This is a genomic window from Desulfomicrobium macestii (assembly GCF_014873765.1).
In the GTDB taxonomy this organism is placed as follows: Bacteria; Desulfobacterota; Desulfovibrionia; order Desulfovibrionales; family Desulfomicrobiaceae; genus Desulfomicrobium; species Desulfomicrobium macestii.
The window spans coordinates 1-113,219 of sequence record NZ_JADBGG010000006.1 but is presented as its reverse complement, the minus strand read 5'-3'; the positions used below and the strand labels follow the sequence as shown (position 1 = coordinate 113,219).

General features: G+C 59.7%; 105 protein-coding genes and 1 other RNA gene (1 of these 106 running past the window's edge). 50 read left to right on the top strand and 56 right to left on the bottom strand.

Translation table 11 applies throughout. The features are described 5' to 3' along the window. From H4684_RS05800 to H4684_RS05770, 7 genes are all read left to right on the top strand, one after another. On the top strand, positions 1-424 hold the 3' end of the coding sequence (locus H4684_RS05800; RefSeq protein ID WP_092192854.1) for an RnfABCDGE type electron transport complex subunit D. The gene continues 533 nt to the left of window position 1, outside the view; the window shows 424 of its 957 coding nt (coding positions 534-957); its start codon lies off the left edge, out of view; the stop codon is at positions 422-424. A gap of 6 nt (positions 425-430) precedes the next feature. Then, entirely contained in the window at positions 431-1,012 is a 582-nt protein-coding gene (rnfG, locus tag H4684_RS05795; protein WP_092192852.1) for an RnfABCDGE type electron transport complex subunit G, read from the top strand. A gap of 31 nt (positions 1,013-1,043) precedes the next feature. Next, positions 1,044-1,763 (top strand): electron transport complex subunit RsxE, encoded by a 720-nt coding sequence (gene rsxE / locus H4684_RS05790; protein ID WP_092192850.1) that lies wholly within the window; start codon positions 1,044-1,046, stop codon positions 1,761-1,763. Positions 1,764-1,781: 18 nt separating this feature from the next. Beyond that, positions 1,782-2,357 carry an electron transport complex protein RnfA gene (locus tag H4684_RS05785; RefSeq protein WP_092192848.1) on the top strand — a complete coding sequence of 192 codons (576 nt, stop codon included), beginning with the start codon at positions 1,782-1,784 and terminating at the stop codon, positions 2,355-2,357. Positions 2,358-2,372: 15 nt separating this feature from the next. Continuing rightward, positions 2,373-3,254 (top strand): RnfABCDGE type electron transport complex subunit B, encoded by an 882-nt coding sequence (gene rnfB, locus H4684_RS05780; RefSeq protein ID WP_192623133.1) that lies wholly within the window; start codon positions 2,373-2,375, stop codon positions 3,252-3,254. 27 nt (positions 3,255-3,281) lie between these two features. After that, positions 3,282-4,295 (top strand): FAD:protein FMN transferase, encoded by a 1,014-nt coding sequence (locus H4684_RS05775; RefSeq protein ID WP_192623168.1) that lies wholly within the window; start codon positions 3,282-3,284, stop codon positions 4,293-4,295. A 220-nt stretch (positions 4,296-4,515) separates the two neighbouring features. Beyond that, positions 4,516-6,564, top strand: a complete 2,049-nt coding sequence (locus tag H4684_RS05770; RefSeq protein ID WP_192623132.1) for an AsmA family protein — start codon at positions 4,516-4,518, stop codon at positions 6,562-6,564. 106 nt (positions 6,565-6,670) lie between these two features. Here H4684_RS05770 and cysS read toward each other — a convergent pair whose 3' ends face one another. The 6 genes from cysS to H4684_RS05740 all read right to left on the bottom strand — a co-directional run bounded on the left by cysS (position 6,671) and on the right by H4684_RS05740 (position 12,912). After that, entirely contained in the window at positions 6,671-8,140 is a 1,470-nt protein-coding gene (cysS, locus tag H4684_RS05765; RefSeq protein ID WP_192623131.1) for a cysteine--tRNA ligase, read from the bottom strand. A 2-nt stretch (positions 8,141-8,142) separates the two neighbouring features. After that, positions 8,143-9,603 carry a glutamate--tRNA ligase gene (gene gltX, locus H4684_RS05760; RefSeq protein ID WP_192623130.1) on the bottom strand — a complete coding sequence of 487 codons (1,461 nt, stop codon included), beginning with the start codon at positions 9,601-9,603 and terminating at the stop codon, positions 8,143-8,145. Then, positions 9,600-10,790 (bottom strand): 2-C-methyl-D-erythritol 4-phosphate cytidylyltransferase, encoded by a 1,191-nt coding sequence (ispD, locus tag H4684_RS05755; protein ID WP_192623129.1) that lies wholly within the window; start codon positions 10,788-10,790, stop codon positions 9,600-9,602. The genes gltX and ispD overlap by 4 nt, the downstream gene beginning before the upstream one ends. Positions 10,791-10,798: 8 nt before the next feature. Then, an RNA gene (gene rnpB / locus H4684_RS05750) (RNase P RNA component class A) lies at positions 10,799-11,155 on the bottom strand. 11 nt (positions 11,156-11,166) lie between these two features. After that, positions 11,167-11,898 carry a zinc ribbon domain-containing protein gene (locus tag H4684_RS05745; RefSeq protein ID WP_092192834.1) on the bottom strand — a complete coding sequence of 244 codons (732 nt, stop codon included), beginning with the start codon at positions 11,896-11,898 and terminating at the stop codon, positions 11,167-11,169. A gap of 54 nt (positions 11,899-11,952) precedes the next feature. Further along, on the bottom strand, positions 11,953-12,912 hold the full coding sequence (locus H4684_RS05740; RefSeq protein ID WP_192623128.1) for a Nif3-like dinuclear metal center hexameric protein: 960 nt from the start codon (positions 12,910-12,912) through the stop codon (positions 11,953-11,955). Positions 12,913-13,400: 488 nt separating this feature from the next. Between H4684_RS05740 and H4684_RS05735 the strand changes: the two genes are divergently transcribed. Beyond that, entirely contained in the window at positions 13,401-13,757 is a 357-nt protein-coding gene (locus H4684_RS05735) for a hypothetical protein (RefSeq protein WP_092192830.1), read from the top strand. 75 nt (positions 13,758-13,832) lie between these two features. Here H4684_RS05735 and H4684_RS05730 read toward each other — a convergent pair whose 3' ends face one another. The 9 genes from H4684_RS05730 to H4684_RS05690 all read right to left on the bottom strand — a co-directional run bounded on the left by H4684_RS05730 (position 13,833) and on the right by H4684_RS05690 (position 26,276). Beyond that, the gene (locus H4684_RS05730) at positions 13,833-14,846 is read right to left on the bottom strand and encodes a TerC family protein (protein WP_192623127.1); all 1,014 of its coding nucleotides are present in this window, start codon (positions 14,844-14,846) and stop codon (positions 13,833-13,835) included. A gap of 448 nt (positions 14,847-15,294) precedes the next feature. Then, on the bottom strand, positions 15,295-17,739 hold the full coding sequence (locus H4684_RS05725; RefSeq protein WP_225940272.1) for an SLC13 family permease: 2,445 nt from the start codon (positions 17,737-17,739) through the stop codon (positions 15,295-15,297). A 106-nt stretch (positions 17,740-17,845) separates the two neighbouring features. Continuing rightward, positions 17,846-18,952, bottom strand: a complete 1,107-nt coding sequence (gene hisC / locus H4684_RS05720; RefSeq protein WP_192623126.1) for a histidinol-phosphate transaminase — start codon at positions 18,950-18,952, stop codon at positions 17,846-17,848. After that, the gene (locus tag H4684_RS05715) at positions 18,939-20,240 is read right to left on the bottom strand and encodes a hypothetical protein (RefSeq protein WP_192623125.1); all 1,302 of its coding nucleotides are present in this window, start codon (positions 20,238-20,240) and stop codon (positions 18,939-18,941) included. Before H4684_RS05715 ends, hisC begins: the two co-directional genes overlap by 14 nt. Before the next feature lie 111 nt (positions 20,241-20,351). Beyond that, positions 20,352-21,182 carry an FAD binding domain-containing protein gene (locus tag H4684_RS05710; protein ID WP_192623124.1) on the bottom strand — a complete coding sequence of 277 codons (831 nt, stop codon included), beginning with the start codon at positions 21,180-21,182 and terminating at the stop codon, positions 20,352-20,354. Further along, on the bottom strand, positions 21,179-21,634 hold the full coding sequence (locus H4684_RS05705; protein WP_092192818.1) for a (2Fe-2S)-binding protein: 456 nt from the start codon (positions 21,632-21,634) through the stop codon (positions 21,179-21,181). Before H4684_RS05705 ends, H4684_RS05710 begins: the two co-directional genes overlap by 4 nt. Continuing rightward, positions 21,631-23,928, bottom strand: coding sequence for a xanthine dehydrogenase family protein molybdopterin-binding subunit (locus H4684_RS05700; RefSeq protein ID WP_192623123.1), 2,298 nt, complete (start codon positions 23,926-23,928; stop codon positions 21,631-21,633). The genes H4684_RS05705 and H4684_RS05700 overlap by 4 nt, the downstream gene beginning before the upstream one ends. A gap of 90 nt (positions 23,929-24,018) precedes the next feature. Beyond that, entirely contained in the window at positions 24,019-25,059 is a 1,041-nt protein-coding gene (locus tag H4684_RS05695) for a GNAT family N-acetyltransferase (protein ID WP_192623122.1), read from the bottom strand. Then, complete coding sequence (locus tag H4684_RS05690; RefSeq protein WP_192623121.1) at positions 25,056-26,276, bottom strand: MFS transporter; 1,221 nt, start codon at positions 26,274-26,276, stop codon at positions 25,056-25,058. The genes H4684_RS05695 and H4684_RS05690 overlap by 4 nt, the downstream gene beginning before the upstream one ends. A 244-nt stretch (positions 26,277-26,520) precedes the next feature. On the opposite strand from H4684_RS05690, the gene H4684_RS05685 reads away from it, so the two are divergent. After that, positions 26,521-28,710, top strand: coding sequence for a SulP family inorganic anion transporter (locus H4684_RS05685; protein ID WP_192623120.1), 2,190 nt, complete (start codon positions 26,521-26,523; stop codon positions 28,708-28,710). Positions 28,711-28,796: 86 nt separating this feature from the next. On the opposite strand, the gene H4684_RS05680 is transcribed toward H4684_RS05685, so the two are convergent. The 7 genes from H4684_RS05680 to H4684_RS05650 all read right to left on the bottom strand — a co-directional run bounded on the left by H4684_RS05680 (position 28,797) and on the right by H4684_RS05650 (position 34,012). Then, complete coding sequence (locus H4684_RS05680; RefSeq protein WP_192623119.1) at positions 28,797-29,510, bottom strand: hypothetical protein; 714 nt, start codon at positions 29,508-29,510, stop codon at positions 28,797-28,799. Between the two features lie 17 nt (positions 29,511-29,527). Next, entirely contained in the window at positions 29,528-30,529 is a 1,002-nt protein-coding gene (locus tag H4684_RS05675; protein ID WP_092192806.1) for a tetratricopeptide repeat protein, read from the bottom strand. Between the two features lie 40 nt (positions 30,530-30,569). Beyond that, complete coding sequence (locus H4684_RS05670) at positions 30,570-31,280, bottom strand: hypothetical protein (RefSeq protein ID WP_143077903.1); 711 nt, start codon at positions 31,278-31,280, stop codon at positions 30,570-30,572. Further along, a complete protein-coding gene (locus H4684_RS05665) occupies positions 31,264-31,845 on the bottom strand; it encodes a glycogen-binding domain-containing protein (protein ID WP_092192802.1) in 582 nt (193 codons plus the stop codon). Before H4684_RS05665 ends, H4684_RS05670 begins: the two co-directional genes overlap by 17 nt. After that, positions 31,842-32,393, bottom strand: a complete 552-nt coding sequence (locus H4684_RS05660; RefSeq protein WP_192623118.1) for an RNA polymerase sigma factor — start codon at positions 32,391-32,393, stop codon at positions 31,842-31,844. Before H4684_RS05660 ends, H4684_RS05665 begins: the two co-directional genes overlap by 4 nt. A 306-nt stretch (positions 32,394-32,699) precedes the next feature. Further along, positions 32,700-33,506 (bottom strand): sterol desaturase family protein, encoded by an 807-nt coding sequence (locus H4684_RS05655; protein WP_092192798.1) that lies wholly within the window; start codon positions 33,504-33,506, stop codon positions 32,700-32,702. Between the two features lie 185 nt (positions 33,507-33,691). Continuing rightward, on the bottom strand, positions 33,692-34,012 hold the full coding sequence (locus H4684_RS05650; protein ID WP_225940271.1) for a DsrE family protein: 321 nt from the start codon (positions 34,010-34,012) through the stop codon (positions 33,692-33,694). A gap of 204 nt (positions 34,013-34,216) precedes the next feature. Here H4684_RS05650 and H4684_RS05645 point away from each other — a divergent pair, with 204 nt between their 5' ends. Then, positions 34,217-34,987 carry a TSUP family transporter gene (locus tag H4684_RS05645; RefSeq protein WP_192623117.1) on the top strand — a complete coding sequence of 257 codons (771 nt, stop codon included), beginning with the start codon at positions 34,217-34,219 and terminating at the stop codon, positions 34,985-34,987. Between the two features lie 174 nt (positions 34,988-35,161). Here H4684_RS05645 and H4684_RS05640 read toward each other — a convergent pair whose 3' ends face one another. Genes H4684_RS05640 through H4684_RS05630 form a run of 3 tightly spaced genes read right to left on the bottom strand, consistent with a single transcriptional unit; the run spans position 35,162 to position 37,956 of the window. Beyond that, positions 35,162-35,983, bottom strand: a complete 822-nt coding sequence (locus tag H4684_RS05640) for a formate dehydrogenase subunit gamma (RefSeq protein ID WP_192623116.1) — start codon at positions 35,981-35,983, stop codon at positions 35,162-35,164. After that, entirely contained in the window at positions 35,980-36,660 is a 681-nt protein-coding gene (locus H4684_RS05635; protein ID WP_192623115.1) for a cytochrome c3 family protein, read from the bottom strand. The genes H4684_RS05640 and H4684_RS05635 overlap by 4 nt, the downstream gene beginning before the upstream one ends. A gap of 18 nt (positions 36,661-36,678) precedes the next feature. Continuing rightward, positions 36,679-37,956 (bottom strand): ammonia-forming cytochrome c nitrite reductase subunit c552, encoded by a 1,278-nt coding sequence (locus H4684_RS05630; protein ID WP_192623114.1) that lies wholly within the window; start codon positions 37,954-37,956, stop codon positions 36,679-36,681. Between the two features lie 460 nt (positions 37,957-38,416). On the opposite strand from H4684_RS05630, the gene H4684_RS05625 reads away from it, so the two are divergent. Further along, positions 38,417-39,643: a glycosyltransferase family 4 protein gene (locus tag H4684_RS05625; RefSeq protein WP_192623113.1), complete on the top strand. Its 1,227-nt coding sequence runs from the start codon at positions 38,417-38,419 to the stop codon at positions 39,641-39,643. 170 nt (positions 39,644-39,813) lie between these two features. Here the strand turns inward: H4684_RS05625 and H4684_RS05620 are convergent, their stop codons facing one another. The 4 genes from H4684_RS05620 to H4684_RS05605 all read right to left on the bottom strand — a co-directional run bounded on the left by H4684_RS05620 (position 39,814) and on the right by H4684_RS05605 (position 44,863). Further along, positions 39,814-40,119: a lipid-A-disaccharide synthase N-terminal domain-containing protein gene (locus H4684_RS05620; protein ID WP_192623112.1), complete on the bottom strand. Its 306-nt coding sequence runs from the start codon at positions 40,117-40,119 to the stop codon at positions 39,814-39,816. A 78-nt stretch (positions 40,120-40,197) separates the two neighbouring features. Continuing rightward, entirely contained in the window at positions 40,198-41,208 is a 1,011-nt protein-coding gene (locus H4684_RS05615) for a metallophosphoesterase family protein (RefSeq protein WP_192623111.1), read from the bottom strand. 36 nt (positions 41,209-41,244) lie between these two features. Then, complete coding sequence (locus tag H4684_RS05610; RefSeq protein ID WP_192623110.1) at positions 41,245-42,906, bottom strand: ArnT family glycosyltransferase; 1,662 nt, start codon at positions 42,904-42,906, stop codon at positions 41,245-41,247. Between the two features lie 10 nt (positions 42,907-42,916). Continuing rightward, the gene (locus tag H4684_RS05605; RefSeq protein WP_192623109.1) at positions 42,917-44,863 is read right to left on the bottom strand and encodes an LTA synthase family protein; all 1,947 of its coding nucleotides are present in this window, start codon (positions 44,861-44,863) and stop codon (positions 42,917-42,919) included. A 105-nt stretch (positions 44,864-44,968) separates the two neighbouring features. On the opposite strand from H4684_RS05605, the gene H4684_RS05600 reads away from it, so the two are divergent. Both H4684_RS05600 and H4684_RS05595 read left to right on the top strand, forming a co-directional pair. Further along, a complete protein-coding gene (locus H4684_RS05600) occupies positions 44,969-45,652 on the top strand; it encodes a response regulator transcription factor (protein WP_192623108.1) in 684 nt (227 codons plus the stop codon). Beyond that, on the top strand, positions 45,642-46,928 hold the full coding sequence (locus tag H4684_RS05595; RefSeq protein WP_192623107.1) for a sensor histidine kinase: 1,287 nt from the start codon (positions 45,642-45,644) through the stop codon (positions 46,926-46,928). Before H4684_RS05600 ends, H4684_RS05595 begins: the two co-directional genes overlap by 11 nt. Positions 46,929-47,085: 157 nt before the next feature. Here H4684_RS05595 and H4684_RS05590 read toward each other — a convergent pair whose 3' ends face one another. The 3 genes from H4684_RS05590 to fdnG all read right to left on the bottom strand — a co-directional run bounded on the left by H4684_RS05590 (position 47,086) and on the right by fdnG (position 51,853). After that, positions 47,086-47,895: a protein phosphatase 2C domain-containing protein gene (locus H4684_RS05590; RefSeq protein ID WP_225940270.1), complete on the bottom strand. Its 810-nt coding sequence runs from the start codon at positions 47,893-47,895 to the stop codon at positions 47,086-47,088. 178 nt (positions 47,896-48,073) lie between these two features. Then, the gene (locus H4684_RS05585; protein ID WP_192623106.1) at positions 48,074-48,808 is read right to left on the bottom strand and encodes a 4Fe-4S dicluster domain-containing protein; all 735 of its coding nucleotides are present in this window, start codon (positions 48,806-48,808) and stop codon (positions 48,074-48,076) included. Positions 48,809-48,817: 9 nt separating this feature from the next. After that, a complete protein-coding gene (gene fdnG / locus H4684_RS05580; protein ID WP_192623105.1) occupies positions 48,818-51,853 on the bottom strand; it encodes a formate dehydrogenase-N subunit alpha in 3,036 nt (1,011 codons plus the stop codon). Positions 51,854-52,702: 849 nt separating this feature from the next. Between fdnG and H4684_RS05575 the strand changes: the two genes are divergently transcribed. Genes H4684_RS05575 through H4684_RS05560 form a run of 4 tightly spaced genes read left to right on the top strand, consistent with a single transcriptional unit; the run spans position 52,703 to position 56,661 of the window. Next, positions 52,703-53,845 carry a double-cubane-cluster-containing anaerobic reductase gene (locus tag H4684_RS05575; RefSeq protein ID WP_318779616.1) on the top strand — a complete coding sequence of 381 codons (1,143 nt, stop codon included), beginning with the start codon at positions 52,703-52,705 and terminating at the stop codon, positions 53,843-53,845. Positions 53,846-53,870: 25 nt separating this feature from the next. After that, the gene (locus H4684_RS05570) at positions 53,871-54,995 is read left to right on the top strand and encodes an ABC transporter substrate-binding protein (RefSeq protein ID WP_225940269.1); all 1,125 of its coding nucleotides are present in this window, start codon (positions 53,871-53,873) and stop codon (positions 54,993-54,995) included. Positions 54,996-55,050: 55 nt separating this feature from the next. Then, on the top strand, positions 55,051-55,884 hold the full coding sequence (locus tag H4684_RS05565; RefSeq protein WP_092192767.1) for an ABC transporter permease: 834 nt from the start codon (positions 55,051-55,053) through the stop codon (positions 55,882-55,884). A gap of 3 nt (positions 55,885-55,887) precedes the next feature. After that, a complete protein-coding gene (locus H4684_RS05560; protein WP_192623103.1) occupies positions 55,888-56,661 on the top strand; it encodes an ABC transporter ATP-binding protein in 774 nt (257 codons plus the stop codon). A gap of 68 nt (positions 56,662-56,729) precedes the next feature. Here H4684_RS05560 and H4684_RS05555 read toward each other — a convergent pair whose 3' ends face one another. Continuing rightward, entirely contained in the window at positions 56,730-57,506 is a 777-nt protein-coding gene (locus H4684_RS05555; RefSeq protein ID WP_192623102.1) for an acyl-CoA dehydratase activase, read from the bottom strand. Next, a complete protein-coding gene (locus H4684_RS05550) occupies positions 57,503-58,780 on the bottom strand; it encodes a double-cubane-cluster-containing anaerobic reductase (RefSeq protein ID WP_192623101.1) in 1,278 nt (425 codons plus the stop codon). Before H4684_RS05550 ends, H4684_RS05555 begins: the two co-directional genes overlap by 4 nt. Positions 58,781-59,173: 393 nt before the next feature. Here H4684_RS05550 and H4684_RS05545 point away from each other — a divergent pair, with 393 nt between their 5' ends. Then, positions 59,174-59,824, top strand: coding sequence for a peroxiredoxin (locus H4684_RS05545; RefSeq protein ID WP_192623100.1), 651 nt, complete (start codon positions 59,174-59,176; stop codon positions 59,822-59,824). Between the two features lie 82 nt (positions 59,825-59,906). On the opposite strand, the gene H4684_RS05540 is transcribed toward H4684_RS05545, so the two are convergent. The 3 genes from H4684_RS05540 to H4684_RS05525 are packed head-to-tail and all read right to left on the bottom strand — an operon-like array spanning position 59,907 to position 63,308. Further along, positions 59,907-60,674, bottom strand: a complete 768-nt coding sequence (locus tag H4684_RS05540; RefSeq protein ID WP_225940268.1) for a phosphate ABC transporter ATP-binding protein — start codon at positions 60,672-60,674, stop codon at positions 59,907-59,909. Beyond that, complete coding sequence (locus tag H4684_RS20570) at positions 60,662-62,473, bottom strand: phosphate ABC transporter permease (protein ID WP_225940267.1); 1,812 nt, start codon at positions 62,471-62,473, stop codon at positions 60,662-60,664. The genes H4684_RS05540 and H4684_RS20570 overlap by 13 nt, the downstream gene beginning before the upstream one ends. A gap of 4 nt (positions 62,474-62,477) precedes the next feature. Continuing rightward, positions 62,478-63,308: a phosphate ABC transporter substrate-binding protein gene (locus H4684_RS05525; protein WP_192623099.1), complete on the bottom strand. Its 831-nt coding sequence runs from the start codon at positions 63,306-63,308 to the stop codon at positions 62,478-62,480. A 144-nt stretch (positions 63,309-63,452) separates the two neighbouring features. On the opposite strand from H4684_RS05525, the gene H4684_RS05520 reads away from it, so the two are divergent. From H4684_RS05520 to hcp, 3 genes are all read left to right on the top strand, one after another. After that, positions 63,453-63,911, top strand: coding sequence for an HPP family protein (locus H4684_RS05520; RefSeq protein ID WP_407644764.1), 459 nt, complete (start codon positions 63,453-63,455; stop codon positions 63,909-63,911). A 78-nt stretch (positions 63,912-63,989) separates the two neighbouring features. Further along, positions 63,990-65,171 (top strand): FprA family A-type flavoprotein, encoded by a 1,182-nt coding sequence (locus H4684_RS05515; protein ID WP_192623098.1) that lies wholly within the window; start codon positions 63,990-63,992, stop codon positions 65,169-65,171. Between the two features lie 75 nt (positions 65,172-65,246). After that, positions 65,247-66,908, top strand: a complete 1,662-nt coding sequence (gene hcp / locus H4684_RS05510; protein WP_092192753.1) for a hydroxylamine reductase — start codon at positions 65,247-65,249, stop codon at positions 66,906-66,908. Between the two features lie 118 nt (positions 66,909-67,026). Here the strand turns inward: hcp and H4684_RS05505 are convergent, their stop codons facing one another. Both H4684_RS05505 and H4684_RS05500 read right to left on the bottom strand, forming a co-directional pair. Continuing rightward, a complete protein-coding gene (locus H4684_RS05505) occupies positions 67,027-67,512 on the bottom strand; it encodes a chemotaxis protein CheW (RefSeq protein ID WP_092192751.1) in 486 nt (161 codons plus the stop codon). Between the two features lie 19 nt (positions 67,513-67,531). Next, positions 67,532-69,565 (bottom strand): methyl-accepting chemotaxis protein, encoded by a 2,034-nt coding sequence (locus tag H4684_RS05500; protein WP_192623097.1) that lies wholly within the window; start codon positions 69,563-69,565, stop codon positions 67,532-67,534. Positions 69,566-70,164: 599 nt separating this feature from the next. Here H4684_RS05500 and H4684_RS05495 point away from each other — a divergent pair. Continuing rightward, on the top strand, positions 70,165-71,082 hold the full coding sequence (locus H4684_RS05495; protein WP_225940266.1) for a L,D-transpeptidase family protein: 918 nt from the start codon (positions 70,165-70,167) through the stop codon (positions 71,080-71,082). A gap of 10 nt (positions 71,083-71,092) precedes the next feature. On the opposite strand, the gene H4684_RS05490 is transcribed toward H4684_RS05495, so the two are convergent. Beyond that, positions 71,093-71,410, bottom strand: coding sequence for a hypothetical protein (locus H4684_RS05490; RefSeq protein ID WP_092192747.1), 318 nt, complete (start codon positions 71,408-71,410; stop codon positions 71,093-71,095). Positions 71,411-71,442: 32 nt separating this feature from the next. On the opposite strand from H4684_RS05490, the gene H4684_RS05485 reads away from it, so the two are divergent. From H4684_RS05485 to H4684_RS20560, 5 genes are all read left to right on the top strand, one after another. Continuing rightward, positions 71,443-72,411 carry a L,D-transpeptidase family protein gene (locus H4684_RS05485; protein ID WP_318779615.1) on the top strand — a complete coding sequence of 323 codons (969 nt, stop codon included), beginning with the start codon at positions 71,443-71,445 and terminating at the stop codon, positions 72,409-72,411. Between the two features lie 359 nt (positions 72,412-72,770). Further along, the gene (locus tag H4684_RS05480) at positions 72,771-73,793 is read left to right on the top strand and encodes an efflux RND transporter periplasmic adaptor subunit (protein ID WP_225940277.1); all 1,023 of its coding nucleotides are present in this window, start codon (positions 72,771-72,773) and stop codon (positions 73,791-73,793) included. 17 nt (positions 73,794-73,810) lie between these two features. After that, positions 73,811-76,984: an efflux RND transporter permease subunit gene (locus tag H4684_RS05475; RefSeq protein WP_318779614.1), complete on the top strand. Its 3,174-nt coding sequence runs from the start codon at positions 73,811-73,813 to the stop codon at positions 76,982-76,984. A gap of 4 nt (positions 76,985-76,988) precedes the next feature. Next, positions 76,989-77,978 carry an efflux transporter outer membrane subunit gene (locus tag H4684_RS20565; protein ID WP_225940265.1) on the top strand — a complete coding sequence of 330 codons (990 nt, stop codon included), beginning with the start codon at positions 76,989-76,991 and terminating at the stop codon, positions 77,976-77,978. Continuing rightward, positions 77,975-78,589, top strand: coding sequence for a TolC family protein (locus tag H4684_RS20560; RefSeq protein WP_225940264.1), 615 nt, complete (start codon positions 77,975-77,977; stop codon positions 78,587-78,589). Before H4684_RS20565 ends, H4684_RS20560 begins: the two co-directional genes overlap by 4 nt. A 111-nt stretch (positions 78,590-78,700) precedes the next feature. Here H4684_RS20560 and H4684_RS05465 read toward each other — a convergent pair whose 3' ends face one another. Together H4684_RS05465 and H4684_RS05460 are read right to left on the bottom strand one after the other, a co-directional pair. After that, a complete protein-coding gene (locus tag H4684_RS05465; RefSeq protein WP_192623095.1) occupies positions 78,701-79,027 on the bottom strand; it encodes a DUF4351 domain-containing protein in 327 nt (108 codons plus the stop codon). An 18-nt stretch (positions 79,028-79,045) separates the two neighbouring features. Next, positions 79,046-80,053: an Rpn family recombination-promoting nuclease/putative transposase gene (locus H4684_RS05460; protein ID WP_192623094.1), complete on the bottom strand. Its 1,008-nt coding sequence runs from the start codon at positions 80,051-80,053 to the stop codon at positions 79,046-79,048. Positions 80,054-80,248: 195 nt separating this feature from the next. On the opposite strand from H4684_RS05460, the gene pgl reads away from it, so the two are divergent. Then, on the top strand, positions 80,249-80,953 hold the full coding sequence (gene pgl / locus H4684_RS05455) for a 6-phosphogluconolactonase (protein WP_092192733.1): 705 nt from the start codon (positions 80,249-80,251) through the stop codon (positions 80,951-80,953). A gap of 415 nt (positions 80,954-81,368) precedes the next feature. Further along, positions 81,369-81,731: a DUF2325 domain-containing protein gene (locus tag H4684_RS20555; protein ID WP_225940263.1), complete on the top strand. Its 363-nt coding sequence runs from the start codon at positions 81,369-81,371 to the stop codon at positions 81,729-81,731. 123 nt (positions 81,732-81,854) lie between these two features. On the opposite strand, the gene arsB is transcribed toward H4684_RS20555, so the two are convergent. The 3 genes from arsB to H4684_RS05435 form a co-directional block, all read right to left on the bottom strand. Beyond that, the gene (gene arsB / locus H4684_RS05445) at positions 81,855-82,910 is read right to left on the bottom strand and encodes an ACR3 family arsenite efflux transporter (protein WP_092192965.1); all 1,056 of its coding nucleotides are present in this window, start codon (positions 82,908-82,910) and stop codon (positions 81,855-81,857) included. A 161-nt stretch (positions 82,911-83,071) separates the two neighbouring features. Next, entirely contained in the window at positions 83,072-83,776 is a 705-nt protein-coding gene (locus H4684_RS05440; protein ID WP_192623092.1) for a cytochrome c biogenesis CcdA family protein, read from the bottom strand. Continuing rightward, complete coding sequence (locus H4684_RS05435) at positions 83,776-84,162, bottom strand: thioredoxin family protein (RefSeq protein ID WP_192623091.1); 387 nt, start codon at positions 84,160-84,162, stop codon at positions 83,776-83,778. Before H4684_RS05435 ends, H4684_RS05440 begins: the two co-directional genes overlap by 1 nt. Positions 84,163-84,253: 91 nt before the next feature. Between H4684_RS05435 and H4684_RS20945 the strand changes: the two genes are divergently transcribed. Beyond that, on the top strand, positions 84,254-84,379 hold the full coding sequence (locus tag H4684_RS20945; protein WP_264080937.1) for a hypothetical protein: 126 nt from the start codon (positions 84,254-84,256) through the stop codon (positions 84,377-84,379). A 96-nt stretch (positions 84,380-84,475) separates the two neighbouring features. On the opposite strand, the gene H4684_RS05430 is transcribed toward H4684_RS20945, so the two are convergent. Next, the gene (locus H4684_RS05430; RefSeq protein WP_092192725.1) at positions 84,476-84,712 is read right to left on the bottom strand and encodes a thioredoxin family protein; all 237 of its coding nucleotides are present in this window, start codon (positions 84,710-84,712) and stop codon (positions 84,476-84,478) included. A gap of 97 nt (positions 84,713-84,809) precedes the next feature. Then, positions 84,810-85,130, bottom strand: a complete 321-nt coding sequence (locus H4684_RS05425) for an ArsR/SmtB family transcription factor (RefSeq protein ID WP_192623090.1) — start codon at positions 85,128-85,130, stop codon at positions 84,810-84,812. Between the two features lie 175 nt (positions 85,131-85,305). On the opposite strand from H4684_RS05425, the gene H4684_RS05420 reads away from it, so the two are divergent. From H4684_RS05420 to H4684_RS05365, 12 genes are all read left to right on the top strand, one after another. Beyond that, positions 85,306-85,650 (top strand): ArsR/SmtB family transcription factor, encoded by a 345-nt coding sequence (locus H4684_RS05420; RefSeq protein WP_192623089.1) that lies wholly within the window; start codon positions 85,306-85,308, stop codon positions 85,648-85,650. 9 nt (positions 85,651-85,659) lie between these two features. After that, positions 85,660-86,961 carry a permease gene (locus H4684_RS05415; RefSeq protein ID WP_092192718.1) on the top strand — a complete coding sequence of 434 codons (1,302 nt, stop codon included), beginning with the start codon at positions 85,660-85,662 and terminating at the stop codon, positions 86,959-86,961. Between the two features lie 62 nt (positions 86,962-87,023). After that, positions 87,024-87,815 (top strand): prolipoprotein diacylglyceryl transferase, encoded by a 792-nt coding sequence (gene lgt / locus H4684_RS05410; RefSeq protein WP_192623088.1) that lies wholly within the window; start codon positions 87,024-87,026, stop codon positions 87,813-87,815. A 46-nt stretch (positions 87,816-87,861) separates the two neighbouring features. Further along, positions 87,862-89,343, top strand: a complete 1,482-nt coding sequence (gene atpD, locus H4684_RS05405; RefSeq protein WP_192623087.1) for a F0F1 ATP synthase subunit beta — start codon at positions 87,862-87,864, stop codon at positions 89,341-89,343. Then, complete coding sequence (locus H4684_RS05400; RefSeq protein WP_225940261.1) at positions 89,327-89,719, top strand: F0F1 ATP synthase subunit epsilon; 393 nt, start codon at positions 89,327-89,329, stop codon at positions 89,717-89,719. The genes atpD and H4684_RS05400 overlap by 17 nt, the downstream gene beginning before the upstream one ends. Next, positions 89,712-90,038, top strand: a complete 327-nt coding sequence (locus tag H4684_RS05395) for an AtpZ/AtpI family protein (RefSeq protein ID WP_092192713.1) — start codon at positions 89,712-89,714, stop codon at positions 90,036-90,038. Before H4684_RS05400 ends, H4684_RS05395 begins: the two co-directional genes overlap by 8 nt. Further along, positions 90,028-90,309, top strand: coding sequence for an ATP synthase subunit I (locus tag H4684_RS05390; protein WP_092192711.1), 282 nt, complete (start codon positions 90,028-90,030; stop codon positions 90,307-90,309). Before H4684_RS05395 ends, H4684_RS05390 begins: the two co-directional genes overlap by 11 nt. Then, positions 90,309-90,995 (top strand): F0F1 ATP synthase subunit A, encoded by a 687-nt coding sequence (locus H4684_RS05385; RefSeq protein ID WP_092192709.1) that lies wholly within the window; start codon positions 90,309-90,311, stop codon positions 90,993-90,995. The genes H4684_RS05390 and H4684_RS05385 overlap by 1 nt, the downstream gene beginning before the upstream one ends. A gap of 16 nt (positions 90,996-91,011) precedes the next feature. Continuing rightward, entirely contained in the window at positions 91,012-91,293 is a 282-nt protein-coding gene (locus H4684_RS05380; protein ID WP_092192707.1) for a F0F1 ATP synthase subunit C, read from the top strand. 2 nt (positions 91,294-91,295) lie between these two features. Beyond that, positions 91,296-92,084: a F0F1 ATP synthase subunit delta gene (locus H4684_RS05375; protein ID WP_092192705.1), complete on the top strand. Its 789-nt coding sequence runs from the start codon at positions 91,296-91,298 to the stop codon at positions 92,082-92,084. Further along, complete coding sequence (locus H4684_RS05370; protein ID WP_192623086.1) at positions 92,081-93,607, top strand: alternate F1F0 ATPase, F1 subunit alpha; 1,527 nt, start codon at positions 92,081-92,083, stop codon at positions 93,605-93,607. Before H4684_RS05375 ends, H4684_RS05370 begins: the two co-directional genes overlap by 4 nt. Continuing rightward, a complete protein-coding gene (locus H4684_RS05365; RefSeq protein WP_192623085.1) occupies positions 93,604-94,497 on the top strand; it encodes a F0F1 ATP synthase subunit gamma in 894 nt (297 codons plus the stop codon). The genes H4684_RS05370 and H4684_RS05365 overlap by 4 nt, the downstream gene beginning before the upstream one ends. Positions 94,498-94,557: 60 nt before the next feature. On the opposite strand, the gene H4684_RS05360 is transcribed toward H4684_RS05365, so the two are convergent. From H4684_RS05360 to H4684_RS05350, 3 genes are all read right to left on the bottom strand, one after another. Then, a complete protein-coding gene (locus tag H4684_RS05360; RefSeq protein WP_192623084.1) occupies positions 94,558-95,811 on the bottom strand; it encodes a hypothetical protein in 1,254 nt (417 codons plus the stop codon). Positions 95,812-95,965: 154 nt separating this feature from the next. Then, positions 95,966-97,036: a response regulator gene (locus H4684_RS05355; protein WP_092192697.1), complete on the bottom strand. Its 1,071-nt coding sequence runs from the start codon at positions 97,034-97,036 to the stop codon at positions 95,966-95,968. A 4-nt stretch (positions 97,037-97,040) separates the two neighbouring features. Then, positions 97,041-100,958: a response regulator gene (locus tag H4684_RS05350; protein ID WP_192623083.1), complete on the bottom strand. Its 3,918-nt coding sequence runs from the start codon at positions 100,956-100,958 to the stop codon at positions 97,041-97,043. Between the two features lie 449 nt (positions 100,959-101,407). Between H4684_RS05350 and H4684_RS05345 the strand changes: the two genes are divergently transcribed. The 6 genes from H4684_RS05345 to H4684_RS05320 all read left to right on the top strand — a co-directional run bounded on the left by H4684_RS05345 (position 101,408) and on the right by H4684_RS05320 (position 104,976). Further along, positions 101,408-101,560, top strand: a complete 153-nt coding sequence (locus H4684_RS05345; protein WP_192623082.1) for a hypothetical protein — start codon at positions 101,408-101,410, stop codon at positions 101,558-101,560. Positions 101,561-101,669: 109 nt separating this feature from the next. After that, positions 101,670-102,311, top strand: coding sequence for a tetratricopeptide repeat protein (locus tag H4684_RS05340; protein WP_192623081.1), 642 nt, complete (start codon positions 101,670-101,672; stop codon positions 102,309-102,311). Positions 102,312-102,327: 16 nt separating this feature from the next. Beyond that, the gene (locus H4684_RS05335; RefSeq protein WP_192623080.1) at positions 102,328-102,675 is read left to right on the top strand and encodes a hypothetical protein; all 348 of its coding nucleotides are present in this window, start codon (positions 102,328-102,330) and stop codon (positions 102,673-102,675) included. A 90-nt stretch (positions 102,676-102,765) separates the two neighbouring features. Next, positions 102,766-103,152: a hypothetical protein gene (locus H4684_RS05330; protein WP_092192690.1), complete on the top strand. Its 387-nt coding sequence runs from the start codon at positions 102,766-102,768 to the stop codon at positions 103,150-103,152. After that, positions 103,149-104,306, top strand: a complete 1,158-nt coding sequence (locus tag H4684_RS05325; RefSeq protein ID WP_192623079.1) for an ABC transporter permease — start codon at positions 103,149-103,151, stop codon at positions 104,304-104,306. The genes H4684_RS05330 and H4684_RS05325 overlap by 4 nt, the downstream gene beginning before the upstream one ends. Continuing rightward, positions 104,299-104,976 carry an ABC transporter ATP-binding protein gene (locus H4684_RS05320; RefSeq protein WP_092192686.1) on the top strand — a complete coding sequence of 226 codons (678 nt, stop codon included), beginning with the start codon at positions 104,299-104,301 and terminating at the stop codon, positions 104,974-104,976. Before H4684_RS05325 ends, H4684_RS05320 begins: the two co-directional genes overlap by 8 nt. A 138-nt stretch (positions 104,977-105,114) precedes the next feature. On the opposite strand, the gene H4684_RS05315 is transcribed toward H4684_RS05320, so the two are convergent. The 5 genes from H4684_RS05315 to H4684_RS05295 all read right to left on the bottom strand — a co-directional run bounded on the left by H4684_RS05315 (position 105,115) and on the right by H4684_RS05295 (position 110,782). Next, complete coding sequence (locus H4684_RS05315) at positions 105,115-105,906, bottom strand: dimethyl sulfoxide reductase anchor subunit family protein (protein ID WP_192623078.1); 792 nt, start codon at positions 105,904-105,906, stop codon at positions 105,115-105,117. A gap of 4 nt (positions 105,907-105,910) precedes the next feature. Beyond that, on the bottom strand, positions 105,911-106,468 hold the full coding sequence (locus tag H4684_RS05310; protein WP_192623077.1) for a 4Fe-4S dicluster domain-containing protein: 558 nt from the start codon (positions 106,466-106,468) through the stop codon (positions 105,911-105,913). 12 nt (positions 106,469-106,480) lie between these two features. Continuing rightward, entirely contained in the window at positions 106,481-108,733 is a 2,253-nt protein-coding gene (locus H4684_RS05305; RefSeq protein ID WP_192623076.1) for a molybdopterin-dependent oxidoreductase, read from the bottom strand. A 29-nt stretch (positions 108,734-108,762) separates the two neighbouring features. Then, positions 108,763-109,332: a molecular chaperone TorD family protein gene (locus tag H4684_RS05300; RefSeq protein ID WP_092192680.1), complete on the bottom strand. Its 570-nt coding sequence runs from the start codon at positions 109,330-109,332 to the stop codon at positions 108,763-108,765. Between the two features lie 121 nt (positions 109,333-109,453). Next, positions 109,454-110,782, bottom strand: coding sequence for a helix-turn-helix transcriptional regulator (locus H4684_RS05295; RefSeq protein ID WP_192623075.1), 1,329 nt, complete (start codon positions 110,780-110,782; stop codon positions 109,454-109,456). A gap of 117 nt (positions 110,783-110,899) precedes the next feature. On the opposite strand from H4684_RS05295, the gene H4684_RS05290 reads away from it, so the two are divergent. Continuing rightward, positions 110,900-111,313, top strand: a complete 414-nt coding sequence (locus tag H4684_RS05290; RefSeq protein ID WP_192623074.1) for a hypothetical protein — start codon at positions 110,900-110,902, stop codon at positions 111,311-111,313. 101 nt (positions 111,314-111,414) lie between these two features. Here the strand turns inward: H4684_RS05290 and H4684_RS05285 are convergent, their stop codons facing one another. Then, positions 111,415-111,963: a GNAT family N-acetyltransferase gene (locus H4684_RS05285; RefSeq protein WP_192623073.1), complete on the bottom strand. Its 549-nt coding sequence runs from the start codon at positions 111,961-111,963 to the stop codon at positions 111,415-111,417. Positions 111,964-112,310: 347 nt separating this feature from the next. Between H4684_RS05285 and H4684_RS05280 the strand changes: the two genes are divergently transcribed. Beyond that, positions 112,311-113,213 (top strand): hypothetical protein, encoded by a 903-nt coding sequence (locus H4684_RS05280; protein ID WP_192623072.1) that lies wholly within the window; start codon positions 112,311-112,313, stop codon positions 113,211-113,213. Positions 113,214-113,219: the final 6 nt, after the last annotated feature.

Below are 113,219 nucleotides of genomic sequence, written 5' to 3'. Positions count from 1 at the left end.
CCTTCTGTTGGGAGAGAATCTCGGGGCCCTGGGCGCGTCCCAGGCTCTGATGATCGTCATCGGAGGAGCCTACCTCATGTCCAGAGGGCTGGTGCGCTGGTTCATTCCGGTATCCTTTCTGGCCGGTGTTCTAGTGGCTGGGTTTGTCTACAATTTCATCGATCCCCAGCTTTACGCATCCCCGGTCTTTCACCTGCTTTCCGGTAGCACCCTGCTGGCGGCATTTTTCCTGATGCCTTATCCGTCTTCCTCCCCAACGTGGCGCTTGCCGATGTTGCTGTTCGGCTTTTTCGGCGGTGTGATGGTGATCATCATCCGCACGTATGGCATCTATCCCGATGGCGTGCCCTTTGCGATTTTGCTGGCAAATCTCTGCACGCCGCTTTTTGATCTTATTCAACCCAAGCCCTTCGGCGGGAGGTAGCACGGTATGATGGAAATTGTACGAATGGTGGTTGTGCTTTCCGCCATCACCGGTCTTGCGGGTTTCGTCCTCTCCGGGCTCAAGGTCTGGACTACTCCCATCATCGAGGAACAGGTCCTGACCAATGTCCAGGGCCCGGCTTTGAAGCAGATTTTTTTGCAGGGCGACAATGATCCCATTGCCGATCGCAAGAAATTGCCCATGCCCGGCAATGAAGACGAGACCATTATCGTCTTCCCCTCCCTGAAGGGTGGCAAATTGCAGGCCGTGGCCATGGAAGCGTCCGGAAAAGGTTATGGCGGCGACGTGAACGTGATCGTCGGGTTTGACGTTGCAGCGGATAATCTCGTCGGAATCAGCGTCACCACCCACAAGGAAACGCCCGGGCTTGGTTCGCGCATTCAGGAACCTGCCTTTACCAAACAGTTCAAGGCCAAGGATCCGGCGAAAGCCGCCCTTAAAAAGGATGGCGGCGACATCGACGCCATTTCAGGCGCGACATTCTCATCCATTGCCGCGGCTGATGCTGTGAAGCAGGCCGCCGGATGGTATGCGGCCCTCAAGGATACGATCAAAACCACGTGGTAGTCGGCTAGCGATCATCCCAAGGAGAATTTTTATGGCCAGTTTAATGAAAGAATTCACCAAAGGACTGTGGAATGAACTTCCTCCGTTCCGCTTGGTGCTGGGTTTGTGTCCTGTCTTGGCCGTCACCAATACCGCCAACAATGGTCTTGGCATGGGTGCCGCGGTCATCTTCGTTCTCGCTCTTTCCAACTTCATCATTTCCCTGGTGCGCAACATCATTCCCAAAAAGGTGCGCATCGTCTGTTTCATCGCGATTTCCGCCTCCCTGGTCGTTACCGTGGAACTTCTCATGCAGGCATTTGCATATCCGCTTTACCAGCAGCTGGGCATCTTTGTTCCCCTTATCGTCGTCAACTGCATCATCCTTGGCCGGGCTGAAGCGTTCGCCGCCAAGAATCCCCCCCATCTGGCCCTGGCCGACGGGTTGGGGATGGGCATCGGTTTCACCTTGTCCCTGACTTTCCTGGGGGGCATTCGCGAGACCTTCGGTGCCGGTTCCCTGTTCGGAGTTAATCTGTTCGGACCGGACTTTCAGCCTTTCACCTTCATGGTCCAGGCGCCCGGAGCGTTTGTCTGCCTCGGGCTCATTCTCGCAGGCATGAATTTTCTGACTGCCTGGCAGGCCAAACGCAAGGGTGTTGTCCTGGATCCCAATTTCGATGCTGGTTGTTCCGGGTGCGCTGCCTGCAAGGGCCTGGAAAAAATCGTCAACCAAAAAAAGCTGGAACGGCTTGAAGCAGCCAAGGGCTAACAACGGGAGTGACGGCTTATGGATACTTTTCTGCTTTTTATCTCGGCCATCTTTGTCAACAACATAGTTTTGGCCCAATACCTCGGCAACTGTCCCTATCTGGGCTGTTCCAAGGAAAAAAGCGTGTCGATCGGGATGGGCGGTGCCGTAATTTTCGTGACCATCATGGCCACGATGTTCACCTTTCTCATCCAGAAATTTGTCCTGATTCCTTTTCACCTTGCCTACCTGCAGACCATCGTCTTCATTCTGGTCATTGCGGCGTTGGTGCAGTTCGTGGAAATGTTTTTGAAGAAAATGGTTCCACCGTTGTACAAGGCTCTGGGTATTTTTCTGCCCCTCATCACCACCAACTGCGCGGTGTTGGGTGTGGCCATTCTGGTACAGCGTAAAGAATACGATTTCGTGACCTCGCTGCTTTATGCCGTCGCGGCTGGAACCGGTTTCATGCTGGCTCTTGTTTTGCTCGCGGGAATTCGCGAGCGTTTCGAGATCACGCGGATTCCTCGGGCCATGCGCGGTGTTCCCATAGGCCTGGTCATGGCTGGACTCATGTCACTGGCATTCATGGCGTTCAAGGGTATGATAGCCTAAGGTGGAGATTTCTTTATGATTACTGTATCCGTTTTGACACTTTTCAGCTTGGGGTTCGCGTCGGCTGGTATTTTGGCCATTGCGTCCAAAGTCTTGTATGTCGAAGAGGACCCGCGCATCGAGGTTGTCACTGAGGCTCTGCCCGGCGCCAACTGCGGCGGCTGTGGATTCGCAGGTTGCGAAGCATACGCTGCCGCAGTCATCAATGACCCCGACATGCCACCCAACAAATGTTGCGCCGGCGGTCCCGATGTCGCCACCAGAGTGGCGGAGCTTACCGGCAAGGCTGCCGGCGACTCCGAACCAGAGGTCGCTTTCCGGCGCTGTATCAAGGTCGAAGGCAATGTCGCCAAAAAGTTCGAGTACTTCGGCATTGAAAGTTGTGCCGCTGCGAAGCTGGTGCAGGATGGCCCTGACGCCTGCAAGTATTCCTGCCTCGGATTCGGGGATTGTGTTCGCGCATGTCCCTTTGACGCCATGTGGATCGAGAATGATCTGGTTCATATCGCTCCGGATAAATGCACCAGCTGCGGCACGTGCGTGCGGACCTGTCCAAACTCGATTCTCGAACTCATTCCCAGACGCTCACGCGTGATGGTTTTCTGTTCGTCCCAGGACAAGGGCAAGGCCGTCAAGGATGTCTGTGAAGTCGGATGCATCAGCTGTGGCGCCTGCATCAAGAAATGCCCGGCCCAGTGCATCTCCCTGGTCGATGAGCGCATCTTCATCGATCACAAGGCGTGTCTGGCCTATGGTCCCTCTTGCGAGGAAGTGTGTGTGGAGAAATGTCCTCGCAATATCCTGCGTTGCCTGAATCCCGAGTTGATGTCGGCAGCGCCCGACATGGATCCCGCGCGTTATCCTGAAGAATCACATGTCGCGGACCTGAACGCCTAACCCACGCCACAGAATCGGAGCATAACAATGAAGCATGGGACCCACACTCAAGACCGCCGTGACTTTCTGAAAAAACTGGCTGTGCTCGCTGGCGGGGCAGCCCTGGCTCCCGCATTGCGCGTGGTTCCGGCCATGGCTGCCGTCGGCCTGGTCACGACCACCGAAAAGCGCATGCTCATGGGCACCATTGTCGGCATGACCGTCATGACGCCGAGCACGAATCAGGGGCAGGAAGCCATCGGCCGCGCCTTTGATGAAATGAACCGTTTGATCGGCATTTTGAGCCGATTTGATTCAAATACCGCCCTGTCCGTCCTGAATGTTCACGGACGTCTTTCCGGATCTCCGCAGGAACTGCTTGATGTCATGGCCCACGGGCGCACGTTGCACCGTCAATCCGGCGGACGTTTCGACATGACTGTCGCACCTGTGGTCAATCTCATGGAGCGTTCCAAGGGGCGGCCGGACGCGCGGGAACTCAAAGAAGCCTTGGCTCTGGTTGATACCGGCCGCTTGCGGCAGACCGGATCCGATCTGAAGTTCGCCGCTTCCGGTATGGGCGCGACTCTTGATGGTATCGCCAAAGGATACATAGCCGACTGCGCGGCGGACACGCTCAAGTCGCTCGGTGTCGCCCATTACATGATCGACGCCGGCGGAGACATCCGTGTCCAGGGTTCACCCAAGGGTGACGGCCGTCCGTGGCGCATCGCCATCGAAGATCCGGACAAGCAGGGTGACTATCCTGCCGTGATCGAAATGCGTTCCGGTGCGGTAGCCACTTCCGGCGGCTATGAAGTCTATTTTGATTCTTCCCGCAAATCGACCCATCTGATCAATCCCGAGACGGGCACTTCCCCGCAGTATATCAAGAGCGTCAGTGTTCAGGCGCCCACGGTCATGCAGGCTGACGGTCTGGCCACGGCGCTGAGTCTCATGTCTCCGCGTGAAGCCTTGCGCCTGACGTCTTCCCTGCCTGGTCATTCCTGTCTGCTGGTGACCTCCACCGGTGCACGTCTTGCATCTCCAGAGTGGAGTTAACAGCCAAAGATTATTGATTTTATCGATCACAAGAGCCGGCGAAAGCCGGCTTTTTTTTAGCAAATCGATGCCCCGATTCCATCCTGTCCGGCGTTTCTACGGGTTTCCTCCCTTTATCCCGACGTGTTTTGTCTTTATGGTGTTTTTGTGCGAGCAGCTATCATCATGACCCGCGATGATGACAGCTTCTCGCTCCAACACTTTACCAGGGGAAGATGTGATGAATATTCGAACTTGGATCGTGCGCGGTCTTTTGGGCCTGATTCTGCTTTGCGGAATTCTTGCAGGGGTGCTGCTCATGACGGTCGACCCCAATGATTTCAAGCCGCAGATCATAAAAGCCGTGCGCGACAACACCGGGCGCGAGCTGACCATTTCCGGGGATCTGGGGCTTAAATTCTTTCCCTATCTGTCCGTTTCCATCGGTGACCTTGAGCTTGGGAACGGCGAAGGTTTCAGCGGACCCTTCATGACCCTGAACGGCGCGCATCTGAAGGCTCGTCTTCTGCCTCTTCTATCGTCACGGCTCGAAGTTGTGGCCATTGATATCGAAGGGCTTTCCCTGTTTCTGTCCCGCGATGCGAATGGGCGCGGAAATTGGATGGATCTTGCCACGCCCGATTCGGTTGAAGACAGTGCTCCAGACACTCCCGTTCTGGCCCGGGACAAGCGTGTTCCTTACCTGGCGGGCCTCATTGTGGACGGACTTGAAATCACGGATGCCCGTATTGTCTGGGATGACAAGCTTGGAGGGGAGAGTTTTGAGGTCGACGGAATTCGTCTTGACGTTTCTGATTTTGCTTTTGGCGAACCGTTTGTGGTGGACACGCATGCAATGGCCAAACGCAACGAAATCACTGGCGAGCTTGATTTTACCGCCAAGGCGATTCTGGATCTCGACCGGCTCAGTCTCGAGAATCTGGTCCTCAAAGCCGTCCTGTCAGGCGAAAGTCTGCCAAACAGTCCTGAAGTAATATCTTTTTCGGGAGATTATTTATCTACGGACGGCCGGATGGAGAACGCACGCATGGAGGGGCTGGGGCTTGATATCGTTTTTTCGGCGCAGCCTTCAAGCGACGCCGGCACCAACGGTTTTCTTGAAGTCGCACGATTCAATCCGAAGGAAGCCTTTGCGCGGCTAGCTATTCCTCTGCCGAATTTCACGGACCCTGCCGCTTTGGAAGAGGCTGCCTTTTCCTGCAAGTGGGCAGCCGGTGGGGGCCGTTTCGAGGCGACGGATCTGAGTCTCGTGCTCGACAGACAGGCGCTGAACGGCCGTGTATCCGTTCAAGGTCGCACGGATCCGCAAATCGAACTGGATATGCATATCGATACCTTGAATCTGGACCGCTACCGCATCCGGTCCGATGACGGCGCAAAGGAGGCTCTGCCTGGGGCTTCGGAAGAGCGCATCGACCTTCCTGTCTCGATGATGCGCAAGCTGAATCTGAATGCTACTTTGGCGGTGGATACCCTGAACGTAATCAATCTGCGTGTTTCCGATTCGCGCATCCGTCTGACGGCCACGGATGGCCTGTTCGACATGCCCCGGATCGAATCAAGCCTGTATGGCGGAAGTTTGAAAGGCTCGGCCTCCCTTGATGTGCGCCGACAGATACCCGCGTATTCCTGGTCGCATTCCATAGGCGCCTTGCAGATTGGGTCATTGCTGCGCGATCTGCATGGCAGGGAGAGTCTTTCGGGCACCATGCAGAGCAGCGCCGCCCTTGATACTTCCGGGCAAAGCACGATGGATCTGCGGCGCAATCTGAAAGGGAAAGTGGATTTCAAGGTGTCCGACGGCGCCCTAAGCGACGTGAACGTCTCGCAGTTGCTGCGCGATGGAATCCGCAAGGTCAAAGGCCTTTCCCCAGGACCGCAGGAACCCCCGCGCACGGTTTTTTCCGTTCTTTCAGCCAGCGGAACCATAACCAGAGGGGTGGAGACGACGCCCGATCTTTTTCTTCTTGCGCCGCGATTTCGCGTCACGGGTAACGGACAGACGGATCTGGTGCGCGAGGTTTTGGATTTCAGGCTGCTCATCGAGCTTGCCGGAAGCGAGGGCAACTTCGACGAAGGTTCTTTGGGCTTGAGCAGTGTGCCGGTGCGGATCAGCGGGCCGGTGCGTCAGCCTACCATCAGTCCCGATATGGAAGCGGTCTTGCGAGGTTTGGGCTTGCGCGGCGGGCAGGCCGTGCAGGAAGTCATAAAAGGTGTGGGTTCGGGACTGAACAAGGGCGTGGAGGGCTTGAAGAACCTCTTCGAATGACAGGATTGTGCGTTGGTGATAAAAATCGAAAGGCCGCATTGCGCGGCCTTTCGTCGTTCATGTCCTTGGGGCAAGGGCGCGCCCTTGTCGGGGCGCGGGCTCTTCCTTATTTCTCGGCACATTCCACGTCCCACTGAACGCCCTGGGCCGTGTCCTGAATGGTCACTCCCAGCGCGAGAAGTTCGTCGCGGATGGCGTCGGAGCGGGCAAAATCCTTGGCCGAGCGGGCTTCCATGCGTTCCTGCAGTTTGGCCTGCACCAGTTCGGTGTCGATTTTCCTGCGCTGCACTCGGCTTTGCTTGAGCTGGGCCAGGAAATCGCTGCTGGGCATGAGGAAAAGGCCGAGCACTTCGCCCCAGCGTTCGAACAGCTTGAGGGCATGGCGGATCATGTCGCGGCCTTCTTCGGACTTTTTGAGGGCCTTGTCTTCCAGGATGCGGTTGACGATCTTCATCAGCACGAAGACGTGGCCAAGGGCCGCGGCCGTGTTCATGTCGTCGGCCATGGACTCGTCCCATTTGGCTTCCAGTGCGGTGGCTTCGACCACGATTTCGGCCGGAAGAGGCGTGGCGGTCCATTTGGTTCCGGCCACGTGCGCCTCGGCGGCGGCCTTGGTCAGGTAGATCCGCTTCAGGGCGCGTTCCGATTCTTCGAGTGCGTCGGCGGTGTAATCCAGGGGGCTGCGGTAATGCTTGGTGATGAGGAAGAAGCGCAGCACCTCGGGCAGGTAGTTGGCCAGGATGTCGCGGATGGTCACAAAATTATTGAGTGATTTCGACATCTTCTCGGAATTGATCTGCACGAACCCGTTGTGCACCCAGTAGCGCACGAACTGCTTGTCCGTGGCTGCCTCGGTCTGGGCGCGCTCGTTTTCGTGGTGCGGGAAGGCCAGATCCTGTCCGCCGCCGTGGATGTCGAAGGGCAGGGGCAGGTAGCGTTCGCTCATGGCCGAACATTCGATGTGCCAGCCCGGACGGCCCGGTCCCCAGGGACTGGGCCAGGACGGTTCGCCAGGCTTTGCGCCCTTCCACAGGGCGAAATCGAGAGGATCCTCTTTTTTCTCGCCCGGTTCGATGCGCGCCCCGGACATCAGCTCCTCGACGTTGCGTCCGGAGAGCTTGCCGTAATCGTCGTAGGAGCGAACACGGAAATAGACGTCGCCGCTGGGCGTCGAGTAGGCGTGGCCTTTGGCGATGAGATTTTCGCAGAGTTCGATCATCTCCTTGATATGCTCGGTGGCCTTGGGTTCGATGTCGGCCCGCAGGATGCCGAGGCGGTCCATGTCGGTGTAGAAGGCGTCGATGTATGTGCGGGCGATGGTCTCGAAATCCGTGCCCTCGCGGTTGGCGCGATTGATGATCTTGTCGTCCACGTCGGTGAAGTTGCGCACAAAGGTGACCTGCATGCCGATGTAGCGCAGATAGCGGACCAGGACGTCGAAGACCACGGCGGAGCGTGCGTGTCCGATGTGGCAGTAGTCGTAGGCCGTGATGCCGCAGACGTACATGGACACATGACCGGGTTTGAGCGGGACGAATTCCTCTTTTTTCCTGGTAAGGCTATTGTAGATCTGCATGCTCATTCCTTGTGGTTGCAATGGGAAAATATGTTCAGCACCGTTTGTACACGCTCCCTGATCAGGCCGGCCGGCAAAAGCGTAAGCAGCGTGGCAAGCTCAGGGCCGTTTTCGCTGCCGGTCAGGGCCAGCCGTATGGGGTGGTAGAGTTTTCGGCCCTTGGCTCCGGCTTCTTCACCCGTTTTGCGCAACACGGCGCCGGCGGCGTCCTTTTCCAGACGCGAGTCCGGACTGTGCGCGGACATGGCCTGGTCAAGGGCGGCAAGCACCGGCAGGCTCTCGGCCAGTTCGGTCAGCGCCCCCGAGGTGAAGCGGGCCTCTTTTTCCGTGAAGAGAGGCAGCAGGGCGCGCAGTTCATGCATGTTCGCCGCATTTTCGCGCAGGCTGGCCAGCAGATGCAGGCGGACTTGCGGATCGAATTCGTGCCAGGCGTTCTCGGCAGGCAAGGTTTCGTCTAGCTGCCGGATTTGATCCGCAGGATCCGCCGCCCGAAAAACGCGCGCGCTCAGGGCCGTCAGCTCGTCGAGGCTCATGACCGCGTTGCCCCGGCCCAGCGCGAAGGGGTTGAAGGCCCGGGCCATCTCGTCAAGAGAGGCGAAAAGATTCTTGGTGGGCAGGGCGCCGGACAAGGACGCCAGATACTGGACCACGGCCAGAGGTTCAAGACCCATTTCCATGCATTCGGGAATGCTCAGGGCGCCGCTGCGCTTCGAAAGCTTCTTGCCGTCCGTGTCCATGAGCAGGCCGTGGTGGGCGAAAGCCGGAGCCGTGAGCCCAAGGGCTTCGTAGAGCAGGATTTGACGGGCCGTGTTGGTCAGGTGGTCCTCGCCGCGCAGCACCAGATTGACGCCCATGTCCGCGTCGTCGACGACCACGGCCAGATTGTAGCTGGGCCAGCCGTTCGAGCGCAGCAGCACGAAGTCGCCGAAAGCGCCTGCCGGAAGGGTAATCTGCCCCTTGACGAGATCCTTGAAGCTGACCTCCGGCTTTTCAGGCAGGCGGAAACGGATGGCATGGGCGTCGCCCCGGTTCAGCCTCTCGGCGCGCTCATCGCGTGACATGCGGGCGCAGCGGCCGCTGTAGCGGGGAGGAAGATTCCTGGCCGCGGCTTCCTTGCGGTCCTGTTCCAGTTCGGCATCGGTGCAGAAGCAGGGGTAGGCGCGGTCTTGGGCCACCAGGCCGTCAACGGCGCGACGGTAGAGATGAAGGCGCAGGCTCTGGTGACGCACCGGTTCGTCGGGCACAAGCCCAAGCCAGGACATGGACCACAGGATGGCGGCTTCGGCGGCGAAGGTGGAGCGTTCCTGATCCGTGTCTTCAAGACGAAGCAGAAATTTTCCGCCGCTTTGTCTGGCCAGAAGATGATTGAGGATGGCCGTGCGCACGTTGCCAAGGTGCAGCCCTCCCGTGGGACTGGGGGCGAAGCGGGTGATGAAGGGGCCGCCGGTCTTGAAATTGCTCATGCCTGCTTCCTTGTGGCGGTGACCACGGCCACGGCCTTGATCCCTTCCTTGCGGCCGGTGAAACCCAGGTGCTCTTCCGTGGTCGCCTTGACGTTGACCTGCTGGTCGCAAAGCTCAAGCAGGCGCGCCACGTTGCCGCGGATGGCTTCCTTGTGCGGAGCCAGGCGGGGGATCTGGGCGATGACGGTCAGATCGACATGGGTGATGCAAAGCCCCAGGGCGCGAGCCTTGTCCATGACCTCCGAGAGCAGGATGCCGGAGGAGATGTTCTCGAAGCGATCGTCGCTGTCCGGGAAATGTTCGCCGATATCCCCAAGGCCGAGGCATCCGAGGATGGCGTCGCAGAGGGCGTGTAGGAGCACGTCGCCATCGGAGTGGGCTTTGACGAAGGGGGCCCCGGCGATGGGCATGCCGCCCAGCACCATGGGCCGGTTGCCGCCATAGGCGTGCACGTCGTAGCCGAATCCGGTGCAGGGCACGGGCAGGGGGGCGGGAGTAGCAAGCACGCGCAGGTCCTCCGGGGTTGTGATCTTCAGATTGGCGGTTTCACCGGGCACGATCCGGACGCCGTATCCGGCGCGTTCGATCATGCTGGCGTCGTCCGTGACGGTCCAGTCTTCGTTCAAGGCCTGTTCATGAACCCGGCGCAGCAGGGCGGCCGGGAAGAGCTGCGGCGTCTGGACCGCGCGCATTGTTTCGCGCGGGAGCGTGGCCAGGACAAGGTCGTTTTCGACCTGCTTGATCGTGTCCGTGACGGGGATGGCGGGGATGACTCCACAGACGTCGTCCGTCAATCCGGCCAGCAGAGCCTGCACCAGGGCGGGCGAGAAAAAGGGGCGCGCGCTGTCGTGCACCAGTACACGGGTGCAATCCCGGGGCAGCGCTGCCAGGCCCAGGCGCACGGAGTCCTGGCGTCTGTCGCCGCCGCCGGTGGTCAGGATGCGGACACCGGGGTCCGAGATGTTTTTGAGGCTTTCCAGTTCGGCGGAGCGCTGCTCCAGTTCCCGGGGCGGAAAAACGAGGACCACGCCCGCAAGTTCAGGGACTGCGGACATGGTCAGAACGCTGCGCCAATAGAGGGGATGTCCCTCATGGTGCAGAAACTGTTTGCGTGTGCCGCCCGTGGAGGCGGCCAGACGCGAACCCTGGCCCGCGGCCAGGATTATGGTCCATAGTGAGTGTGTCATTATCAAAAATACGGAGCCGGACGATAAGCCGGATTCTGTGCCCGTTGCCGGGCGGCTGTCATTCCTCTAGGGCGGCGGTTACCCGCCGTCTCCAGCAACCTACCCGAAGGGTCGCGACCGGGCCGGTCACCTTCCTATTTGGTCTTGCACCGGATGGGGTTTACCTAGCTTGCCGCGTCACCGCGACAACTGGTGGGCTCTTACCCCACCTTTTCACCCTTACCCGGGCATGAAGCCCGGGCGGTTTGTTTCTGTGGCACTGTCCCGGGGTCGCCCCCGCTGGACGTTATCCAGCATCCTGCCCTGTGGTGTCCGGACTTTCCTCTCCCGGCCTTGCGGCCGGCAGCGACAGCCTGTCCGGCTCCGCAAAAATAAATCAATCATTGCCCGAGAAATGACGCTCCCAGAAAATGATACGCAGGCAGTTGGGACAGCTCAGGATCTGCTCGCCCTTCTGCAGGTCGATGAAAGCCTGGGGCGGGATGACGACATGGCAGCCCTGACATACGCCCTCGCTGACCGGAACGATGACGGGATTCGGGATGCGGTCGCGGATGAAATTGTAGCGGGTCAGAATGGGCGCGGGAACAGCCTCGGAGGCCTTCCGCTTTTCCTTCTCCAGGATTTCGATGCGGGCGCGCTTCTCGGCCAGTTCCTGATCCAGGGTGGACTGCTGGGCGGTGATGGTCTCTTCAAGGCTGTCGATGTCACCCTGCAGGGCTTCCTTGCGACCTTCGAGGTCGGAAAGGTCCGCAAGAAGATTGGCCCGCTCTTCCTCGCGGGAACGGTTCATCTTCTCCATGGTGTCCATCTCACGCATCATGGCGTGATATTCCTTGGTGTTCTCGACCATCATGAGCTTGTTCTTGCTCTTCTTGACCTTCTGGGTGTCGTTTTCGATCTCACCCTCAAGGCGGCTCTTCTGCTCCATCAGCACGTCGACCTTTTCCTGGATCACGTCCTGCTGCTGCTTGAGGTAGGCCTGTTTTTCCTGCAGGCTCCGCAGCTGCTTGGGCGCGTCTTCGAGGATGCGCTCCAGGGTGATCATCTCCGAATCCACTTTCTGCAGCACGACCAGCTGCTCGATCTGTTCCATATAAATACTCAAGGTAGCATCCTCCTCAAAAGCGTATCAATTTTCCGGGGTTCTTCCCGGGAAGATTCAGGCAAAGGGATCGCGCCCCTGCAGAAAGATGACCCGGACTCCCTCGGGGGACAGTTCGCGGTCCAGGCTCCGGCTCCAGGTGCGCATCATGGTTTCTTCAAGGCAAAAATGACCGACGTCGATGGTCAGGCCGATATCCTGCACGGCCTGGGCCTGATGGTATTTGACGTCGCCGGTCAGGTAGACGTCCGCGCCTTTAGCGAAGGCGGCCGGTCCAAGGTCGGCTCCAGATCCGGGACAATAGGCCACCCGGGTGACGGTTTCCGGCGCCTGTCCCACCATGCGCGACAGAGGCAGCCCGAGGGCGGTAAGCCGCGCTGAAAATTCATCCCAGCCCAGGGCCTTGGGCAGCGTTCCGATGCATCCGAAACCGTATTCACGGATCGGCGCGGCAAGGGCCAGCTCCTGCAAGGGCGTCCCGGCATCGAGGCTGGCCTTGAACGCGGCGCTTTCTTCCGGCCAGAGGAGGTATTCCTCCATTTGTCCATCTCGGCGGGTGACGGAGTCTGCAAAATCCCGGACTCTTTCCTGCATGGCCGAATCGGCCAGGCGCAGCAGGCTCGGCGTTTCGCGGCGGGTCACCTCGAGGATGCGCATGTCCTGCATCTTGAGGGCCTGCCCCAGCCAATTGACCGGACCATGCGGATTGGCGTCCAGAGAGGTGTGCGCGCTGTAGAGCCACATGGAGTTCTTGAGGCTCAGGCTCAGCACCTCGTGGAAGTCATCGAGGCGGCTCGGCAGCCTGGGCGCGAGGCTCAGCGGGTGGTGACAGAGCAGAAAATCCGCCTCATGCTCCACCGCCCGGCGCACCGTCTCGACACTGGGGTCCAGGGTCACGCACACGGTCCTGATTTCGGAGGCGGCAGAGGCGATCTGCACGCCGCATTTGTCCCATGACGCCGCCAGCTGGAGCGGGGCCGTGGTTTCGATGCGCGAGATCAGGGTCGAGGGATGCATGGAACTCCGTAGGAAATCCGGGTCGTTGTGCCGTCCAGCCGACAGGCCCGATAGGCACGTCCGGTGGACAGGGAAAGTTGAAAACTTAGTAACCAGTCCCCGTGATGTCAATGCGGTGCACAACGAAAAAGGCTCAGGCCTTGCGTGGCCGGAGCCTTGAGTCGTCGGGAATTCTGTTTTCGGGGCGCACCCTTGAAAAACAGCCGGGCCTTGCGCATGTTCCGGCTTTCGTTAACGGCATGCCGCGTGGTCCGCCCAGGCAGGCGCGCCCGGGAGCGGAACCTTGAGCATAGGGCGGCGTGGAAGTCAACGGTTCTTGGGGAGAATGTCGCCGTTGCGGCAGGTGGACATGCATGTCCCGATCGCGCGGGTGTCTCCGGGGCCACCGAACGAGAAGGAGGAAATTGGACAACCGCCCCGTTTAAAGCCAGTATTCGCCTGCGAGATGATCAAGGTATCGCTGTATCAGTAACCACTGGAGGGATAAAATGAAATTCATGTTGACGGGAATCCTGTTTGCCGTGTCGCTTTTTGCCGTGGGCTGCTCCGGCGAGCCGTCCGAGGCCGACATCCGGGCCGCCTTCGAGAAGGACTTGGCCAAGACCGCTCAAAGCCTCGACGAGGCCGGAAAACTGTTCGGCGGAGCGGGCAAGGCGTTTACCGATTCGCTGGGGAAGACGGAGCTTCATGCCGTGAAGAAGATCGGCTGCACGCAGGCCAAGGAGGCGCCCGGTTTTGTCTGCGACGTCGAAGTCGACATGACCGTTCCGATTGCCGGGCGCTCCAAGGAGATGACGACGGTGCGTTTCGTAAAGGGGCCCGATGGCTGGGTGGTGATGCAGTAGGCGCGAGCGTCTTTTTGCGATCATTGGACGCGCATCCTTTTTCCATGCGTCTTTTCAGGATGCGCGTCCGGTTTTTCAGTTCACATCCGTTTTTTGATCCTCGATGGTCTCCTTGCGGGCCGGAGTACCCGGAATCCACCAGCGCATGGATTTCTTCCTTTCGGATTCGGGCAGTTCCCTGGTGCGGTACATGGAGTAGAGCATGGAGCCGCCGATGAGACACGCGGTGGCCAGGAGCGCCATTTCGGTGGTGATGATCTTGGTCCCGTAATAGGTGTTCACGGTCATCTTGGCGCCCACCAGGACAAGCACGAAGGACAGCCCGTACTTGAGGTAGTGGAAGCGGTGAATCACTCCGGCCAGGGCGAAATACAGAGCCCGCAGCCCGAGAATGGCGAACACGTTGGATGAATAGACGATGAACGTGTCCTTGCTGATGGCCAGGATGGCCGGGATGGAGTCGATGGCGAAGATGACGTCCGAGACCTCGACGATGATCAGGACCATGAACAGGGGCGTCATGTACAGAAGACCGTCGCGCCGGACCCAGAACCTGTCGCCCTCGAAGTCTTCGGTGACCCGGAAATGGCTGCGCATGAACCGGGCGATGCGGTTGCGCGAGAGGTCCGGTTCCTGGTTGATGGTGACCAGCATCTTGATGCCCGAGGCGATGAGCAGGATGCCGAAGACATAGAGCAGCCAGTGAAAGGTCGCGATGGCGCTGGCTCCGGCGATGATGAGCGTGGCGCGCATGGCCAGCGCCCCCAGGATGCCCCAGAAGAGAATTCGTCGCTGGTTGGATTTGGTCACCGAGAAATGCAGAAAGATGAGCAGGAAGACAAAGATGTTGTCCACGCTCAGGCTCTTCTCGATGAAATATCCGGTCAGAAATTCAAGTCCGGCCTGAGGGCCTCTGAAGAAATAGACTCCCGCCCCGAAAAGAAGCGCCAGGACGACATAGCCCAGACTCACCCACAGGGCGGTACCGACGCTCATCTCCCTGTTCTTGCGCTGCACCACGCCAAGGTCGAAAAGCAGCAGCGCAATGATGAAAACATGAAATCCGATCCACAAAAGCAATGTGTTCATTTCTTTCTCCAGAATCCGTTATGCGGACAGGGGCAACCAAAGCCCCCACGGGTTTTTACATGTGGAAAATCTGAAACAGGTTCAGGCTTGCGACGCATCGCCTTGTCCCGGGGACAACCCTCGGGTCCGGCGGCAAGGAACGGGTGGATCGGGGCTGGACATTGTCCGGCGGTCCGGATTTTGAGAGGATATATTTTTGTTCATGAAACCTCCGAAGATTGGCCGGAGGTCCAAAAAAAAAGACCTCCAGCACGGTTTGTCGTGCTGAAGGTCTTGCTCATCGGTGGGATCCGACGACAAGGCCAAGCGCTTTCGCGCCAGTGATGTTGACCTTGTCTTGAGGAGCTACTCCCCTTCAAAAAAAGAAAGATATAGACAGCCCCCTGGAATCGTCAAGCCGGAATTTTTGGGCGAAACACTGCGGAAAATCGGGGCAGCGCAAGCTCGTTCACGCCGGCCACAGGATGGGCAGCAGCCAGACCGACACGGCCATGACCACGAGAGTCAAGGGCGCGCCGACCTTGACGTAATCCATGAATTTGTAGCCTCCGGGCCCCATGACCAAGAGATGCGCCGGGTGTGAAAGAGGGCTCGCGAAACTCGCCGAAGCGGCCATGGCTATGGTCATCATCAAGAGTTGCGGCGAAATGCCGAGCGCCGTGGCTGCGCCCAGGGCCACGGGCGCCATGAGCACCACGAGAGCCGCCGTGGGGATGACCTGCGTGCCGAGCACCGTCACTCCGAACAGCGCGGCCACCACCCAGCGCGGACCAAGGTCGCCCACCATGCCGATGAGCGCCTCCGCCCCCATCCGCGCCGCCCCGGTGTTTTCGATGGCCAAGCCAAGAGGGAGCATGCCGGCGATGAGAAAGATCACCTTCCATTCGATGGAGTGATAGGCCTCCTCCATGGTCAGGCATCCGACAACGACCATGGCCGCCATTCCGGCCAGGGCCGCGATGGCGATGGGCACGAAACCCAGGATGGCGCTCAGGAGCACGGTCGCCATGATCAGGGCGGCCAGGGGGGCCTTGTGCAGGCGCGGGGCTTGGGCCGCTTCCTGGTCCAGCACCAGGAAGTCGTGGTCGCGGGCCACGGCCTCCAGGTTCTGTCGCGGTCCGTACACCAGCAGCGCATCGCCGAACTGCAGGGGCATGTCCTGCAGGCCCGAGCGGCAGGCCCGGCCCTTGCGCAGCACGGCCAGAACGCTCAGCCCGTAATGGTCGCGGAAGAGCAGATCGTTCAGGGTTTTTCCGGCCAGGGTAGTGCGGGGCGAGAGCAGCACCTCGGTCATGCCGATCTGCTGGGATTCCAGTTCGGCTGCCAGTCGCGACGATTGCTCCGAAATTTCAAGCTCCTGCAGGCCCTCGAACACGTCGATGTCCCGCGCCAGACCCTGGACCACGAGCAGGTCGCCGGGCTGGACCGTTTCTTCCGGGGCGGGCAGGCAGGTCACATTCCCTTCCCGAACCAGGCCCACCACAGTCAGGCCGAAGGCATTGCCCAGGCGGCTTTCCACCAGGTTGCGTCCGGCCAGCACCGATCCTTCCGGCACCCTCACGGAACAGAGGCTGAGCAGTTCGCAAACCGACGCATCGGCCGGTCCTTCCGTCAGCGGTGCCACGAGTTCGACGAGGCTGGTGTCCGCCAGGGCTTCAAGGGTCTTGTGTTCGCCCTGGAGCACGAGGCCGTCCCCCTCCTCGAAACGATGGCGGCGGACTTCGCGCAGGCATTCGCCTGTGGGGGAACCCAGCGCCAGCACATGCACGCGGTGATCCCGGCGCAGCCCGCTCTCGGCCAGGGTACGGCCGATGAGCGGCGACCCCTTACCGATGCGGACCGAGGCCGTGCCCAGGCGCCGGATGATTTCGTCGGTCTCGGGTCCGGGCTGCTCGACCCGCAGATGTCTGCTGCCGCGAAAATGGCTGACCTGATCCGACTGGCCGTGGACGATGACGATATCATTGGCGCGCAATGTCTCCTGCGCCCGGGGGGAGAGAATCAGTTCACCGGCGCGTTGCAGGCCGACCACGGTCAGGTACAGGGCTGAGCCCAGGCGGCTTTCGGTCAGGCTGCGGCCCACCAGTGGCGATGTCGAGGGAAGTTCGATGGTGAAGATGTGCGATCCGATCTCGTAGGCGGACTCGATGCCTTTTTTTTGATCTCCCGACGCAGCGCCCTTGGGCAGCAGGCGCTTGCCGAGCAGGACCACGAAGGCGATGCCGGCCACGACCAGAGCGCCGGTGATCGGCGTGAAATCGAAAATCTTGAAGGGCGTCAGTCCGGCGGCGCGCAGGGCGTTGGTGGCCAGGATGTTGGGAGGCGTTGAGATGCCCGTGAAGGGTCCGCCGAGCAGGCAACCGAGCGCCATGGGCATGAGCAGGCGCGCCGGTGGCAGGCCGCTGCGGCGGGCCAGGTCCATGGTCGCGGGCAGCAGGATGACGGCCACGGTGGTGGTGTTGATGAGGGCCGAAAGGAGCCCGGCCGCAGTCATGAGCACCACGATCAGCACGGCTTCGCCCTTGCGCGCGAAGTGTTGCAGGGGCTGGCCGATGCGGTAGGCCACGCCCGTGCGGGTCAGACCGGCCGAAAGGACGAACATGGCCAGCACGGTGATGACCGCGGGGCTGCTGAATCCGGCCACGGCCTCTTCCGGGGAGACCAGGCCGGTCAGGGCCAGGGCGGCGAGGACCATGATCCCGACCACATCGGCAGGCAGCCAGCCGCCGATGAAGAGGACCAAGGCGGCGAGGACTATGAACAGGAGAATGAAGAGGGACAGCATGATCTGTGCAAACTCCGTGAGGCTGTAGGGGGCGATGTTCTTGGCGGGGTCGTGCCCCGGGCGCGGGAAGACGGGCGTAGCCGGGCTCCCGCATGGAAGGGAATACATGGCGCGGCACCCCTGACGGGGTCAAGCGGGAAAATGCCCAAAGGGCGTTTGTACCGGATTTCCGATGGTGAGAGAGCGGCACAGGGTTCTGTAGGTCGCCACTCTCTCAGGGGCGAAGCACGCCCAGCATGGCCCTGCAGAACTCCTCCATTACATCCTCCCGCGCCAGGCTGACCCTGATCCAGCCCGGGAAGCGAAAGCCCGTCATGGTGCGGATCATGACGCCCTTGGCCATGAGCTTGCGGTAGAGCAGGGTGTCGGAGGTGGGAACGCGGATCATGACGAAGTTGCCCTCGCCGCACTGGCAGGTCAGGCCCAGTTCCCCGCACAATGTCAGGACTTTCTCCTTGCCGGCGGCCACCATGGCGCGGGTCGCGGCAATGAAGGGCCCGTCGTTTTCCATGGCTGCCGCGGCGGCCTGCTGCGCGAGGGAATTGACCGAATAGACCACGTGGGTGCGGCGGATGATGTCGACCACCGCCGGGGAACTGCACAGGTAGCCGATGCGCAGGGCGGCCAGCGCGTACATCTTCGAGAAGGTGCGAAAGACGACCAGGTTGGGATACTGCTCCAGCAGTTTCATGCCGTCCGGAAAGCCGATCTGGTCCACGAATTCGAAATACGCCTCGTCCAGGACGACGATCTGGCGGCTGTCCACCGTGTCCAGGAAGCGGCGCAGGGTGGCCGTGTCCCACCAGGTGCCCGTGGGGTTGTTGGGGTTGCAGACGAACACGATCTTGGTGCGCTCGTCGCGGGCGGCGAGCATGGCGTCCGGGTCGAAACCGAAATCCTTGAGGGGGGTGAGCCTGGCCTCTATGCCCGAAAACTTGGCCACCCACTCGTACACGGCAAAGGTCCTGTCCGCCGTGACGATGTTGTCGCCCTCGGCGCAAAAGGCCTTGATGACACTGGAGATCACCTCGCACGAGCCATTGCCGACCAGAAACTGGTCCGGCGACTTGGCGAAGCGCCCGGCCAGGATCTGGCGCAGGGCGTAGGCGTCGCCGCTGGGGTAGATGGGTGTCAGGCGGGGCGGGAAACCCTGGACGATCCGGGCCGCTTCGGGCGGGGGGCCCAGGGGATTCTCGTTGTTGTTGAGACGGTGCAGGTGGTCGACCCGGAAGAGGCGCATCAGCTCCTGATCGGGTTTGCTCGGCGTATAGACCTCGAAGCTCCGGACGTGGGCCGGCACCAGTCGTTCAAGATCCAGCATGCTGCAGCACCAAAACGTCCGCCTGTCCCGCATGGGGGAGCAGGACGCGGGGTTGAAAGCCGTTCTTCAGCAGGGCCGGGGCCAGAGCCGCCTGCCAGCCGTGGGCCAGGTCGAGGTGGACCAGGATGTTGCGGTACCCTTCGGACAGGAGCAACTGGACGTGTCCGTGCAGGGTGCCCGAGGCGTCGGCCCCGTCGAGCATGGGGATGAGCAGCGCCTGGCTGGCCTCGGGCTGGAAGGACGTGGCAAAGACGGAGCGCCCGGCCACCTGTTCGCCCTGGTGCGAGACGGCGTGGATGTCGCGCATGAGGAAAAGCTGCTCGTATGCCGTGCGCAGAAATCCCTCCAGCTCCGGGTGTGTCCAGACCGCCAGTCCGTTGTCCTCGCGCATGCCCCGGTACCAGATTGGCATGGGGCAGGGGGTGCCGTCGGCCGCGAGCAGGGGCAGGGTCCCCAGCAGCTCGACATCCTCCCGGGGCAGGTCTTCCGTGGGCAGCTGGCTCAGTATGGCCGAGACGGGAGTCCGGGCCACGGCGCCGACGAGATGCTCGGTCAATCCGCGCGCGACGGCGGTCCTCTTGCTGGTGAAGACATAAGGCCCGCAGAAGGACACGCTGGTGGCGGAACGCGGGCTCCAGGTCATGAAGCCGCACACATTTCCGCCCTGGTCCAGCGCCATGGCTCCGGAAAGCTCGCCTCCCAGAATCTGGTCGACCACCTTGCCGGGGGTTCTGAACGCCTGCGGCACCGCTGCTTCGGGATAGAGCGCCGTGGCCAGGGCGCAGGCCTCCTTGATCCTGCTCGGGTCGAGGGCGGGCTGGAACAGCACTTCCCCTCGGGGCGCGAAGCGTTCGCTCTGCCGCGTTTCAAGGTCTGGATAGGAGCGGTCCAGGCGCAGGCGCAGGATCACGTTCGCGCCGTCGCGGCGCACGTCCAGGCCGTCGCTCATGCGTGCGGCCAGGAGCAGTCCCATGGCCTGGATGTTCTCTTCGGTGCAGTCGGCCCCGCAGGCGGTGATGTTCATGGCCCAGAGGTCGGCATCCCTGGCCGCGAAGGAGAAGGTCGTATCGACATGGCTGGCGCCGGGCGTCAAATTCAGTTCCAGGGGAGCCTGCGGCGTGAGGTCGGCCAGGTAGACCAGAATTTCTTCCACCGCCATGATCAGGCGCAGGGTCTTACCGTGATCCAGGCCGAAAACCGTGCCGCACTGTTCGGCCACGCCCTGGACCATGCGAATCCAGGCCGTGTCCGCGTGCAGGCGCAGGGTTATGGTCCGTTGATTGGTCATGTTTGCTCTTCCTTGGGCAGCGCGAAGCAGGCCCCGAATTCATTCATGTTGTCGCAGTGGCGGTAGGTACCTTTTTGGCCAACGCCAGCAGCAGTGCCGGAAGAAGCGCTTTCATGGCCTGTGCCCCTCCAGACGCAGGATCAGGTTGCCCGCCACCTGACGGCGGTAGTCCGCCGTGGCCCGCACGTCGTCGATGGGGCGTACGGTCGCGCGCACGAGGTCGGCCGCGTGGCCCAGGTTGTCGGAGGTCAGGGCACGGCCTGTCAGCCAGGACTCGGCCTCGGGGCAGCGCAGCACCGTGGGGGCTACGCTGCCGAAGGCCAGGCGGACGTCCCGGACGATGTCACCGTCCAGGTGCAGCAGGGCGGCCATGCTGGCCACGCTGATGGCCAGGGCCTGGCGCCTGCCGACCTTCTCGAAATGCTGTACTGCGTCCGGATCAGGCAACGGGATGATCACGCGCGTCAGGATCTCGCCGGATTCGAGAACGGTCCGGCCGGGGCCGGTGATGAACTCCGTCACGTCCAGGACCCGTTCTGCGTCACGAGACAGGAGCGCCACCCGCGCCCCAAGGGCGTACAGGGTGGGGAGGGTGTCCCCGGCAGGAGAAGCCGTGCAGAGGTTTCCGCCCAGGGTGGCCTGGTTGCGCACCAGGGGAGATCCCAGCTGGCGCACGGCCTGGTGAAGCATGGGCAATCGGGCGGCGACGATTCCGGATTCCAGCAGGTCGGTCAGGGTCGTGGCCGCGCCGATCTCCAGGACACCGCCCTGCGCTTCCAGACCACGCAGCGCGGGGATGCGTTCAAGACAGCAGATCTGTGCGCTGGATTTATCGGCCCTGCGCCGCACGAGGTAGTCCGTGCCTCCCGCCATGACGGCGGTGTCCGGTTCGTCGAGAAGGTTCCAGAGTTCGTTCAAGGTCCCGGGCAGGTAGACGCTCATGGTTTTTCCACCTTGTGCACCGCATCGAGGATGCGGGTGTAGCCCGTGCAGCGGCAGAGGTTTCCGGACAGGGCCTCGCGAATGGTCTCGCGTCCGGGATGCGGGTCGCGGGCCAGGAGGTCGGCGGCGGCTACGACCATGCCCGGCGTGCAGAACCCGCACTGCACGGCGCCGTGCTCGGCAAAGGACCGTTGCAGGGCGTGGGGCGTCTCCAGGCTGCCGAGGCCCTCGATGGTGGTCAGATTCTGGCCGTCGAGCTGGGCCGCCAGCGTCAGGCAGGACAGGCGGGCCCGTCCGTTTATCAGGATGGCGCAAGCGCCGCATTCGCCGGTTCCGCAGCCTTCCTTGGTGCCGGTCAGTCCGAGCCTTTCGCGCAGGAGGTCCACGGCGCGCTCGTCGCCGCGCACGTCCAGTTCCGTGTCCCGGCCGTTGATGCAAAAACGGATGATCATGAATGTGCTCCGCGTGAGGCCAGAAGTTCGAGGATCATGGCCGGCGTGACGGGGGCGCGGACTATGTGCGCGCCCAGGGCGTCGGACAGAGCCGAGGCCACCGCCGGCAGCGGCCCGTTCATGCCCACCTCGCCCACGCCCTTCATGCCGAAGGGACCGCTGTGCTCCAGCGTTTCCACGGCCACGGACTGCGTGTCCGGCAGGTCCAGGCAGGTGGGGATGAGGTAGGTCGAAAGATCCGGGGTGGTGATGCGGGCGTTTTCGGTTCCAAAACCTTCCATCAGGGCGAAGCCGAGGCCCTGGGCCACGGCCCCCTCGATCTGCTGGTGGAAGTTCTGGGGGTTCAGGACGCGGCCGCCGTCAGTGGCCGCTAGATAGTCGCAGACCCGCACCAGCCCGGTGAGTTCGTCGACCTCGACGCGCACCAGATGCGCGGCGAAGGGGAAGATCAGGTGCGGGAAGCCGAGGGGAAAATCCCTGCCCGTGTCCGGCACCTCGCGGGAGACGGGCATGAGGTATTCGGCCACGCAGACGCGGTCGTCGCGGGGCAGCATGGCGCCCATGACCGTCAGGGGCAACTCCTTGCCCGTGGGCAGGTGTCTGACCGCTCCGGGCACCAGGGTGAAGCCGCCGGGCTCGTCGATCATGAGGGCCAGCGCCGCGCGGCGGACGAGCTTGGTCGTCATCAGCTCGCAGGCCTTGATCAGCGCCTGGCCGAAAGTGTAGGTGGTCCGGCCGGCCGAGGCCGAGCCCGAGGGGTGGGAGCGTTCCGTGTCCGGCTGGATGACTTCGAGGCGTCCGGCGTCCTGGCAGAGCATTTCGCCCGCGATCTGGGCGAAGGTGGAGGCGTTGCCCTGGCCCATGTCCGGGACGCCGCTGTAGATGACGAAGCGTCCGTCCGGGGTCAGCTCGATCTTGGCGATGGCGTTGTCGGCCAGCCCCCGGCCGTAGCCCATGCCGTTGAAGACGGCGGCGATGCCGACGCCGCGTCGGGTGAACGCGGGGGCGTCCTTTTTCCAGGCGTGGCGCGTGGTCCAGAGTTCGTGGCCCTGGACGCGGCGCAGGCACTCGTCAAGGCCCACGGAGGAGGTCAGCGTGACGCCCGCGCAGTTGCGGTCTCCGCGACGCAGGGCGTTCTGGCGGCGCAGGTCCAGGCGATCCCGCCCGAGCCGGTCGGCCAGTCGGTCCATCATGCCCTCGAAGGCCAGGCTGGTCTGGGCCACGCCAAAGCCCCGGAAGGCCCCGGCCACGGGGTTGTTGGTGTAGACGCACATGCCTCGGCAATCCATGTGCTCCACCCGGTAGGGCCCGGCGGCGTGCTCCATGCCCAGTTCCATGATTTCGCCGCCCAGATGGGCGTAGGCACCGGTGTCGTACCACAGATGACAGACCACGCTTTTGAGCGTGCCGTCGTTCATGGCTCCCAGCCGGTAGTGCATCCGGGCCGCGTGGCGCTTGTAACCGGCCAGGAAGCTTTCCTCCCTGTCCCACCACATCTTGATGGTCCGCCCCGGGAGGCGCAGGGCGGCAAGTCCCAGGAGGCACTGCACCGTGGCCCCGTCCTTGCCGCCGAATCCGCCGCCAAGAAAAGGGCTGTGGACGCGGATCTTCCAGGGCTCAACGCCCAGGGCGTGGCCGATCTCGAAGCGGTCGCGGAAAGGGGCCTGGGTGGAGACGGTCAGATGCAGGATGCCGTCCTCGTCCAGGCGGGCCAGGCCGTTTTCGGTTTCCAGAAAGGCGTGGGCCTGGGCCGGGGTGAAGTAGGTTTCCTCCAGGACCACATCGCACTGCGCCAGGGCCTCTTCGGCGTCCCCTTTGCGGATTTCGGCGGCCAGGAGGATGTTGGAGCCGTGGGTCTCGTGGATGAGCGGGGCACCCGGCGCCAGGGCCGCGTCCATGTCGGCCAGGGTCTGCAGGGGCTCGATGTCCACGCGGACGAGGGCCAGGGCCTCCCGCAGCACTTCGCGTGATTCCGCCACCACGAGGGCCACGGGGTCTCCGCAATGGCGGACCCTGGTTCCGCACAGCACGGGCATGTCCTTGTGCACGATGCCCTGCCGGTTCGATCCGGGCACGTCTTCGCGGGTCAGGACGGCGTGCACACCGGGCAGGGCCCTGGCTTTGGCTGCATCGACGCCGCGCAGGATGCCGTGGGGCACGCCGCAGCGTCTGGCTCCGGCCCAGAGCAGGCCGGGCGGGTAGCTGTCGGCGCTGAAACGCTCCGTGCCGCACGCCTTGGCCAGGGCGTCCAGGCGGGGGCGTGCGGGACCGATATCGTAAGGTTCATGAGACATGGACACATCCTTGGGCTGAAAAAGTGCCAAACAGTGCGAAAGAAAAGGGCTTTGTGTCAACTCGCGGGGCCGCCGCCCGGTCTTTTCCTTTTACCGACCGGGCAGGGCGGCCCAGTCCGAGCGGATGCGCTCCATGAGTTCCCTGGCCTCGTCGGTCAGCAGCAGCGGAAGCGAGAAGTCGGGGTCCGAGGTGAGCTTTTGCAGCAGCAGCACGTCGGTGCCGGTCCACAGAGGCAGGAGCCCACCGAAGAAGTAGCCGTGCTCGCGGGCCGTTTCCGCAGCCGCAGACAGTCCCGGATGGGCCAGGGGCAGTTGCAGCTGGTAGGCATGCCGTCCGGGATGCCCGCCCTCGAAGGCGTCAATGGTCTCGCCGAGATCCGCGCCGGGTTCGTCGACCAGGAGTTTTGCCAGGGATGCCCCATCCATGGTCGTCACGCCGGAGCGCGTCCGTCCGCTGGCTGGTCCGGCCGCGCCGAAGGATCTCTCCAGACCGTGTTTGGCGTACAGGTCCGCGAGAAAGCCGGCAAACCGTTCGGGCAGGTACACCGTGTGGGGCACATCCCGATAGATGCGCAGTTCGTCCAGCAGGGAAATTTTTCCCCCGATGCCGTCGGTGCTGCCTTCGGGTCTGGGGGGCATGGCTTCCATCTCCAGGGCGTAGGCAGGAGAGGAGAAATGGCGAGCCAGCTTCTGACTGATGAGGTGGTCGCACACGCTTTGGCCAAAGACGGCGTTGAGGCCCAGCTCCTCCGGAAGGGTGGCCAGGGAGGCTTTGGTCATGCGCACTGTCAGGGTTCCTCCCCGATAGGCCGGCAGGATCATGAGTCCGCCGGACTCCATGATGTTCGGATTCGGCGCCACCCGAAAGAGGGCCGTCATCCCGACCACGTCCCCTGCCTGCGTGCGGGCCACGAACTGGTGGAGGTCCGGCCCTGCGTTGGCGCCCGCGATCTGTTCGGGGTCGTAGACGTAGTCCAGGGGGAAGTTCTCTCCGTAGATGGCGAAATAGAGCCTGGCCACGCCTTCGGCGTCTTCGGGCCGGAATGGGCCGACCTCGACGCTCTGGCCGGGTTCGACGGTTCCGGGGTTGGCGCGCAGGCGCTCCAGGTTTTCCTTTCGGGTGCGGGTCATGGGGTTCTCCCGTGGGAAGGGTTGATGGTGGCCGGGGACGGTTGTCCGGTCTGGCGGATCAGCAGTAAGGCGCCAAGGGCCAGCAGCGCCGAGAGCCGGAACAGGGCCGCGTGGGACAGGCCCATGCCGAGCATCATGCCGCCGAGGTACGGGCCCAGGACATATCCGGCATCCATGGTGGACAGCATGAGGTTGGCGGTCAGGCCGCGCTTGGACGGGTCGGCCAGGTGAAAGAGGGTCGATTGCAGAAGCGGCATGGCCACGCCCATGCAGGCGCCGAAAAGACCGGCCGCGAGCAGGAAGGGCAGGGGCGATGCGACCAGGGAGTAGGACGCGTAGCATCCCGCCAGGACGAGGAACGTGAGCATCAGGGTCCGGCGCTTGTCCATCCTGTCGAAGCGGGCGCTGACGAACAGGCGTACGGCAATGGTGGCTCCCGTGGACACGGTGAAGAAAAGACCCGCGTTGGCCATGCCAAGGCTCGCCCCGAAGTCCTTCATGAAGAAGAAGAGCAGAGTGGAGCCGAGAAATGTCAGCAGGCCCGCGCCCAGGACGAGGGGCACCCCGGGGTTTTTCAAGGCTGACCCGATGTCGGCGAGCCCGGTCGAAGCCTGCCCGGATGAGATTTGCCTCTCTTTTTCCCGTGCCTGCCGTGCATGGGGACCGAGGGGCGCAAGGAGCGCCAGGGCAGGCAGGGTCATGAGGGAGACCCAGGCATAGGCGTGCCCGGCGTCGGGGACGATCCGGAGCAGGTATTCCATGAGCGGGGGCATGACGGCAAAGGGCAGCATGGTGGTCAGGGAAAAGAGGCCGAAGCCCTGGCCGCTTCTGGACGGCGGTATGAAATGCACGAGCAGGGCGGTGGTGGCCGAGACCAAGCTCACGAAGGCCGCTCCGTGGAAGACGCGCAGGCAGATGAGCGCGGGAAGGCTTTGGGCCCAGGCGTATCCAAGAAGGGCGAGAGCGATCATGACCAGGCTTGCGCGCATGACAGGCAAAGCGTTGCCCGGTCCGAGCCAGGGGCTGATGAATGGGCGCAGCACGAAGGCCGCCAGGGGTTCGAGGGCGAGAATCCAACCAGCCCAGAAGGGCGAGATGCCCATGGATATGAGGTAGGGATAGAGGCCGTAGAAAACGGCGATGTTGCCGAACCCGAACAGGGCCACCAGACACAGGGACACGAAGGGGTACGAGAAGAGGGCGGCGTTCGGGGACATTGCATCTTCCTGATACGGTTGCGGATGTGCAGTCCTTAACGGGCTTGGCAGTCTTTTGCCAGCGAAGAATTATCCTTGCGGCGAATCGATCCTCCCATTGACGGAAATGATTGACGAAGGGTGGCGGGCAAGATGCCGTGGCACCTTGCCCACGGCGCAGGATGAACATGCGCTTTTTTGGATCGAACGAATATGCATTGCGTTAACACCCTGTCATGACATATGTTTCTTGGAGGAGACGAGCATGAAATCACTACTCAAGGAACTTGCGGACGACCTGTTGTCGCAAAAAGTCGTCCCTGCGCTGGCGCTCGGCTGTGTCATTGGCGTTCTCATTGTCGTCATCGAGGTCTCCCTGAGCGCCATGATTTTCTCAGGCTCGCTTGCACCGCTTGCGACGCGAGCATCGGGGCTGCTGCTTTTCGGCGCGGTTGTCATGGGTATCCTCCTCGCCCTGACCAGTTCCTTCCGATCCGTCATATGCTTGCCGCAGGACGCTCCGGTGGCTGTCCTCGCAGGCATGGGCCCTTCGGTAGTCGCAGCCATGGGAATGGCGTCGCCGGAAGCGACGTTCATGACCATGGTCGCCTCCATCGGTTCGGCTACTCTCGCCACCGGCCTGGCGCTGACGGCAATCGGCCATTTCAGACTGACCAACTTGTTCCGCTTCATGCCCTACCCTGTTGTAGGCGGCTTTCTGGCAGGCGGAGGATGGCTTCTCACCCTGGGCGGCCTTTCGGTCATGAGCGGTATGGACGTCAATTTCGACACGATGAAGAGCCTCTTGGATGCATCACTGCTTCTGAAGTGGGGGCCAGGCGCCCTGTATGCCGTTCTTCTTTGGCTTGTGCTGAAACGCTGGCCGCATTTTCTCATCCTGCCTGCATCGCTGCTGGTCGTGACTGCGGTCTATTATGTTGCATTCCAGGTCGCCGGGATGTCACTGGCCGAAGCTAGGTCAACAGGCTTTCTTCTTTCCGGCGTGCCGGCCACTGGCCTCTGGCCCGCCTTTAGCCCGGCCGAACTCGGCCTGGTGCGCTGGGATGTCGTGCTGGAGCAGTTGCCCGTCATGGGCGCCGTTTTTCTGGTCACCCTCATTGGGCTCCTGCTGAACGTGAGCGGCATCGACCTTGGGGGAGGCGTTGACGTTGATTTCAACAAGGAATTTCGTAACGTCGGTCTGGCAAACATTGCCGGCGCACTGGGCGGCAGTTCCCCCGGAGCCCACGCGCTCTCGCTTTCCCTCCTCTGCCGGATGACGGGTGCCTACACCCGTCTGGCAGGGCTTGTGGCCGCGGCCGTTGTCGCCGCGGTTCTCTTTGTCGGTGGCGCGGCGCTGGAGTTTTTCCCCCTGCCTGTTCTCGGCGGCCTGCTTGTCTTCCTTGGCATCGATATCATGGATAACTGGCTCTACAGCACATACCGCAAGCTTCCCCTTCAGGACTATCTTGTGCTGGGGAGCATTTTTCTGTCCATCTGCCTTCTGGGATTCCTCAAGGGAGTGGGAATCGGCCTGCTGATCACCACGGTACTTTTCATCATTCGTTTCAGCAGGATCGATGTCATCAGGGAAAGGTTCAATGGCGCCATGCGACACAGTCGCAAAAACCGCTCAATTCCCAATCGCACCATCCTGCAGACGAACGGGAACAGACTTCAGGGATACCAGCTGAGCGGCTATCTGTTCTTTGGTTCCGCCGCTCGCCTGAGCGAAGAGCTCAAGGCCGGATTGAGCGCTTCTCCCCGCCCATGGTGCATGCTCTTGGATTTTTCCGGCGTTTCGGGATTTGACGTATCTTCCGTCAATGCTCTCCAGCGCGTCATTCAGGCTGCGCACACGGCAATGATTCCGATCGTGATTGCCAGCCCGACCAATCGTTTCATCGATACGCTGTCACGAGCGCTTGCCCCGGCGGTCTTGGAGGGGATTCGCTTCACGGTTGACCTCGATCAGGGACTTGAGCTTTGCGAAGACACCATCCTGGAAAAATTCGAGCAGATCCTGGAAACTCAGGCGTCGGCAAAAGATAACCTTTTCGAGCAGACTGTGGACGACATGATGGCCCACCTGGACAGGCTGAGCATTTTTGAAGCGCTGGTGGAACAGCTTGCTCCGTGGCTCACGGAACGATCTTACGAAGAAGGCGATGTCATTGTCGCGCAGGGGGCTGCGTACGAAGGCATGCATCTGATCATGTGGGGTTCTGCAACTTCCAGAACCACGGACAAAAATTCCCGTCTTGCGCATTACGATGCCGGGGCCGTTGTCGCTCCCAAGGCGGCTTTCGGTTCCTGCATCGCCAAGGAACATATGGAAGCGGACGGGATATGTCGCATAGCCGTGCTCACGGCGGAAGCCCGTAATCAGCTCGAACAGCAAGCCCCCGCTCTCGCCCTGCAGCTGGACCGTTACATAATGGACTGTCCCGCATAACCTGCGGGGGAAGACTCATTCAAAAAGCAAAGGGACCGGACAAGTTGTCCGATCCCTTGAGTAATCATCAACGAAGATGAAAGGTGCTACTTCTTTCCGCCGCCGTTTCCTCCGCCATTACCGCCGCCGTTTCCTCCACCATTACCGCCTCCGTTGCCTCCGCCATTTCCTCCGCCCTTGCCGCCGGCATTCCCTCCGCCCATGCCTCCGGAATTGCCCTGGCCGTTGCCGCCGGCGTTGTTGCTTTTGCCGGAAGCGGAGAGCGACTCCTTGGAGGACTTGCCCGTGGCCGTGTTGCGGGCGGTCACGCCGTATTCCTTGCCCTGCTGGTTCATGTTGCGATTGCGGTTCTGGTTCGCGACGCTCTGGCCGATGGTGCTGGGGTGGACGCCGAGTTCATGGGCGATTTCTCCCCAACCAAGGCCTTCGGCGCGCATGGCTCCGACTTCAGCGGCGGTCACTCCGGCTGCGTCTGCCAGAGCTTCGTTGTATGCTCCTGTAGCTGCCGTCAGGGCTGCCTCAGCCTGTTCCATGGCGACCGGATCAGCGGCAGCGACCGCTGAATCGTAGGCGGCCTGGGCTTCGCCGAGATCTGCCGTCGCCGTGTCGAGCGCTTCGGCGGCCTTTTCCGTGGCGGCGGCAGCCAAACCTTCCGCCTTGGCCGCCTGGGTCGGGTTGCTCAGGGATGACACGGCGTCGGGATCGTCGGTCGGTTCATCCGCCGCCTGGGCCAGGACCGGAAAGGCCGAAAGGGCCATGAGGATGAGGCCGGACAGAAGAAGACGAAGGATGCTGTTCATGGTAAAACCTCCTGGGATCATTGAACCTTGGTGAAGATGTTGACGGATTGGGTCAGGCTGTGGGTCCTGCCGTCCGTTTTGATGCTTTCGGGCTTGTCGAACCAGCTCGGCGCGAGGCGCTCCGGGGCGATTTTCGGGTATTCGCGGCTGACGAAATTTCTGACGGCCAGGGCGCGCAGCCTGGCCAGGGTCTTGTCGCCTTTGACGTAGGCGACGACGTGGACGCTCAGGTCCGTCTTTTTGGACAGGATTTCGCCGATGCTCTTCAGGGATGCTTCGGCGCTTTCGGTCAGTGTCGCGCTATCGGGCAGGAAATCCACGGCCCGCAGGGAGATGGTGCGCAGGCCGATGACGTGGTTGCGCCACGTGAAGTCGCTGGCCGTGTTCAGCATCCGGACTCCCTGCCGCGCAAGGGGGGCGTCCGGGTAGATCTCCAGGTAGCGGTGCACGGCCAGCTTCATCTCCCTGTCACGTTTCATGCGCTCCAGGGTTACAGCCCTGTTGAACATGGCCTGGGGCTCCTCCGGGTTCAGGGAGAGCGTCTTGTCGTAGAGCCGGAGGGCTTCGGCGTTTTTGCCCCGGTCGAGCATGTTGTGCGCGAGGTAGAGGTTCGCCGAGAGGTGGTCCGGGTCGATGGCCAGGGCCTTTTCATAGGCGGCCCGCTCCCTGTCCGGCTTCATGAGGGCCCAGTAGGTCACGCCTTCCCAGAACCGGTAGTCGGCGTTGGCCGGGGACAGCTTTACGGCTTTCTGGATGAAGGGAAGCGCGGCTTCGGGCTTGTCCGTTCCCAGTTCGAAGCGCGCCATGAAGTAGTTGAGCTCCGGATCTTCGGGAAACTGGGCCACCCTGGGGGCGAAGGCGGCGCGTCCGGCAGCGAAATCGCCTCTGTTCAGGTAATATTGTCCCTGAACCTGGTGGTATTCCCCCTGGATTTTCCGGACGGCCGTATCCATGGTCGCGCAGCCTTGGATGGACGCTGCCAGCAGCACGAGAGCGAGGAGTCGGATGATTTTTTTCATGTCAAACCAATATACGTTTGGGCGACCATGAGGTCACAGATTATTTTGATGCGCCCGGTTCGTGTCGGGTGTCGCGGCCCGTCAGACCCAGTTCCTGCAGCAGTTCCGCGGGACTGCCGCCGTCGGCCAGGACCCGGGCGGCGGCATCGGCCACTGCAACGTCGGGAATTCCGGCTTCGCGGGTGCGCTGCACCACCCGGAAGAGCTGTTCCCAGCCGGGCGTCAGTGATCCGAGGGTAAGCCCCTGGCGCATGATCTCGCCGGACAGGGGGGTGGGGAAGCCAATGGCGTTCAGGGCTGCCCTGGTCCTGGCCGCAGTGGCCAGCATGGGCGGCGGAGGGTTCAAATCGGCCATCGCGGTCAATTCCAGCCGGGTGAGACCGAGCCTCAGGCTGTCCCCGGTCAGGGCGATGTCGTCCGGCGTCGGTTCGGCACCGCTTCGCCTGAGCGTGTCGCGGGCGAAGTCGTAATCACCGCGAATGACGTCCAGCGCGTGGATGATGGCCTGGGCACGAACTCGTTTGGCCAGGCCTTCCTCGACCTTGGCCGCGAAGGGCGCCTGGGGCAGTCCCTGTTCCCGGGTCTGATCGATGCGGGCCTGAATGCCTTCCGCCTCTTCGGGCGTCAGCCTGCCGTCTTCCTGGGCCTGGCGAAGGGAGCTTTCAAGGCGATACGCCTCGGCCACGAACGGTGCCAAGAGCCAGATAGCCAGCAGGAAGGACACGAGAAGGGCGCTAGAGAATCGAGCCATGGCCGCTCTTCACCAGCAGGACAGAGTTGCGGCCGCCGAAGCCGTCGTCGACGTTGAGCGCGGCCGTGACATCGGCCACGGGCGTGGTCCCGTCGATGAGAAAGACATACTCGTGGCTGCCGGGCGGCAGGGCCGACGAAAGGGTCCACAGGCCCCGGGACGGGTCGCGGGTCATGGTCCATCCGGCGGCGTTCCAGCCGTTGAAGCTGCCGATGACGGCCACTTCCCTGGCCGATGGCGCGGCCAGAACGAAGGTCACCGGGGCAAGGCCTTCCGGGGCCCTGCTCCCGACGCCGAAGTCGAGCCTGAGGAGCAGGCCCATGGACAGCAGCAGACAGGCCGCGGCAGCCAGACCGGCCAGGGGTGAGACTCGCAGGGTGCGTGGTCTGACGAACCAGTCGAGGACGCGCTCCGACCGGCGCTTCGGAAGCGGAAGGGGAAGCGCGGAGCCGATGCGCTCCATGACGCGGGATGCGAAGTCCGCTCCCGGATCCATGCCGCCCAGTCCGCGCAGGCCGGACGCGAGCCTGTCCTGCGTCGTGTTGTTTTGTTGCTCGTTGTTCATGATTTTTCTTCCTCCCCGAAATGTTCCCGCATCATACGTAGCCCCCTGTGCACGCGCATCTTGGCGCCGCTTATGGACAGTCCCAGGGTCTCGGCCACCTCTTCCAGGGGCATGTCCTCGATGTACCGCAACGCCAGGGCCTCGGCGTATTTGGGCGGCAGGCCACGCAGGACATCCAGAAGTCTGGCGGCTTCGAGACTGGCCAGCGGGTCGCGTTCCTTATCGGCCAGTGTCGTGTCCAGGTCCTGGCGGCACTGAGGAGCGCGTTTGAGCCGTCGCGCATGGTCCCGAGCCAGGTTCAGGGCCAGAGTGTAGAGCCAGGTGAAGAAGCGTCGGCGCGAATCGTATGCGGCCAGACGTTCATAGACCCTGACAAAGGCGTCCTGGGCCATTTCCGCGGCTTCGCTTTCATCCTGCGAAAAACGCAACATGAGGCGATAGACGGGCCCCTGATACCGCCTGACGAGTACGGCAAAGGCCTCGCGGTCGCCGTTCAGGGTCTGTTCCACGGCCCAGGCGTCGTCTCTGTCGTTGTCCAGTTGATCCATGTATGGGCATATACGCGCGCAAGGGCGGATTTGTCACATTTTCCGGCGGACTGAATGAATCTTTGTTTCGGGGCCGGTGGTGTTTGTTATTCAGGTCCTTCGCTGCCGAAGGTCAAGCCTTCGGTGTCAAAGGCCCGGAAGATGGTCGCATATGGACCGGTTTCTAAGGGAAGAGCGATGAGCCCTGGGCGGATGCTTTTCAAGAAAACAATATGGAATGTCTCGTCATTGGAAAGGCTCCGGTTTCAGGATTTTTCGCCTTGAAATATCGAAAGATGGCATTGCGATGGCGCAAGAGGCTCTTAGTCACCTCTTTTGTTCGGATTTGGGATTTACGAACGGCATTGCCAGCATCTGAAGGAGGGATCGGCACCTGGTATCGCGAAAAATGTTCAGGCCCAGCGGCATGTTTTCGTGACCCTTGGCGGGCTGGTCCTGATAGCTTGAGAAGATCCGGTCCCACCAGGGAAAGCTGAAGCCGAAGTTTCTGTTCATTTCCCTGCCGTCGGTGGAGTGGTGGATGCGGTGCATGTCCGGCGTGACCAACGCGAGGCGCAGGATACGGTCCAGGGGGAGAGGCAGGAAAAAATTGGCGTGGTTGAACATCGCGGCGCTGTTGAGGATGATCTCGAAGGCCAGAACGGCCAGGGGCGGCGGTGCGAGCAGGGTCACCAGGGCGAGTTTGAAGGCCATGGAGATGAGGATTTCCAGGGGATGGAAGCGAACCCCGGTGGAGAAATCGAAAAAGGTGTCCGCGTGGTGCATGCGGTGCAATCTCCACAGGGGCCGCCAGGCATGGAAGAGGCGGTGCTGGCCGTACATGGCTAGGTCCAGGATGAGGATGCCAAGAACGATTTCCGCGGCCAGGGGCAGATCGAGTGCTGGAAAGATTCCCAGGCCCAGGCCCCGGAGCGAGGCGGCCAGAGCCATGGGCACAACGGGGAAAACGAGGCGTGCGAGTGCCGTGGACACGGCCACTACGCCCAAATTCCCCACCCAGCGGCCCATGCGGTCCGGATCGGGCCGTCTGCGCGGCCGGGCGATTTCAAGGGCAGCCATGAGCACGGCCGTCAGCATGAAGGCCCCGAGTCTGAGCATGTTTTCTGTGTCCATGGTGTTTTCAGGTGTTACGCCTGTTTTTCCTGCTTGTCAGGACTTCATGCGCCTAGCAGGCGGCTCAAGTAATCCTGGGGACGGTGCTCGCACAGAGTTTGGGTGGCCCATTGGCGGAAGTAGGTTGTTTGCTCCGGTTTTACAGGATAAGTATTTGAAATTAATGCGTTTATATGGAAGTCTTATTAGAAGTTGAGTATCTTGTCGGCACTTTGCAGCTGTTCGTACAGAAACTTCATGTTCGAAAGCTTGACATGTTCGCTCGCATCCACGCCGTGGATGCCCATGCGCTTGCCTCAGGCGACGAGTACGCCCTCGCTCAGGGCGAAGAGCTTGGCCTGTTCGGCGATGGGGAAGGTGGGGCTGTCTCCGGCGAAGAGATCCACGGCCGGGCCGTTCAGGAACATGGTCACGTCCTCGCCCTCGGTCAGCAGGAAATTGCCGAACCTGACGGCGTTCCACTTGATTTCGGGGTCGTGGCTGGACAGGATCAAAAGGATTTGCATTATCGCTCTATTCTGGTGATTCGCATTGAGTATTTTGATGGATATGCGCGCATCCGAATCGTCGTCAAGCCGCAACAAGACCGTGATACGATGCCGGCTGAAATGGCGTTTGAGAGCGGGGCGCCCGATCACGGACGGCCAGGCGCCGGTCGAGACGGCCGGTGCCGAAAATTCTGTTTTCCGAATCTGAAACAAGGAAGCATCATGGAGTATGTCGTCATCTGTCTGGCCAGTCTGGCCGTGTCCGGGCTGACCCTGTTTTCGGGATTCGGGCTGGGCACGGTGCTCACGCCCGTCATGGCCCTGTTCTTCCCCCTCGAGACTGCCGTGGCCGTCACGGCGGTGGTGCACTTCGCCAACAACCTTTTCAAACTGACACTGTTCGGGCGGCAGGCCGACCTGGGCGTCACCCTGCGCTTCGGGTTGCCGGCCCTGGTGGCGAGCTTCGCCGGGGCCTGGGTCCTGGTTGGGGTTTCCGGCCTGGACCCGCTGTTTTCATACTCCCTGGGCGGGGGGCAGTTCTTCGTCACGCCCGTGAAACTGCTGGTGGGGGTTCTCATCGTCTTCTTCGCCGTCCTTGAACTGCGCGGCGGGAAGAGGCAGGCCATCCCGGCCGCCTGGCTGCCCCTCGGCGGCGTGGTCAGCGGCTTCTTCGGAGGTCTGTCGGGCAACCAGGGCGCCTTCCGCAGCGCCTTCCTGCTCGGCGCGGGCCTTGGCAAGGACGCCTTCATCGCCACGGGCGTGGTCCTGGCCTGCGTGGTCGATGTGACCCGCCTTGGCGTCTATGCGGGCATGCCCGGTTCGCACATGATCACCGACAACGCGGGACTTGTCGTCGCCGCCACCCTGTCAGCCTCCCTGGGGGTGCATTACAGCCGCAAGGTACTGAAGAAAATGACGATTCAGACCGTGCGGCTACTGGTCGGCGCTATGCTTCTGGCGCTGGGCATGGGGCTGGCCTCGGGCCTGATCTAGTCTCCATCGATCCGGCGCATTGCCCCCGGCGGGTCTCCCCGGTCAAACGGTCTCACCCGAAACAAAGGGCCGCCCGAACGGACGACCCTTTGTTCTCGGCGCAAAGGCCGATCTTCTTTATATGATTACGCAAAAGAAGCCCGTTTTTTTCTGGCGTTCTTTTTGCCTGTTCCTTCAGGGCGCAGGCCACCACGTGGCCAGCGGCGCATAGCGTACCGCCTGCACGATCAGCCAGACGCCTACAACCACGGCGCTCAGCCCCAGGGCGTAGGATGCGATCCGCGCCGTGGCGGGGGCGTCCTGCATGGTCAGGGCTGACAGACGCCCCTCGTTCCGCAGCCTTTCCACCCATGCGGGCCTTTCCTCGGTCTGTTCCTCAAGGTTGGCTCCCCCCGCAAACATGGCTCGATCCATGGGGAAGTTGTGCCGTCTGAGATGGGCCACGAAGAAGTGGATGATGAAGACGTGCCCCATGGCCAGCGCCGCCTCGATACGGTGCACCCAGAAGGCCACGTTGAGGGACCAGCCGGGCAGCCAGAGGCTCGTGACCAGCGGCGAGATAAGCATGGCACCTGTTCCGCCGATGATGACCATGCCCCAGAAGACGGCCCAGTAGTCGAACTTCTCCCAGTATCCCCAGCGCTCGAAACGCGGGGCCTTGGCCAGACCGAACATCCAGCCCAAATGCCGGAGGAAGTCGGTGAGGTCCCGTTTTCTCGGCAGCAGCGAATCCGGCCCGGTCATTGCGCGTCTCGAGGTAAGCGCCACTACGGCCAGATAGGCCAGATGCACGGCAAACATGGCCAGCATGGCGATCCCGCCCCAGATGTGCAGAACCAGGGCTCTCTCCTGTCCGCCGAGCAGAGCGGCCAGCGTTTGGCCGAAGGAAGTCTCGTGGTACATCCGGGCCAGTCCGGTGAGTGACTGCCAGAGGAAGGTGACGAGCAACAGCGCGTGAAAGGCCCGCTGCGTGGGCGTGAAGCGTCGTATTCTCATGGCGAACTCTCCTTGTCCGACGCTTTGGCGGCCAGTTCCCGCAGACCCCAGAGGGCGGTGTGCGGCAGGAACAGCGCGAAGGTCATTGCCGCGATGCCGATCATGATCCAGAATGCCCACGCCAGTTCCGGAAAAGTGACCAGTGTCGCCGCGTTCATGGGCGCCGGTTCATGGATGACGTACGTTGCGAATGAAGCCCCTGCACCCTGGTGGCATTTGGCGCATACGTAGGCGTGCCTGCGAACGGGGTTCAGGGGGCTTTTGGCCGAATTGACCGCCGCAATGGGCTCGCCTCCATGGCACTGCCTGCACTGCACATCGCCGCGCAGCACGTGTTTGTTGTTGACGGTGTGATCGGCGTGACAGCGTGCGCAGGGCAGTTTTGGAGTATAGTTGCGGATGCCCGCGTGGGCATCCAGGGCGTAGGCGGCCTGCCAGTTGCGTGCTCCCGCGGCCGGGTTGTAGCGAAGTTCGGGCCTGCCCGGACCGCGTTGCGTGCCCGCAGATCCCGCCCTGCCTCCTATGACCTCGTGATCTCCGTAGCGTCCGTTGCTGGCCTCCAGTTCGCCGTAGCGTCCGGTTGTCAGCCGTGAGAGCTCCTCCTGGGCTCCGGCCGTGCTCCACACGGTCAGTCCGAGGAGAAACCCGAGTCCGAGTTGGACGATGAGTCGCATCATGATCCACCTCCCCCGGAGCTACTGTGCTCCTCGGACATCATTGATAAAGCCGATGGTCTGGCCCATGGGTTTCGGCATCCTCGCGAGGGCGTCATACTGCTTCTGCAGCTCGGCCAGATCCGTGTCCTTGTGCTTGTGGCAGGTCTGGCAGGAGTTCGGGATGGCCGAATTGGCCAGTGTTTCCTTGGGCAGGAGAGGCTTGAAGACGTGGCTGTGCAGGTCTCCGGATTCGGCGCTCTTGACCACCCTTGGCATGTGGCAGCCCACGCAGTTTGCGTGTGAATGGATGGAGTGAGCCAGGTTCTGGTTGAGCTGGGTGTGGCAGGAAAGGCACTGCTTCGATCCGGCTTCCCTGGTCTGCAGCCTCGTGTCGGAGACACCGAGCTGGTGTACGTAATGACAGGAGGTGCAGGAGACACCTTCCATATAGTGCTTTGAGAGCTTCCAGTCGATGTACTGCTGGTGATGGGCCTTGGAGAACTCGTTGCCATACAGGTGCTGCTTGTCTCCGGCGGCGTACGAGGTCGACTTGAAGTATGTCTCGAGGGCCTTGCCGGGCATGTAGCCGACGGGCCACTCGGCCTTGTCGTGCTTGGTGGCCTTGCCTCGGTTGTGGCACGAACCGCAGATCTGGACCGCGACTCCGGGCGTCAGCTTGGCGGGGTTGACCACCGTCTCGCGTTTCTCGAAGAGGGCGCTCTTGGGCAGGGCCACGTGCCAGGAGCCTGGACCGTGGCAGGCCTCGCAACCCACCGCCGGTTCGAAGGTTCCTTTTTCCAGGTCGACACCGGTGGCGTGGCAGCCTCCGCATTTCACAATCCAGGAGTTCTTGTCCCACTTGTCTTCGTTATAGTTAACCCAGCGTCCGGTGTCGGTGTTGAACTGGACGGGAGCCATGACCAGCATGCCATTCTTCTCGACGAGGTAGCGCTGTTTCCACTGGCTTCCGATGGTGTAGAGAACTTCCTCAGGTTTGGGGATGAAAAACTGGTCGGGTGGGAGCTTGAGCGAGTCCTTGATTTTTTCAAGGTCGGCCCTGATGGCAGCGGGGTCGAGTTCCGTGATGATAGCATCCTGGTTTGCCTTGGCATCAACCATCATCCGGCTGTGCAGAGTCATCTTCCAGGAGTCGTAGTGCTCAAGGTGGCACGTTTTGCACTCTTCCGAGCCCACGTACGCCTTGGGTTTCGAGGTGAGCTGGGCGACATTCACCTCGGGTTCGGTTGCCATGCATCCCGTTTGGGCGAGCCAGACCGTCAACACCAGAAGGATCAGATTCCTTTTGTTCCGCGCCATGTCGCACTCCTCGACTGTTGATGTGAGAGGTTGGTCGGGTAAACTGAACACCGCCCGACTTCGAAGGCAGGCGGTACGACTAGCTATATGTAGACATGCAGAACCTGCATTTGATGCCGAGTGGAGGAAGAAAAGGAGGTTGAAATATATGTAAAATCAGATTAAAAACATCATTGTGGTGGATTTTTTTGATCTTATAGCATTTTCTTGTGGTGTTGAGTCAATAAAAAAATAGGGTTCCGTGAAAGAAATTTGATCATGTAGGTCCGAAAATTCATTATTTGTCAGCTTTACGTTGTTTTTAAAGCGGATTGCATGTCTTTTTTGATATATATGGCTTCGTCTTGTTACCAATAAATATCGGATACTAGTGAGAAGGCCGGCGAGGATAGGAAGGCGTGAGGTGGACGGGGGAACGGGTTTCTTTGATTCTCAAAAAAGAAAATGCTAGCCGACCGGCATGCGAATCCTTCACATCATCAGCCAGAAACCGGACTTCACCGGCAGCGGAAAATACGTCCAGGAAATGATCCGGCAGGGCCGAAGCAGGGGGCATGAGCCTTTTCTCGTTGCGGGCGTGTGCGCTGACTTCGCGGTGCCGGAAGAGCTGATGCAGCCGGGCAGGTTCCGGGTCATCCGTTTCGACGGTCATGACCTTGGGTTTCCCGTCATGGGCATGAGCGATGTCATGCCCTACCCAAGCACGGTCTGTTCTTCCCTGACCAAGTTGCAGATCATCGAGTACAGGACGGCCTTCGCCAGGGTCATCGGTTCCGCCATTGCCGATTTCGCGCCCGACGTCATCCACTCCAACCATCTGTGGATGGCAACGGCGGTGGCTCGCGAGGTCGCCCCCCATCTGCCCCTGGTGACCACCTGCCACGGCTCGTGTCTGCGCCAGCATCGCCTGTGTCCGGAACAGGGAGATTCGCTCAAGGGGGCTTTGCGCGGCATCGACCGGATCATCGCCCTCTTCGGGCAGCAGAAGACGGACATCGTCGAATTGCTGGGCATCGATTCCGACAGGGTGGATGTCGTAAGCGGTGGATTCAACGAGTTGTGCTTTTATGCCGAGGAAGATGCGTCGGATTCGGACGCCGTTCAGCTTCTCTACGCGGGCAAGCTCGACTCATCCAAGGGCGTGCCCTGGCTGCTGAGAAGCCTGAAGAAGGTTGAGGCTCCCTGGCACCTCCATCTTGTGGGCGCGGGCAGCGGGCCGGAGAAGGACTTGTGTCTGGAACTGGCCGCCAGCCATGGTCAACGGGTCACGGTTCATGGCGTCCTCTCCCATGAGGACCTGGGCGGCCTGATGCGTCGCTGTGCCGTCTTTGTGCTCCCGTCATTTTTCGAAGGACTTCCTCTGGTTCTGCTGGAGGCCATGGCGTGCGGCTGCCGCATTGTCACCACGGATCTGCCGGGGGCCAGAGAGCTTTTCGCGGAGCCCCACCCGAGCATGGTGCGCATGGTGGAGCTGCCGAATCTTGAAACCGTGGACCGGCCGTACAGGGCCGATGAGCCGCTGCTGGAACAACGACTGGCCGAGGCGTTGCAGGCGAGCATCGCCGATGTGAGGAACAGGGTGGAGCCGGATCAGGACTATGTCCGTAAAATTACGGGGCCATTCACCTGGGAGGGCATCTTCGACAGGATCGAGAGCGTGTACAGGCAGGCTATCGGGGACAGGTGATTGCTGGAAATGTATCGCGATGTCGTCGTGCTTCTTGAAGCGCAGAGAGAGTTTGGTTTCGGAACCCGCCTCTTCCTGAACGGCTACATGAGGTCGCGGGTTGCTTTGGGGCTGGCCTTACGGAAACGTATCTGCCTGTCTCAGCATTGCCTGGAAATGCGAACATGCTTTCAGGATGTATTGTTTTGACAAAGAGAGGGTGTAGACTTTTCATTTTCACGCTTAATGAGAAATATATTCCGAACATAGATAATCAAGCCTGTCGATTGACCAAAAATAAAGACTATATCTTTGCGCATAATTGCGTAAGCGAGCAAGAAAAAACTTCCATATAGGCTGAAATGCCAAAAAATTGCTGGGATAACGCTTCTATGTTCTTTTTCAGAGACAATCCACTGCCAAAAAAAACGCATAAAGAAGAAAGATTGTCCGATAAAACCAATGCTCAGCAATATAAAATGATATGAATTTTCCATAAAAATCCAAAGACAAATAAATGCCTGTATTGTACTATTGAGAATTTGCTTGTAATAATAAAGGTATGTAATAATAAATTAATCAGTATTTTTGATTAATTTTAAACTAAACACTAGCGATATTATTAAAAGTATGTTTAATGTCACTAAAAATTTATAATGAAGAATTAAAAATGGTCCTATGTATACAATGGAGTTCATGTCTATCCATTCTTTAAAATCAAAGCGTGCCGATACCGGCAGTATTCGTTCCGAAACCATATCCACCCCGACAGTCAACGCTATGGCATGATGAAATTGACTCCCTTGTGATTCGTGCAAATGTTCACCGCCACCGCCGGTGATGATATATTCCACCTCGCGCAGTCGTGTTCGGTTATAGCCATGAAAGTCTGCAGCAATTGCATAGTCAATTTTCAGATCTTCAAATATTTGCATAAGATCATTTTCATCTGCAGTATGCCGTTCCTTGATGTCCGGAGAAACCCATGGAGGGATATGCATGAATACAAAGCGATTTTGATATGTATCTAATGTGCTTTTGTCCAAAGAATGTAAATATTTTAATGATTCTTTATTGGAAAAACGACTATCTAGATGGCTTATAAAAATAAAAATATTATTATTATAAACAAATGAAAAATTACTTGGTCCGTATTCTTTCTCAAACAAAGACATGGGATATTTTTCAGGATCAACATCATGGTTTCCAGGTGTTAATAAAACCGGAAAGGAAAAATTGTAATCAGACAATTTCCACTTGAAATACGTATGATGATTCATAGATCCACCATTAACCCAGTCGCCAAGAATGACGATAAAATCAGGATCTGCATCTTTGATATCTTCGGCTAGTCCTTTGAAAGTACCTGTACTGCGTGTGTCCCCCACTATTACGAAGGTGAATTTTTTTTTCGCATCGGAAGCGGGTAAGGCCGCACGTACGCTCTCGAAATTTCCTAAATTTGGGGGGCGTTGGGTCTGCCGGGCGGTATATGTCACAACGCAGGCATATATCTGCATTCCGGCGACAATGACATAGAGTCCAGCAATCGCCCATAAAATATATCGTTTGTAGCTGGTCTTCATATTTTTTTCGATGTCAGGTTGGAGGGCAAGTCTGAATTATTGGGTTAAGCGACGATCAAGAGCGATGAAATATAACTTCTTGCCGGAAAAATCGTGAACATCCATGCGAGCTTGAGGCGCATATTCGCGCAGCGATTCCGGCAAGACTGGATTTTCCCTGCGCGAGACAAAATATATTTTATCAGGAAGTTCTATGTTTGCGTAATCGTTCTGTGCCAATGGCTTGCTGCCGATGATCCAGGAGTCCTGAAATTTGAGGGAACTGTCGCACAGCACAGGGCCTTTGGAGGTGAAGGTGCGGATTTCAGCGAGGGGAATAGACATGTCTCCGACGGAGGGCTGAACGATGGCTGGCAAGAACAAACAGCAAAGTCCGAGAATCGAGAATTTGGCCACGAAAAGCTCCGACAGGTGCTGTGAACGGCAGAGCAGAAACAAAAGCATCACAGCGAACCCCGCCGTTACTGTGACGCCAGTCAGTTCAATACCGTCCAGAGCAGGGAAACGTGCCCACAGCCAGAACAAGGCGATTGAAACAGAAATGCACACAAGCCCGAAAATTGCAGAGTTCGCGAGAATAAGTGCACGCCCAAGGCGGCCGCCTTTTTCCGGATCGCGCAGCAAACCCGTCAGGTACACGCCCATGAGCTGGCACAATGGGATGAGGACTGGCAGCAGGTAGCGATCTTTTTTCTCCGGGACGAGCATGAGCAGCAGCACGCTGCCAAGACACCACAAAACAGGACGCCAATACGGCAACAACGGTTCGACCCGGCAACGTGCGTGCCTTGGCCAGAGTGCCGTGCAGGCAACCAGTGACCAGATTCCCGTCATGAGCGGAAATTGCAGGTAGAACCAGAAGGGCTTGGTGTGCTCCGTGAACCAAGCGCCCTGTTCAGTGGCGAGCATGCGTGAAAAATCGTGGGGCATCGCCATCCACGCAACCATGGACCAGACCGAAGTCAGCGCCACGCCGATTCCCAGCGCCACCGCCAGATCCCGGGCGTGGAGGCGGAAACCCATCCTTCCGCCGGTGGCCAGCAGTGCGATGGCGAAGGGCAGCAGCAGCGCGTAATAGCTGACAGGTCCCTTGCTCAGGCCCGACAAACCGAGAAGCAGCCCTGTCCCCACGGCCAGCTTTCTTCTGGGCGCGGGGGATTCTGCAATCACCGCGACACCCCATATCGCGGCCAGCATGAATGCATGGCAATAAATGTCCCAGCTGTTGCGACGAGCCATGAGCACGAACATGTAACTGGTGGTCAAAAAGGCTGTGGCCCAAGCGGCTGCAGCCGTGTTTTTGGTCCAGAAGCGGGTCAGTCCGAAAAGTGAAACTGCAAGGAGCAAACCGGCCAAGGCCGACGGGATGCGATTTACCGTCAAATCCGTATCCAGTCCGGCGTTGCCGATCAACATGGCCCCGGCCGTGAGCCATGTCGGCAGAGGTGGTTTGGCCAGACGCGGTTCTCCGTGCAGTGTGGGCAGAAGCCAGTGGCCAGTTTGGATCATCTCCTCTGCCGTGATGAGATTGCGGGCCTCCATTATATCCACACCCAGTATATCCCGATGGGCGAATATCCCGGCATAGAGCAGAATCGACAGGCCGAGTAGGCCGCCCAGCAAAGCCGTTGAACGAAGACAAGGTGCAGGCATCGACTCTCCGGATGTGTTCGAGATGAAATTGGAATGCAGTGACACGATTTGAATCTTATTCGCTCATCTTTTTCAAACCCTCGTTTTTCCAGCGCAGAAGGCCCGTCTTGAATGCATGACTGGCCCCTTGGTAATAAGCAATGTTACGCTGCATCAGCGGGTCGGAGGTGTTGTCGCTGGATTCGTCGCTAAGTCCCAGTGCGTCGTCATGGCGGCGCATGCCCTGGCGGGGACTTAAAATCGCAAGGGCACGCCCATCGAACAGGCCAAGATGCTGGTAATTTCCGATCAGCGCCCGTTCTGAAGCAACATCGTCGCGCAACACGTTGCGCCCAAAAAAGGTCGAAGTGTAATCCAGGTTCAAGAGACCAAGCAGAGTAGGCGCCAGATCGATCTGGCTGGCGAGCATCGAAATCTCCCGCGATTTGAGTATGCGGGGCGCGAAGATGAACAAGGGAATTCGATACTTGGCAACCGGCAGATCTTCCTTGCCTGCACTCCCCGCAGTATGGTCGGCGACAAAGATGAAAACCGTCTTGTCGAACCATGGTTTTTGTCGCGCCTGTTTCAGGAATTCCCCAATGGCATAGTCCGTATATTTGACGGCGCCTTCCCGGCCATATCCCGAAGGAATGTCGATGCGGTTTTCGGGATAGGTGTAGGGACGGTGATTAGATGTGGTCATGAGCTGGAAGAAAAACGGCTTGCCAACGGCGTGGTCGATGTCGGCCTGTCGCAAGGCCTGGGTATACAGATCCTCGTCGCACATGCCCCAGGCGTTCTTGAAAGTGATTTCCTTCTCGGGCACGCTGGTTTGATCGATGATGCGGTATCCGTTGCCGCCGAAGAACGCGTTCATGTTGTCGAAATAGCCGCGGCCTCCATACATAAAGGCGCTGTCGTAGCCTCGGGCCTCCAGTTGTCTGCCCAGGCTTGCGTATCCTGTTTCCCGGCCGAGACGTTTGACAATGGATCGGCCGGGAGTCGGAGGCATGGACAGGGTGATGGCCTCCAGGCCTCGGTCTGTACGGGTGCCGGTTGCATAGAAATTGCTGAAAAACAGGCTCTCCGGCTTCAATCGGTCCAGATTCGGGGTCAAGTTGCGCGAATCGCCGAAACATCCGAGGTATTTCGCGCTCAGGCTCTCGACCGTGACCAGAATGACGTTGAGCCGCCTGAACGTTCCCGGGTTGTCGACGTCGCGGCGTATATCAAGAGGATCGGTGCTGGTGAAACGGGAATTGGGTTCGGCCAGTTCCTGCCTGAGAAGCCTCCCAAGATCCTTGTCGGGCAGTGTGGCATAAAGCTGATAGTAGTCGAGTTCGTTATTGCGAAAGGCCGCGAAAAACTGAAACGGACCATTGCCGGCAAGCTCACGGCGTACGGTGTTCCCGCCATCGGCGTTGAAGTCCTGCCCCACGGCGGCGGTCACGAGCAGGCACGTCCCGAGGACCGCCGCGAACAGCAGCCCGCGTCCGCGCAATGACAAGAGAGGCGCCCGGAAAGCCTGGTCGAGGATTTTACCCGACAAGACAGTCCCGGCCACCGAGAGCACGACCAGTATCGCCATGACTGGATAGACGGGATACGACTCAAGTATGTTGTTGATGACCTCGTTGGAATAAACGAGATAATCGACGGCGATAAAATTGAAGCGTACCCCGAATTCATCCCAGAATATCCATTCCGAGACGGCCGTGAAGAGCATGACGAAGAGACTGAACCCGATCAGTCCCCGCAACAGCCCTTGGTGCCATGGGCGTCGCCAGACCGTTGCGGGACAGAGGGCAAGATACAAAGTCATGGGCAGCGCCGCATAGCCAAGAAAACTCAGGTCATGGACAAGTCCGCGTCCGAAGATACCCAGGACGCCGAACAGTCCCGTATTGACATCTCCAAAGTGACTTGCCAGCAAGACGCAACGGGTCAGGAAAAAAATAATCAGCCAGGCACCCAGAACGATCGTCAAACAGCGCACCTGAGCGTATTTAGAAAGGGACATGTGCATTCCTCCATTTTGTCAAAGCCCTCTCTATTCTCCCGGACGTGAGCCGATTGTCGTGTCAACGTGAAAAATTTGTGAAACCACCTACCCAAGGCTCGCCGCATGCGCATACTGATCGTTGAGGACAACTCCGACATACTCGCCAACGTGCTCGATTACCTCCAGCTCAAGGGCTACACTGTCGATTGCGCGCAGGACGGGCTCACAGGTCTGCATCTGGCAGTCACCCAAACCTACGACCTGATCGTGCTGGACATCATGCTGCCCGGTATCGACGGCTATCAGATCTGCAGGCGCCTGCGTGAAGACGCCAGGCTCGACATTCCGGTCATCATGCTCACCGCCCGCGACACGCTGGACGATCGCATCCAGGGGTTCAACACCGGTGCCGACGACTATCTCGTAAAACCGTTCGCCCTGTCCGAACTTCACGCACGCATCCAGGCCGTGCTGCGCCGCACCAAGGGAAGCCGGGTCCACGAACTGCGGGTCGGCGATCTTGCCTTTGACCTGGAAACCCTGCAGGTGCGCCGCGCCGGACGAACGATCAGGCCGCATCCTTTCGGGCTGAGGCTTCTTGAGATTCTGATGCGAAAAAGCCCTGCCGTAGTTCGCCGCGAGGAGTTGGAGCGGGAACTCTGGGGGGATGACTGTCCGGACAGCGACAGCCTGCGCAGCCATATCCACCAGTTGCGCCAGATCGTGGACAAGTCCTTCGAATCGCCGCTGCTGCACACGGTGCACGGCATCGGATACCGTCTGGCGGAGAAGACTGATGACCTCTAGGCTTCCCCTCTCACAGCGCATCGTCACCGCCTTCGTGCTCATGACGGTTGTCGTCAGCGGCTCCTTTTCCCTCGGGATTGTAGGTGTCGTCCATTTTGTCGAAGAGCAGCTCATCACAAAGGAGCTGCACGGCAAGCTGAGCATGGTGCTCCATGAGGACATCAAGGCCGGCAGGGAGCCACGACTCGACGCCCGAACCCGTTTTTTTGCCTCGAACTCAGCCGAGTACCCGATCCCGGAACGCTTTGCGGACTTTCCCGAGGGACTCACGGAGATCGAGGATGAACACGAGGCGGCATATGTCTATCTCACCGAGATAAACGGGGCTCGGTACATGCTCCAGCAGGAGCAGCAGGAATTCGAGGACCGGGAGGAGATCCTTTTTTCAGTGGTTGTGGCGGGTTTTCTGTTGTCCATCGTTTGCGCCTGGGGACTCGGGGTAATCATGGCCAGGCAGGTCATGGAGCCCGTCGCCCGGCTTGCCGGACAGGTCCGACACCGCGACCAGCTTGCCACGCGCACGGCTCCTCTGTCCCCGGGCTATCCGGATGACGAGATCGGGGATCTTGCCGCCGCTTTCGACAATACGCTCGGGCAGCTCCGACGCTCCATCGAGCGTGAGCGTCTCTTCACCAGCGACGTCAGCCATGAACTGCGCACGCCGCTGATGGTCATCTCGACATCGTGCGAGTTGCTGCTCGAGAATCCGCTTCATGACGGCCAGCGCGAGCAGATTGAACGCATCGCACGGGCCGCGCGGGACATGAACGATCTGGTCAGGACATTTCTGTTGCTCGCTCGGTCGGGTCCGGTCGAAGACGCCGAGCCGGACTCGGCCAGCCTGGCCGAAGTCGCGCAGGAGCAGGCGTTGCTGTGGGAGCCGGCGCTCCGCGCCAAGGGGCTCGCTTTCGAGCTGATCGACGAGGGGGCGGACACGGAGGGACACAATCCGACCTTCTTGCGTACGATCATGGCCAATTTGTTGCGGAACGCGCTGCACTACACGGCCCGGGGCTCGGTACGCCTCATCCTCGAACATGGCGGTTTCCGCATTGAGGACACGGGCATGGGAATTCCCGTCCATGAGCAGGAACGTGTTTTTCAGCCTTTCGTGCGCGGGTCGGCCGCGAGGGGGGAGGGCTTGGGGCTCGGGTTGTCGCTGGTGAAGCGCATTTGCGAGCACAATGGCTGGAATATTTCCTCAACGAGCGATGGAGAGACCGGAACATGCTTCAAGGTTTCATTTCAGTCCTCCCGCGCGACGGATCAATCCTGACTGCCTGATCGTGCATGCTTCCGGCATCGCCGATGTGAGGAACAGGGTGGGGCCGGATCAGGAATATGTCCGTAAAATTACGGGGCCATTCACCTGGGAGGGCATCTTTGCCAGGATCGAAAGCGTGTACAGGCAGGCTGCCGGGGGCAGGTGAATGCTAGAAATGTATCGCGATGGCGGCGATGTCGTCGTGTTTCTTGAAGCGCGGATAGCGCTCGATGTCGGGATCGGCCGCCTCCTGCCTTCGCACGTGATCGCGAAGGCCTTCCAGGCCCAATTCGGAGGCCATGCTCACAAGGCATGAAAAATCCTTGTACTTTTTTGGCGCGGGGCACGGAACATCAAGCCCGTCGGTGAACAGCAGCACTGTTTTAATGTTGCAGGTCGGTTCCGTGCCAGTGCGGAAGAATCTTTCCGCCTCCCTCTCCCCGTTGAGCACACCGTAATCACGGTTCATGCCCTGGCGTATCGTCTCGACCAGCCTCTGCACCTCGGGATGGGAGCGGCCCCGCTCCCTGATCATGCTCAAGGTCGGATAATCGTGGTCTTCGCGCCTGGCCGCGACCTTGTATCCGCCATCCCTGTCGACGAAAACCACCTGTGAATCCCCGGTCTGAAACCATTCGATTTCGCCGTCCCCAAGCCTGACCACCGCGGCGCTGGTGCTCCACAATCCGCAGCGCCGGGACAGGTCGATCTGAGAGCGTTCCATCCGGGCCCGGATCGAGTCATTGGCTTCGGCTCCCAATCTGACGAGAGGGTGGTGGTTGCGCAGGAAAACCTGCCCCGCAATGGAGGACGCCATGCAGCCCCCGCTTTTGCCCTCTTCGAAGCAGGCACCGGTAAGGCTGGTAGCGCCGTCGAAGACCCCAAAGATGTTGTTATCCATGATCAGATAATCTTCGTTCTGGGCTCCGGAACCCTGCTCAAGAATGTGCTCGATTTTCATGGCGTTTTTGTTCTGCATTTTTTTGGCTGTGAACGAATTTGAAGATGTCTGTCAAAACGAAAAATGCGATAGACTTGCTTTGATGTGATAGGAGTTTTCTATAATTACGCGGCGTTGTAAGATGACGATTTCGTTCGATCGCAAAAAGGCCGGAAAGTTACCTTTCCGGCCAGACGATGGAGGAGGGCCTTTCGGGTCAGGCCTTGTATCTGGGGGCCGAGCCAAAGAGCTTGGCGAACATGGCCTTGCGGTTCATGAGTCCAGGCGTTGCGGCCGAAGCGACCGCGTAGTCGTGATACTTTTGCGGCGGCATCTGGTAGAGATAGATGACCCGGGTCGATTCGGCGTCGCCCAACACCGCTTCGGGGTATTTCTTCTGCACCTCTGCCAGACGTTTTTCAGCCAAAGTCAGCATTTCGTCCCGTTCCCCAAAATTCATTGTTCCCGTCGGGCATGACTGCACGCAGGCAGGAACAAGTCCATTCTGGACCCGGTCCAGGCACATGGTGCACTTGGTCATGACCTTGGTTTCCGCATTTTGGCGCGGAATGTTGTATGGGCAGGCTTCGCGGATTTCATCGAAATCCGGCAGATCCTTGGTTCGATCGGTGAAGGTGATGGCACCGGTGGCTTCGTCCTGCAGAATGGCCTGATCGTCATAGGCGTCGGCGGTCATTTTACAGGGAGGCTCCGTGCAATGCCTGCATTGTTCAGGAAAGAAGAGCCAGGCAGCCATGAAGCCCTGGTCGTCACTGATTTCCTTCATGTGCACGGTCTTGAACGTGATGGCCGAAACGTCCATGGGATTCTGGTATGACCCATGATTTCTCGTCTGCTCGGCCGGGAGTTTGTTCCATTGTTTGCAGGCCACTTGGCAGCCTCGGCAGGCCGTGCATTTGGTCAGATCAACGAAGAATGATTTTCCCGACATATTGACTCCTTACGCCTTCTTGACGTTGACCATGAAGGCCTTGGTTTCCGGAATGCCCGTGTTCGCATCGCCCACGCTTGGCGTCAGCAGATTGGCCGAATCTCCACCGTCCTTGGGCCAGACCCAGCCGTAATGCCAGGGAATGGACACCAGATGGGTGGGGGTGCCCATGATGTTCATGGGCTTGAGTCGCTTGGTGATCATGGCGATGGCCCAGAGCTCTCCGCGCGGATTTTCCAGGATGACTTTTTCACCGTTTTTGATGCCTTTGAGTTCTGCAAGTTCCTCGCTCATTTCGCAGAACATCTGCGGTTGAGCCTCTATGAGCCAAGGCTGCCAGCGGGTCATGACTCCTGTCTGCCAGTGTTCGGTGACGCGGATGGAGGTGCATACGAAGGGGTAGCGTGGGTCGCACACTGCGCGTTTTTTCTCCTCTCCGGCAAAGATGAGGGCGGCCGGGTTGTTGAGTCGCTTGGAGAAGGGATGTTCGGCAATGGGGCACTCCATGGGCTCGTAATGTTCCGGGAACGGGCCTTCATTCAGGCCAGGGCCGTAGAGTTGCCCCATGCCATGGGTGCGCATGATGAACGGGTGTTTGGTGCCTGGAGCACCTCCACCGTCAGGAATGTCGATGAGCCATTTTTTGCCCGCTTCGTCCCATGCCAGGACAGGTTTATGAGGCTGGTAGGGTTTGCCGCTCAGATCCACGGATGCGCGGTTGTAGAGCACTCGACGGTTCAGCGGCCAGGACCATGTCCAGTTCGGATACAGCCCGATTTTTGCCTGCTCCGATGTCTGGGTCTTGTCCCTGCGCTCGGCCATGTTGCCCTTGTCGGTGTATGATCCGCAATAGAGCCAGTTGCCGCTGCAGGTGGATCCATCGTCTTTGAGGTTGGGGAATCCGTTGACCTGGCTGCCTGCCTTCATGAGAGTCTCGGTGCCGTCGGCGGCTTTGACCACCGTGTCCTTCAAATAGTAGCCGTTGATGAGCCTGGCCACCTTGTGCGGGTCGAATTCGTGTCCGTTGCCCCAATCGGCGGTATTGAGGCCGAGTATGGGACCGGGGAAAGCGCCTTTGTCTTTTTTGTAGAGTTCTTGCAGCTTCAGCGCCAGTTCATAGATCATATCGCCGTCCGGCTTGCATTTGCCCATTGGCTTGGGACCGGCGTAGCGCCACTGCATCCAGCGTCCGGTGTTGGTGATGGAACCCTGTTTTTCGTAGGAAACGGCGCATGGCAGAAAAAAGACTTCGGTCTTGACGTCCTTGGGGTTCATGTCCGGGCCTTTCCAGAAGGCTCCGGTCTCGTTTTCGTAGATGTTGACGTTGACCATCCAGTCAAGCTTGGACAGCGCCTCCCGGGTTTTGTGGCTGTTTGCGCCACTGGCGGCGGGATTCATGCCCCATGCAAAGAAACCCTTGAACTGGCCTTTGAGCATTTGGTCGAAGAGAACCAGCCAGGAAGCGTTCTGGCCGACATCGAGTTTGGGCATCCACGAATAGGCGGTGCTTAGGTCGGCGTCCTTGTACATGGCCTTTAGCAGGCTCGCGAAGTATTTGGGTTTGTGCTGCCACCAGTTGACGCTTTTTGGGTCCTTGCTGACCGGGGTGCTGGTCTTGATATATTCTTCGTAGGTTTGCAGTGCGGCATTCGGGGTCGCCATGTAGCCGGGGATGATGTGGTAAAGGAGTGCGTGGTCTGTGGATCCCTGCACATTGCCTTCCCCTCGCATGGCGTTGACGCCGCCCCCGGCCATGCCAATGTTGCCCAGCAGAAGCTGGATCATGGCCATGGTCCGGATGTTTTGCACGCCCACGGTGTGCTGGGTCCAGCCCATGGCATAGAGAATGGTGCCGGATTTTTCAGGAGCAGCGGTTTCCGTGAAGGTTTTGTAAACTTCAAGCAGCTTGTTTTCGGGAGTACCCGTTACCGAGGATACGGTTTTGGAGTCATAGCGGGCGTAATGCGCTTTGAGCAGCTGGTAGACGCACCGTGGATCTTTGAGCGTCATGTCGCGTTTGGGCACGCCGTTTTCGTCCATGGCGAAAGCCCATTTCTTCTTGTCGTATTTGCGGGCCGCCTCATCGAAGCCGGTGAAGAGGCCATCATTGAAGCCGTAGTCTGGGCCGACGATGAAGGATGCGTTGGTGTAATTGAGTACATACTCCCTGAAGATCAGGTCGTTATCCAGGATAAATTTGATCATGCCGCCCAGGAATGCGATGTCCGTGCCGGACCGCAGCGGTGCGTACAGGTCGGCTTTTGCGGACGTGCGAGTATAGCGCGGGTCGACGTGGATGAGCTTCGCCCCTTTTTCCTGGGCCCTGGTCACCCATTTGAAACAGATGGGGTGGGTCTCGGCGTGGTTGCCGCCCATGATGATGACGCAGTCGCTGTTCTTGATGTCGATTATGTGGTTGGTCATGGCACCACGGCCAAAGCTCTCCGCCAGGGCCGGGACCGTGGAACTGTGGCAGATGCGGGCCTGGTGCTCGATATAGGTCAATCCCAGTGAACGCAGGAAGGCCTGGTAGACCCAGCATTCCTCGCTGTCCAGGGCTGCCGAGCCGACGGAGGCAAGTCCTTCGACGCGGTTGACGGTCTGGCCATTGGCGTTTTTCTCCGCAAAGGTCGTGTCGCGAACTTTCTTGATCCGCTTTGCGATTTCCTCGATCATCCATTCCCAGCTCTTTTCCTCCCATTTGTCGCTGCCCGGAGCCCGGTATTGTGGGGCAGTCACTCGGCGTTCATTTTCGCCCAATTGGAAAAGGCTTGCTCCCTTGGCGCACAGCGCACCTTCATTGATGGGATGATCGGGGTTGCCTTCGATGTTTATGGTACGGCCTGTCTTCTCATCGGTGCTGACGAGGAGGCCGCAACCCACGGCGCAATAGCAGCATACGGACGTAGTTTCCTTGCCTTTGCGCAATTTCAGAAGCTGCGCGTGCGCCTTGGCCGGGCCCAGATCAAAACCCAGACCGCCAAAGGCCGAGACGGCCGTGGCGGCAGCGGTGAGTTTGACAAACTCTCTTCTCCCCAGTTTCATGCCTGATACTCCTTGCTAAGGTTTGACAGCATCGGATTTGCCATCTGTTCAAGATTTGGTCTCATCTTGCGGGTCCATGGATAGATAAAACCTATTTGTCGAATCAAGTATTTATATCGATCTAGGCTCACGCACAAAATTAGGCAAAACTTTTCCAATTACTGATGGTTTTGCATTTTGCCTGGAAAAATAGCTTTCGACTTTGATGAGAGCACGCGCCAGTGGGGCTTTGATTGCTTCATATCTTGCGGATATCGGAGGCCTGAAAAAGAGTTCATGAATACAGACTTTTGGAATGAATGGCAGTTCCAGATTCCTGACAGGAAGTAGCAGGGAGGGGCTTTGTGTATAGAAATAGCCGATTGGACCGAGAATTGATTATTACATCTGCCTTCAGCATTTCCCTCTTTTTTCGAGAAGAATGTATGTTTTTGCCGTTGGACAACCGGCATTTATTCCAGTTCGGAATATTAAATAAAAAAATCTATTATTGTAATTAATTACTTATATTTTTTTATAAATTATTGTGCATGATCATGAATATTGCATGATATGCGCATGCTGACTTCTGCCGCAATCATCCTGAATCATTTATTATGTCATTTAAGACATAAGGTTGTGGGCGTTATCATTTTACGTTTCTCCACCAACCGATGCTCATCATTGCCCGTATATAGGCTCCTTCGATGCGTTCTTTCTCTTTGTATTTTTATAACAAATTGGACGTGTTGCTGATTTGCAGCTAGGGCCAGTATTCAATAATGCTTTCTATCTACTCAAAAAGAATCACAATTTCTGATAAACACCTTGGCGTGAAACACAATGAAACGAAACATGAGGTCTTCTGACGTGACGGTTCATAGCTTGCAGTTCTTCGAAAAATTCAGCGAACACTGTCTGGCAGCCCTTGAAACGGCGCGGGAAGAGGGCAGGCCCATTGCCGGGGTCTACTGCATCTATGCGCCCCTTGAGATCATTCGGGCCGCCGGGTGCGTGCCCATAGGACTTTGCGGCAAGCGCCAGGCTCCCATCCAGGCGGCCGAGGCGGTGCTTCCGGCCAGTCTCTGCCCACTCATCAAGTCCAGCTACGGCTACGCCAAGACCGACACCTGTCCGTTCTTCTCAGCAGCCGACTTCATCATCGCGGAAACCACCTGCGACGGGAAAAAGAAGATGTACGAGTTCCTGGGCAGGATAAAACCCATGCACCTCATGCATCTGCCCTATGACCAGTCCCTGGGGAGCGCGTTTCGATTCTGGAACGCCGAAGCGGAGCGCCTGGGAGAGTATCTGACGGCCCACGGCGGCGTGCCCATCACCGCCGGGCGTTTGCGGGAAGAGGTCGAGATCGGGAACGCCGTCCGCGCCCTGATGTGGGAGATCGTGCGCATCAATGCGGACGGTTCGCCTCTGCTGACCGGCATGCAGCTTCTGCCGGTGCTGGAAAGCAAAAGCTTCATGGTCGAGGCCGCGCCGTATCTTGCCGCCCTGCGCGAGCTACGGGACGAACTTCTGGAGCTGCGAAAAAGCGCCACCGGGACGACTACCGACCGACGATTCAGAATTCTCCTGACCGGAACCCCGGTCGGCAAGGGGTCCCACAAGGTCCTGCAACTGGTCGAGGAAAGCGGGGCGGTGGTTGTCTGCCTGGACAATTGCAGCGGGATCAAGGGGCTGGACAGTCCGGTGCAAACCGAAGGGGATCTTTTTGGGAACGTGGCCAGGCGATACCTTGAAATTCCCTGCGCGTGCATGAGCCCCAATCCCGGTCGGTTGCAGACAGTCGAGGCCTTATGCCGCGATTTCGACATCCACGGCATCATCGATCTGACCTGGCAGGGGTGTCACGGATTCAATGTCGAATCCCAGGTCGTTAGAGAAAGGGCCGAAGGGCTGGACGTGCCGTTTCTGCAAATCGAAACAGGCTATTCCGAATCCGACGCCGAGCAGATCCGGACCCGCATCGAAGCGTTTCTGGAAGGAATTCAATAACCAAAAGCAATGAGAGGAGAGGTTCATGACACGCATGTCTTTGTCGGTATCGCGGTTCAAACGCATTTTCGGCCTGTTCCTGGTCCTGGCGGCAATCCTGTCCGCAGGGCCGTCCATGGCCGAAGAAAAGCTTCCCGTTCTGAACGTGGGCTACATCTTCACCACGCACCATAGCCCCTTCATCGTGGCCATGGCGCAAAACGAGGAATTCAAGGAGTTCGGAGTCCACCTGCGTCCCGTGGTGGACAAGCTGAAGTATGAACTCATGGACGGCGACAAGCCCCTGGCTCTTTTCAACATCATCGTGAACAAGAGCGGCTCCGAGACGACAACCATGTTTGCCCAGGGGAACATGGACATCGCCCTTGCCTCGGGTACGGCCATCATGGCCGGGATAGACCAGGGCACGCCCATGAAGATGCTCTGCCCCACGCATGTCGACGGGATGGGGCTCGTGTTTCCGCCCCAGAGCACGCTCAAGGGCTGGGACCAGGTCGCTGAATACATCCGCGCTTCCGAGCAGCCCGTGAAGATCGGCTACCATTCTCCCACCAGCGCTCCGCGCATCATCATCGAAGGCGCCTTGCAGAAGGCCGGTCTCAAGGTCACCCAGGACGCCACCGCGCAGGACGCCGATGTCCTGCTGGTCGATTTGAAATCCACCTCCAATTTCATCCCCGCGCTGACCAGCGGTCAGGTCGATGCCTGGGTCGGACCCGCGCCGCACCCCGAGGTCTCGGAGCTCAAGAAGGTCGGCCACATCGCTCTTGATCTGCGCGACCTTCCTCCGGCTGGAGCCAGGCACAATTTCCCCTGCTGCGTCATGGCGGCCCGGGATGCGGTCATCGCCGAACATCCCGAGGTTCTGCGCAAGACGGTCGAGCTTTTGACCAAATCCGGTGAGTGGTGCAACGAGCACAAGGCCGAGGAAGGTGGGATTCTCGCCGGCTGGACGGGTTCCCCGGCTGAAGCGGTGCAGAAATCCACCATTGTCTACACGACCGACCCTTCGGAAAACTGGATGCTCGGCCAGGGCACCTATCTTGATATCCTGAACTCGATGAACAAGTTCCGAGGCGAATTAAAGGGCAAGAGCCTAGCTGAAGTCAAAGACAAGCTTTTTGATTTCAGCTTCCTGAGCAAAAACTAACATCGGCTGCCGACTCCCGTCGCACGGGAGTCGGCGGCTGCCCCGGATTTTGACAATGCACAGCTCCTTTCACCGCGTTCTTTCGCTTGCGACCGTTCTCGCCTTTCTCGCCCTCTGGTCGTGGGCTGCACTCATGATCGGCAACAAGGTCATTCTGCCCACGGTGGGAGAAGTCGCCGAGCTGCTTTTTCATCCGAACGAAGACCTGCTCAGCATGGGCTCCCTGATCACCAACATCGTGGTCAGCCTGTTCCGGGTGCTGCTCGGCTATATCGTGGCCGTTCTGGTCGCGATTCCGCTCGGCATCGCCATGGGATACTACGTCTCGGTGCACACCATGTTTGGAGATTTTCTGAATCTTTTTCGTCCCATTCCGCCTCTGGCCTGGGTGCCCCTGGTCATGGCCTGGTTCGGAATCGCGAGCTTCGCCGACCTCTTCGGGGTGGATCGGGGGCCGTGGTTTGTTTATCTCAACAATTTCAAGTATTCGATGATATTCATCATCTTCATCGGAGCCTTCTACCCGGTGCTTACCAGCAGCATCCACGGCGTGCGCAACGTCAATCGCGTCTTCATCGATACCGCCCGCGTGCTCGGTGCCGGCGAGTTCGATATTTTCCGCAAGATTCTGCTCCCGGCGGCTCTGCCGTCCATGGTCAACGGCATGCGTATCGGTCTTGGCGTGGCGTGGATGTGTCTGGTTTCGGCCGAGATGCTCCCGGGGAGCATCTCGGGAGTCGGGTATCTGATCACCCATGCCTACACCATGGCATCGACGGATATCGTCGTCGCCGGGATGTTCAGCATAGGCCTGACCGGGGCGCTCATGGACTGGCTGTTCCGTCGGATCGAACGCCGGTGCTTTTCGTGGCAGCGGCTCGCGAGGTAATTGATGAACCATATCGTGCAGATCAGCGAAGTGAGCAAATCCTTCGTCACTGAACGCGGGCAGGCTGTTTCCGCGCTGGACAAGGCCAGCCTCGGGATTGGCCGTGGCGAGTTCGTGTGCATCGTCGGGCCTTCGGGATGCGGCAAATCCACATTGCTGCGGATCATTTCCGGGTTGGAGCGGGCCGACGGCGGACAGACCACCTACAACGATCGTCCCCTTGATCGCCCGCACCGGGACGTGGGCATGGTTTTTCAGGAATATTCGGTTTTGCCCTGGCGCACCGTGCGCGACAATGTCTGCCTGGGACTTGAATTTTTACAGGAAAAAAAGGCGGCGCGGATCGAGCTTGCCATGCATTATCTCGGTCTGGTGGGCATGACCCGATTTGCCGAGGCCTTTCCGTACGAACTGTCCGGGGGCATGCGGCAGAGGGTGGCCATTGCGCGGGCCCTGGCCACGGACCCGCAGGTCCTGCTCATGGACGAGCCCTTTGGCGCCCTTGATGCCCATACGCGCATCCTCATGCAGAAAGAGCTGCTCCGCATCTGGCGGGAGACGAGAAAGACCGTGATTCTGGTCACTCACAGCGTGGATGAGGCCGTGTATCTGGCCGACCGCATCGTGGTCATGACTTCCCGGCCGGGCAGGATTCGCGAAGTGATCGATGTCGGGCTTGGGCATCCACGGGACCGGAGCAATCCCGAATACGCCCGACTGACGGCACGAATACTTGACATGCTGGAAGAGGAAGTGGCCGCGGCGGGAGAATTCTGAAGCGCAAGACAGTCGGGGTCGTTATCCGGCCCCGACTGATCATGCATTCGTGGTTTGTGTTTCTTTTCTCAGCTTGCCTCAAGGCTTTCGCCCCACAGCGCAGCGCCCAGGGCTCCCGTCATGTCCGGTTCCTCCGGGATGAACAGGGTTTCGCCGATGACGGCGCCCGTCTGCTCGGAGAGCAACTGGCGCATGCACGGGTTGTGGGCCACGCCGCCGACAAAGATCAGCGGCAGGACGAGGCCCACGCGGCTGAGCATGTTCGCCGTGCGCCGGGCGATGGAGAGGTGCAGGCCGAGCGCGATGTTCTCGGGGCGCACGCCCTGGGCCATGAGAGATGTGGCCTCGGTCTCGGCGAAGACCGTGCACATGGAGTTGATGATGGGCGGTTTGTCGCCGCCAAGGGCGTATGCCCCGAAATCCCGGACCGGGATCTGGAAGATCTGGGCCGTGTATTCCAGGAATTTCCCCGTGCCCGCCGCGCAACGATCGTTCATTTCGAACTTGCCGACCCGGCCGCTGGGCAAAAGGGACAGGGCCTTGGTGTCCTGTCCGCCGATGTCGAGCACGGTCCGGCCCGCCGGGAAAAGATGGTGCGCGCCAAGACCGTGGGCCTTTATTTCGGTGATGGTCTCCACGGGGAAGCCAAGATCCAGGTCCTGCACCAGTTTGCGTCCGTACCCCGTGGCCACCGCCAGCCCGGCATCCAGGCCATCAAGGAGCGCCAGTAGCTGCGCCACCGGGTTGAAGGTGGTGGGAGCCTGCCGCTTTTCCACCACCTTGCCCTGATCCATGGCCACCACTTCAATGGAGCGGGAGCCGATGTCGATGCCCAGAACCGTCATTTGACGGTTTCCAGAAAGGCTTCGACGCGGGTCTTGAGCTGCTCGATGTCTTCCATGGAGTAGTCCGTCTCCAGAGACATGCTCGGGACGCCGCCGGCCGTGAGCCGCTTTTCCACCTTGATGCCTTCGTGGGCGTAAGGCTGGCAGAACATGAGGGCGTACTGGATGACGCCGTCGACCTTGAGGTCCTTGGCCATGGTCTCGACGTTGTCCAGGCGTTCGGCGTTGGGCGTGAAGCAGGCGCAGTCGATCTTCATGTAACGCTCACACAGCGCGTCGATCATTTCTTCGAGGGTCTGGCCGGACTCGTCCGTCAGATCGCGGGTGTTGCGGGTGCCGATGCACGATTCCTCCCCGACGATGACGGCCCCGGAACTCTCGATGACGTAGGGCAGCTTCCAGTTGGGCACGGCCATGGGACAGCCCGAGAGCATGACCCGGGGAGCGTCTTTGGGTGCCACGCCTTCGCCGGCCGTGATCCGTTCTTCAAGCTGGTCGCACAGGGTGTTGATGGATGCGGTGAAGCGGATCGGATCATCGTAGAAGCTGACCTGGTTGATGAGCAGCACATCCCGGCCGGAGATGGGCGCGGGCACGGCGGCGCGCAGCCTGTTCAGACGCTGCAGGGCGCGGCGGCGGGCGTTGACTGTTTTGATGGCCTCGGCGAGTTTTTCGGCGGTGACTTTTCTGCCGGTCAGTTCCTCGAGTCTGGCCATGTAGCGCAGGACTTCGGCCTTCCACAGGGCGCGGGCCGACTCCGTCTTGGTCTGGGGCACTTCCATGACGTACATGGGCGCGTGTTCGGAGAAGGCCTCATAGGCCTTTTTCTTGCCGTCACAGGTGGTTTCCCCGACGATCAGGTCGCACGATTCGGTGTAGGGGCACAGCCGGGCCAGCTTGAACCCGATGAAGGATTTGATCAGCGCGCAGGTGTTGCGCGGCACCAGGGTTTCAGCCGCTTCCTTGCCCGCGTCGGCTCCGGCGCAAAGGCCGACCTGCACGGCATCCACGGCCAGGGCCAGCTCCTCGGGGACGAAGACGCAGAATGTGCCGATGATCTTGCGTCCCTGGGCCTTGGCGTCCTGCAATTCCTTGATGCGCAGGCCGTGCACTTCCGAAAGCACGAAGTCGAGATACTCCATTCCCTGGAGACGACCCTTCTGGCTCATGTAGATGTCGCCGTAAAATTTTCCGAGCACGCCCAGAAGTCCGTCATGGGCCGCTATATCCAGATTCAGATTTTCCCACATTTCCCGATAAGCTTCCTGCGTCATCATTACCTCCGGAGAATAATTTTTCCTTATGTGCTGGAAAGGCGAGGTGGATGCAAATCGGGATAGTGGATGGATTCTTTGGTTATTGATCGAAAATATTGATGTGAGATGTTTTTTTGCGGTACTATATTTGACCGGAACGCAGAATTGTTTGCAGCCAGTCGCCCTTGATAACCTCTTTTGGATTTCGCTGGTCCGGTATCCATCTTTCTGATTCAAGATGTATTGGAGGATTTTCAAAATCAATTTGTTTGTTTTGATAATGAGAATGTATAGCTCTAATAGTTGTTTTCATATAAATCCGTTGAGACAGTTGTGTCAGTCCTTGCAGACAAGACCGTCGTCTTGAGGACGCGTTGCTTTCAACAGACGGTACAAAAAGGAGACATGTCGATGGAAGAATCAAAAGTAGGCATGCCGTTGCTGGGCGATCCGTTTCCTGAATTGAGGGTTCAAACAACGCATGGCCCAATGAAGTTGCCGGAGGACCTGAAAGGCAAATGGTTTGTGTTTTTCAGTCATCCCGCCGATTTCACGCCTGTTTGCACGACCGAGTTTGTTGCCTTTCAGAAGAGATTCGAAGAATTTGAAGCTCTTGACTGCAAGCTTGTCGGGATGTCGGTCGATCAGGTCTTTTCCCACATCAAATGGGTCCAGTGGATTAAATCCGAATTGAACGTGGAGATAAAATTTCCAATTGTAGCGGCCAATGACGCCGTGGCCATGAAACTCGGCATGCTGCACCCCGGCAAGGGTAGCAATACTGTACGTGCCGTATTTATTGTTGACCCGGAAGGAAAGGTGCGTTTGATTATGTACTATCCGCAAGAAATAGGGCGGAACATGGATGAGATTGTCCGCGTCGTGAAGGCTTTGCAAATATCAGACAAGCAGGGCGCGATAGCAGCAGGATGGCCACATAATGAACTTATTGGCGATCGCGTTATCATACCTCCTGCAACAAATGAAAAAGACGCAGCTAAACGACTCAAGGAAAATGAATGCTATGACTGGTGGTTTTGCCACAAGCCATTGGAAAAATAGTTGCAATTTTTCCGATAAAAACTTTGCATGCAAAAAGAATGACGCTTGTCGAATGATTGATAGGCGTCATTTTTTTGTGGAATCAGTACATGGCTTCGAGTTCCGTCAGAATCGCAGCGCTTTCCCCCTTGAGTTCCCGGGGCAGGAGATGGCGGTGAGTCCGGCCTTCGCGCAGCACGATGATGTCGTCGGCAAGTCGCAGCGCGAAATCCAGGCTGTGCGAGACCACTACCAGCGTGTATCGACCCTTCAAGGTTTCAAGCAATTCCTCGATGCCCTTGGCGGCCTTGTGGTCCAGGGATGAAGTCGGCTCGTCCAGAAGCAGGACGCTGGGTTTCATGGCCAGGGTGCGGGCCAGGCACAGCCGTTGCTGCTGTCCGCCGGAGAGGGTGCGGGCATCGGCGTCCAGACGGTCGCGCACTTCGTCCCAGAGCTGCGCCTCCTTGAGCGCTTGCCTGGCCGCGTCCATGGCGTCCGCGCGCTTGACTCCGTGTACGGTGGCCAGCGGCATGACGATATTGTTCCCGATGCTCATGGGCAGGACGTTGGGGTGCTGGAAGACCATGCCGACCAGCCGACGCAGTTCGGGCAAGGGAATGTCGCCCGAGTAGGGGCGCACGACTCCGTGGTCGCGGTGGAGCTGCACCTCTCCGGTGGTGGTGCAGCCGGGGAAACAGTCGTTCAGGCGGTTGAAGACCCGCAAGAGGGTCGTCTTGCCCGCCCCGGAGCGGCCCATGACAAAGGTGGCCCGGTTTTTCATGATCTCAAGATTAAGGGCGGACAGGATCCGCTTGCCATTCAGGGCCACGCCTACGTCGCGCAAGGTGAAGAGGGGCGTCATTTTTTCCATTCATTCTCCATGCCCGCCCGCAGCATTCGCGCGCCTCCATAAAGGAGCACGGTCAGGACAAGCAAGGTCAGGGCCGCGCCGAAACCTTTGTGCAGATCATCCGCGCTCTGGTATTGGGCGGCAAGGTAGTAGATGGTGAAGGGCAGGGCCTCGAATTTGTCCAGCAGTCCGCGCGGCAGTCCGCCTTGAGCCACGACACCGGTCAGGAGGATGACGGCGGTGTCCTCGGCGGCGCGGCCCATGGACAGCACGATTCCGCCCAGGATTCCCCGGTTCGCGGCCGGAAGCAGGATGCGCCGCAGGCTCTGCAGGCTGGTCATGCCGAGGCTCGGGCCCAGCAGACGAAGCTCCTCCGGCAGCGTCTCCAGCGCTTGAGCCGTGGCATTGATCATGTACGGCAGGATGAGCAGGGCCAGGCAGAACGCGGAGAGCAGAAGGCTTGTGTTGGCCTCGGGGGCTATGGTGTGGCGCAGAAAGATGATCAGCGAGAAGCCGAACAGACCCATCACGATGGATGGCACTCCGGCCAGGGTGTTGGCCGAGAATCTGAGCGCGCGGGCGAGCCTGCCGTGCAGATATTGAGACAGGGCAATACCTGCGCCGATACCGGCGGGGATGGCCATGAGCGAGGCCAGGGCGACCAGCGCCACCGTCCCTGCGCAGGCGGCGAAGATGCCGTCCCAGACAGGTGCGCGCCCCAGGATTGCGGCCATGATCGGCGCGTCGCCGAAGAAAAGCCGCGTATTGAAGACAGGCAGGCTTTGCCGAAGCAAAAAGACGACCAGACCGCCGATGGCAATGAGCATCAGGGCCGAGGCCGTTCCCGACCAGACGTGAATCAGCGTCCGGCAAAGCCGGTGCCCGGCCAGGAAGGACAGGAGGTCCAGCCACTTCCCGCCCAGCGGTTTGGTGGACGCGTCATGTCTGCGAATCATGAACTGCACCGCAAGGCTCATGCCGAAGAGCAGCAGGCCGCAGGCAAAAAGGGAATGAAACGCTGGCGAGCTGTTGTCCGTGGCCACGACCAGGGCGATGTGCGCGGTCAGGGTGCGGATGGAGTCGAAAAAGGAGGTCGGCAACTGCGGTGCGTTTCCGGCCAGCATGAGGGGGATGAGGGTGTCGCTCAAGGCCCTGCAATAACCCATGATGGCCGCGGTGCGCAGGCCCGTGGCCGAGCCCGGCAGGACGACCAGGAGCAGGGCCTGGAGCGGAGAAAAGCCAAGGCTCGCACTGGTCAGGCGGGTCCGCTTTTCCGTCTCGCGCATGGTTTGGTAAAGAAAGAGGACGATGGTCGGCAGGACAAGCAGGGCCAGGGTCAGGCATGCCGCCAGCAGGGATGGTCCGCTCCTGCCCGTCAGGGCGCCGCTCAGGATGGGCACGAGCAGAAAGACCGCGACAAAACCGTACACCACGGTGGGGATGGCGGTCATGAAGGTGATCACCGCTATGACCGCCCGGCGCAGGGGGCGTGGGCCTGGTCCGCAGGCAAAGACGCAGATGCCAAGGCCGAGCGGGTAGGCCACGGCAAAGGCTGACACGCTCAATGCCAGGGAACCGGCGATCATGGGCAGGATGCCATAGTGCCCCTGGTACGGGCGCCAGGTCAGGGACAGGATTTGCCCCCACTGTCCTTCCAGAAAGAGGGGCAGGGCCAGTACCAGCAGGAAGACGAAGATGGCTGCAAGAGTCCCAAGAGAGATGAATCCGGCCCCGCAGGAAAGAATCCTGACCACCCGGTCGAAAAAAAGCTGCCGGCAAAACCGCGAGGAATTTTGCCGGCAGGTTCGTATTTGCTGCATGCCTCTACTGGAGCGGGATGTAGCCGGCCTTGGCGATGATGTCCGTGCACTCGGGGCTGGTCACATAGTCGATGAACAGTTTGACCAATCCCTGGGGCTGGCCCTTGGTGTTCATGTAGAGTTTGCGGGCCACCTTGTAGGTGCCGGATTTGGCGTTGTCCTGCGAAGGTTCGATTCCGTCCAGCGTGGGCGCCTTGACCGAGGCATCCACGAAGCCGATGCTCATGTAGCCGATTGCGCCGGCATCCTGCGACACGGCCACCTTCATGGCGCCGTTGGAGGCCACTATGTTGGCGCTGTCGGCGATGGCTCCTTTCTTGAGCATCTTGCCCCAGAAGACTTCTCGCGTGCCGCTGGCCTCGTCGCGGGAATAGAGATTGATGAGTGCATCAGCTCCGCCGACTTCTTTCCAATTGGTGATCTTGCCTGAAAAAATGTCCTGCACCTGAGCCGCGCTCAAGTCCGCTACTGCGTTGGCGGGATTGACGACCACGGTCACTCCGTCCACGGCAAACGCGAAGGAAACAAGGCCGTACTTGGCGATTTCGTCTTCGGACAGGGCGCGGCCGGTGTTGCCGATATCGACCAGTCCTTCGCCGGCCTTCTGGACTCCCACACCGGTCCCGCCTCCTTCGATATTTATGCGGATGCCGGGGTTGGCCGTCATGATCCTTTTGGCTGCCTCGGTCATGACCGGAATGTGAGCCGTGCCCCCGGCAATGTCGATCTTGCCGGACTGGCCGGCGAAGTTGTCGAGCAAACCGGCGTGGGCAAAGCCGCTGGTCAGGAAAACACCTACGATCAATGAGATGACAAAATGCGTCCAAGCTTTCATTTCAGGCCTCCAAGAATAATATGTTGGCAATTGCACTATGCCAGCAAAGGTGGGAAAACAAATTGATAGCATCTATGAGTGGGCATCATTTTCATTGAAAAAACGGATGGTTGAAACGTGGTATTCTGCGCCTGTGGCCGAATTTTGGTATGGGATGCCACGATTCCTGAGCCGAATTTCCAGAAAGTCGGAATGGTCGATCAAACCGGCCAGGCCCTGCTCATCGGATCATTCGGGGCCACGGCGGTGCTGGTTTACGGGGCTATCCGCAGCCCCCTTGCACAACCGAGAAATGTGCTCGGGGGGCATGTTCTTTCCGCAATAATTGGTGTATGCGCGCAGCAGGTCCTCGGTGAAGCTCCATGGTTGGCGGCCGCGGTGGCCGTGGCCACGGCCATTGCGGCCATGCACCTGACCAAGACCCTGCATCCTCCGGGCGGGGCCACGGCGCTGATCGCGGTCATCGGCGGAGATTCGGTGCACAGCCTGGGCTACATGTACGCCCTGGTTCCGGCGGGGCTGGGGGCGGTGGTTCTGCTTCTGGTCGCCCTGGTGGTCAACAACATTCCCAGGGGCAGGCGCTATCCGGAATTCTGGTTCTGACTCGTAAGGGTTTTGCCGTAACGACCGGAACTCGCTTCGCCAAATTTGCAACACACAAGATATGACAAGGAATCTCTGATGCGAACGAAAAAAATCACTGATGGTGTATACTGGATGGGCGCTGTCGATTGGGACAGACGCCTTTTCGACTCCCTGGTTCCGCTTCCCGACGGGACGACCTACAACGCCTACCTTGTGGAAGGCAGCGAAAAGACCGCGCTCATCGATGCCGTGGATCCGGACATGGTCGACACGCTGCTCGGGCATCTGGAAGGTGTGGAAAAGCTCGATTACGTCGTTTGCCAGCATGCCGAGCAGGATCATTCCGGGACCATCGCCCTGGTGCTGGACCTCTACCCCGAGGCCAAGGTCGTCACCAACGCCAAGGCCAAGTCAATGCTCATGGACCTCCTGCTCATCCCCGAGGAAAAGTTCATCGTCGTCGGGGATGGTGAAACCCTCTCTCTTGGCGACAAGACGCTGACCTTCATTCTCACGCCCTGGGTGCACTGGCCGGAAACCATGTCCACCTATCTGTCCGAGGACAAGATCCTGTTCAGTTGCGACTTTTTCGGCTCACATATCGCCACGAGCGATCTCTTCGTGCGCGACCAGGGCCGGGTGCATGAAGCCGCCAAACGCTATTTCGGCGAGATCATGATGCCTTTTCGGAGCATCATCGCCAAGAACCTGGAAAAACTGAGCCCCCACGACATCCGCATGATCGCCCCCAGCCACGGCCAGATCTACGACAGCCCGGGCTGGATCGTGGACGCCTACAGAGACTGGGTTTCGGGCGCTCCGCACAATCTGGTGACATTCCCCTTCGTCTCCATGCACGGCAGCACGCGGCTCATGGTCGACCATCTGACCGCGGCCCTGTCCGAACGCGAGGTGCGGGTGGAGCTTTTCAACCTCGCCGTGACCGACATCGGCAAGCTGGCCATGTCCCTGGTGGATGCGGGAACCATCGTGCTCGGTACTCCCACGGTACTGGCCGGACCGCATCCCATGGCCGCCAATGCCGCGTTTCTGGCCAACGCCCTGCGGCCCAAGGCCAAATATCTGTCCATAATCGGCTCATATGGGTGGGGCGGCAAGACCGTGGAAACCCTGGCCGGAATGATACCCAATCTGAAGGTCGAGGTACTTGAGCCCGTGTTGTGCAAGGGTTTGCCCAAGGATGACACCTTTGACGCCCTGGAGCGCCTGGCGGACGCCATTGCCGCCAGACACCGGGAGAGCGGCTTTCAGGGGTAGTTTTGAGTCATTGAAAATTGGTAGAGGTGCGTGCGCTTGCACGCGGCAAGGAACAGACAGTTGAAGGAGGTCGGTATGTTTTGCTTTCAGTGTCAGGAAACGGCCAAAAATACAGGCTGCACGGTCAAGGGCATGTGCGGCAAGCCGGAAGAGACCGCCAATCTGCAGGATCTGCTTATTTTCGTGCTGCGGGGAATCGCCGTGTACGGCGAAAGGCTCAAGGAACTGGGGCAGCCGGATCGTTCCAATGACGATTTCGTGTTGCAGGCTCTTTTTGCCACCATCACCAACGCCAACTGGGACGATGCCCGCTTCGTGGCACTGATCCAGGAGGGCCTGGCCCGGCGCGACAAACTGAGAAATTCCTTTCTGGCCGCATTCAAGGCCAAACACGGCAAGGATTTCGCCGATCCGCTGCCCGAGGCCGCGACCTGGAGCGCGGATTCGTCCGCCTTCGCTGAAAAAGCCAAGACCGTGGGCATTCTGGCCACGGAGAACGAGGACGTGCGCTCCCTGCGCGAGCTTCTGATCATCGGCCTCAAGGGCGTGGCCGCCTATGCGGATCATGCGGCGGTGCTGGGTTTTCGCAAGCCCGAGATCGACGACTTCATGCTTGAGGCCCTGGCCTCCACGACCAAGGACCTGTCTGTAGATGAAATGGTCGCCCTGGTCATGAAGGCCGGGAACATGTCCGTGACCACCATGGCCCTCCTGGACGAGGCCAACACCACGACCTATGGCAACCCGGAGATCACCACGGTCAACATCGGCGTGGGCACGAACCCCGGCATCCTCATCAGCGGCCATGATCTGAAGGACATGGAAGAACTGCTCAAGCAGACCGAAGGCACGGGCGTGGATGTTTACACCCACGGCGAGATGCTCCCGGCCAACTACTATCCCGCCTTCAAGAAATACTCCCATTTCGTGGGCAACTACGGCGGTTCCTGGTGGGAGCAGAACCGGGAATTCGAATCCTTCAACGGTTCCATCCTGCTGACCACCAACTGTCTGGTGCCGCTCAAAAAAGAGAACACCTATCTGGATCGTCTCTACACCACGGGCGTGGTCGGTTACGAAGGGGCTACGCACATTCCCGACCGTCCGGAAGGCGGGGCCAAGGATTTCTCGGAGATGATCGCGCGGGCCAAAAAATGTCCGCCGCCCACGGAGATCGAGACCGGGAGCATCGTCGGCGGCTTCGCGCACCATCAGGTACTGGCCCTGGCCGACAAGGTGGTGGAAGCGGTCAAGTCCGGAGCCATCAAGCGTTTCGTGGTCATGGCCGGCTGCGACGGACGGCAGAAGTCGCGCGGCTATTACACCGAGGTGGCCGAGAACCTGCCCAAGGATACCATCATCCTGACGGCGGGTTGCGCCAAGTATCGCTACAACAAGCTGGATCTGGGCGACATCGGCGGAATCCCGCGCGTGCTCGATGCCGGGCAGTGCAACGATTCCTATTCCCTGGCCGTCATCGCCCTGAAGCTCAAAGAGGTCTTCGGCCTCGACGACATCAACGACCTGCCCGTGTCCTACGACATCGCCTGGTATGAGCAGAAGGCCGTGGCCGTGCTGCTGGCCCTGTTGGCGCTGGGCGTGAAGGGCATCCGCCTCGGGCCCACGCTGCCGGGCTTTTTGTCCCCGAATGTGGCCAAGGTGCTGGTCGAGAACTTCAACATCAAGCCCATCGGCATCGTGCAGGACGACATCGCGGCCATGATGGCCGGAAAGTAGACCGCACGTTCGAGCGGCACGAGATGGCAAAGCCCCCGACGGAAATTTCCGGCGGGGGCTTTTTTGGCATTCAGATCGTTGGAACCGTATCTACCGTTCAGAACGGCAGGGCATTGTGCTAGGCGTCAAGCACTTCATGGTCGTGCACGCGCGCCAGTTCCTCCTGGGAGAAGACCTTGCCGATATCGAGGATCATGATGAATTCCTCGTTCTGCTTGCCCATGCCCCGGATGAAGTCCGCCCTGATGGACGTGCCCATGCGCGGCGGCGGGTTGATCTGGTCGCTTGTCATTTCAAAGACCTCGCGCACGGAATCGACGATCGCTCCCATGTAGCAGTTCTCGCCCTCGACCTCGACATCCACGATGATGATGCAGGTATTCACCGTGTCCTGGGTCTTTGGCATGTCGAATTTGATGCGCAGATCGACCACGGGCACGGCGTGGCCGCGCAGGTTGATGACTCCTCGCATGAAGGGCGGCGTCTTGGGGATGCGGGTCACGGGCACAAGTTCGATGACCTCGCGCACGGAGCCGGTCTCCAGGGCAAAGATCTCTTCGCCCAGGGCGAAGGTCAGATATTGCAGGGTGGTGTTGTCATTCATGAGTCAGTTCGGCCTTTGGTTAGAAACGTTCGAATTCATCATCTTCTTCGTCGCGCCCCATATCAAGGGCCAAGCCGCTGGTCGAGCCCTTGGCCGCCAGGGTCTTTGGAGCCCTTCTGGGCGGCTGGGCCATGCCCCTATGGGCGGCCTGCCGGGTGACGCGGGCCGCCGTGGCGCCCAGATGGAAGAAGGAGATGGAGGACTGCAACTGTTCGGCCTGGCTGGACAGTTCCTCGGATGTGGAGGCCATTTCCTCGGAGGCCGAGGCGTTTTGCTGGATGACCTGGTCAAGCTGCTGCAGGGCCTTGTTGATCTGCTCGGCGCCGGCGTTCTGTTCGCTTGATGCGGCGGAGATTTCCTGCACCAGTTCGGCGGTGCGCTGGATGTCCGGGACGAGCTTGGTCAGCATCTGCCCGGCCTGGTCGGCCACACTCACGGTGGAGGAGGACAGCTCGCTGATCTCGGCCGCGGCCGTGCCGCTGCGTTCGGCAAGCTTGCGCACTTCCGCCGCGACCACCGCGAAGCCCTTGCCGTGCTCGCCGGCGCGGGCGGCCTCGATGGCGGCATTGAGGGCCAGCAGGTTGGTCTGGCGGGCGATCTCCTCGACGATGGAGATCTTCTCGGCGATGTTCTTCATGGCGCCCACGGCCTGAATCACGGCCTTGCCGCCGGCCTCGGCGTCCTGCGCGGCCTTCAGCGCGATCTTTTCGGTCTGGGTGGCGTTGTCGGCGTTTTGGCGGATATTGGAGCCCATCTCTTCCATGCTCGACGAAACTTCTTCAACGGAGGCGGCCTGCTCGGTGGCGCCCTGGGAGAGCTGCTCGGCGGAGGCGCTCAGTTCCTCGGAGCCCGAGGCCACGTTGTCGGAAGCCGACTGCACTTCGGTCACGATCTCGCGCAGCTTGGCGACCATGTCGCGCAGCGCCTGGGCCAGGATGCCCAGCTCATCCTTCTGGTCCACGTCCACCTTGGCGGTGAGGTCGCCCTGGGCGATCTTGCGGGCAAATTCAACGCCTTTATACACCGGCCCGGTAATGGACCTGGTCAGAAGAAGTCCCAGGGCCAGGGCTATGGTGACTCCCAAGACCATGCCGCCGATGGAAATGGTGGTGTCCCGCGAGGCGGCGGCGCGTGCAGTTTCGAGATTCCGGTTGCTCTGCTCGACCGCCAGGTTCACGACCTCGATCAGGAGCTTGTCGAGCTTGTCCTGCCCTGCCTTGGATTCGACCATGAGCAGTTGCCCCATTTCCTGGAAGATTTTCTGTGACGCTTCCGCCTGGCCCCGGATGGTCCTGAAATGGGCAAAAACTTCTTCCGCGATGGGCAAGAGCTTCCGGTACAGGTCCTGGGCCTCGGCTTCACGCCCGGCCGCGAGGGCTTCCTTGATGTCGTGGATGGTCTGATGGAAGGCTTGGTGCGGTGTACGTACGACCTCCATGGTCTTGTCGAAATCGGAGTTGTCGGTGGAGAACGACGCTGACCATTTTCCGAAATTGCAAGCCTGATGGTCGGTGCCCCCCTCGAAAGTTTGCCCGGTGGCCAGGAGTCTGCCGATTTCGGTCATGAGCTTGTAGTGGTCCCCGCGATATTGTTGCAGCTTCTGCATCAGGTCATCGGGGTTCATGATGTCTCGGGCAATGAGTTGCTGGTTCAGTTCAAGCACGCGGTTGTTGGTTCCGGTCAGACCGGCGAGGGTCTCCTGGCATTGCTTCCAGATGGCCTGGGCTTCGGCGGTCTGGGGCAGGGTGGTGTATATGTCCAGGGACTGCTTGTATTCCGCCCTGATAGTGGCGATGTTTGTGGAGATGTCCTTGCGTTCCTGAGGGGTCAGGTTGGAACTGAGCAACGTGCGAAGCCCCGTGGTCAGGTCGGAGATGCTGCCTTTCATGCGCAGCAGATGTTCTACTGTAGGCAGGGAGACGGAGCCAATGGAATCCATGCCCCGGGTCAGGTTGTTCATGCCATTGATGGCGAGCAGCCCTATGGCCAGGGCAATAAGAGCGGTGAGGCAAAAGCCTCCGATAAGCTTGAGGCCGAGTTTGACGTTCTTCATGGAATCTCCGCAAGGATGAAGTGGGTATATTTTATCCTTGTGCCCTTTCTCACATGAAAGCAGAAAATGCAATGCGTCTTACAGAATGTTTAATTGCTATATAAAAATTGTATAAGTATCATTTTTTTGATTAAACTATAATATTATATTTGTAATACATTTATTTTTATGATGTTTTTTTAAAAAAAACTTCTTATAATCAATTTAGTAATATTAAAAATTTGATTATCTAATCGCATTTAATACTTTATTTTAATTTTTTTATTCATTTTACTTATAAATATATATCTATAATTTTAATTATATGACAAGAATTTTTAATATTTAATTTTTATGAATAATTAAATCATTCATACTGTTTCTGCTTAATCGTGTGTTCTTTTTTGAAGCAACTGCAAAAACTCGTCACCCCTTTGAAAATGCGGGCGCCAGATTTGATCCTGGAAATTATCCGGCAATCACGACTGGAACAATGCGGGATAAATCTGCTATGGGGTGTGTCATGGCAGGAGCCGTCCCGGTAGCGCGTTTGGCCGCGATTGTGGCTCGGAGCGGGGAGTTTTATTTCGGTGTCAGGAATTTATGGAGATCGGCGGGTCATGAAGCGAATATTTCCATCTCTTATAGCGGCGGTTTTTGTCCTCTTGCTGGCTCATCCCGGTTCCGCATGGGCGCTCAGGTCCTTCATGCTCTCGCCGGACACCGATTTGTACGGCTCTGTGCGCCAGGTGAAGGTGGAGGGAGAGGATACGCTCCTTGATATCGCGCGCGAGTTTGGCCTTGGGTATAATCAGATCGTGGCCGCGAATCCCGGCATCGACCCCTGGGTGCCACCCACGGGGGAGTTGGTCAAAATCCCCTTGGCCTTCATGCTCCCCCGGGAACGTCCGCAAGCGGGCATTGTGGTCAATCTTGCCGAGATGCGGCTGTATTTCTTTTTTTCAAACGGCGGCCACGACTTTTTTTTCACCGCACCCATCGGCATCGGACGGGAGGGGTATCTTACGGAGCTTGGCGTTTACAAGGTCAAAAGCAAAACGGCCAATCCAACCTGGGTAGTGCCCGCTTCGATCCGTGAAGAGGAACCGGACCTTCCGGCCGAGGTGCCGCCTGGACCGGACAATCCCCTGGGTGATTTCGTGTTCAGGCTGTCCCGTAACCTGTACGCCATTCACGGCACGAACAAACCCTGGGGCATCGGCCGCAGGGTCAGTCACGGATGCATCCGCATGTACCCGGAGGACGTGGGCGCGCTCTATCCGGTGGTTCCCGTGGGCGCCACGGTGCAGGTCATCTACGAGCCGGTCAAATACGGATGGGGGAACGGGCTTTTCTGGGTGCAGGCTTTCGAGGATTTTGAAAACAGGGCAGAGTACCCTCTCATGAAAATCATGGAGGAACTTCTCTATCACGAAGCAACCGTGGGCTCCCTCGACATTGACCGTCAGGCCCTTGAAAGGGTCCTGGAGGAAAAGACCGGGGTGCCCATGGTTGTTGCGCGTCCCAGGGAGCAATAACCGTGATCGGTTATTTCTTCAGGGACTTGTCGAAGATGCGTTCGGCCTTTTCGGCCGCTGCCTCGGCGCGTGCGGCAGCCATCTCGGCCTTGGTCGCGGATTGCTCGGCGCTGGCCGCCGCGTTTTCAAGGCGCACGCCCATGGCTTCGAGCCTGTCGCCCACGGCCTCGGCCCTGGCGGCTGAAAGTCTGGCTTCCTCGGCGGACTGCTTCGCGCTTTCAAGGAGAGCACGATCCTCCTTGTTCAAGGTCGCGCATCCTGCAAGACCAAGGACAGCGGCGAGACAGACGGCCATGGACAGATCGCGATACATTTTTCTCGTGAACATCTTTTTTCCTCCTTATTTCGAGCCGGGGTAACGTGAAACCATTTTCACATATAATACAGCGCAAACATTTTCAAAGTCAAAGGGCACTGTTATTTTGGCTGATATGTGCGCTCACTATTTTTTTTACGGCTCAGGCATGGTCCGCGACGAGCGGATGCCTGGTCGTGGACAAGGCCAGGAGAGAATTGGTCGCATTCAGGGAAGCAAAGCCGGTGGCCACGTACCCTGTCAGCTTCGGGATCGACCCGGTCTCGGACAAGCGCAGGACCTTCGACTGCGCAACCCCCGAGGGGCTCTATTTCGTATCATATAAAAAGGCCGTGACCCGCTTTCATCGCACGCTCGGGATTTCCTACCCCAATCTCGCCGACGCGGAAAAGGCCCTGGCCGTTGGCGTCATCTCTATCCCGGAATTCAAGAAGATACGCGCCGCTGCCCGAAAATCCAGGCCCGGCCCCTGTAACACGGGACTTGGCTGCGGCATCGCCATACATGGCGGCGGAGTGTTCCGGCAATTCGGCGACAATCGGGAGCGCGACTGGACCGAAGGATGCGTGGCGCTGGACAATCCGGACATGGAAAAGCTTTTCAAATCATGCCGGGTAGGGGACGCGGTGATCATCTTCAACAGCGCAAGCAACCTTTACGCTCTGGCCAGGCCCTTCGCCCGAATGGTCACGCTCGATGCCGAGGGGCTGCCGTTTTGTCCTCAGGAGGGCTGCGTCTACGTGCTGGATCTTGTGACCGCCCTTGGGCGCACGCTCATAAGCATCACGGAAGGGGGCAGGCTTGGCTGGTCCGTTCGGGTCCGCGTGACTTCGGGCGACGGTTCCGGGAGGGAACTTCTGGCCCTGTCCGACACCAACGCGGACGGGCAGATCTCCTTTCTGGACAGCGTGACGGGACCACTTGCAGAGGGGCGTTCCTCTGAAGCCGTCTACGAGATGGTCAGGCAGGCGGTGGTCGATGTTTTTGCTGGCGGGACGTATCGTGGCCTTTGATGTCTGCATGGGGAGCGTTTCAGGAAATTTGTGACGAAAATTGCGTGACTGTTCGAACGGGATTGGCATTTTGGGTGAAAATATGTAATTGATCGCCTTAATATGGAAATTTTGGCGTCACGTGGGATGCGGATACGGAAGCGTGGTCTTCATGCGGTTTTGCGGCTGGAACTATTGAGTGGCAGATGAAAAAACGAGGAAATGGTGTCGACATGAGCAGGAATAAATTGATCTTCCGGTGCAGCGGATTTTTTTACCCTGGCGCTGCCTTGCTGTTTCTTTTTTCATTTTTTCTTTTGTCCGCATGTGACAGTCCGCCGGAGCGGCAGGCTGCGGCCGAGGAACCCCGGCCCGTGAAGATGCTGACTGTCGGGGAGTCCTCCGAGGTCATGCAGCGTAAATTTCCGGGCATGGTGCGGGCGTCCAAAAGGGCGGAGCTGGCCTTCCAGGTGTCCGGGACGCTTACGCAGCTCCCGGTGGGGGAAGGGCAGGAGGTCAAGGAAGGGCAGATTCTGGCCCAGCTGGATCAGCGCGATTTCGAGAACAGCCTGCGCAACGCCCAGGGCCAGCTCGGCAATGTGCGCGCGGCCCTTGAGAGCGCCACGAGCGAATACGAGCGCATCCTGCGCATCCGCAAGCAGGACCCCGGCGCGACCAGCGAGAGCATGGTAGTCAAGAGGCGGGAGGCCAAGGACCGGGCCTCGGCCGAGATGGAGTCCGCCCAGGCCGCAGTGGATGCGGCCCGGGACAAGCTCGGCGACACGACCCTGCGCGCGCCTTTTTCGGGCATCGTTTCCAGGCGGCACGTGGAAAATTTTCAGGAGGTGCAGGCCAAGGAGCCCATCGTCAGCCTGGACGACATCTCGGCGCTGGAAATTCTGGTCGATCTGCCGGAGAGCGTGGTCGCCCGCATAAACGAGCCTTCCGAAAGAACCGGCAAGGAGGCCCCGGTCATGGCCGAGTTCGCCGCGCTGCCGGGCAAGGAGTATGCGCTTGCCGTCAAGGAATTCTCCACCCGGGCCGACCCTAAAACCCAGACCTTCCAAGTCGTCTTCGAGATGAAGAAACCAGACGACGTCTCCATCCTGCCCGGCATGACCGCCATGATCGTCGGTTCGTCCCGGGAGGGCGTCAACGGTGACGGACGGTTCGTCGTCCCCGCCGTGGCCGTTTTCTCCGACGAACGGGGCGTGGCTCACGTCTGGGTGGTCGAGCCGGACACGATGGCGGTGCAGCGCCGCAAGGTCGTCACGGGTGGGGTGGCCGGGGAGGCGGGCATCCGCATAGCCGAAGGGCTAAGGGCCGGAGACGTCGTGGCTGTCAGCGGGGCCAGTCGGCTGCGGGACGGGATGCGGGTCAAGCCGTTTGATGGAACCTTCTGAAACCGGCCGGGAGAACGATGATGAATATCGCGGAGTGGAGCATACGCAAGAGCGTCATCAGCTGGGTGATGACCGTTCTTTTTCTCGTGGTCGGATGGTATTCCTTCAACAACCTGAGCAGGCTTGAGGATCCCGAGTTCACCATCAAGGAGGCGGTCATCATCACTCCGTATCCGGGGGCCTCGGCGGAGCAGGTGGAAGAAGAGGTCAGCAACGTGATCGAGAAGGCCTGCCAGGAGATGGGCCAACTGGAGCGGGTCGATTCGCGGTCCTCGCGGGACTTGTCCATCGTGCAGGTCACGATGAAGGACAATTTCGACAAGGCCACCCTGCCTCAGGTCTGGGACGAGCTGCGACGCAAGGTTTCCGACGCGCAGCGCAGTCTCCCGCCCGGAGCCGGACCGTCCATCGTCAATGACGATTTCGGCGATGTTTACGGCGTCTTCCTGGCCATCACCGGAGAGGGCTACACGCCGCGCGAAGTTTACGAGTACGCCAAGTTTCTGCAACGCGAGCTTCTGAAGGCCAAGGACGTGAAGCGGATCAACCTCTACGGCGTGCAGAAGGAAGCCATCTACATCGAGATGCGTCGCGAAAAGATGTCCCAGTTCGGAGTATCTCCGTCAGACATCAGCAATGCCCTGAAGGCCAAGAACATTCCGGCCAGCGGGGGGCATCTGCCGCTCGGGGTCGAGTATATACCCATCAGCCCCACGGGCGAATTCAAGTCCGAGCAGGACATCGGCGGGCTGCTCATCAAGGGCATGGGGTCGGACAGCACTGTCTATCTGCGCGACGTGGCCGACATCAAACGCGACTACATCGCTCCGCCGGATACGATCCTGCGCTACGACGGCAAGCCCGCCATCGGGCTGGCCGTCTCCACCGTCCTTGGCGGCAACGTGGTCGACATGGGCGAATCCCTGGACCAGCGTTTTCACGAGCTTGAATCCATGCGTCCCGTGGGCATGGAGCTGCACGTCATCTCCCACCAGAGCCGGGCCGTGACTGGAGCCATCAACGGCTTTCTGATCAACCTGCTGGAGGCCGTGGCCATCGTCGTCGTGGTGCTGCTCATATTCATGGGGCTGCGCAGCGGGCTGATCATCGGGGCGGTCCTTGTGATTACCATCATGGCGACCTTCATCGTCATGGATCTTGGCGACATCACCCTGGAGAGAATTTCGCTCGGCGCCCTGGTCATTGCGCTGGGCATGCTGGTCGACAACGCCATCGTGGTCACGGACGGCATGAAGGAGAAGATGAATCGTGGCGTGGATGCTCTGACCGCTGCCCGCGACGTGGTGGGGCAGGTCGGGGTGCCTCTGCTGGGCGCGACCTTCGTGGCCGTGGCCGCCTTTGCCGCCATAGGCACTTCCCAGGACAGCACGGGCGAATATTGTCGCTCCCTCTTTTATGTCATTCTCATTTCCCTGCTCATGAGCTGGGTCACGGCCGTGAACACCACCCCGCTCTTTTGCAAGGCGTTTCTGAAGGTACGGCCGCAAAACGCGGACGGATCAAGCAGTGCGGCCGACTCCTACGGCGGGAAATTCTACGGTGCATATCGCGCTTTTCTGGCCTGGTGCATCCGTCGGCGCTGGGTCACGGTGGCGGTTGTCGTCGTCATGTTCATCGCGGCCATGGTCGGCTTTGGCACCCTCAAGAACAGCTTCTTCCCTGACTCGACCAGGGCCCAGTTCTATGTGGACTTCTGGTTCGCCGAAGGCACGGACATCCGCGAAACCCAGCGGCAACTGGAGCGGGCCGAAGCGGATATCGCCCGGCGCGAAGGCGTGACCCACATGACGACCATGATCGGAGGAGGGCAGGTCCGGTTCCTGCTGACCTACCCGACGGAGAAGAGCTACGACGCCTTCGGCCAGATCCTTGTGGACGTCGACGATTACAGGCGCATCCCGGATCTGACCCAAAAGATCCAGCGGGATCTGGACCGTATGTTTCCGCAAGCCCTGGTCAGCGTGCGGCTCTTTGTGCTCGGGCCTTCCGTGGGCGGCAAGATCCAGCTGCGTCTCTATGGTCCGGATTCGACGGTGCTGAGAGAGCTGGCCGCCAAGGCGGAGAAGGTGTTGCTGGATGACCCTCATGCCAAGTCCGTGCGCAACGAGTGGCGGCAGAAGGTCAAGGTCATGCGGCCCCAGATGGCCGAAGTTCCGGCGCTCAAGGCGGGTATCGAGAGACCTCAGATCGCCATGGCTTTCGAGTCTGTTTTCGAGGGGACCCGGGTGGGCGTGTTCAAGGAGCGCGACGAGCTGCTCCCGATCATCACGCGCGCTCCGGAAGATGAACGCAGTGACCTGGACAGCATGGAGAGCATTCCCATCTGGAGTCCGGCCGCGCAGTCGATGATTCCCATCGGCCAGGTGCTGACCGGCATGAAGATGGAGTTCGAGGACGCCTATCTGTGGCGCCGGGACCGCTTCAAGATGCTGCGCATTCATGCCGATCCAAGCTCGGGCCTGCCGAGTGAGCTGATGAAGCGCGTGAAGCCCGCGATCGAACAGGCCCTGAACGTGGACGTGGCGCAGGTGCTCGGAAAAAGCTTCGCGCCCGGCGAGGACCCCTTTCAGGAAGGGTACGACGCCTCGACCCTCAAGGTCGGTTACTCCGACAAATGGCCCATAAGGGACATGCCCGGCTACTCCATGGCCTGGGGCGGAGAGTCCGAAGACTCGGCCAAGGCCAATTCGCGCCTCGCGGGCACCATCCCGGTGTTTTTCGGACTCATGATCCTCATCGTCATAGTGCTCTTCAATTCCATCAAGAAGACCCTGGTCATCTGGTTCACGGTGCCTCTGTCCGTCATCGGTGTGACCGCGGGCCTGCTTCTTTTCGACCAGCCCTTCGGGTTCATGTCCCTCCTGGGGCTCATGAGCCTCTCGGGCATGCTGATCAAGAACGCCATTGTTTTGATCGATCAGATCGATGTGGAGACCGGGAGCGGCAAACCGCCCTTCAGGGCCGTCATCGATTCCGGAGTCAGTCGTCTCATTCCCGTGTCCATGGCCGCCTTGACCACGATCCTGGGCATGCTCCCCCTGGTGCAGGACGCCTTTTTCGTGTCCATGGCAGTGACCATCATGTTCGGTCTCGGTTTCGCCACGGTCCTGACGCTGATCGTCGTGCCCGTGCTGTATGCGATCTTTTTCAACGTGAAGAGCGAGGAGTAGAGCCATGAAGGATGCCACACGCCGGGCGACGGATGCCGCCAATGTCTTGCGGATCACGGTCCTGGGCCTTGCCCTTGTCCTTCTGGGCGGTTGCGCCGTTGGTCCGAATTATGTCCGGCCGGAGGTCCCGGTGATGAAGGAATGGAGCGGGAAAGGCGACACCAGGCTCAAGGATGGCCCGGCCGAGCTTGCGGTCTGGTGGAAGCGACTGAATGATCCGGTGCTGGACCGGCTGGTGGAGATGGCCCGCGAACGGAACCCGTCCCTGCAGGTCGCCGGGCTGCGCATCCTTGAGGCCCGCGCCAGGCTCGGCATCGCCACCGGCAACAGGTTTCCGCAGCTGCAGCAGCTCAAGGGCAACCTTGCCGACAACGGTCTGAGTAAGCACAACGCCAATACCTCGCCCGCGCTGGACACGTATTACGCCACGGCCTCCGTCGCCCTCGACGCGGCCTGGGAACTCGATTTTTGGGGAAAATTCAGGCGTGCGGTGGAATCGGGCGTGTGGGATCTGGACGCGGCCACGGCGGGTTACGACGATCTGTTGGTCACGCTCACGGCCGAGGTGGCGCGGGTCTACGTGACGTTGCGCACCCTGGAGGAACGCCTGGACATCGCGCGTGAAAACGTGGCGGTTCAGGAGCGCTCCCTGCAGATTGCCCGGGCGCTTTACGAGGGCGGGGACGTGACCGAACTCGACGTGGCCCAGGCCCGGGCGCTGCTGGCCAACACGCGCGCCTCCATGCCGCGGCTGGATGCTCAGCTGCGTCAGGCCAAAAACGGTCTGGCTGCGCTGCTCGGCATGCTGCCCGGCGAGGTGGACGACCTGCTCGGCGCGCCGGGACGCATCCCCGAGGTGCCCGCCGATTTGGCGGTGGGCGTTCCCGCCGAGCTCCTGCGGCGGCGTCCGGACATCCGCGCCGCCGAGGCCCGCATGGCCGCCCAGTGCGCGCTGATCGGGGTGGCCCGGGCGGATCTCTACCCACACGCTTGACCCTGTTCGGCAATATCGGCCTGTCGGCCAGCAACGCGGCGCTGACCATCGCCGGATATCCGGGCGGCAGCAATCTGGGCGATCTCATGAGCGGGGACAGCCTCCAGTATTCGGGAGGCATGGGCTTTGGATGGGACATCTTCAACTACGGGCGCATCAAGAACAATGTCCGCGTCCAGGACGCGCGTTTCCAGCAGCTGGTCGTGAGTTACAAGGATACGGTGCTCCAGGCCGCCAGGGAGACCGAGGCTGCCTTGTCCGCCTTCCTGCGCTCCAGGGAGGAGGTTGCCTTTCTCGCGCAGGGCGTGGACGCCGCGACACGTTCGGTGGAAATTTCCATGATCCAGTACCGCGAAGGTCTCGCCGACTTTCAGCGCGTCCTGGACACGCAGCGTTCCAAGGTCCAGGCCCAGGACCTGCTGACGAGTACGCAGGGCTCGGTGCTCATCAATCTGTCGGCTGTGTACAAGGCCCTTGGCGGGGGCTGGGAGGCTCGCGTCGGCAAGGATTTTCTGCCCGAAGAAATCAGGCGGGAGATGGGCGAGCGGACGGACTGGGGAGGGCTGCTCGAAGCGGGAGCGCCTGTGGCTGGAGACCGCGTCCGGGAATAGGAATCATGTTCGGGCCAAACGCGGCCAAGAGATGGCCGAAAAAGATGACGCAGGCGTGAGCCTGACTTGGGCCAGGCTTGAGGCATGGGGCCTCGACCGGGATGGATGGATCTATTCCCTGAAGACATCCTCGATGGTCGTGGCGTCGAGGATGCGCTCCGCCCAGAGGTCGAGCTGTTCGGCGCTGGCGCTCCGCAGGCGGTCCTGCATGCGAATGTCCAGGATGTCCTTTCCGAAGCGCTTGCCGAGCAGGCGTTGCAGCACGGCATGGCGGCCCAGGACTTCTCCCTCCATCTTGCCCTCCTTCCTGCCTTCAATCCGGCCTTCCTTACGCAGTCTATCCGCCAGGGTCATGACCTTTCCCTCCTTGTTCGAGTCCAGTTGAATGCTCGCGATATTGTGCATGACGTCCCTGTTGATGTCCATGGTCTGGAACATGGGCCGCAACCGGCGGGTCTATTCCCTGAAGACATCCTCGATAGTCGTGGCGTCGAGGATGCGCTCCGCCCAGAGGTCGAGCTGTTCGGCGCTGGCGCTCCGCAGGCGGTCCTGCATGCGGATGTCCAGGATGTCCTTGCCGAAGCGTTTGCCGAGCAGGCGTTGCAGCACGGCATGGCGGCCCATGACTTCTCCCTCCATCTTACCCTCCATCTTACCTTCCAGCTTGCCTTCCATTCTGCCTTCAATCCGGCCTTCCTTGCGCAGCCTATCCGCCAGGGTCATGACCTTTCCCTCCTTGTTCGCGTCCAGTTGTATGCTTGCGATATTGTGCATGACGTCCCTGTCGATGTCCATGGTCTGGAACAGGTAGGTCGCGATGACCTCGATCCAGCGCATGGAGGTTGCACTGTTGTCGAGTTTGGCCAGCAGCCCGAAGAGGTCCATGACGTGCCCGACCGTTCTTGGGTTGTTCTTGGCCCGAAAGCACGCAAGCATCAGGCGCAGGGTGATGGCTCCCTTGATTTTTTCATCGGATGCGGGCGAGAAATCGTAAAACGCGAGGTCGAAGCGCGGCACGTAAGCGTTGCATTTCATGTCCGGAAGTTCGATCAGATCGGCGAGTCTTGACGCTTTTTGAGTGTTCTTGCCGTGATAGACGACGATGGGGATGATGAGTGGCAGGGTCTTGGATTTTTTTTGCTGCTTGCGGTGCAGTTCCCAGATTTCGACCATGTAGCGCAGGATCTGTAGCGCAACGAAACGGTCGGGCCGGCTTTTGTGCTCAAACAGGAAATAGACGAACGCCGATGTGCCTCCCTTCAGGAGGACCGTGTAAAGCAGGTCCGAATAGTGCTCCCGCTGATTCGGGTCCACAAAGGTATCCTTGGCGATGGTCAGGGTGTCGAGGCGCAAATTGCCGGTCACTTCCGAAGGCAGGTACTGGACCAGAAAGTCGGCGGCCACATTGCTGTGGCTCATGGTGTATCGGAACAGATTGTCGTGGATGTTGTTGACCGGTTTCATGCCGGTCGCTGTACGCCAGACCTTTGCCGGGAACAACTCCTCTTGTTATTTTAGACGAATACGGGTTATTGAGTACGCTAGGTCATCGGCGATGGCGATTTTTCCGCAGAGCGCGATGCTTCAAAATGATTCAGGATTTGAGAGAGGTTCGACAGCCGTTTTTTGGCTTGAATTTGTTTTAAAGGGACACATTTCATGCTCACGATACTCCAAGAAAAGGATACCGATCTGCTCCTGCAACGGGCTGCCCGGCACCTGTGCCAAAAGCTTCGGGATGCTCTGGCCGTGCACGCCGCCGTGAACATCGCGGTGCCCGGCGGGAGAAGCGTTGTGAAGATTTTCGACGCGATGCGTACGGAGGCGCTCGATTGGCACCGGGTGCATTTCTTCATCATTGACGAGAGACTTGTTCCCATCGATCATCCCGACAGCAATTTTGGGCTGCTCCGGGATCATCTCGTCACGCCTCTGGCGCGGGAAGGCAAGATTTCTCCGGAAAACGCCCACCCCTTCATCCTGGATACGACCGCGACGGATCGCGGAACACTGGCCTATGAAGAGGTGCTCGCGGGGCAGGGATTCCGCTACGACATCATCCTGCTCAGTTCCGGCGAGGACGGCCACGTCGGGGCCCTGTTTCCGGGGCATCACTCCGTGACGGACCCGCATCACGGCTTTATCGTCATGGACGACTCGCCAAAGCCGCCTCCGGAACGGATGAGCTCTTCCCTGTCGCTCATGCTCACTGCGCGGACCGGGGTTCTTCTTTTCACCGGCGAAGCCAAGCGCGAGGCCTTCAAAAAGTTCGGCGACGCCACGATTCCGGTCTCGGCCTGTCCTGCCAGGCTTGTGACCGGAATGAAGGACGCGACGGTGTTCACGGATCAAATTCACGAATGACGCTGGCTCACATGTGTTTTGTTAGTTGTCTTTAAGTTTGTATTATTGCCATATCGGTAGTTTTTTTGTTTCGACTTGGCTTGTTGCATGTTGACAAGGGTCGATTTTGCGGGATAGGTGGGTGTCAATATATTAGTTATGTCTAATTTATAGTGCACGACCCAAGGGCTAGGCGCCGGGGTCAATGACCATTTTTCATGGGGCACTCCGTCTGGAGAAAGACGCAAGCATGCGCAAGGCATCAATATCGCATCGTGCCTGGCAGCCGGGTGTTGTCGCGAAAAGAGGGGGTTTTTGGATGAAGATCTCAGCTGCGGAAAAGGAACGCTCTGTGCAGCGTTCCGGGAACTCTGGCCTTTGCCGGTCCCACACTTTTATGTCCCGCCAGGCGGAGGAGAGGGGGCCTAAGTCATGTATGGATGGAGACTGCAGGGGCGGAAAATGCAGCCCCAGGTGTCCGTCCTACGATCTGTGCAAGAAACGGGTGCTCATCGTTGGCGGCATCGAGCGCATGGAGAAGTCCTATCGCAGGCTGATCGAGGAGCGCGGCGGCGTGTTCGAATATCACGCCGGACACATGAAGTCGGGGGGCAAGGGGCTCGAAAACAGCGTGCAGCGGGCGGATCTGGTCCTTTGCCCGGTAAACTGCAACAGCCACGGCGCTTGTCTGAAGGTCAAGAACCTGGGCAAGAAGTTCAAGAAACCCGTGCACATGCTCAGCAACTTCAGCCTGAGCGCAGTGGCCCGCACCATGGAACAACTGCATGGCGTGAATTGAGAAGATCGAAAAGCACGCTCAAAGCCTGGCTGGGCAGATGAAAAATTTCCGGGCGGTTTCGTGAGAAGCCGCCCGGAAATTGTTTATGGGGTTTTTGTTGGTGCGTCCGCGCGATGATGGCCGTCAGGCCTCCGAGTCCGGGAACCAGCTTGTGGTGCGGTTGGCGTATTTGACCAGGGCCAGCATGACCGGAACTTCCACCAGCACGCCGACGATGGTGGCCAGGACCACCGGGGAAGATGCCCCGAAAAGGGTGATGGCCACGGCCACGGCCAGTTCGAAGAAATTGGACGCGCCGATCATTCCCGCCGGGGCGGCGATGCTGTGGCAGAGTTTGAGTTTTTTGCCCGCAAGGTAGGCCAGAAAGAAGATGAGCACGGTCTGGATGATGAGCGGGACGGCTATGAACAGGATGTGCAGCGGATTGCCGAGGATCACCTCGCCCTGGAAGGAGAAGATGAGCACCAGGGTCAGGAGCAGGCCGACGATGGTGGCATTGTTGAATTTGGGGATGAAGGTGTTGTTGAAATAATCCAGTCCCTTGCTTTTTATGACATGGTTGCGGGTCAGCACGCCGCCTGCCAGGGGGATGACAACGAACAGGACCACGGAGAGGAGCAGGGTGTTCCAGGGAATGGTCACGCCGCTGATCCCCAGCAAAAAAGCCACGATGGGGGTGAAGGCGACCAGGATGATGAGGTCGTTGGTGGCCACCTGGACCACGGTGTAGGCCGGGTTGCCCCTGGTCAGATGACTCCAGACAAAGACCATGGCCGTGCACGGCGCGGCCCCGAGCAGGATGGCTCCGGCCAGATAGTCCTTGGCAAGTTCATGCGGAATGAAGGGCCTGAAGACGACGAAAAAGAAAAAGCCCGCGATGGCGAACATGGTGAAAGGCTTGATCAGCCAGTTGACGACCCAGGTCAGGTACAGCCCGGTCGGATTTTTGCCGACGTTTTTGATACTGGCGAAATCGACCTTCATCATCATGGGGTAGATCATGAACCAGATCAGCACAGCGATGGGAATGGAGACCTTGGCGTATTCGAACTTGCTTAAAAATGCCGGGACAGCGGGCAAAAAATTGCCAATGAGCACGCCCGCGACCATGCACAGGGCGACCCAGAGGGTGAGGTTCTTCTCGAAAAAGCTGATTCCGGCGGTGGTTTCTTTCTTCATGTGGCTCATGTCTCCTTCTTGTCCTGTCTGTGGTGGGCTCGCGCCAGATGGTGAATACATATCCGCATAGGTGGATATGTCAATGCAAAACTTGCCGCCTGGCGCATGAGGCATGAGCGACAGGCGCGCTGGCCAAGACGGGTTGCCTCAAAGAGATTGGCTCAGACCGGCAGGAACGGACGGGCGATAAAGTAGAAGCCCATGAGGCCGATCAGAATTCCGGCAATTCGCCGGAAAGCCGTGCCCCCGCGTTGCCAGGAGGTGTTGGCCATGAGACGGCGAACCAGGGCGGTGGAGCTGCCGGCGATGACGATGGGGATGCAGTGCCCAAGGCCGAAGAGGACGATGAGCAGGATGCCGGTCGCGATCTTTTCCTGCACCGTGATGACGGCCAGGATTGGCGCGATGAAACCGAAAGTACAGGAACCCGACAGGACGCCGTAGGCCAGGCCGAGCACGAAAGCCCCACCCATGCCGCGCAGTTTGAAACGGCCCATGAGGTTTCCGCCCATGGAGCATTGGGCGACGCCCAGCATGTCCATGGCCACCCACAACAGAATGAGCCCGACGACGATGGTCCAGTACGGGCCTACGTCGCCAAGCATCCGTCCGAGCCAGGCGCAGATCACGCCGATGGCGGCGATGGTCAGGAACAGCCCGGTGGTGAAGAGGATCGCATAGAATGCTGCCTGACGACCTTCGACCAGTTTGTTCTGACCAGCCACGTAGCCGACGATGAGGGGGATGGAGGCCAGGTGGCAGGGGCTGAACAGCACGCTAACCACGCCCCACAGAAAGCAGCCCAGCGCTGCCAGGCCCACGCCGGACCCCATCCACTCGTGGATAAGGATCAGGAACTGGTCCATTATTCCACCCCGAGCTTGGTCAGAACCTTGATGATCTCCTCTTTGGAAAAGTATCCTTCGTGGCGCATGACTTCCTTGCCGTCCTTGTCATAGAAGATCTGGGTCGGGATGGCGCGAAGACCGAATTTCGGGGTCTCGTCCGGGTTTTTCCAGACGTCTATGAAGACGATGGCGGCCCGACCTTCGTATTCCTCGGACAAGGACTCGATAACCGGAATCATCATCTTGCACGGGATGCAGGCTTTTGCGCCAATATCGACCATGGTGACCATGCCCTTGATGGGAACTTCCTGGGGGGCTCCTGAAATGAGCGGAGAGGGAGCGGCCACGGCCTGTGATGCTGCGATCAGGAAAAACAGGGCGAGAAAAAGGCGAAAGATTTTCATGGAAACCTCGGAGAAAGGGTTGCTCGAATGCCGTTTGAAACAAATGGCATTTTGCTTCGCTTCAGCGCATCTGGTTTAAAGTTGGAGACAAATGCCAAAAGTCGCCGGTGAACCTGATCGTCATTCCCGTGAACGTGTGCCGGACATGGCCCGGCATTGGCTTGAAATTCATGCCTTTCAGGTCATTGCACATGAATTTCCGTTTTTCAGGGGATGACGACTTTCTGCCATGACGTCCTTCCAGGGGACGTCGCATTTTGCAGGGACCGCAAAAGATGGCGTGGTGACGGCGATGCTCCGGACCGAAAGCGTGTTACGCGGTCAGCCAGGCTACGACATCGGCCTTCTTTGGCACCTTGCCCATGACCTTGACCGTGCCGTCCACGGCCACTGCGGGGGTCGTGAACACTCCGAATTTTGAGATTTCGGTGAAGTCCGTGACTTTCTCCAGGCTTGCCTCCACCCCTGATTCGGCAATGGCAGCTTCGACGATCTTGAATGTTTCCGTACATTTGGGGCAGCCAGGACCCATAACGTGAACTTTTTTCATGACGACTCCTTGAACAGTTGAAGTTACGAATGGCCTGACGGCCAAGAATCAGTTTGTCTGAACGGCCTTGAAAAATTTAAAATTTGCAGGCCGGTTATCAACGGCCTGCCAGCCTGTCCCGGGCCGTGAGCACCGAGTCCAGGCAATGAAAGAAATTCAGGACACAGGGCACGCGCAGGCGGTAGAAAACCTGTTTGCCCCTTTTCTCGTCCTGCAAGATACCTGCGTCCTTCAGGATCGAGAGATGCTTGGAGACCGTGGACAGATCGCGGTCGGCCAGGTCACGCAGCTCGCGAACGCAGCGTTCGCCGCGCGAGAGCTCCTCGATCATCATGAGGCGGGTCGGGTGCGCGAGAGCCTTCATGACCTTGGCGCGAGCCTCGAAATCTTCCCTGGTCGGGCACAGGTGCACGAGCATGTGCGTCTCCTTTTTTTAATTGGCAATATTGCCAAGCGTTGTTTGCGTCAATTTTTTTCCCGTCTTTTTTCCTTCCCTGGATAACTTCAAGGCAGCCCGGCAAGATCGGTCTCGCACTCTTGACGAAACGCTGATCCTTGCATACTTGGTCATTTGTGCAAACGTAGGAGCTACCATGAAGGCTGAAGACAGAAAGTTTTTCGAGGCCAAGGCCGCCGTGCTCAAGGCGCTGGCTCACCCGACCCGCTTGTGGATGGTCGAGCATCTGGAATCCGGGGAAAAGTGTGTCTGCGAATTCGCGGAACTCATCGACGCGGATTTTTCCACCGTATCCAAGCATCTGACCGTGCTCAAGCAGGCAGGCATCGTGCAGGACGAGAAAAGGGGCAAGCAGGTGTATTACAGCCTCAAGGTCCCGTGCGTCCTGAATTTCATGCATTGCGTGGAGGCCGTGCTTTCGACGCGCGCCATGGAACAATTATCAATGACCGGCCAGTCTGCCCGGCCAAAACTCAAGTAGAGGTTGATCATGAACTGGAGAGAAGAGTGGAAGCCCCTGGCGGTCATTGTCGCGGTTTTCCTGGCCTGCTTTTATCTGCCCGTGGGCGTGCCGCGTTTTGACAACGCCATCCTCGAAGCCTTTCATCTCGTCAAATGGTACGCTCAGGAACACGTGCTGCTGTGCCTGATTCCGGCATTCTTCATCGCCGGAGCCATCTCGGTCTTCGTCAGCCAGGGCGCGGTCATGAAGTATCTCGGCGCCAAGGCCAACAAGGTCTTGGCCTACGGTGTAGCCGCCGTCTCGGGCACCATCCTGGCCGTGTGTTCCTGCACGGTGCTGCCGCTTTTCGCGGGCATCTACCGCATGGGCGCGGGCCTTGGACCGGCCTGCGCGTTCCTCTATTCCGGGCCGGCCATCAACGTGCTGGCCATCGTCATGACGGCCCGCATCCTGGGGCCTGAAATGGGCATCGCCCGCGCCGTGGGAGCCATCCTTTTCAGCGTGGTCATCGGCCTTTTGATGCACTTTTTCTTCCGCAAGGAGGAGGCCGAACGGCAGGTCATTCAGATGGCGCAGATCGAGGAGGAAGTGAAACGCCCTCTGTGGCAGAACGCCCTGTATTTCGCCTCCATGGTCGCGATTCTGGTTTTCGCCAACTGGGGCGCTCCCCAGACGGATTCCGGATTGTGGGCCACCATTTTCGGGGCCAAGTGGATGCTGACCTCTGCATTCTCGGTGGCCTTGGGCGTAATGCTTGTGCGTTGGTTCGATGTGAAGCTTTGGAAAGTGGGTACCGCCGCCATCCCGGTGGTTCTTCTGGCGGTTTTCTTTCCCGGCCAGCCGCTTTTGGCCTTCACGGCCGGAGTCATCGGCCTGTCCGCCTTCACCAGCACCGATGAAGGCGAGGTCGGGGACTGGTTCTCCTCGTCCTGGGGGTTTGCCAAGCAGATCCTGCCGCTACTGCTCTTCGGCGTGCTTATCGCGGGAGCTTTGCTTGGCCGGGTCGGCAACGAAGGCCTCATCCCCTCGCAGTGGGTGGCCAGCGCCGTGGGCGGCAATTCCTTCTGGGCCAATTTTTTCGCCTCCTTCGCCGGGGCCTTCATGTATTTCGCCACCCTGACCGAAGTGCCCATCCTGCAGGGCCTCATCGGCGCGGGCATGGGCAAGGGCCCGGCCCTGGCCCTGCTGCTGGCCGGTCCGGCGCTGAGTTTGCCCAACATGCTGGTCATAAACAGCATCATGGGCGTGAAGAAGACGGTTGTTTTTGTGAGTCTGGTCATCGTCATGGCCACGTTTTCGGGTCTTTTATACGGGTCGATCTGGGGATGACGCCGGGTTTTTGCGAAACGATTCGGGCTTGTTGAAAACTCATCCCCGGGAGGACTTTTTTCATGATCTACTGGAACGCCGACCCCATCGCCGTGAGCGTTGGGCCCCTGTCCGTCCATTGGTACGGCTTGTTTTTCGCCGCCGCATTCATCGTCGGATTGCAGATCATGGGGCGCATCTTCATACGGGAGGGGCGCTCCACCGACGACCTGGATTCCCTGTTGGGCTTTGTGGTCGTCGGCGCCCTGGTCGGCGCGCGGCTCGGGCACTGCCTGCTCTACGATCCGGTCTATTACCTGTCGAGCCCGCTGCTGATCCTCAAGATATGGGAAGGCGGGCTGGCCAGTCATGGCGGCGTGATCGGGATTCTTGTGGCCGTGGGTGTTTATGCCCGTCGCAGCGGCATGCGCTTCTGGTGGCTGCTGGACCGCATCGCCGTCCCCGCGGCGTTGGGCGGCGCGTTCATCCGCATCGGGAATTTCATGAATTCCGAAATAGTCGGCATGCCGACCATCGTGCCCTGGGCCGTGATTTTCGAACGCCTCGACCCGCTGCCCAGGCATCCTGTGCAGTTGTACGAGGCCGCGGCCTATCTTTTGATCTTCATCGTTCTTCTCCTGGCTTATCGGGTGCGAGACCTGCGCGACCGCCAGGGCCTGCTGGCCGGCATCTTCCTGGCTCTGGTTTTTGCCGCCCGCTTTGTCCTCGAATTCTACAAGATGCCCCAGGCGGCCTACGAGTACGGCCAGTTCTTGACCGTGGGCCAGTGGCTGAGCGTGCCCTGCGTGCTGGTCGGATTCTGGCTTCTGTTTCGTGCATTTCGCGGGCAAGGGCAGAGCACAAAACGGCATTGATCACGAAGAAGCTTGACCCTGGCCGGTGAAGGGGCAATAAGTGATCATGGTCACTTCTTCTCAACGCCCCGATTCTTCAGTAACGCCTCCTGTCCTGGATCAGTCCGCTCGATCAGGAAATACGGGCTTCGTCACCGCCGTGCGCGGCAGCGTCGTGGATGTTTCTTTCACCTCCGGCCTGCCTGCCATCCGGAACATTTTGCGTACGGGGAAGGACGGGCGCATCGTCATCGAGGTCATGTCCCACCTTGACGAAGAGCACGTGCGCGGCATCGCCCTGACCCCGACCCAGGGCCTGGCCCGGGGCATGGTCGCCCATGACACGGACGGCCCTCTGATGGCACCCGTGGGGCCTGGACTGCTTTCGCGCATGTTCGACGTTTTCGGCAACGCCCTGGACCAGGAGGGCGAAGTGCGCGACGTTTCCCCGCGCAGCGTCCACAATCCACCTCCATCCCTGTCGCGGCGTTCCACCAGAACAGAGATCTTCGAGACCGGGATCAAGGTCATCGACGTGCTGCTGCCCCTGGAGCGGGGCGGCAAGGCCGGGCTTTTCGGCGGGGCGGGGGTGGGCAAGACCGTCCTTCTAACCGAGATGATCCACAACATGATCGGACATCACGAGGGGGTCAGCCTGTTTTGCGGCATCGGCGAGCGCTGCCGCGAGGGCGAGGAGCTGTACCGCGAGATGAAGGATGCCGGGGTGCTGCCGAACATGGTCATGGTCTTCGGGCAGATGAACGAGCCGCCGGGCAGCCGGTTTCGCGTCGGCCACGCTGCCCTGACCATGGCTGAGTACTTTCGCGACGACGAACGCCGCGACGTGCTTCTGCTCATCGACAATATTTTCCGTTTCATTCAGGCCGGGTCGGAAATTTCGGGCATGATGGGTCAGATGCCGTCCCGCCTGGGCTACCAGCCGTCCATGGGCACGGAGCTGTCGCAGCTGCAGGAGCGCATCGCCAACACCGACACCGGCAGCATCACCTCCATCCAGGCCGTCTATGTCCCGGCCGACGATTTCACCGACCCCGCAGCAGTGCACACCTTTTCCCATCTTTCGGCCTCCATCGTCCTGTCCCGCAAGCGGGCCGGCGAAGGTTTCTATCCGGCCGTGGATCCGCTGGAATCCAACTCCAAGATGGCCACCCCGGGTGTTGTCGGCCAGCGCCATTACTCTGTCGCCCGCCAGGTTCGCCAAACCTTGGCTCAATACGAGGACTTGAAAGACATCATCGCCATGCTCGGTCTGGAGCAGCTCGCGCAGGAGGATCGCCTTGTGGTCAATCGCGCGCGGCGGCTGGAGCGTTTTTTGACCCAGCCTTTTTTTACCACCGAGCAGTTCACCGGGCTTCCGGGCGCTTTCGTTTCCCTGGATGCGGCGCTCGAAGGGTGCGAGCGCATTCTTGACGACGAGTTCAAGGACTATCCCGAGAGCGCCCTGTACATGATCGGTGAAGTAGACCAGGCCAAAGATAAAGTCGCCGGGAGCAAGGAGCAGGAGGACCGTGATGGAAATGCGTCTTAGGATTCTGCTCCCGTTCAGGGTTTTCGAAGATGTGGGGGCCTTGCGCATCGTGGCCGAAAGTCGCGACGGCTCCTTCGGCATCCTGCCGAGGCGACGGGATTGTGTGGCCGCGCTTTGTCCCGGCATCCTGGTTTACGAAACAGAACAGACGCAGGAGGTCTACGTCGCAGTGGATGAAGGCGTGCTGACCAAGACCGGGCATGATGTCGTGGTCTGCGTACGCAACGCCATCGCTGGGCAGGATCTGGGGCAGTTGCGCCGGGCTGTGGAAGAGGAATTCATGCATCTGGACGAAGAGGAGCAGGAGGTGCGCCGGGCCCTGGTGAGAATGGAAAGCGGCTTGATCCGCCGCATGGCCGGGTTTTACCGTGACTAGTCACGAAAATCCGCAAAAGCCGGATCTGGAGCGAGAAGTCGACGTGCGGGCCAGACGCAAGCTGCGGGCCAAAAAACGAGCCGGGAACGAGGTTTGGTTTGGGCTCGGGATGATGGGAATCATCGGCTGGTCGGTGAGCATCCCGACCCTCCTGGGTGTGTTTATGGGTTTGTGGCTGGACCAGAATTACCCGGGCGGAAGGTCCTGGACCCTGGCCCTGCTCGTGGCGGGTCTGGCCTTGGGCTGCTGGAACGCCTGGTACTGGGTGGCCAAAGAGGATCGGGCCATCCGCGAGGAGCAGAAAGACGATGATACATAGCGATTTCGCGCTGGCCCTTGCCGCCGGCCTTTGTCTCGGAGCCTTCTTTTTCGGCGGCCTGTGGTGGACCACCCGCAGGGCCTTGGCCTCAAGCCATTCCGCAGCCTGGTTCATGGGAAGCTTCGTGGTTCGTACCGGCGTCACTCTGGGCGGGTTCTACCTGGTCGGCGACGGGCGCTGGGAGCGCCTGGCGGCCTGTCTGCTCGGGTTCATCATAGCGCGCATGGCTGCAACGCGGCTGACCAAGAGCTGCATGAATGGAGGGAAGTGATGCGTATCAGCCCCGATGCCATACTCCTGTGGCAGTACGGATTTGTGAAGATAAATGCCACCATCGTCTTCACCTGGGCTCTCATGCTGGCCATGACCCTGGCGTCGATACTCATCACCCGCCGACTGTCCAGGAGCGATGATCGCTCGCGCTGGCAGAATCTGCTCGAGATCGTGGTCACGGCCCTGGACAGGCAGATTCGCGAAGTCGGCATTGCCCGCTCCAGGGAATATCTGGATTTTCTGGCGACTCTTTTTCTTTTCGTGGCCCTGGCCGCCCTGTGCTCCGTCATCCCCGGCTATGCCGCGCCCACGGCTTCGCTTTCCACCACCGCGGCCCTGGCCCTGTGCGTGTTCGTGGCCGTGCCGCTGTACGGCATCCGCAAACAGGGAGTGCGTCGTTATCTGGCCTCCTATGCCCAGCCGACTCCGTTCATGCTGCCTTTCAATGTCATCGGCGAGCTTTCCCGCACCATGGCCCTGGCCGTGCGCCTTTTCGGAAACATGATGAGCGGGGCCATGATCGCGGCCATCCTGCTGCTGGTCACCCCGTTTTTCTTTCCCATCGTCATGACCGCGCTAGGTCTTCTGACCGGCATGATCCAGGCCTATATTTTCTTCATCCTGGCCACGGTATACATCGCGGCCGCCACCAGCGTCTCGGACCGCAGGGAGACAACCAAATGATTACAAAGGAGAGAACATGGACAGCATGACCCTCATTGCCGTAGCCTCCATCATCACCGCCGGCCTGACTACGGGCATCGGCTGCCTGGGCCCGGCCCTGGGCGAGGGACGGGCCGTGGCCCAGGCCCTGACCGCCCTGGCGCAGCAGCCCGACGCCTCCATGACCATCACCCGCACCCTCTTTGTCGGCGTGGCCATGATCGAATCCACGGCCATCTACTGCTTCGTGTTGTCCATGATCCTGCTCTTCGCCAATCCGTTCTGGACCCATGCCGTCGGGCAGGCAGCGGGGCAGTAGCCATGCTCATCGACTGGTTCACCGTCGGCGCGCAGGTCGTCAATTTTCTCGTCCTGGTCTGGCTCATGAAGCGCTTTCTATACAAGCCGATCCTTGGTGCCATCGACGCCCGCGAGGAGCGTATCGCCAAGGAGTTGGCCGATGGCGAGCGGATGCAGGCCGAAGCCGCCCGGGAGCGGGAGGAATTTAAGCGTCAAAAAAAGGTATTGGAAGACACCCGCGAGGAGTTTCTGGAAACGGCCAGAAATGAAGCTGGGGACGAACGACAGAAGCTCTTGGGCCAGGCGCGGGAGGAAGCCGAAGCCGAGCGCGCAAGGCAGAGCAAGGCCCTGAAACGGGACCGTGACTGCCTGCTCGATGAGATAGCGCGGCGCACGCGGGAGGAAACCTATGCCATTGCCCGCAAGACCCTGTCCGACTTGGCAGGGGCGAGCTTCGACGAGCGCGCCAGCCAGGTCTTCGCGGAACGGGTTCGCTCCATGGACGAGCCTGCGCGTTCCGATCTGGTGACCGATGCCAAGTCCGGACCGCTTCGGGTGCGCAGCGCTTTTGAATTGTCCGAAGAAAGCAGGGCCTCGGTGCGTTCAGCCCTGGAGGAAGTCCTGGAGGGAAGCGCAAAGGTGCACTTTGAAATCGATCCGGACCTCATCGGCGGCATCGAGATCCTGACCGGGAACCGCAAGATTTCCTGGAGCATAGAGGAATATCTGGCCCGGATGCAAAAGAGCATGGACGAGCTGTTTTCCGCTTCCGAAGCTGTTGCTCCCGCAGGCGAGGGGAGGGGCGCATGACCTGTTCCCTCGCCGGCACCCTGGACAGGACCTTTCAGAACCTGCGCAAGGCTCGCGAGGATTTTATCCCGACGCATGACGCACGGGAGATCGGCAGCATCATCAGCGTCTCTCCTGGCATCGCACGGGTGTCGGGTCTGCCGGGAGTCGAATTCGAGGAGATGCTGGCCTTTCCGGGACGAATTTTCGGCATCGCCTTCAACCTGGACGCAGAGGAGATCGGCGTGGTGCTCCTTGGCGATCACGGGCATCTGCGCGCGGGCGACACCGTGGAGCGTACGGGGCGGGTCATGGACGTGCCCGTGGGCGACTTGCTGCTGGGCCGGGTCATCGACCCGCTCGGTCTCCCTCTGGACAACCTGGGGCCGCTGGTCAGCGAAAAACGCCTGCCCATCGAACGCCCGGCTCCGCCAAACATGGATCGCGCGCCGGTGACCGAGCCGCTGATGACCGGCATCAAGGTCGTCGACGCCCTCATTCCCATCGGACGCGGGCAGCGCGAACTGATCCTTGGCGACCGCCAGACCGGCAAGTCGGCCATTGCCCTCGACGCCATTCTCAACCAGCACGACAAGAACGTCGTCTGCGTCTATTGCACCATCGGGCAGCGCGCAGCGGCCACGGCCAAGGCGGTGGCCATGCTGAAGGAGAAGGGGGCCATGCGCTACACGGTGGTGGTTGTGGCTGAAGGCGGCGATCCGCCGGGCATGTCCTACATCGCGCCCTACGCGGCCACCAGCATTGCCGAACACTTCATGGAACAGGGACGCGACGTGCTCATCGTCTACGACGACCTGACCCATCACGCCCGATCCTACCGCGAGCTGTCTCTGCTGCTGCGCAGGCCTCCGGGGCGCGAGGCCTTTCCCGGCGACATATTCTACATCCATTCGCGGCTGCTGGAGCGGGCCACACACCTGCGTCCGGAACGTGGAGGCGGCTCCCTCACCGCACTGCCCGTCATCGAGACCGAGGCCCAGAACATGGCCGCCTACATTCCCACAAACCTCATCTCCATCACCGACGGGCAGATCAGCCTCTCGCCCACGCTGTTCCATCTTGGCGTGCTGCCGGCCGTGGATGTCGGTACGTCGGTTTCGCGGGTGGGCGGAAAAGCCCAGCGCGCAGCCTACCGCGCGGTGGCCGGGGACCTGAAGCTGGCCTACGCGCAGTTCGAGGAGCTGGAGAGCTTTGCCCGTTTCGGGGCGCGCCTCGACGACGCCAGCCTCGAAACCCTGGAGCATGGACGGCGCCTGCGGGCCTGTTTGCGGCAACCGGAATTCGCCCCTGTGCCCATGCCGGAGCAACTGGCCGTGCTTCTGGCCCTGACCTCGGGCCTGTTCCGCGCTGTCCCGCTGCAGCGTATGGCCGAAGCCGAGCAGGCCGTGCGTCAGGCTGTGGCTTCGGTATCCGGGACCATGCTGGAACGTCTGGAGCATGAAGGCCTGGCGGACGATGACCGGGCCGCCCTGGTCCGCATGGCCCGGCAGGCACTACTCGACGCGGGGCTGACCCGGTCATGAGCGACACCGCTGTAGGCCTGCGCCGTAAAATCCGCAGTGCCGGCGACCTGCATTCCGTGGTTCGGGCCATGAAGGCCATGGCCTCGTCCAATATCGTCCGCTACGAGCAGGCGGTCCAAGCCCTGGAGGAGTACGCCCAAAGCGTGAATCTGGGGCTTGGTCTGGCGCTGCGCGAAGCGGGGCGACAGTTTGCCGCCAATGCGGGAGGCATGGCCGGCGGCGGGGGGGCGATGGGTGTGATCGTGCTCGGCTCGGACCAGGGCCTGGTGGGGCAGTTCAACGAGGCCGTGGCGGAGCAGGCCCAAAAATTCCTGGCGGGTCTGCCGCAGACTCCCGTTGTCTGGGCTATGGGCGAGCGGGTTCAGGGTTTTCTGCAGGAGGCGGATCTGGATGTCGCCGGGCTGTTCCCGGCGCCGAACACGGTGGAGGCCATCACCCCGCTCATCGGGCGCATCCTGGCCGAAGTCGAGTCCAGGCTCGGCTATGACGCGCAGGTGCATCTTTTTCATAACTGCCAAAACGCCAGCACCCAGTGCGTTCCCCGTCACCTGCAGCTGCTGCCTCTGGATAGGGGGTGGCGGCAGCGCTACGGCAGTATGGCATGGCCCACAAAAAGCCTGCCAGAGATCACGGGCGATCCGGAGCGCACTCTGCGCGCACTGGTGCGTGAATATGTTTTCGTGTCCCTTTTCCGGGCCTGCGCCGAATCCCTGGCCGGAGAGAACGCGAGCCGCCTGGCGGCCATGCAGCGGGCGGAGAAGAACATCGAGGAGCTGCTGGCCGATATGTCCGGGGCTTTTCACCGCCTGCGCCAGGCCGGGATCGACGCGGAACTTTTCGACGTCATCGCGGGTTTTGAAGCCCTGTCGCAGGAGGGGGCCAAGTCCTAACCGCAGCTTGGCAGCGCTTTAAAAAGAACTGCTCGCGCAGCTGCCTGGGCGGGGGACAATTCAGCTCTCTTCGGCCAGCCTGTCCACCGGAAGAATCTGTTCGGCCTGGCCCTCGTGCAGATAGAACGCTCCGAGCAGACCGTCATCGATGGGACTGCCGTACAGGCCGCGTTTCAGTGCGGAGATCTCTTCCGGCAGATAGCGGCCGTACATCTTGATGGGGAGCTCCGGAATGTGGACCGTGGGCGAAGACGCGAGGGCCAGCATGTATTCGATCAGATAGCTCGCGTTCTGCCCCAGGGGGCCCCGGTATTTTTGCCTCTGCCGCAGTCGCAGTACGCGCAGTTCATGGATGGATCGGCCGAACTCCGCCTCCATGAGTTCTTCCGGTGTAGTCAGAATGAGCTCGATGCGTACCGAATCCGCGCCTTGTTCCACGTAACCGGCTATATTGCGCCGTATCTCGTCTCGGTCCAGGCCCCGCCTGCGGGCCACGTCCCAATCCATTTCGGCAAGCCTGGCGGTCAGCACGTTCGCGGGAGGAAGGGCAACATCCAGCAGCAGATTTACGGCGTTGTAGTTGCCGGTGTGCTTTTCAATTTCTGCGATATGCACCCCTGCTTCGTTCCCCAGCATGTCCGGAAGGCGGTCAAGGGTTTCCTGAGGCGCTATAATCTTGAAACCGACGATGTCGTTTATGGTCAGGGATTCGGCGCCGATATGGATGGTTTTGTCCATGAAACTGCAAGCCACGGCTTCCTCAGCCTGTACAAAATCGTTCTGCATAGCCTCTTTCGAACTCAAAAGTTCGTTAAGCGGCACACCCGCCTGCGCGGCACGCAGTTCGGCTAAGTGACGGGCCTTGCTTCGGATTTCCCTGTACAGGGCTTCCACCAGCCTGAACGAAACCTTTTCCGCCACACGGGCCATGCGTTTGATGCGGCCCAGCGCCAGCAGGTGAGAGTCCAGGTCGGTGATAACCAGGGCATCGATGGGCAGGTAGGGGAAGAAATATTTGGGGTTCTGGCGATAGCTGTACGCCAGTTCAGCCATTCGCGGAGTGAGTGCGCCGAGATGTGCGATAATACGTTCGCGCAGTTCCTGCTTGAACCGGACTCGCCGTGCGTGCAGTTTGGAACCCCAAAATCCTCCCAGCAGGCGCAGGATGCGTTCGCTGATCACGGCGGAAATGGCGCTTTCATACACGAATATGCGAGTCAGCGTTTCTCCGTCGTCAGGATGGAAATCGTCGTTCATCCAGCGCAGGGTCAGCTCGAAAAGCTCGTCGCGATGGGTCATGGCGGTCAGGTACATTGAGCCTCCAGGTGTCCCGGGCGCCGATGGCATCAGCAAGGGGCCCGGGCCGCTTTCGTTTTTTATCCGAATGCGGAGTGCCTGTCGAACTGGGGCTGTTTCAGGGCGTGCGAACGTCCCGGAGGAGGATTTTCGGCCGGTTCGCCGAACCCCTCTAGCTGCCGAGTTCGTCCAGGGAGGCGGTAAAGAGGTCCTCCTTTTCGTGCTGGTTCCAATAGTCCCTGATGCGCTCGATTTCATCCCTGATGGAAATGAACAGATTCGTCAGGCGCGGCTCGAAATGCCCCGCGTTGTCCCGGATGTATTCCATGGCCTTGTCCACGCTCCAGGCTTCCTTGTAGGGACGCTCCATGGTCAGGGCATCGAAGACGTCGGCGATGGCCGAGATGCGGGCCGATTCGGGGATGTCCTCCCCCTTGATGTTTTGCGGATAGCCGCCACCCAGCCAGCGTTCGTGATGGGAGAGGGCGATTTCCGCGGCCATCCGGAAGACAGGCGCATCGCTGACCGAGAGAATCTTGTGCCCGACGGTCGTGTGTTCCCGCATGATGACCCATTCCTCATCCGTGAGCTTGCCGGGCTTTTTCAGGATGGCGTCGGGAGTGCCGATTTTCCCCGAGTCATGCATTGGCGCGGCCAGGAGCATCTGCTCCTGCTCTTCCACGGTCCACCCGGCCGCCTTGGCCAGAGCGCGGGCGTAGGCGGCCATGCGCCAGATGTGCACGCCGGTGTTGTCGTCGTTGTAATGGCCGGCCTGTCCCATCATGTAGATCGCGTCCTTTTGTCCCTGGCGGATCGCGGCCACCTGTGTTTCCACGGTTTTTTCGCAGGTCCGCTGCTGGTCGGCCAGGGCCAGGTGCGTTTTTACCCGGGCCTGGACTATGGGCGGCGAGAAGGGTTTGGCGATGTAGTCGATGGCGCCGACATCAAAGCCCCTGGCCTCGTCCTCGACTTCGGTCATGGCGGTGATGAAAATGACCGGAATCCTTGCCCAGGATTGCTCCGACTTGAGTTTGCGGCAGACCTCGTAGCCGTCCATGCCAGGCATCATGATGTCCAGCAGGATCAGGTCGGGCCGGGCATCGCGCACAGCTTCGAGCGCTTCCAGGCCGCTCATGGCCACGCTGAGTTCATATTCGTCTCCGAGCACGCCCACCAGAAGGTCGATGTTGGACTCCGTGTCGTCCACGATCAGGATGACGGGTTTTTCAACGCGGCTGGTCATGGTTTCATGCTCCTGTGATGCGTAAGAGGTTTTCCGCAACCGTAAGGGCGTCGCTGAAATTGTATTTCTTGACCAGCGTTTCCAGTTCCATCACGTCCCGGACTGCCTCTCCGGGCCAGTTCAGGGTCGCCATCTCCTCCAGAATGGGCGCGCAAAGTCTTGGTTTGCGCGCCTTGAGCTGGGGCAGAAGCCGCTCCAGGACGTCCAGGCGCACCGTGACTTCCGAGATGTCCCCTCCGGCGGGATCCGGTGGAGAAGCGCTTGTTTGCCCTGCCAGGGGCTCAAGGCCGCGCATGACGGATTCCAGGCTGGTCCTGAAATTGTCGAGGCGGGAGGTATCCGGGAGGCTACCGGCTTTGAGGGGCTCCTCCAACGCGGCCGCCGTGGCCTGCATCCGGGCCGCTCCCAGATTTCCGGCGACGCCTTTGACGGTATGGGCCAGGAGCATGGCTTCATGCATGTCCCCCTTGTCCAGCAGCTCGCAAATCCTGCCATGGGCGTCACGGTATTCGTCATGCAGCTTGATCAGCAGGGTGCGGTAGAGTTTTTTGTTTCCGTTCACCCGGGCCAGTCCGCTTGGGATGTCGATGCCTTCCAGCGTCCTGGGCAGGACGGCGTCATCCTGCGGCGCCGTGAGCGCGGCATCTTTGGGGCCGGCCTCGTCGTGCCCTGCGGCATCGATGCGCACGGGATCGATGCGCGCGGGATCGATCCAGCGCGTCAGGGCCGAGAAGAGCTCCTTGGGGTCGAAGGGTTTGGTGATGTGGTCGTTCATGCCCATGTCCAGGCTTTTGCGTCTGTCCTTGGCCATGGCGTGGGCCGTCATGGCCAGAATGGGCATGTCCTTGAATTCAGGCATGGCCCGCAGTCGCGCCGTGGCTTCGAAGCCGTCCATTACGGGCATCTGAATGTCCATGAGGATCAGGTCGAAGCGCTGCTCCGTGGCGAGCCGCACGGCCTCACGCCCGTCTCCGGCAACGACGACCTCCAGACCTTCGCTTTCCAGGATTTCGCGGGCGACCTGCTGGTTGATGACATTGTCCTCGGCCAACAGGATGCGCGCTCCCCGAATTTTTTCGCGGCTTCCGCCACGGCCGGTTGCCGGGTTTTCGTCGATGTCCGGGCGCACATCGTGCCCGAGGACCTTCATGATTGCGTCCTTGAGCATGCTTCGGCTCACGGGCTTGATGAGAAACGCTTCCATGCCGACCGTCTCGGCCTGGCGCATGATCTCCTCCCGGCCGTAGGCCGTGACCATGATGATGGCGGGCATCTTTGGCAGATGTCGTTCGTTTCTGATGCGCCTGACCGCCTCAACGCCGTCCCAGCCCGGCATTTTCCAGTCCATGAGCACCAGTTCGTAAGGCTTTTGCGGTGGCGCGGCCACGATCTTTTCAAGGGCCTCTTCCCCGGACAGGGCGGTTTCGGGGATGCACCCCATGCTCTCCAAAGCCTCGGAGAGAATCTCAAGGGACGTCCTGTTGTCATCCACGACAAGCACGCGCATGCCCTTGAGATCATCGACCGGCATTCGCAGGGGCGTTTTTTCCTTGTCGTGCAGGCCGGTCCGGATGGTGAACCAGAAGGTGCTTCCACGGCCAGGCGCGCTGTCCACGCCGATGTCCCCGCCCATGAGACTGGCCAGGCGTTTGCTGATGGCCAACCCCAAGCCGGTGCCGCCGAATTTGCGGGTCGTGGAGGTGTCGGCCTGGGTGAAGGACTGGAAGAGCTTTTTCTGCTCCTGGCTTGATAAGCCAATGCCGGAGTCCTGCACGCTGAAGCGGATGAGCGCGTTGTCGGCGCTCTTTTCGAGGAGCTTCGCGGCCACGACGATTTCGCCCTGCTCGGTGAATTTGACGGCATTGCCGGTGAGGTTGAGCAGAATCTGGCCCAGGCGCAGAGGGTCGCCCACGAGGCTGCGCGGGATCGTGGGGTCAATGCGAAAGAGCAGCTCAAGGCCCTTTTCCTCGACCTTGACGACCAGCATCGCGGCCAGGTTGTCGACGACATCGTCCAGATTGAATTCAATGTTCTCGATGTCGAGTTTTCCGGCCTCGATCTTGGAGAAGTCGAGGATGTCGTTGATGATGCGTAGCAGGGCCTTGGACGCGCCGTCGATCTTGGACAGGTAGTCCCGCTGCTTGGGAGTCAGGTCGGTCTGCAGCGTCAGATGGCTCATGCCGAGGATGGCGTTCATGGGAGTGCGGATTTCATGGCTCATGTTGGCCAGAAAGTCCGATTTGGCTCTGGTGGCCTCCTCGGCTTGCTCCTTGGCCTCAAGGGCCTCCCTTTCAAGCTTTTTGCGCGTGGTGATGTCCGTGGCCAGGATGATGAGGGCGAACGGGGCCCCCTGTTCGTCGCGCAGCGGCACCTTGGTGGTCAGATAGGCGTGCAGGGTGCCGTCGGGATGCGGGACCTGTTCCTCGAACTTGTGGGGTCTGCAGGATTCGAGGACTGCCCGGTCCTCGGCCATGATTCTCTCGGCGACTTCGCGCTGCATGAATTCGTCGTCCCTGCGCCCAAGGACCGTCTCGGCGGAAAACCCGGTGGCCTGCTCGAAGAAGGCGTTGATCATGAGGTGGCGGCCGTCCCTGTCTTTCAGGATGACCACGCTCGGGAGATTGTCGATGATGGCCCGCAACTGCTCCTCCCCGGCCTTCAGTTCGGCCGTGCGTTCCTCGACGATGTCCTCGAGGCCGTCCCTGACCTTTGCCCAGGCCCTGCTGGTGCGTTGGCCAATGCCCAGGACCAGCAGGGTCGAACCGACGGCGAGAAAGAGGGTGATGCCAAGTATGCCGAAGGCCGAGGCCCTGATGTAATGAAAGTCGTGCAGGGCCTCGGCCATGTCGATTTCGGCGGCCATGCCCAGATTCAGCCTGTGATTCCAGAGCCAGGCCCCGAAGACCTTCGCGCCCCGGTAACTCCTGTAGCCGGTGACGTCGGATTCGATGACGGGTTCCGTGTTTCCGCCAGGTGTCCCGGTAAGCGCCTGCCCAAGACGGATGGCTCCGGCCGCTGGTTTTGTCAGGGGCCCTGAATTGATGGAACTTGCCGAATCCGGGGCGGGCTGATCCTGGTCCGGATCACGAAGCACGGTTGTCAGGGCGCTTTGCCGGTCTTCCCCGGGCAGGCCGCTGCCGCGCAGCCGACTGTCGAAGCGGCTGCCGGTCATGAGCAGCCCTTGGTCGTTGAAGGCGAATGCCTCCAGGGAAGAATCATCGGCCGTGTCGAGCATAGGTTCCATCAGGCCGTCTTTGGCCGTCAGGCGAAGAAAGAGGGCCGCGAGCACCCTGCCGTCCAGTCTGATGACCGGTCCGGCAAAGAGAATCTCCAGAGCTTCGGACTCGATCGCGCCGTCTTCGGGAAGCCTTGGAAAGATGACCAGGGATTGGCCTTCAAGGATCTTCTTCATGGCGTCCGGGTCATTGGTCAGAAAGGCTGGCTTTGTGCCCACCTCGGTCGTGTCGCTCGACGCGAGGGTCACTGAGTCGAGGCTGACGATGGCGAAGCCGCTGTAGGGAAACGTGTGCGCGGAGGAAAAAAAGTTTCTCGCCTGCTGCTGGGCCAAGGACGCCAGAAGCAGATCGCCCCTGGGCTCGATTCGCGCGAGCGTTTGCGTGATGTTTCCAAGTTCCGGGGCGTGCCCGAGCTGTCCGGTCTGGGCCGTGCGCTGGTTCACCCAGAGTTCAAAGGAATTGCCGGCGATGCGCAGGCTGGAGCGCAGGGTCCGCTCGATGTCGTGAACGACCCGCTTTTTGATCATGGACATGGAAGTGAGCGCCATGGCGCCGACAATCATGACAAAAAGACCGATGCCGACGAGCACCACGAGCCGGAAGCGGATGGACCCGAAATTTTCGGCCAGCCTCATGTCATCGAAAAATCTGCCGGAACGGGGGCGCTTTGGGTTGTTGTTCTGCATTTGTGGTCACCGCGCCATGGGTGGCGTATTTTATGCGGGTGCAATGGAACTTCGCATCAGGTGCTTTGGCGCATCGTGGCATAAGCGAACGCGATGACAGTGGCCGATCGGCGTCTGACCTGACATATTGAAACAATTTATAGATGCTATCAGACGATTGTTCAAGAAAATCGTCATTTGTTTCAGAATCATCTCTCTTGCTTTGCGGATTTTTTGGGCGTGAGCCTGGATGATCATTCTCGATGCAGCTCAATGAAAGGATGGAGCAATTCGCCAAATGGCCCAAACGGGGGAACGACGGGCGGGGCGCTGGCTCGGGGCTGCGGGGAAAGGGCTGGGAATCGCGGGCAGGGCAGGTCAAAATGGATGCGCCCGGAAGGGGCTGGGCCGGGTGGTCAAGCCCCTTTCGGGTTTTCAGTAGGGAGCGCCGATATTGACGGCCGTATGGATTGTTACTGTCTGTCGAGCCGATTGCCGCCTGGAATGGACGCTTTGCCATTGCTCCCGAGGTCCTGTTCGATGTGCAGTTTTGGGTGTTTCGCCGTGCAATCAATGTGCAGGATTTTGTTTTTCTTGAATTTATTCCTGCTGAACTGCGGTAGTGTCGGTGCCTGCGTGTGGTCCGATGCTTGCTTGGGGCACGGATGCGTTCCGGGAGGTCCGGTCCGTATCCGCCCGAACCCGGGTCAAAATTTCAGACAAGGAGAATGCATGGCAAAATCATCGACAAAACAGCAGCCAGGCAAAAAGAACAATACCCTGGTTTACGGGATCGTGATCCTGATGGCCGGGGCGCTCATCGGAGTCGCCTTCAGCACGGCTTTTCATTCCACCAAGGGGCAGGGTGAAGCTCCTGCCCAGACCCAGGGCAATGACATGCTTGGCCAGATCAAGATCTATTCCGACCGCGTGGCCCTGAACCCGCAGGACGTGAACGCCTGGATCACCCTCGGCAACCTCTACTTCGACACGGGCCAGCCCGCCAAGTCCATCGAGGCTTACAGCCGTGCCCTTGAGATCAGCCCGGGCAATCCCAACGTGCTGACCGACATGGGCGTCATGCATCGCTCTTTGGGCGAATTCCAGAAGGCCCTGGACGCCTTCGCCAAGGCCATCGCCGTAGACCCCGGACATGAGACGGCGCGCATGAACACCGGCATCGTGCTGCTCTACGACCTCGGCGACAAGGATGGTGCCATCGCGGCCTGGCAGGATCTGGTGCGCGTCAATCCGCGGGCTGTGAACGCCAACGGCACGCCCATCGCGGACATCCTGCGCGAGATGACCGGTACGACGCAGGACGTGGGCGGTGGACAGAAGCTGCTCGGCCCCAAGACCAACCCCGCCGACTGACCTGCGACGTGAATCCATGAGCCAACGCGGACACATAAGCATGTTGCAAGGTCGTCTCTTCGGAGTCGTCCTGGTGCCGCTGCTTGCGTTCACCCTCATGTCCGTCTCCATATCCACTGTGGTTTTCCTGCACGGCCTGGAAAAGGCCTGCTGCAGCGAGGACTGCTCTCCGGAGCCTGCCACCGCGACGGCCGAGTGCGCCGATTCGGTCTGCGGGATGATTTCCGGCTTTCTTTCGTTTCTGCCCGAACAGGGTTTCCCCGTGACCGTCAGCCGCACCGCGAGCCGTTTCGAGTGGCAGCTCGTCCTGGCTGCGCCGGACCCGCTTTTGCGCGCCGCCGAATTTCCTCCTGAATTCACCTGATCCTTTCCCGATTCTCTTTTTTGAAGCCGCCGGTGCGCGCAGCGTCGCAATTCGGCGATCGTATTCCATTTTCTTTTCAGGAGTGAATTCATGCGCATTGTCATGTTTTGCGGAATCTTTCTGGTCGGCATGGCCCTGTTTGTCACGGGCTGTGAAAAAATCAGTCCGCCTCTGGGTGTGGGGCAGGTGGTGTCTGATCCCGGCGCCTTCAGCGGATCCATGGATGTCATCGGGATCGCCTATGCTTATTCCAGCTCGGATCCGAACGTCATGGGCATCATGGACTTGGGCGAATTGAAGTGTGCAAGCCCGGGCTGCACCAAGGCGCTTCTTCCGGTCAGGCTTGGCGACACGCGGCCCGCCATTGGCGATGAAGTCAGGGTCACAGGAGTTATGGTCAAGGACGCGTCGGGCTATCTGTTCAAGGCGGAGACGATACAAACCCTGCGGCAGCACAATCTGGGGGCCCTTAAATGACCCCGGCCAAACTTGTTTTCAAGAACATCGTCCGTCGCAGGGGGCGGTTCGTCTTCACCTTGCTGGGCATCGTCATCGGCATGGCCTCTTTTGTAACCTTCGTGGCGCTTGGCGGAAGCCTCACGGCGCAGATCAGCAAGGAGTCCGCCGCCCTGGGCGCGAATCTGGTTGTCACTCCCAAAGGCAGCTGCGCCTTCGAGCAGGTCTCGATCCTGACCGGTGAACAGTTGCCGACCACCATCACCGCCGAAGAGGTCGGGGCCATCCGCGCAATCCCCGGCATGACTGCTATTCCCTTCCTGGCTGAGCGTTCGGCCATCCAGAACCGCCCGGTCTCCGTGCTGGGCGTTCCGACCGAGGAGTCACTGCCGTTCAAGGGGTGGCGTGTCTCGGATGGGCGCTATTTCAACGCCCCAGGCGAACATGGCGCGCTGCTCGGCGCGGTGGTGGCCGGGCAGTTCGGCCTTGGGCCGGGCGGGGAAGTGACGATCCGCGGGACGCAGCTGCCGGTGCTCGGGGTGCTCGAAGAGACGGGCGGCAAGGACGACCTGACCGTGTTCCTGTCCCTGCCGGTGGCGCAGACGCTGTACGATCAGCAGGACCGCGTCTCGTACGTGGCGGTGCGGGTGGACCGCCTGGAAGAGGTCGATGCCTATGCTCTCAAGATCAAGGAAGTGGTGAGCCTGGGCGTGGTCTCGGACAAGCAGATGTTGGCCTCGGTCCTGTCCATCGTGGGCACGGTCAGCGTGACCCTGCAGCTCATCGCGGCGGTGGCCGTGCTGGCGGCGGCTTTTGGCATCGTCAACACCATGATGACCGCGACCTACGAGCGCAAGCGCGAGATCGGCATTCTGCAGGCCATGGGCGCGACCAGAGGGACGATCTTTCGCCTCTTCCTGCTCGAATCCGGGATCTACGGACTGCTGGGCGGCATCGGCGGGGCCGCGCTGGGTCTTGTGGCGTCCATGCTCGCGACTCCGCTCATCAGCCAGAACGCGGCATCGTCTTTCGTCAAGGGCGCGCAGGGCGGAGTCGATCCGCTCATGCTGGCCGGGGCCGTGCTTTTTTCGACGCTCATCGCCATGCTCTCCGGGCTCTATCCCGCCTGGCGCGCGTCCAGACTTTCACCGGTGGAGGCCATCAGCTATGAATGATTCAATCATTAAGGCCCAGGGTCTGACCAAGACCTATGGCCAGGGCGCAAGCCTGACCCAGGCCCTGCGCGGCGTGGATCTTGAAATCGCGCGTGGCGGCCTGACCTGCATCGTCGGCCCCTCGGGGCACGGCAAATCGACGCTCATGCATCTGCTCGGGGGGCTGGACCGTCCCAGCAGCGGGCGGGTCGATCTCGACGGGCAGGACATGTTCACGCTTGGGGACAGCGAACTGGCCGCGTTGCGTTCGTGCAAGATCGGGTTCGTGTTCCAGTTCTTCAACCTGCTGCAGAGCCTCACGGCCCGGGAAAACGTGGAAACGGCCCTGATGCTGGCCGCCGCGTCCGAGGCCCGGCAAAAAGAGCGGGCCGAGGAACTGCTGGCGCTGGTCGGGCTCTCGGACAAGACAAATGCCAAGCCGGGGCAGCTCTCCGGGGGGCAGCAGCAGCGCGTGGCCATTGCTCGGGCCCTGGCCAACGATCCGCCGGTGCTGCTCATGGACGAGCCCACGGGGAACCTGGATTCGGCGGCGGAGGCGGAGGTGCTTGGCGTGCTTGAAGATCTCGTCCAAAAGGGCAAGACCATCATTTTGGTCACGCACAGCGCCGACATCGCCGCTCGGGCCGACACCCTGGTGCGGGTGCGCGACGGCGTCATCTGTCACGGCTGAGCCAGGATGACCATCGGGGACGCAGGTCGCCCCGTTCCTGGCTGACCGTTGAAAAATTCAAAATTCGCAGGCCGTTCAAAAATGGCCTGCGAAGGGACCCCGGGAGCTGAACCATGTGGTTCGGCTCCCGGGTTTTTTTCAGTACGGAGCGCCGATATTGACGGCCGTGTGGATTGTCTCGGAAAAGAACACTGCACGACCCGCCAGTTCTCCGGCCAGGGCCAGTATGGGGAGCCAGACCGGGATTGCGCGGTTTTTCCAGAGTACGCCGAGGCACGCCGCCATGAGCGCGATATGGATCCAGTAAAGCGGAGCGCCGAGCCAGGCCATGCCCGTCTGGCGCATGATCTCCGAGCCGGAGAGCCAGGCGCAGGGGACGGTCAGGCGCACGACCAGACCGACCACAAGGGCCGTCACAAAGATGCGGGCCAGCAACGGCTGGTTGCCGTCGGCGGCGAACCAGCTTGCGAACCCGGCGCCAAGGACCACGGCGGAGATCAGGAAGAAGACCGTGGGCAGGGCGTTGTTCACCGCCGGCAGCGCGGGCGGGGCATAGGTCATGCCCGAGGCCAGGAGCGCCAGAAGTCCGGTCAGCACCGAGGCCCAGACCAGTACGGGTGACCCTTTTTCCCGCCCCGTGAACGCTGCGAAGGCCGCCAGCGCGAAGAAAATCCCCGCCGCGAGCACTTCGCGGCTGAGCCACGCTTTTTCAAGATGCGCAAGCGCGCGGTAGGATTCAAGCGGATGGCCGAGGTGAAAGAGGGAGGCCGCGATGCCCACCCCCATCAAGGCCGCGACCAGCGTCCATTCCTTGCGGGCGTTGCCTCCGCCGGGGCCCGCGTGAAGACGTACGGCGTTCATGAGAACGAGGCCGATGGCGGCCTGCGAGAGGACCGTAAAGAGGACCAGTGGTAATTCCATGGATTGCATCTGCCTACCTCCTTACCATTGTTGGAACTTTGGGCATGATGAACCGGGTGGAGGAGTTCACCTTGTCGTTTTTCGGAAATCCGGGAGGGAACTGGACATGGTTTCCGGGTTCCATCGTGGCCAGATCGATGAGCTTCAGTGCGCCTGTCGGGCAGCTTTGCACGCAGGCGGGCAAGAGCCCCGCGTCAAGCCGTTCGTGGCAGAAGCTGCATTTCTCCGCGCGTTTCTCCACGGGATTGTACACCGGAGCGCCGTAAGGGCATGAGCGGATGCAGTTTCCGCAGCCGATGCATTTTTCCTGATGGTGTACAACGACCCCGTCCTCGCGCTTGGTGTAGGCTTCCACCAGGCATACGTTCAGGCAGGCCGGGTTTTCACAATGGTTGCAGGCCAGCGAGAAGAAGGCCCGTTCCCGATGCGGATATATTTCTTCATTGAGCGGATAGACATGCCGCCACACAACGCCCTTCTCCTGATGGTAATAGTTGCGGCAGGCCATGGCGCAGGTGAAGCATCCGATGCATTTCTCCGAATCGACCAAAAAGGCATATTGTTTCTTCATTGCATTCACTCCTTAGACCCGTTCCACATTGGCGAACTGCCCATGAATGGCGACACCCGGTGCTCCGGTCTTGTATGCACCCATGTCCGCTGATTCATCATCCACCAGATTCTGGACGTTGAAGTCATTTCCCTGTCCAAACCACGCTTCATAGATGACCAGGGATTTCTTGGCGACGTTGCTTGTCAGCTTGACCTTGATTTTGAGTTCTCCGACCTTGTTGAAGACACGCACCATGTCGAGATCCGCGATCTTCTTTTCTTGCGCGTCATCGGGATGCATATAGAGGAAAGGTTCCTTGTTGAATTCGTGCATCCAGTCGAGATTGATGAATTGCGAATGCAGACCGAATTTCGTGTGCGGCGTCAGCAGCCTGAACTCGTCGTACGGTTTGCGACCTTCCTTGTATCTTGGCAGGGCATCGTGGCCGTTCTGTTGGCAAAGCTCCGAGTGAAACTCGTACTGGCCGGAAGGCGTGCCGAATTTCTTGTCGCTCCAGGAGGCCGAGGACGCGAGCCTTGCCTTGACGGGGCCGTTCTTCAGGTCGGTCCAGTGTTTGATGCCCAGGTAGTCGTAGATGCCCTGGTTGAACTCCTTCTCCAGCCATTCCCGGGTGTCGATGTCCTGCGGGAATGTGCAGGAGCCGGGTGCGAGCTGGTTCATCTTTTTGGAGAGCAGGGCGGCAATCTCGATATTCGATTTGGTCTCGTACATGGGTTTTATGGCCTGCTCGTTGATGCCCACCCAGTAGTGCCAGTAGGAGGCGTTGACGGTCCACTCCTCGAAGAGCGTGGTCACCGGCAGCACGATGTCCGAATTGTTCACCGTTTCGGTGAAGAACTGTTCCACCGAGACGACCATTTCCAGCGTGTCGAAGGCTTTTTCAAGTTTGGGACGGTCGAAGTCCTGGGCGAAGGGATTCTTGCACGACACCCAGAGCATTTTCAGGGCGGGGTCCTTGGTGTCCAGGATGGCCTGCGCGGTCTTGTTGATGTTCACGGTGCGGTCCGTGAAGCTTGCGGCTTCGCCCTTGGTGAAGTCGAATTCGCCCTTGGGGCCCGTCGCTCCGATAAAACCCTTGGCGCCTTCGGGCTGTTTCTGGAGCAGCGCGTGGTAGTTGAAGCCCCAGGTTCGCAGGTGGCCGTAGCGCGCCCCACCGCCTTCCTTGCCGACATTGCCGGTCATGGCGACGAGGGCGTCGATGGCCCGGACCGAAGCGCCGCCGTTGGTGTGCCGCTGCATCCCGTAGCCGATCCAGATCGTGGCCGGATCGGCGCTGGCAAACTCCTCTGCCACTTCCCTGATCTGGTCGGCGGGGATGCCGCTCACGCCCGCGGCCCATTCCACGGTGACGTTTTCGCGCAGGTAGGCGGCGAATTCGGCGAAGCCCTTGGCGTGGTTGTTCACGAAATCGCTGTCCACCAGGCCCAGGTCGAGGACGTGACGGGCCATGCCCAGCGCCAGTGCGCCGTCGCTGGACGCTTCGGGCTGCCAGTAGACATCGCCCTTGGCGGCGGTCTGGGTGAAGACGGGGTCGATGACCACGACCTTGGCCCCGCGCCGCTTGGCCTCATTGACGTATTTCATGGAGTGCACCGAGCACCACGCGGGATTGGCTCCCCAGATGATTACGTATCTGGATTTGACCATGTCCTCGGGGTCGTTGCACCACATGTCGCCAAGGTCGTAGTTCTGGGCGTCGATACCGGCCGGCCAGCAGGGTGTGCCCACAAAGCGGGTCGTATAGCCGAGCGAAGACATCATGCCCTCGACGCCGTAGTTGGTGATGCCGAAGTTTCCGGAATATTTGGTCAGGCCAAGCCCCAGCAGGGAGCCGTCCTTTTCCTTTATTTCGAGGATCTTGCCTGCGATGCGGTCCATGGCTTCGTCCCACGAAACGCGGCGCCAGTTGCCCGTGCGACGGCCGTCCTGCACCATGGGGTATTTGATCCGGTCCGGGCTGTAGACGCGCCTCGGATAGGCATAGCCTTTCACGCACAGGCCGCCCTGGGTGAATGTGGACTCCTGCGCGCCCTCGATGAACTGGACCACCCCGTCCTTGACGAACGTCTTGATGGAACAGGTATCGTAGCAGTTTCTGGGGCAGGCGTTCCTGAAGATCTGGAAATCCTGTTCCCTGAACGCTGTCGCGGCCTCGGCCGAATACGGCATCAGCAGCCTCAAGGGGAGCAGCGAGGCCGCTCCGGCCACGGAGATCCCTTTAAGGAATTGACGCCTGCTGAGAGCTCTCGTTTTTTGGGACATGCAATCCTCCTCGCGCGTCGCCTGCCCGGTCATTCCGGAAGCGGCGTCGCAGTTGTGTTGAGTTCCTTGTCGAACCACGCGGCCAGGGCGTCCGCGGCCAGTGCGACGACCCCGCCCGGGGACGCATGGGTCCTGGTCGCCAGGATGAAGGGCCCAAGCCACCGGGCCAGATGCTCGTGCACGAACCAGGCATGCAGGGCTTTGGCATCCTGGGATGGCGGGGCGTCCGCGCCAAGAGCGCTTTTCAGGACGATCATCGCCTCCAGTTCAAAGGCCAGATGGTCATCCGGGATGACTCCCTCCCGGGGCACGGCCAGACCGAGTTGGTGATACAGTCGGCGGGCCTCCAGGGCCGCCTTGCCCATCAGGACGCGGTCGGATTCGCAATACGCGGATGCATACAACGGGGCGGGAACGGCGGCGGGGCCTACGAACAGGCGGTTGAATTCATACTCGACCGCTGTCCAGTCCGTGTCGGGGGGAATGACGGCAGCGACGCTTCCGGCGATGCGCACGGCCGCATCCTCCAATTCCATGGCGTTCGATGCGGAAAAGAAATCGCGCAGGCTTTCGATGCAGGCGATACTTGCGTCGTTCATGCTGGCGCACCTCGGTAAAGGGAAAAGGGTTCTTTATTTCTTTCCTATACCAATTACGTGCGCACGGCCACGATAAACAGGCGGGATTCAGGGTATATGTTGGGTAGTTTTATCTACCCAGTCAGTCGTGCAGGCCCATGGTGTTGAGATGGGCGTACAGGCTGACGCTCTTGCCGAGCAGGTCGAGCTTGCGGCGGATGTTCTTGCGGTGGGTCTGGATGGTCTCGACGGAGAGGTTCATGAGGTCGGCGATGTCCTTGTTGGAGTGGCCGGATTGAATGAACTGGCAGACTTTCATCTCCGTCTGCGTGAGCTTGAGGAGCAGGGGCATGCCGCCGGGGTCCCGGGGCAGGAGGCGCGTCAGCTGGTCCTTGACGACGGTGACGTAGCCCTTGCGGATCGAGGCGTCGTTTTCCGATTCGATGCGATCCAGTGCGGGCAGGACGAGCGTGTTGACCTTGGCGGCCAGGTTGCTGGCGTGGTCCTCGTGTTCCTTGCCGACGCTCTTGAGGACATTACGCAGCGTGATGTTCATTTCCTCGAGCTGCGCTTTTTCCTTGCGCAGCGCCTCGGTCTTTTCGTCCACGATGCGTTCCAGGGTCTGGCGCTGCATGGCCTGCGCGGTCATGTTGGTCAGGACGAAGATGTACTGGTCGCTGGCCAGGCTGACGGAGTTGATGGGGTTTATCTGCATCCGGTAAATGGTGGTCTCGTCAAACGGGGCCAGTTCGCAGGTGATGCCGACCGGATAGTAGCGCAGCAGTTCTTCCACGGAAGCGCCTTCGAGGGAAAGAACGTCCCAGATCGGACGGTTCAGCGTCGAAGCCTCTTCCATCACGGCCTTGACCGCGGCATTGATGTTGGCCACCAGACCATTGCCGTCCACCACGAACATGAGATCGGACGTGGCGTTGAGAATATTCTCGAAGCGGCATTTCTCAAGGGTCAGCAGCCTGTTCATCTCGTCGAGCCTTGTGTTTGAAAATTCGGGAAAAGTCCTGATCCAGTCCTGCAGATAGAGCACTTCAAGCGCGTCGCCGTAGAGCCGGACGAGTCTGCGCGCCTCCACTTTGTGGCTGTATGGGGCGTCCATCCGTTCGATGACGTCGAGCAGACTGTACACGAATGTCTTGAAGCAGCCGAGAAACATGTCGAAGGTGATGCCGCGTGATCTGTGACGGCGGGAGGATTCGATCAGGAAACGTTCCCATCCCGTGTCGCAGCGCAGCAGTGCGGAGAATTCCTCGGGAATATCATGGCGCTCGATATGTCCAAGGAGCGGCTGCATGAATTCCTTCAGGGCGACAAGGCAATCAACGCGTTTTGCCGTGGTGTGTTGCAGATATCCGGCAGCCTCCATGCGCACGGACCAGCGCTCCAAAAAATAGTCATGGGGCGCTTCCGCCAGCCGAAGCAGGATCTGGTAACCGGTGGAGTCCTGTGCCTTCATGCGATCCTTTTTTTTGTTTGCGTCATCTACCCATTGCCTACCCATGGGCTTGTCATATTTCTTTTATGGGCTATCAGCAAGGCAGCTTGGACAACACGTAAAATTCGAGGTGGGATCATGCGCGGTTTTCAGATCTTGCTGCTTGTGGCGGCCTTGCACCTGACCGGGGGCGCCCTCGCGGCCCAGACACCGTCGCAGGACAAGGGCAGGGCGGATGCCCGGCTGACCATCGCCGGAGACCGGGTCGTCGGCGCGGAGCTCGTGGCCACGTTTGAAATGGGCGATTACGAAGTGCCTGAAGGGATGTACGCTTCGATCAACGTCGACGTCATGAAGCGCCCGGAAGGGGAAAGGCCGGACATTCAGACGGGATATCCCCGGACGCGGCTCTTGTTCAAGGCTCCGGGCACCTACGAACTGAGGTTCAGGCTCAACCAGATCAGCAAATCCAGCTGCGGCGGAGTGGACGCCGTCTTGCTTCTGGAGACGACGCGGGTCCTTGAGATCGCGCCCGCCGAAGGCGCCAGGTGACTTCAGGCCGCCCCGGATCTCTTCTGGCGGGCACGGCAGGGGCAGTGGGGCATGGAGCCACATTGCGCTTTCTTTCGCTGCAATCCGGAACGTTGCACCCATTACCAATAAACGGCCTTGTCGAGCGCTTTCACGCAAAATGATTCGCCTGCAATCGGCTCAATTTCTTCACCAATCAAGGACTGACCCAGCCAGCCATCCGGATGCGTCAGCTTCAACGGGGCCTTGATCAATTCCTCGGCCACGGGCTTGAAGCCGACCTTCGAGTAGAAACCGGGATCACCGTAAGTAAACGCCAGTTCCACCCCTTCCTGCCTGAGGCTGTCGAGGCCGAATTTTATGAGCTCCTGCCCGATGCCCCTGCCGTGACAGCTGGTCAGAACCGCGACTGGAGACAAAAGGAACGCGTTGGCACCGTTTGCGAAGGTCAATCGGGTAAAGATGATGCAGCCGATTATCTTTTCTGCTTCTGTTGCGATAAATACCCGAATATTTGCTTTGTCAGTGGTCATCAGCAGATCAGATACCAATTTACCGATCAACAAGCCTTCCGCTTCACCTTCCGAATCCGAAAACGTTTTTGTAAACATTTGTATTATCTCTTCGATACTGTCTGATTCATGCATGGATAATTTTAATGCAGTGTTCATTTCGATTAGCCTTCATGGTTGTTTATCTATTATTTTTGACCAATTCACTGAATGCATATATTCAACTTCGCCTTGATATCGATGAGTGATATTTTAAATCGGTCTACGGTTATTGGCCACGTCTGGTTGATAATCACATAGGCTGTCGCATGTTCTCTTTCTGGCTGGCTCGAGAAGTTGCTCCTCGTTAGCCACGGTTTCGGACGTCAGGTCCAGAGAATTTTCCGATGACACGAGTCAGATAAATATTGATTACTTTGACATCCCCACACGTTCATGTATTATTTTAACATTACGTTTATAATCTGAATTGTGATAAAATAATTGGAATAATTGGAATAATTGGAATGAAGGTTCATCCTCATTTGTTAACCAAGTCGTTGATCACATCAATTCTTTTCTTGGTAGTCCTCACCTGTGCGGTTATTATTTTTTCACCAGCCACCATGGCCTCCCGCCAGGGAAACATCGACGAGCAACCTAAACGGGTGCTGATCCTCAATTCCTATCATCCCGGCATGCCTCTTTCTGATGAGGAAATCCGGGGTATTAAGACGACCTTGCCGGCAGATACGGCAATCTTCATTGAATACATGGATACGAAGCGTTTGCGAGATGCAGGCTACCTTTCGCTTTTGAGGGAAGTGTATGCCATGAAATACGCAGGCAAACGATTCGACCTCATTTTTTCGTTGGATGATGATGCCCTTCTGTTTCTTCTCGAACATGGACAGAGTATTTTCAAGGACATTCCGGTGGTTTTCTGTGGTGTCAACGGACTTAAGCCAGGTATGCTTGATCAGGCTCCATTGTTCACCGGAGTCGTCGAGACCATGCATGTCGAGAGAACCCTGAAAACAGGCCTGAAGCTGTATCCGCAGGCCGAACGCATTCTTGTGGTTACGGACAGAAGTACCACGGGGGCGTCAAATCGTGCCATATTGGAAGAAATGGCCCTGTCGGGTCGAATCGGCAGGCCATTCGTGTTTCTGGACGAGGGGCATGGGCTTGACCTGACTGAGCTGATAGACAAACTCCGTAGTTCTCCCCGGCCGAGTCTCGTGTATCATTCCGATTTTTTTCAAGATAAATATGGGCACGCCTTAAATCCCGAATCCGTCATGCCCCTGGTTTCTGAGAATGCGCCAGGGCCGGTATTGGTGTTGATCAGCACCCTAATGGAGCCACCGATCGGCACCCTAATAGATCCAGCAAAAGTGAGAGATTTTCGCTCGGACGACCTCGTCTGATTACGT

Excerpts from the sequence above, each read along its gene's own strand:
- rnfG (WP_092192852.1), top strand. The coding sequence starts at position 431 with ATGATGGAAATTGTACGAATGGTGGTTGTGCTTTCCGCCATCACCGGT.
- rsxE (WP_092192850.1), top strand. The coding sequence starts at position 1,044 with ATGGCCAGTTTAATGAAAGAATTCACCAAAGGACTGTGGAATGAACTT.
- H4684_RS05785 (WP_092192848.1), top strand. The coding sequence starts at position 1,782 with ATGGATACTTTTCTGCTTTTTATCTCGGCCATCTTTGTCAACAACATA.
- rnfB (WP_192623133.1), top strand. The coding sequence starts at position 2,373 with ATGATTACTGTATCCGTTTTGACACTTTTCAGCTTGGGGTTCGCGTCG.
- H4684_RS05775 (WP_192623168.1), top strand. The coding sequence starts at position 3,282 with ATGAAGCATGGGACCCACACTCAAGACCGCCGTGACTTTCTGAAAAAA.
- H4684_RS05770 (WP_192623132.1), top strand. The coding sequence starts at position 4,516 with ATGAATATTCGAACTTGGATCGTGCGCGGTCTTTTGGGCCTGATTCTG.
- cysS (WP_192623131.1), bottom strand. The coding sequence starts at position 8,140 with ATGCAGATCTACAATAGCCTTACCAGGAAAAAAGAGGAATTCGTCCCG.
- gltX (WP_192623130.1), bottom strand. The coding sequence starts at position 9,603 with ATGAGCAATTTCAAGACCGGCGGCCCCTTCATCACCCGCTTCGCCCCC.
- ispD (WP_192623129.1), bottom strand. The coding sequence starts at position 10,790 with ATGACACACTCACTATGGACCATAATCCTGGCCGCGGGCCAGGGTTCG.
- H4684_RS05740 (WP_192623128.1), bottom strand. The coding sequence starts at position 12,912 with ATGCATCCCTCGACCCTGATCTCGCGCATCGAAACCACGGCCCCGCTC.
- H4684_RS05735 (WP_092192830.1), top strand. The coding sequence starts at position 13,401 with ATGAAATTCATGTTGACGGGAATCCTGTTTGCCGTGTCGCTTTTTGCC.
- H4684_RS05730 (WP_192623127.1), bottom strand. The coding sequence starts at position 14,846 with ATGAACACATTGCTTTTGTGGATCGGATTTCATGTTTTCATCATTGCG.
- H4684_RS05725 (WP_225940272.1), bottom strand. The coding sequence starts at position 17,739 with ATGTATTCCCTTCCATGCGGGAGCCCGGCTACGCCCGTCTTCCCGCGC.
- hisC (WP_192623126.1), bottom strand. The coding sequence starts at position 18,952 with ATGCTGGATCTTGAACGACTGGTGCCGGCCCACGTCCGGAGCTTCGAG.
- H4684_RS05715 (WP_192623125.1), bottom strand. The coding sequence starts at position 20,240 with ATGACCAATCAACGGACCATAACCCTGCGCCTGCACGCGGACACGGCC.
- H4684_RS05710 (WP_192623124.1), bottom strand. The coding sequence starts at position 21,182 with ATGAGCGTCTACCTGCCCGGGACCTTGAACGAACTCTGGAACCTTCTC.
- H4684_RS05705 (WP_092192818.1), bottom strand. The coding sequence starts at position 21,634 with ATGATCATCCGTTTTTGCATCAACGGCCGGGACACGGAACTGGACGTG.
- H4684_RS05700 (WP_192623123.1), bottom strand. The coding sequence starts at position 23,928 with ATGTCTCATGAACCTTACGATATCGGTCCCGCACGCCCCCGCCTGGAC.
- H4684_RS05695 (WP_192623122.1), bottom strand. The coding sequence starts at position 25,059 with ATGACCCGCACCCGAAAGGAAAACCTGGAGCGCCTGCGCGCCAACCCC.
- H4684_RS05690 (WP_192623121.1), bottom strand. The coding sequence starts at position 26,276 with ATGTCCCCGAACGCCGCCCTCTTCTCGTACCCCTTCGTGTCCCTGTGT.
- H4684_RS05685 (WP_192623120.1), top strand. The coding sequence starts at position 26,521 with ATGAAATCACTACTCAAGGAACTTGCGGACGACCTGTTGTCGCAAAAA.
- H4684_RS05680 (WP_192623119.1), bottom strand. The coding sequence starts at position 29,510 with ATGAACAGCATCCTTCGTCTTCTTCTGTCCGGCCTCATCCTCATGGCC.
- H4684_RS05675 (WP_092192806.1), bottom strand. The coding sequence starts at position 30,529 with ATGAAAAAAATCATCCGACTCCTCGCTCTCGTGCTGCTGGCAGCGTCC.
- H4684_RS05670 (WP_143077903.1), bottom strand. The coding sequence starts at position 31,280 with ATGGCTCGATTCTCTAGCGCCCTTCTCGTGTCCTTCCTGCTGGCTATC.
- H4684_RS05665 (WP_092192802.1), bottom strand. The coding sequence starts at position 31,845 with ATGAACAACGAGCAACAAAACAACACGACGCAGGACAGGCTCGCGTCC.
- H4684_RS05660 (WP_192623118.1), bottom strand. The coding sequence starts at position 32,393 with ATGGATCAACTGGACAACGACAGAGACGACGCCTGGGCCGTGGAACAG.
- H4684_RS05655 (WP_092192798.1), bottom strand. The coding sequence starts at position 33,506 with ATGGACACAGAAAACATGCTCAGACTCGGGGCCTTCATGCTGACGGCC.
- H4684_RS05645 (WP_192623117.1), top strand. The coding sequence starts at position 34,217 with ATGGAGTATGTCGTCATCTGTCTGGCCAGTCTGGCCGTGTCCGGGCTG.
- H4684_RS05640 (WP_192623116.1), bottom strand. The coding sequence starts at position 35,983 with ATGAGAATACGACGCTTCACGCCCACGCAGCGGGCCTTTCACGCGCTG.
- H4684_RS05635 (WP_192623115.1), bottom strand. The coding sequence starts at position 36,660 with ATGATGCGACTCATCGTCCAACTCGGACTCGGGTTTCTCCTCGGACTG.
- H4684_RS05630 (WP_192623114.1), bottom strand. The coding sequence starts at position 37,956 with ATGGCGCGGAACAAAAGGAATCTGATCCTTCTGGTGTTGACGGTCTGG.
- H4684_RS05625 (WP_192623113.1), top strand. The coding sequence starts at position 38,417 with ATGCGAATCCTTCACATCATCAGCCAGAAACCGGACTTCACCGGCAGC.
- H4684_RS05620 (WP_192623112.1), bottom strand. The coding sequence starts at position 40,119 with ATGGAAAATTCATATCATTTTATATTGCTGAGCATTGGTTTTATCGGA.
- H4684_RS05615 (WP_192623111.1), bottom strand. The coding sequence starts at position 41,208 with ATGAAGACCAGCTACAAACGATATATTTTATGGGCGATTGCTGGACTC.
- H4684_RS05605 (WP_192623109.1), bottom strand. The coding sequence starts at position 44,863 with ATGTCCCTTTCTAAATACGCTCAGGTGCGCTGTTTGACGATCGTTCTG.
- H4684_RS05600 (WP_192623108.1), top strand. The coding sequence starts at position 44,969 with ATGCGCATACTGATCGTTGAGGACAACTCCGACATACTCGCCAACGTG.
- H4684_RS05595 (WP_192623107.1), top strand. The coding sequence starts at position 45,642 with ATGACCTCTAGGCTTCCCCTCTCACAGCGCATCGTCACCGCCTTCGTG.
- H4684_RS05590 (WP_225940270.1), bottom strand. The coding sequence starts at position 47,895 with ATGCAGAACAAAAACGCCATGAAAATCGAGCACATTCTTGAGCAGGGT.
- H4684_RS05585 (WP_192623106.1), bottom strand. The coding sequence starts at position 48,808 with ATGTCGGGAAAATCATTCTTCGTTGATCTGACCAAATGCACGGCCTGC.
- fdnG (WP_192623105.1), bottom strand. The coding sequence starts at position 51,853 with ATGAAACTGGGGAGAAGAGAGTTTGTCAAACTCACCGCTGCCGCCACG.
- H4684_RS05570 (WP_225940269.1), top strand. The coding sequence starts at position 53,871 with ATGACACGCATGTCTTTGTCGGTATCGCGGTTCAAACGCATTTTCGGC.
- H4684_RS05565 (WP_092192767.1), top strand. The coding sequence starts at position 55,051 with ATGCACAGCTCCTTTCACCGCGTTCTTTCGCTTGCGACCGTTCTCGCC.
- H4684_RS05560 (WP_192623103.1), top strand. The coding sequence starts at position 55,888 with ATGAACCATATCGTGCAGATCAGCGAAGTGAGCAAATCCTTCGTCACT.
- H4684_RS05555 (WP_192623102.1), bottom strand. The coding sequence starts at position 57,506 with ATGACGGTTCTGGGCATCGACATCGGCTCCCGCTCCATTGAAGTGGTG.
- H4684_RS05550 (WP_192623101.1), bottom strand. The coding sequence starts at position 58,780 with ATGACGCAGGAAGCTTATCGGGAAATGTGGGAAAATCTGAATCTGGAT.
- H4684_RS05545 (WP_192623100.1), top strand. The coding sequence starts at position 59,174 with ATGGAAGAATCAAAAGTAGGCATGCCGTTGCTGGGCGATCCGTTTCCT.
- H4684_RS05540 (WP_225940268.1), bottom strand. The coding sequence starts at position 60,674 with ATGGAAAAAATGACGCCCCTCTTCACCTTGCGCGACGTAGGCGTGGCC.
- H4684_RS20570 (WP_225940267.1), bottom strand. The coding sequence starts at position 62,473 with ATGCAGCAAATACGAACCTGCCGGCAAAATTCCTCGCGGTTTTGCCGG.
- H4684_RS05525 (WP_192623099.1), bottom strand. The coding sequence starts at position 63,308 with ATGAAAGCTTGGACGCATTTTGTCATCTCATTGATCGTAGGTGTTTTC.
- H4684_RS05515 (WP_192623098.1), top strand. The coding sequence starts at position 63,990 with ATGCGAACGAAAAAAATCACTGATGGTGTATACTGGATGGGCGCTGTC.
- hcp (WP_092192753.1), top strand. The coding sequence starts at position 65,247 with ATGTTTTGCTTTCAGTGTCAGGAAACGGCCAAAAATACAGGCTGCACG.
- H4684_RS05505 (WP_092192751.1), bottom strand. The coding sequence starts at position 67,512 with ATGAATGACAACACCACCCTGCAATATCTGACCTTCGCCCTGGGCGAA.
- H4684_RS05500 (WP_192623097.1), bottom strand. The coding sequence starts at position 69,565 with ATGAAGAACGTCAAACTCGGCCTCAAGCTTATCGGAGGCTTTTGCCTC.
- H4684_RS05495 (WP_225940266.1), top strand. The coding sequence starts at position 70,165 with ATGAAGCGAATATTTCCATCTCTTATAGCGGCGGTTTTTGTCCTCTTG.
- H4684_RS05490 (WP_092192747.1), bottom strand. The coding sequence starts at position 71,410 with ATGTTCACGAGAAAAATGTATCGCGATCTGTCCATGGCCGTCTGTCTC.
- H4684_RS05480 (WP_225940277.1), top strand. The coding sequence starts at position 72,771 with ATGCTGACTGTCGGGGAGTCCTCCGAGGTCATGCAGCGTAAATTTCCG.
- H4684_RS05475 (WP_318779614.1), top strand. The coding sequence starts at position 73,811 with ATGATGAATATCGCGGAGTGGAGCATACGCAAGAGCGTCATCAGCTGG.
- H4684_RS20565 (WP_225940265.1), top strand. The coding sequence starts at position 76,989 with ATGAAGGATGCCACACGCCGGGCGACGGATGCCGCCAATGTCTTGCGG.
- H4684_RS05465 (WP_192623095.1), bottom strand. The coding sequence starts at position 79,027 with ATGTTCCAGACCATGGACATCAACAGGGACGTCATGCACAATATCGCG.
- H4684_RS05460 (WP_192623094.1), bottom strand. The coding sequence starts at position 80,053 with ATGAAACCGGTCAACAACATCCACGACAATCTGTTCCGATACACCATG.
- pgl (WP_092192733.1), top strand. The coding sequence starts at position 80,249 with ATGCTCACGATACTCCAAGAAAAGGATACCGATCTGCTCCTGCAACGG.
- H4684_RS20555 (WP_225940263.1), top strand. The coding sequence starts at position 81,369 with ATGGATGGAGACTGCAGGGGCGGAAAATGCAGCCCCAGGTGTCCGTCC.
- arsB (WP_092192965.1), bottom strand. The coding sequence starts at position 82,910 with ATGAAGAAAGAAACCACCGCCGGAATCAGCTTTTTCGAGAAGAACCTC.
- H4684_RS05440 (WP_192623092.1), bottom strand. The coding sequence starts at position 83,776 with ATGGACCAGTTCCTGATCCTTATCCACGAGTGGATGGGGTCCGGCGTG.
- H4684_RS05435 (WP_192623091.1), bottom strand. The coding sequence starts at position 84,162 with ATGAAAATCTTTCGCCTTTTTCTCGCCCTGTTTTTCCTGATCGCAGCA.
- H4684_RS20945 (WP_264080937.1), top strand. The coding sequence starts at position 84,254 with ATGCCAAAAGTCGCCGGTGAACCTGATCGTCATTCCCGTGAACGTGTG.
- H4684_RS05430 (WP_092192725.1), bottom strand. The coding sequence starts at position 84,712 with ATGAAAAAAGTTCACGTTATGGGTCCTGGCTGCCCCAAATGTACGGAA.
- H4684_RS05425 (WP_192623090.1), bottom strand. The coding sequence starts at position 85,130 with ATGCTCGTGCACCTGTGCCCGACCAGGGAAGATTTCGAGGCTCGCGCC.
- H4684_RS05420 (WP_192623089.1), top strand. The coding sequence starts at position 85,306 with ATGAAGGCTGAAGACAGAAAGTTTTTCGAGGCCAAGGCCGCCGTGCTC.
- H4684_RS05415 (WP_092192718.1), top strand. The coding sequence starts at position 85,660 with ATGAACTGGAGAGAAGAGTGGAAGCCCCTGGCGGTCATTGTCGCGGTT.
- lgt (WP_192623088.1), top strand. The coding sequence starts at position 87,024 with ATGATCTACTGGAACGCCGACCCCATCGCCGTGAGCGTTGGGCCCCTG.
- atpD (WP_192623087.1), top strand. The coding sequence starts at position 87,862 with ATGGTCACTTCTTCTCAACGCCCCGATTCTTCAGTAACGCCTCCTGTC.
- H4684_RS05400 (WP_225940261.1), top strand. The coding sequence starts at position 89,327 with ATGGAAATGCGTCTTAGGATTCTGCTCCCGTTCAGGGTTTTCGAAGAT.
- H4684_RS05390 (WP_092192711.1), top strand. The coding sequence starts at position 90,028 with ATGATACATAGCGATTTCGCGCTGGCCCTTGCCGCCGGCCTTTGTCTC.
- H4684_RS05385 (WP_092192709.1), top strand. The coding sequence starts at position 90,309 with ATGCGTATCAGCCCCGATGCCATACTCCTGTGGCAGTACGGATTTGTG.
- H4684_RS05380 (WP_092192707.1), top strand. The coding sequence starts at position 91,012 with ATGGACAGCATGACCCTCATTGCCGTAGCCTCCATCATCACCGCCGGC.
- H4684_RS05375 (WP_092192705.1), top strand. The coding sequence starts at position 91,296 with ATGCTCATCGACTGGTTCACCGTCGGCGCGCAGGTCGTCAATTTTCTC.
- H4684_RS05370 (WP_192623086.1), top strand. The coding sequence starts at position 92,081 with ATGACCTGTTCCCTCGCCGGCACCCTGGACAGGACCTTTCAGAACCTG.
- H4684_RS05365 (WP_192623085.1), top strand. The coding sequence starts at position 93,604 with ATGAGCGACACCGCTGTAGGCCTGCGCCGTAAAATCCGCAGTGCCGGC.
- H4684_RS05360 (WP_192623084.1), bottom strand. The coding sequence starts at position 95,811 with ATGTACCTGACCGCCATGACCCATCGCGACGAGCTTTTCGAGCTGACC.
- H4684_RS05355 (WP_092192697.1), bottom strand. The coding sequence starts at position 97,036 with ATGACCAGCCGCGTTGAAAAACCCGTCATCCTGATCGTGGACGACACG.
- H4684_RS05350 (WP_192623083.1), bottom strand. The coding sequence starts at position 100,958 with ATGCAGAACAACAACCCAAAGCGCCCCCGTTCCGGCAGATTTTTCGAT.
- H4684_RS05340 (WP_192623081.1), top strand. The coding sequence starts at position 101,670 with ATGGCAAAATCATCGACAAAACAGCAGCCAGGCAAAAAGAACAATACC.
- H4684_RS05335 (WP_192623080.1), top strand. The coding sequence starts at position 102,328 with ATGAGCCAACGCGGACACATAAGCATGTTGCAAGGTCGTCTCTTCGGA.
- H4684_RS05330 (WP_092192690.1), top strand. The coding sequence starts at position 102,766 with ATGCGCATTGTCATGTTTTGCGGAATCTTTCTGGTCGGCATGGCCCTG.
- H4684_RS05325 (WP_192623079.1), top strand. The coding sequence starts at position 103,149 with ATGACCCCGGCCAAACTTGTTTTCAAGAACATCGTCCGTCGCAGGGGG.
- H4684_RS05320 (WP_092192686.1), top strand. The coding sequence starts at position 104,299 with ATGAATGATTCAATCATTAAGGCCCAGGGTCTGACCAAGACCTATGGC.
- H4684_RS05315 (WP_192623078.1), bottom strand. The coding sequence starts at position 105,906 with ATGCAATCCATGGAATTACCACTGGTCCTCTTTACGGTCCTCTCGCAG.
- H4684_RS05310 (WP_192623077.1), bottom strand. The coding sequence starts at position 106,468 with ATGAAGAAACAATATGCCTTTTTGGTCGATTCGGAGAAATGCATCGGA.
- H4684_RS05305 (WP_192623076.1), bottom strand. The coding sequence starts at position 108,733 with ATGTCCCAAAAAACGAGAGCTCTCAGCAGGCGTCAATTCCTTAAAGGG.
- H4684_RS05300 (WP_092192680.1), bottom strand. The coding sequence starts at position 109,332 with ATGAACGACGCAAGTATCGCCTGCATCGAAAGCCTGCGCGATTTCTTT.
- H4684_RS05295 (WP_192623075.1), bottom strand. The coding sequence starts at position 110,782 with ATGAAGGCACAGGACTCCACCGGTTACCAGATCCTGCTTCGGCTGGCG.
- H4684_RS05290 (WP_192623074.1), top strand. The coding sequence starts at position 110,900 with ATGCGCGGTTTTCAGATCTTGCTGCTTGTGGCGGCCTTGCACCTGACC.
- H4684_RS05285 (WP_192623073.1), bottom strand. The coding sequence starts at position 111,963 with ATGAACACTGCATTAAAATTATCCATGCATGAATCAGACAGTATCGAA.
- H4684_RS05280 (WP_192623072.1), top strand. The coding sequence starts at position 112,311 with ATGAAGGTTCATCCTCATTTGTTAACCAAGTCGTTGATCACATCAATT.